This window comes from Bordetella sp. 15P40C-2, assembly GCF_009763235.1.
Taxonomy (GTDB): Bacteria; Pseudomonadota; Gammaproteobacteria; order Burkholderiales; family Burkholderiaceae_B; genus Bordetella_A.
Window position 1 is genome coordinate 1 of record NZ_WSJA01000019.1, and the last position, 97753, is coordinate 97753.

Here is a 97753-nt window from a genome sequence, read left to right on the forward strand (position 1 = left end):
ATGCCGGAGACCGCACACTAGCGCTGGCCCGCCCTACTCCCGCCCGCAATGCAGGCTCGCGCCGAGGGCGCTAACGCTCAAGCGTCGGTGCGAGGCTCAATCCAGACACGTCCGCGATGACACTGCACGACATGGTCGCCATGAGCGACTTTCATGTGCCGGTCGTGACCAAGGCTATGGAGCTGCCGTAGCTGGCGCAACAAGTCTGCCAGGCGCGCCTCGGTCGGCATGCGCGCGCCATTGCGGCGCAGCCAATAACGCAGCGCCAACGACTGCCGTGCAGGCGACAGGCTGCGCCACTGTGCCAGGGAAAAACTGATGCCATCCGGCGATGGCTGCAGGCCTGCGAAATCGCTTTGCGCGACTTCGTCGAGAATGCTGTTCGATTCCGCGGCATGACGAGCGTGGCTGGACAAGCGCTTCTGCCAGCCAGGCCACCGTACATCCAACACGGGCGTAAGCAATTCACGCACCGCCGCGCGTGTATATCGCGGGTCCGCGTTGGTAGGATCTTGAACGGCGTGCCACAGATATTGTTGAGCAAAGGCCTGCGCGGCCTGCAAAATGCGCGCGCGACTTTGATCCAACCAAGGGCGATGGTAAGTAATGCCATCGCGCTGCATAGAGGGTGCCATAGCGGCCATCCCCTCCGGCCCGGTGCCTCGCAGCAGGCGCAACAGCACGGTTTCTGCCTGATCGTTCTGATGGTGGGCGAGAAGAATATGGCGAACGTCATGGCGCTGCGCCAATTCGCTTAACGCCGAATAACGCGCATCCCGGGCGGCGGCTTCTATGCCCAGCCCAGAATCGTTTTCGACTTGAGCATAAGCGGTGGCCACCCGCACACCGAGTGTCTTGCCCAATGCCTGCACATGATCGGCCCAGCCATCTGCAGCCACCTGCAAACCGTGGTGGACATGGAACAAGATGATCGGCGCGCCGCGTTCGCGTGCGATGAGGCTGGCATGCGCGGCCAGCATGGCGGAATCGGCTCCTCCGCTGGTGGCAACGGCGACACATTCACCCGACGGAATCGAATCAGCAGCAAGATGCAGTGTGGACTTCTCCCCCGCAGATTCAACCGCGCCTGGCCACCCACGGCGCAAGGCTGCGATTAAATCCGGTTGAGGAAACACTGCCGCCTCAGGCGCGGACTTCTTGGAATTTGCCGTAGGACAACAGGCGCTGCACGCGCTGTTCGACCAACTGTTCAGGCGTCATACCGTGGAACTGACGCAAGGCGTCTCCCAACGCTCGACGCAGCAGGCGCGCCATCACGCGCGGGTCGCGATGTGCGCCACCGACAGGCTCATTGACCACGCGGTCAATAAGACCGAGGTCCTTTAAGCGCGGCGCGGTGATGGCCAAGGCCTCGGCAGCCTCCGAGGCCTTATCAGCGCTACGCCACAAGATCGAGGCGCAGCCCTCGGGCGATATCACCGAGTAGGTCGCGTATTGCAACATCAACACCGCATTCCCCACGGCGATCGCGAGCGCGCCACCAGAGCCACCCTCGCCGATGATCGTGGTAATGATGGGCACCTTGAGTTCGGCCATGGCATAGATGTTGTGCCCGATCGCTTCCGACTGACCGCGCTCTTCGGCGCCCACGCCGGGATACGCGCCCGGGGTGTCGACAAAGGTGAAGATCGGCAGCTTGAACTTTTCCGCCAAACGCATCAGGCGCAGGGCCTTGCGATAACCCTCTGGACGCGGCATGCCAAAGTTGCGCGCAGCGCGTTCCTTGGTGTCGCGACCCTTTTGGTGGCCGATGACCATGCAGGACTCGCCGTTGAAACGGGCCAAGCCGCCCACGATCGACTGATCGTCGGCGTACTGACGATCACCATGCAGTTCGTGGTAATCGGTAAAGATCTCGCGAACGTAATCCAGGGTGTAAGGGCGCTGCGGATGACGGGCCACCAGAGCGGTCTGCCACGGCGTCAGCTTGCCGTAGATTTCCTTGGCCAGCGTTTGGCTTTTCTGTTGCAGGCGGCTGATTTCGTCGGAAATGTCGACGGCGGAGTCAGCCTGCACATAACGCAACTGCTCGATTTTGTTCTCGAGCTCAGCCAGCGGTTGTTCAAATTCAAGGAAAGTATTGCGCATGAAGTAGGGTTCCGATATGGGGTGCCGGGTGATGCGTCAGTCCTGAACCGGGTTCGATTCGAGGCTGCGCCACAGGTACCAGGTCGCCACGGTACGCCAAGGCTGCCACGCGGACGAGACCTCTCTGGCCTCGAACCGCGAAACGGGCTCGCCGCTGAAGTAGTGTAACGAGATTGCCTTAAGCAGGCCCAGATCATCCAACGGCAGCACGTCGGGTCGCTGCAGATGAAAGATCAGAAACATTTCGGCCGTCCACCGGCCGATGCCACGAATGGCGACCAATTCAGAGACCACGCTCTCGTCGTCCATCGAGGTCCACTTCTCGGGGTGGACCCGACGCTCGGCGAAATGCGTGGCCAGATCTTGTACGTACTCACATTTACGCTGAGGCAAGCCTGCCTCGCGTAATCCCGCCAAGCCGACGTCCAGCACGCCAGCCGGCGTAGGGCGACGGCCGACAGTGTCCAGGAATCGCTCCCAGAGCGAATCCGCCGCCTTTGTGGAAATCTGCTGTCCCAAGATGGCACGCGCCAGGGTGACAAACGGCGTGCTGCGCTTGGTCAGCCAGGTGTCGCCATGCTGCGGGATGATTTTCTTGAGAATGCGGTCACGTCGCATCAGATGTGCGACGGCCTCTTCCCAATAATCGGGTTTGGCGACAACGATTTCTGGACTAGGCATGATGGTCCAGCGTCCTCAGGCGCGACGCCATTGCGTGATGCCGCCCGGCTTGTCATCGAGTTCGATCCCCGCGTCGCGCAACTGAGTGCGGATACGGTCCGCCTCGGCGAAATTTTTCGCCTGTTTCGCCGCCGACCTCGCGGCGACCAGGGCGTCGATCTCCGCATCGTCCAGCGCACCGCCAGCGGCAGACGCACCTTGGCCGAGACTGGCGGCGGAATAGCGGGTCGCGCAGCGGAAATAATCGGCCGGGTCCTGTTGCAACAGACCCAAAACACCAGCCAGGGCCTTGAGCTGCCCGGCTGCTGCGGCGCTACGGCTGCGGTTGGCTTCGGTGGCGAGTTCGAACAAGGCTGCCAACGCACCCGAGGTATTGAAATCGTCATCCATCGCGGCCTTGAAGGCCTGCGCTTGCGGCGACTCCCAATCGACGGCGCTCTCGTCGGGCGCGACGTTGAGCAAGGCCTGATACAAGCGGTCGAGCGCGTTTTGCGCATCGACGAGATTGTCGGGGGTGTAGTTCTGCGGGCTGCGATAGTGGTTGCGCACGATGAAAAAGCGCAGCATCTCGGCTTCGCGCGGATTCACCGCATAATCGGACTGATTCGCGGCCGGTTCGCCCTGGGCGATGGTCTGGCGGATCGTGCGGAAATTGCCGAGCGACTTGGACATCTTGTCCGAGTCGACCATGAGCGGGCCGCAGTGCATCCAGACATTGGCCAGCACCCCGCCGAAGGCGCCCTCGGTCTGGGCGATTTCGTTCTCGTGATGAGGAAACTTCAAATCCGGACCACCACCGTGGATATCGAGCGGTAGACCCAGCAGCGCGCGGCTCATGGCGGAGCATTCGATGTGCCAGCCGGGACGGCCAAGGCCATAGGCCGATGGCCATTTGGTGTCTTCGGGTTCCTCGGGCTTGGCGGCTTTCCACAGCACGAAATCGAGCGGATCCCGCTTGGCCGAGCCGACCGCCACGCGTTCGCCGGCACGCAGGTCATCCAGCGCCTTGCCGGAGAGCTTGCCATAGCCGGGGAAGCCGCGCACGGAATAGTTCACGTCGCCATCGTCGGCGCGATAGGCCAGGCCGTTTTCCTCGAGCTTGCTGATGATATCCAGCATGTCGGCCACGTATTGCGTGGCGCGCGGCTCGCGATCGGGCGGCTGCACGCCCAAGGCGCGCTCGTCGGCGTGCATCGCGGCGATGTAGTACTCGGTGACCTCGCCGATGCGACGGTTCGTTTCCACGGCCCGGCGGATGATTTTGTCGTCGATGTCCGTGATGTTGCGCACGTAATCCACGGCATAGCCGCTGGCGCGCAGCCAGCGCTGCACCACATCGAAAGCCACCAGCATCCGGGCATGACCCAAATGACAATAGTCGTAGACCGTCATGCCGCAGACGTACATGCGCACCTGGCCGGGCTGGGCCGGCTTGAAGGGTTCTTTCGTACGCGATAACGTGTTGTAGATGTGCAGCATGACGCTTGAACAGGCCTCGATGGGTAGCGGGGTACAGTCTGCGCCGGGTGGCGTAACAGCGGCGAAATAACCGTGGACGCAACCGGGGCTAAAATGGTGGTCGTCAAGTATAGCAAGTGGCCTCGCCACGCGCCGGTCTGCCCTTTTTCAACGGAACCCCACGTGACCTTGAACCGCCTTCTTCGACCCTCGCTGATCATCGCGGCCCTGGCCGCCCTACCGGTTGGCGGCGCGCTGGGACAGTCCATGGGCGGCGGCGGCAATCTGCCCTATAGCGACACCGAGACGCGCACCAAGCTCGACGAGCCGCGCCCCGAGGGCGGCTGGAAGGCGCTGGCCAATCTGCTCGAAGCGCTCAAGCCCGGCGTGGATACGCGCCTGGACCCCACGCCCTCGCAGATCGCCGCGCATATCGAGCGCCTGCTCAACGCCGGCAAGACGCAAGAAGCGCTGGAAATGATCGAAAAGCGCGAGGCCGCCATCAAGGGGCAGCGCGGCACGGATGTGCAGCTGATGTTTCAGCACGCGCGCGCGTTGGCGGCGCTGGACCGCGTGCCTGAGGCGATGGACATATACCGCGACATGACAACGCGATTTCCGGAATTGCCGGAACCCTGGAACAATCTAGCGGTCCTTTATGCGCAGCAAGGTGAATTGGATCAGGCTCAAAGCGCCCTCGAAATGGCGCTGCAGGCGGATCCGCAGTACGCCGAAGCCCGCGCCAACATGGGCGATATCCAGCTCATGCTGGCGCTGCGTACTTACCAGAATGCGGCAAAACAAGGCGTGCCCGGGACGAACACCAAGGCACGTGAAATCGAAAACATGCTGAAGGAAAGTCAACACAGATGATTTCGCGCTACTCTCCTCTTCATTTGCTGCGTATCGCGGCTTGCGGTGTTGCGCTGGCGATCGTGCCGGTCGCGGCGAGCGCCCAGTCGGCAGCCTCTTCCACACCCTCCACAGAAGGCACTACACCCATGAGCACCTCTTCCCGCGTAAAACTGCAGACCAATCAGGGCGACATCGTGATCACCCTGGATGCGGAAAAAGCGCCCAAGACCGTGGAAAACTTCCTGAGCTACGTCAAGAATGGTTTCTATAACGGCACGATCTTCCATCGCGTGATCGATGGCTTCATGATCCAAGGCGGCGGTTTCGAACCGGGCCTGAAGCAAAAGCCCACGCAGGCTCCGATCGAAAACGAGGCTAACAACGGCCTGAAGAACGACAAGTACACGCTCGCCATGGCTCGCACCAGCGACCCGCATTCGGCCACGGCGCAGTTCTTCGTCAACGTAGCCGACAACGATTTCCTGAACTTCACCGCACCCACGCCGAATGGCTGGGGCTACGCCGTATTTGGCAAGGTGACCGAGGGCACCGACGTCGTGGACAAGATCAAGGGCGTGAAGACCGGCAACAGCGGTTTTCACCAGAATGTCCCGACCGAAGATGTAATCATCGAAAAGGCCGAAATCGTTGAATAAGGTGACACTGCAGGGCCCGATCTGGGTTGCTTCGGATGTGCATCTGGGTCCCGCGACGCCGGCCACGGCCGAAGCGTTCACGGGATTCCTGGACGCGGCCGCGGACGAAGCCGCGGCCCTGCTGCTGCCGGGCGATATTTTCGACGCCTGGATCGGCGATGACGTCATCAAGGTTGCCCCGCCCTGGCTGGCGAGCGCGCTGCAGGCATTGCAGCGCACGGCCAGCCGCATTCCGTTGTACCTGGGACGCGGCAACCGCGATTTCCTGATGGGCGATGAGCTGGCCGGAGCACTAGGCGCGAAAATGCTGCCGGACGTCGCGATTCTGGAGACGGACTTTGGCCGCATTCTGCTTTCTCACGGCGACGAGTACTGTACGGACGATACGGCGTATCAGCAGTTTCGAACGATGGTGCGTAATCCCGAGTGGCAGGCGCAGTTCCTCGCCATGAGCATCCCGGAAAGGATGGCGATGGCGCAGCAGGCGCGTGGCGAGAGCCAGTCGGCAAACCAGATGAAATCCGCCGAGATCATGGATGTCAACGCGCAGGCAGTCGAACAGGCGTTCAGGGACGCCGACGTCGACATCATGGTGCATGGACACACCCATCGCCCTGACCGGCACGTGCTGGAAGTCGACGGACGCCGGCGCGAACGCTGGGTGCTACCCGATTGGGAATGCGACCATGCCAATCCGCCGCGCGGCGGTTGGCTGGTGATCGATCGTGAAGGACTGGCGCCATACGATCTGGATCTGGCCTGACGGCTGATGCAAGTCCCAAAAAAAACGCTGGATTGCGACAAAGCAACCCAGCGTTTTTTATTGGCATCGGACGAGTATCCGTCCAATAAGGCGAGCGCGCGGCCTGCGATACGGTCCCACCCTCCTCATCTATTTACCGCTACATCTTGGTTGTCAGCCAGATTGCGACCACGATACCCAATGCGATGCGGTACCAGGCAAATACCCGATAGGTGTGATTGGCGACAAAGCGCAATACGGCGCGCACGACGACCAGCGCGCTCAGGAATGCCGCGACGAACCCCACGGCGATGCCAGAGAGGTCATTGCTGCTGAGCACATCCATGTTGCGGTACATGTCGTATACCGCCGCGCCCAGCATCGTCGGCATGGCGAGGAAAAACGAGAACTCGGTCGCCGTCTTGCGCTGGATGCCGGCGATCATGCCGCCGATGATCGTGGCGCCTGAGCGCGACACACCGGGAATCATGGCCACACACTGCGCCACGCCCACGCCCAGCGCCTGTTTCCAGGAGATCTGTTCCAGCGTATAGGCCGTAGCACGCTCATCCGATGCGGCATCATCCGCCGCGCCCGGCTTGTCGCCCGGCGTGTGGTGCGTCTTGCGTTCGACCCACAGCATAATCAGCCCGCCCAGCACCAGCGTCACGGCAACTACGCCCGGGTGATAGAACACGCCTTTGATCGTCTTGATGAAGATCGCCCCGATCACCGCCGCCGGGAAAAACGCCAGCAGGAGATTGCGCGTAAACGCCATCTCGGTGGCATTGCCCGTGAGCGTGCCCCGAATCAACTGCCATAGCCGCGCCCGAAATATCCACATCACGGCCAGAATCGAACCCAGCTGGATCACGACTTCAAAGACCTTGCCGGAACCCGAATCGAACGAAATCAAGTCGCCCAGAATGATCAGATGCCCGGTGCTGGACACCGGAATGAACTCTGTCAGCCCCTCGATAATGCCCAGGAAGAAGGCCTTGATCAGATAAATAGTGCTTTCAGTCACAATATGCGCGCGGTGGGGTTAATGGCTATCGCCATCGGCATCGGCATCCGAGGGCGTCAGAGGCGTGCGCTCAACACGCACCGACGCAATGCGACGGCCGGCTAATTCGAGCACCTCGAAATGGAAACGGTGATGCAGGTCCTCGCTGTCGCAGCGATCGCCCGGCTTGGGCAATTGCCCGAAACGCGCCAGGAGGTAACCGGCCAGCGTGGAATATTCCTGTGCTTCATCCACCAGCCCTTCGGTTTCCAATACCTGTTCGACATGATGCAGATCCGCTGCACCGTCGATTTTCCAGATGTTGTCCTCAATGGGAGAAATGTCAGGCTGTTCGTCCTCGTCCGGGAATTCGCCCGCGATGGCTTCAAACACGTCGATGGGTGTCACGAGCCCCTCGATGGCGCCGAATTCATCGGCCACCAGCACCAACTGGCCCTTTGAACGTTTCAGCGTGTCCATCAGACGCAGGATGCCGATCGATTCATGCACGATGATCGGATCGCGCAAACGATCGCGGCGGATGCGACGTTCCGAGATCAAGTCCGCCACCAGGTCCTTGGCGCGGCCGATACCGATGACTTCGTCCAGCGAACCCCGGCACACCGGGAAGAAACTGTGGGGCGTACCCATCAGCTGCTCGCGGATGACATCGGGCTCTTCGTCGATATTGATCCAGGACACATCGGTGCGCGGCGTCATGACGGAATGGATAGAGCGTTCGGCCAGGGTCAATACACCGCTAACCATGTTGCGCTCTTCCACCCCGAAGGCTTCGACCTCGGCCTGCTGCTGCCCCGGCACGGTGGCGTCCTCGACATCCACAGGAGGGCGTTTGCCCAGCATGCGCAGCACCGCGCTGGCCGTACGGTCCCGCATGGGGCGCGAGGCGTCCAGGCGCAGGATGTTGCGGCGAGCGACCTGATTCAACGCCTCGATAGCGACCGAGAAGCCAATGGCGGCGTACAGATAGCCCTTGGGCACCTTAAAGCCAAAGCTCTCCGCCAATAGCGAGAAGCCAATCATCAGCAAAAAGCCCAGACACAACACCACGACTGTCGGGTGGGCGTTGACGAACTTGGTCAACGGTTTGGACGCGATCAGCATCACGCCGATGGCGATGGTGACAGCCATCATCATGATGGCCAGATGGTCCACCATCCCGACCGCGGTAATCACCGAGTCCAGCGAGAACACTGCATCGAGCACGACAATCTGCGTCACGATGACCCAGAAGCTCGCGTACACACGCGGGCCGGCCACAAGCGCGGCCTTGCCTTCGATACGTTCGTGAAGTTCGAGCGTGCCCTTGAAGAGCAGGAACAGGCCTCCGATCATCAGGATCAAATCCCGACCGGAGAAAGTCACGGGCCCAACGGAGAACAGCGGAGCAGTGAGAGTGACCAGCCATGACATCACTGACAAGAGACCCAGTCGCATGACCAGGGCGAGGCTTAGTCCGACGATACGCGCGCGATCGCGCTGCGCAGGCGGCAGCTTGTCAGCCAGAATGGCAATAAAAAGTAGGTTGTCGATCCCCAGGACGATTTCTAATACGACCAGGGTCAGCAGGCCGACCCACGCGGCGGGGTCCTGCAGCCACTCCATCAAGTGCTCCGGAAGTTAAGGAACCGCCAATCGTACATGGAAATACAGCATTTTGCCGGGGACATCGCGGCAAATCGGGGGAAAATCCCTGCCATACCCCCGAAATCCAGCCTCCAGCGGGTGAATCACCCGCTGATTAGCTTGCCCTTAATCCTGCTTGGGCTGCAGATGCGCGAGCATCTGAGCAAAGATCTTCGGGCTGGCCGCAAGAACGTTGCCCGAATCCATCCAGCCTTGTTCGCCGTCGAGGTCGGCAACCAGACCACCGGCTTCTTGCACCAGCAAGCTGCCTGCGGCGAGGTCCCAAGGCTTGAGCTTCAGGCCGCAAAAACCGTCCAAGCGGCCCGTGGCCACGTAAGCCAGGTCCAACACGGTCGAACCCAGGCGGCGCACACCGCTGCAATGCTCGGTCATTTGACGGAAACGGCCACCGCCGGCGTCGGCATCGGTCGAACGCGGCCAGTGGGCGCCCAGCAACGCCTCGCTATAGCGGGTACGGCTTGCCACGCGCACGCGGCGGTCGTTCAGGAAGGTGCCGCTACCACGGCTGGCGGTGAACAATTCGTTGCGCGACGGATCGTAGACCACGGCTTGCGTGACCTGACCGCGCTGCGTCAGCGCGATGGACACGGCGTAGTTCGGCAGGCCGTGGATAAAGTTGGTCGTGCCGTCCAACGGATCGATAATCCATTGGAATTCGGCCTGGTCGGGGCCCTGCAGCCCGAATTCCTCGCCGAGCACGGCGTGATCGGGATAGGCGGTTTGCAGGGTCTCGACGATCGCCTCTTCGACGGCGCGATCCACATCCGTGACATAATCGCGCGGTCCTTTGCGCGCTACGCTGATTCGATCCAGATCCAGGCTGGCACGATTAATGATGGTGCCGGCACGCCGGGCCGCCTTGATGGCGATATTGAGCATCGGGTGCATAAAATTCCGTACGTATGCAGTAAAGCAGAAAAGGAAATACCGGAATTCCGGCAGTTCCCTTTGAGCGAAAACAGGGGGCGGCCCTGCCAATTCCGCTCGGCAAAGCCCCGAAAAAATCAGGATGGCACTAGGCCAAACCGGGTATTTTAAATGACTCAAGCATTTTCACGCGTTCAGTTCATCATGGTACAGCCCAGCCACCCCGGAAATGTCGGGTCGGCGGCGCGTGCCATCAAGACCATGGGCTTTCAGGATCTGGTCCTGGTCGAGCCGAAATTTCCCGACATGACGAGCCAGCCGGAGGCCATCGCGCTGGCCAGCGGCGCGGTGGACGTGCTGGATCGCGCCCGCATCTGCGCCACGCTGGAGGAAGCCCTGGAGCCCGTCACACTCGGTTTCGCGCTGACCGCGCGCGTGCGCGACCTGGGTCCCCCACCCTGCGATATTCGCCAGGCGGCTGAACTGACGCGTGAACACTTGGCCAGTCCCGACACTGGCCACGCGGCCGTGGTGTTGGGCACCGAACGCGCGGGGTTGACCAATGCGCAGATCGCGCTGTGCCATCGTATCTGCCAAATCCCGGCGAATCCGGAGTACAGCTCGCTCAATGTCGCGCAAGCCCTGCAGCTGGCCGCGTGGGAAATGCGTTATGCGTTGCTCATCGGGCAAGGCGCGCCTCTGCTGCCGAGTTCGTCGGCGCAGCAAGCCGACCCCGGCGCCGCCCCCGCCCCCAGCGCCGCGGTGCAGGCGTTTTTGAAGCATTGGGAAGAAGCACTGATCGAGGTGGATTTTCTGGACCCGGCGCATCCCAAAAAACTGATGCCCCGCATGCGACATCTGTTTAGCCGCAGCGGTCTGACGCGCGACGAAGTCGACATGCTCAGAGGCGTCTGTACCGCCATGCTGCGCAAGGCACGTGGCGCCACCAAATAGACGGTAGGCACCCGCCCGGCTGGCTGCGCGCAGGCGGACGCCTTGGCGCGCTCGCACTTCGGTCTTCTCGAATCACCACGCGATCCGCGGAAGCAACCAGGCAAAAAAACAGGCGGGCTTGACGCCCGCCTGCTGATTCACACCGAGAACGCGATAAATCGCGCCGCGCTCGAGTTAGTCGACTTGCGCGCCCGAGCCCTTGACGACGGGAGCCCAGCTCTCGACCTCGGACTTGATGAATGCAGCGAATTCTTCCGGCGTGGTCTTTTCACCGACGGCGCCCAGGCTTTCAAACGCCTTCTTCACCTCGGGATTGTCCTGCGCCTTGACCATCGCGGCGTTGAGCTTTTCGATCACTTCGCGCGGTGTACCAGCCGGGGCGATCAGACCGAACCACGACGACACGTCGAAGTTTTCAAAGCCCAGTTCTTGCATCGTGGGCAGGTCCGGAGCCGACGGGGAGCGGTTCGCCGTGGTGACGGCCAACGCCTTGAGCTTGCCGCCCTTCACGTGCGGCCACGAGGCGGGCATGTTGTCGAACATGAATTGCACTTGACCGCCGATCAGATCGGTCACGGCCGGGGCGCTGCCTTTGTACGGCACGTGCAGGACATCCAGGCCCGTACGCATCTTGAATAGCTCTCCGGCCATGTGGATGGACGTACCGCTACCGGACGAGGCGAAGGCCAAAACGCCGGGATTCGCTTTGCCGTATTCAACCAACTCTTGCACGGAGTTGACCGGCACGCCCGGGTTGACCACGAGAATGTTCGGCACCTTGGCGCCCAGCGCGACTGCGTCGAAATCCTTGGTCAGGTCGAACGACACGTTGCGATAAAGCGTCTGGTTGATTGCACTGGTCACCGCCACAAACAGCAGCGTGTAGCCATCGGGTTTCGCGCGGCGCACGTAGTCCGTCGCAATGTTGCTGCCAGCGCCCGGCTTATTTTCCACCACGAAGGTTTGACCCAATTCCTGAGTCAGTTCCTTGGCCATGATGCGCGCAACTACGTCGGTGGTGCCACCTGCGGAAAACCCGACAACGATGTTGACGGGCTTATCGGGGTAGTCCGCTTGGGCACTGGCGGCGATAGCCAGCGAGCCAAAGACACCGGCGAGCAGGGTAACTGCGTGGCGAATAAAACGGGGTTTTTGACATTTTGTCATGTCGTGTCTCCTGTAAAGCGTCCATGTGACGGACACTGTGATCGGCAGAATCGGGGCAATTGTACTAGCCAGGTGCATCCCAGCAAGGTACAGTCCACCCTATGGACGAATAGATGCGCTAATATGGGGCACGACGCTCCATTGCAGTGCAACATTTTTGAGTACCTGATGTCGAGTTCCGAGAGTTCTTCTGGCCCACGCACGCTGCGGCGCGGCCTCGCTGTACTGGCCACATTGAGGGATCACGGCCCCGGCGGGCTAAGCGTCACCGATATTGCGCGATTAACCGCGATTCAGCGCCCAACGGTGTACCGATTGCTGGCCGCCCTGATGGATGCGGGGCTGGTGCTACCGATACCGGGCACCAAGAAATACCGCGCCCAATGGGCCAAAGTCCCAGAGGCGGCGCATCCCGACCCGCGCGTCGCGCAGGCCATGCCCAGCTTGAAACGGCTGGCAGAACGCACCGGAGATGCGGTGTTTTTGGTGGTGCGCGAGGGCGATGAATCGGTCAGTCTGCACCGCGAAATCGGCGGCTATCCGGTGCAGATCCTGGCGACTTATGCTGGGAAACGTCAGCCGCTGGGCGTCGGCTCGGGCGGCATGGCGATCCTCGCGGCATTGCCGGATGCGGTGGCACACGGCATTGTGCAGCGCAACTCGGGGTATTTAGACGAGTATGGCGGAATGACAACACATGAGATGTTGCGTCTCATCGAAAACACCCGTTCGCGCGGGTATGCAGTGGTCGGAAACCATGCGGTGCGCGGCGCGCTCGGCGTGGGCTGTGCGCTGCTGGATCCTCAGGGCGCACCGCTATTGGCGATTAGCGTAACCGCTATCATCGACCGCATGCCGGCACCGCGCCAGCGCGAAATCGCGGGATGGATACAGGCGGAACTCGCGCGCCTGTCGCTGCGCAACTTATAACGGCAGCGAAAGCAATCAGGCCGCCCGTCGCCAGGCGGCCTGATTAACAGCGATCGGGTCGTGCCGTCGTCTTATGCAGCAATGTCTTCCTTGCCTGGCGCCTGAATCTCGCGCACGGGGACGGGCGGTTTGAAACCCGCCGCGGCCAAGCTCTGGCGAATCTGATGGAACAGGCCCCAACGCAGTTCCCAATACTGCGAGGTGGCGCTCCACATACGGATATTCACGACCGTGCCGTTGTCCTTGTATTCCGTGACTTTGACCAGCGGCGCGGGGTCCTTCAGCACCAGGGGATGGTCCTGCACGATCTGCGTCAGGCAAGCGATCGCGGCATCCAGATCATCGGCATAGTGCACCGTGACCGGCAGATCCAGCCGGCGCGTCGTATTGCGGCTGTAGTTGGTGATCGTGGCGTTCCACACCACGCTATTGGGCAGCGTGATATAGATGCCATCGCCTTGGACCAGACGGGTTAAAAACAGGCCGACTTCGACGACCGTGCCTTCTGTCCCGGTGCTGAGCGCCACGTATTCCCCCGTGCGCAGCGGACGCAGAATAATCAGCATGATGCCCGCGGCGATATTCTGCAGCGTGTTCTGCAGCGCCAGACCCACCGCCAGACCAGCCGCGCCCAGCACGGCGATGAGGCTCGCCGTCTGTACGCCAAATCGCGCCAACACCGCAATCACGGTGAAGATGCGCACGGCCCACACCACCACCGTATGAAACATCGGCACGATAGTGGCGTCGATGCGTGGCGAGCGGGTCGCCACCCGGCGCACCCAGCTACCCAGCAGCGACGAGACCCACCATCCCACGATTAGTATTAGCAAAGCCGTGGCAACGTTCACGACGCCGTCGGCCAAGCGTGGCACCACTGCTTCCAAGCCGATTAAATAATCATCCATACCAAGCCCTATGACTCAAGATAGGCGCGTCTGTGCGCCCTGAAAAATGAATAGGCAGTGAATGTATCAGACCTGGATGACGGCGCGTAGCGATACGCGGGGATTACAAACGCCGGAAATGATTGTCCCAGGACAGATCACTCGATCGCGTCAGAATCGGGGCCGCCTCTTGCTCGGGCCCGGCCTGTACCAGTTCGCCCATGCCGCTATTGACCAGAAAACGCGCAGGCGCCAAAGGCGCGACTCCGCAGCCGTCAGTCAACGACGTCACGCCCTTCAATGTCCCATCGGCGGCATTCCAATACAGCACCTGGTTACCCACCGGGCTGCTGGTGGCAATGACCTCGCCCGTGGGATCGGCCGCCACCGAGCCTATGTAATTCCGACAGTTGCGCAGCACTTCGTCCGGGCCGGTGAAGAGCTCCGGCGTCTGCCCGCGCCGATGTCGCCCCACGAGCGGCGGTCGCTCGCTGGCGGGGCCCATATGCTGACAGCCAAACCAAACCGTGCCATCGGCAGCCAAGGCGAGATGGCGGATCGACAGTTGATGCAGTGACGGTGGCAAGGCTACACGTTCGAGCAGCTGCCCATTGCCCGCATCGATATAAGCGAGCGATGGCTGCATCGTGTCCAGATTCAGCTCGAGCTTGCCGTAATCCGGATGCGTCAGAATGCCTCCATTGGCCACGCACAAGGTCTTGCCATCGGGCAGCAACACGACCTCATGCGGCCCGATGCCGCCGGTGGAGAATTCGCCGATCCGGCGATAGGCGCCGCCCGGCGAGGCGTCGTAAATACCTAGAACGCCCTGCCCCGCCTCGTAATCGTTTTCGGTGGCCAGCATGCGCTGGCCGTCGGGCAAATAGACGCCATGGCCGAAAAAGTGCCGCCCTTCGGCCGCGGCGATGGCCTGGGGTTCTGCCGAGCCATTGGTGCTGAACCCCACGGCAAAAAACCCAGGCTGCCGCCCGAACACCACCGCGCGACCGCGCTGCGGATCCAGCGCAAAACTGTGCCCACGCGCAGGCATAGGCACCACGTACTGATCGCGCCCCTGGGCATCCAGTACCACCGCCTCGTACCGACCATACGCTTTGCGCGCAGCCAGATACAGCCGGCCTGTCTCCGGAGCCTGCACGCCCGAACGCGTGTCCGCGCTCGCTCCTTGCACTTGCGCCCACGCCGACGTTGCGGCCAAACCCATAGACCCGGATGCCGTCAACGCGGCCCAGGTCAGAAAGCGTCGACGATCAATCTCCATCTAAGGCATTAAATCCTATGGTGATACCCAAGGCCGGCGCCAGATTCTGGTCGACGATATCTTTCGCGTTTTTCAATATCAGGCCCGCCAATGACAGCTGTCGCCAGCCGTTCTCGCTGTCGAGCACGGTGGCCAGAGGGGCATCGATCTTATCCAAGGCCTGCGCACCACGCGCCAGTTCGCCACCGACCGCCGGCCCTATCCATGCTTCTTCATCGGGGTATTGGAACGCCGCCGCGCTATAGAAATCGTGCAGGCCCTTCACGCCGGCCGCCAGCGCCGGCACGGTCAGGCCACTGCGCGAAAAAGCGCCGCGCGATTCGCGTGTCTGTTGCGGCGAAGCGCCCAGCATCGGCATCAGCTTGATATCGCGGGCCGACTGCAACCCGGTGGATAGCGCCTTGATGGCTTCAGCAGCGACTTCCTGTTTGTTGCGATAGAGATCGCTATGCGCGCCCGGCGCGACGAACTGTTTGCCGAAATCGCCTTGAGCGCTCCACGCCTGACGCAACTCGCCGGCCACCGTGGAGACATTCGCCGCGACCGCGACGGCGTAAGCGCATGCGTACCCATTGAACTCACCCTCGGGCGATTTGATCAGCCCCGGGCTGTCGTACAGCACAAATTCCAAAGCAGGCAGCCCTTGCGTGGCGACACTGCGCGAGGCCAGCGCACCGGGCGCGAGTAGAGCGGGGTCTTCGGCCGCCAGCAACGTACGAACCTGGCGTGGCATCACGCCTCGCGTATCGGGCCAAAACGCCAGCTTTTCATAACGATTGCTCTGCACGAGCGGGCCAAACCGCAAGAACGCCACCGCCGCCCAAGCCTTGACGGTACCGGCGAAGGCTTCACGCACCGCATTGGCATCGCCACGCCCCTTGGCATCGCACCAAGTCTTCAGCGCGGTTTCCAAGCCTGCTGCCTGATTGGCGAGGGCTACCGTCGCGGGTCGTGCGTAGCCTTCGGCCAGACGCTGCCCAATATCGGCGGGCACCTGCGCCAACGCGGGCCACGGGGCCGTTGCCACCAGGGCCGCGACCATCCATTGCTTAAGCTTCATTTTGGCTCCTCTGGGATTCGCTTACAGCGACTCCAGGAATCGAATCAGGTCTGCGCGTTGCTCGGGTGTCATGGCCACGACACGATCGCGCGCCGCTTGCGCTTGGCCGCCATGCCACAGGATAGCTTCGAGCAGCGTGCGGGCGCGGCCGTCGTGCAGCCAAGTGGCATGCGGATTGACGGTGCGAGTCAAGCCAATACCCCATAACGGTGGCGTGCGCCATTCGCTGCCGCTGGCGCCGTCCTCGGACACCTTGTCCGCGAGGCCTTCGCCCATGTCGTGCAACAGCATATCGGTGTAGGGCCAGATTAGCTGAAAGCGATGTTCCGGGCGTGCGGCGTCACGCCGCGTCACGTATTTAGGCACATGACACGCCACGCAATTGGCTTCATAAAAAAGCTTCTTGCCGGCGAGCACGCGAGCATCGTCCACATCGCGCCGTTGCGGCACGGCCAGATTCAGTGCATAGGTGGTCACGAAATCCAGCAGCTCGCCCGGTACTTCGTGTTCGCCCAGATGCGGCTGCGCGCCGTGCGGCATTTTGAGGCACTCATCCTGCGCTTTCGTGCAGTCACCATAGTGGCTGGGAAAGAGCGGCGTGGACAAGCCCATGTCGTTCGAGAACGCGGCCGCGCTTTGCTGCTCCACGCTCGGCTGGCTGGCCTTCCAGTTGAATCGGCCCAGCACGCGCTCGCCGGTACGCGCATCGCGGGTCCAGTTTGGCCTGCCACGAATACCGTCGCCGTGATCTTTTGCCGCGTTGGCAAGAATGTCGTCGGGATGAATCGCCTCGAGCAGACCCAGACCGATCATGGGTTGCGCCAAGCGTGGCGAGATCTGGACATCCTCGCGCATCGGGCCATACCCGAGATTCTCGATGCGGTAGGTCGGCTTCATCAGGGTAGCGGTCTCGCCGCCATTGAGCGCGACGGTGATCGGCTCATAGTCGATCTCCAGCCGTCCCTCGGCCGGCAGGCCCGCTACCGAGAAATTCTGCAATTGCACGCCGTACACCGGCTCGGGCACGAAAGGCCAATGGCCGGAGGCGAGCTTTTCGCGCTCCAGGTCCGTGCTGGGTGGCACGGACAGTCGCAACAATAGCGCGACAGTATCCGAGCGCTCCATCGGATCGAACCCGGGCACCGATCCCCGACCGTCCTTGGTATGACATCCCTGACACGAGCGCGCATTAAAGAGCGGCCCCAGGCCGTCGGAGGCTTGCGTGGACGACGGCGCCGATACCCAGTCTTTTCTGAACAGCCCGTTGCCCACCAGGAACTGCTGGCGCCCCTCGAACGTCAGGTTCGCCGACGGCTGAGAAAATATATCGGCGTTAACCAGCTTGCGCGTCGTACCCGCGCCCGCCTGCAGCGATTCGAATGGCTCGGATTTGCTGAAATCGCTGGTGGGCGCCGTGACTTTCGCCACGCGCGCGCGATCTTCGTCGGACAGATCGTCACGACCCACAGAAGCGCCGACGGCGCTGACAGTCGTCAGCGCCGCTAGCAAAGCAACAACACGAAAGTTCACTGAAATACCGCTTCCGGCTTATCGAGACTATCGGAACCCTCAAGCGCGACGTCGCCAAGATCCAGCACGGCAATCACGCGTTCCAGGCTGCGCGTCTGATCAATCAGCGCATCGATGGCGGCTTGCACCACCGCATTGCCTTCGGCGTTGCCGGCGGCAATCATCTGATCGTAAGTTTCCACTTTCTCGGCTCGGTCGCGCATGGCCTGCATCGCAGCCACCGTCGCGTCGAGTTTCGCGCGCATTTCCGCGTCCAGCTTGGGATCGCGCGCTTTCACCAGGTCGGACAAACTTGCACCCTTGACCGTCTGGCCGTCGGTGCGCAGGTATTCGCCCAGGTAGACGTTACGAATACCGATTTGATCGTAGTAGTGCGAGTTGTGCGTATTGTCGGAGAAGCAATCGTGTTCTTCTTCCGGATCGTTGAGCATGAGGCCCAACTTCATGCGCTCGCCGGCGAGTTCGCCATAAGACAGGCTACCCAGCCCGGTGACCATTGCGATGAGGCCAGCCTTGGGGTCTTCGGACACGGCCTTGCGCGCCGGGCCGTCACCCTTCCAGTTTGCGACCATGGTTTCCAGATCGGATACCAGCAAGTCGGTGGCGGCTTTCAGATATTGAATGCGGCGCTCGCAGTTGCCGCCGGTGCAGTTCTTCGGATCGAAATCCGTATGCGGGCGATTGCCGGCATGGCGCTCCTGCGGGGTGCCGGTACGGTCGGCCGGCGCGGGGCCGGTCCCGTTCAAGTCTTGGCCCCACAGCAGGAACTCAATCGCGTGATAACCGGTAGCGACGTTTGCCTCGTTGCCATCGGCCTCATGCAGCAGATCCGCCAGCAGCTCGGGCGTGATATTGGTCGCATCGATGGTTTTACCGCCGACATTGATCTTCGAATTGGCGATCACGTTGACCGCGTAAAACGCGTTCTCGTCGTTCTCGGTGCCATACGAAGCATCCACATAGTCAATCAGCCCTTCGTCCAGCGGCCATGCGTTCACGCTGCCTTCCCAATCGTCCACGATGGGATTACCAAAGCGAAATGCCTCGGTCTGCTGGTAAGGTACACGCGCCGCCAGCCAGGCCTGACGGGCAGCCTTGAGGGTGTCAGCGCTGGGGTTCGCGATCAACGCATCGATGGCGGTGCGCAGCGCTTTGGCTGTGGCGAGCGAATCTTCGTAGCCTGCCAGCGCGATATCGGAATAGGTCTGCACCACAGCCTTGGGTTCGGCCGCCGCTTGGGCCGTGCCGCCAACCAGAGCCGCCACCAGCATCGCGCCATAGAGCAACTTGCGCATCGAAACATTCTCCTTGGACTGAGCGAAGGCGTGTAACGTCTTCACGCATTTCTGACACTCAAATGAACGAACGCAAGTGTAAACAATTTTCGTTTAAGGTTCAGCCCCTGGGATGCTTTTTGGAAAATGTCCCAGCGTCCGGCGCCATGGCAGCGTGGCTGGGACCAGCCGCACGGCTAGTGCGATGTCGTTGGGTGCAGCCAGCGGCGCAATACCTTCGTGATGACGGGGATACAGATATAAGACAGCACCGGCGTCATGCAGACCGTGGTGACGAATACCCGCCAGAAGATCGGCAGCGTGCTCAAAATATCATTGGCCAGGATGCTAAAGAGTAGCAACATCGGAAAGTAGGCCAGCCAGACGCTGATGGCCTGCTTCCAGCGCGGCGGCGTTCCGTTGCCAGTAGAAAACCACGCGTTCAGACCGCTGACCCGATGCACGCGGCTTTCGCGCACCAGGCTGGCCCCACGCTCCAGCCACATTTTGCGCGGCAAGGAGTTTTCCCAGCGGGCGAGGCTTTCCGGATCTTCGAAACGCAGCACGATCTGGTACTCGTCGCCGCCCTCCGGCGGTTGCAACACGCCTGAACCCAGAAAGCCGGGAAAGCCAGCGGCCAGCAATTCGCCCTGTCGCATCCACTTCAGAAAATCGCTGTATTTCTCGGGCGCAATATGGCGCGTGACAAACATAGTGACCGGGGCGGAAACAGAATGGGCAGACATTTAATGACTCCATACAGCTGGGCTAGCGGTGCGAGGGCTCAATCCCCGCTACCTAGTGATTACCCTAGCAAAGTGCATGCCAACTTTTCTCTTGGGAGCGAGCCGGTATTTACATGCATCTGCGGTGCTGCAATGCAGCATCGCTGCACCGCATTAGGGAAATCACCTAGCCCTGCACCATATCGGTGCAAAGCATAGGCCAGAATAGACCCTCCGTCGGTTGCAGGAGTTTGCTTGAGAGCGCCAACCCGGACGTCTACACTAATTGCTCCCTATCCCCTGGAGCTTCGCTCATGAGCCAACTCAACATCGCTGTCTTCGTGGGCAGCCTGCGTGCTGCCTCCATCAACCTGCGCCTTGCTCGTGCGCTGGAAAAGCTGGTTCCCGAAGGTATAGCGTTTCAATACGCCAGTCTGGGCGATGTGCCCCTGTACAACCAAGACCATGAAATGGACATGCCCGCGCCGGCAGCCACGATCAAGCAATTGGTCGCCGACGCTGACGGCCTGCTGTTCGTCACGCCCGAGCACAATCGCTCCATTCCCGCCGCCCTGAAAAACGCCATTGACTGGGGTTCACGCCCTTGGGGTCAGAACTCTTGGACCGGTAAAGCCGGTGGAATCGTGGGTGCCTCCCCCAGCGCCGCCGGTACGGGCATGGCGCAGCAGCATCTGCGCAATATCCTGGCGGCCGAAGGTGTGAATATCTTTACCGTGCCAGAAGTCTTTCTGCAATATAAGGAAGGCTTGATTGACGACGATTACCAGATCACCAACGAAGGTACTCGCCAGTTCCTGCAGGGTTGGCTGGAAGGCTACGTCGCCTGGATAAATAAATTCAAAAACTGAGCTTTGTGGCGGCCGATCTCAACAGTCGGCCGCGCTGTCGCGAAAAGCGCAGTGGCTTTCGCGGCTGTTATCCCCTGTCGATGTGGACAAGCCGCTGAACAGCTTTCGGACAAGCGAGATTTTTTCTTTCCAAACAAAGACTTGTAGACAGTGGTCAAAAAATGGGCACGAGGCGCAGGAGTGACTAATTCGCTCGCCGGAACCCCCGATCACGCGTTCATCAGGGCCCGCGCCATACCTGATACGCATCCAAGAGCCCGGATATTCACAACCTGTACGCTTATCCCCCAGGAATGTGGACAAACCCTTTGACAGGTTTCGGACAAGCGCAAAACATCCTTGAATAACAATAACCTGCACATCCCGGTGAAAATTTGCGCATCCAGCGATATCTGGCGCACATGCGCTTACGCGTATCGAATCAACGCCCTGATCCGCGCAAACCACCAGTCCAAATTCCGGAACAGGGGAAAACCTGCAGGCTTATCCCCCGCCGTTGTGGAAAACCTACTGAACAGGTTTCGGACAAGGCAAAAAAGGGCTGCAAATCCAAGCAGTTAGAAGCGCCGATCAAATATTGACCAGCGATTCGACTCGTGCGCTCGCCCTAATCCTCGTCTTCCAGGCGCATCCCGATCTTCAGTCCAACCTGCCAATGCGCGATCTTGCCGTCCCTGATATGGCCACGCACCTCGGTCACCTCGAACCAGTCGAGATTGCGCAGCGTCTCCGAGGCGCGCGCGATAGCCTGCGCGACCGCGTCGTCGGAAGACGTGGTCGATGAGCCGACCAGTTCAATCTGCTTGTAAATGTGGTTATCGGACATGGACGACCTCCTGAAAAGTAGAGCGCGGAACTCCGCAAGTTGCATACCCGCGCGGCGCGAGCGCGCCTAATCTGGGCCCCGAGGCAACTCGGGAATGTTGGTCATGAGACTTTCTGGCGGCCTCCTCACATTTTGAGAAGTATTGGGACTGACCGAATTAATCCGGCCGCTTTATACGTAAACCAAATAAGTACATATTTTTAGTATTAGGAATTACCAGTAGTTAATACCTACATATTCCGGGCAATCATTGCAAATCGATGCAAAAAATAATAATTCCATCATATTAATTGCTGAACTTAGATGCAATTACGTGAATTTCGGAACTTTTACACGGAAATAGCAGCGTGTTCTTAGACGAAACTTCTGCTCACTGGATCGAAAGTCCTGTATTATTTGAAAAATCCGCGGGACCGACCTTGCGGATTACATTTATTGCTAATTTTTGCAATGGGAGGCTTCCATGGCGGTTATCGGTATAGATATTGGATCCAGTAATCAGGTAATTAATTCGTCGAACTACGACGCCGATGCAGGAGATACCCTGCAGTTAAATGTGCTGGGAAGTAATACGCTGACCGTTGACGGTGTCGACGCAGTGGCTAACACGCTGGTGGGCGTGCAGGCCATTGGGACGCCGACATTCGCCGTTATTAATGGTGGCAGCCTCTCATTGAACTATGGCCTCGCCAACGTTTCAGCCCTGACCGGCGTCAATTACGAGATTGGCGATGGTTCCTCGATCACGGTGGACGCTGCCACTCTTGCGGTCGGTATTGTTGCCAACAACAACATTACGTTCACTGGCAACGGCGGGGGGGCGTTCGTCTATGATCCCGCATCGCTATCGCTGGCGACTCCCACCACATTCACGGTCAACAGCATGGCGGTCGGCGATTCCTTATGGGTCGAAGGTCGCAGCAACGGCACGCTCAGCTATAATTCCGCCACGCAGACCGCCACCTTGAACTACAACGGTAACCTCTCGACTGGTTTGGAAGCCGTCCGCTTCCAAATCCAGAACATTTCGCAAGCTGACTACGATGCCATGGTGGAACAGTACGGCACCTCGGGTATCGGCGCATTCGTGTCGCCCGTATGCTTCCTGCGTGGCACCATGATTCAGACCACCAAAGGCGAAGTCGCCGTGGAAGATCTGGTTGCTGGCGATGTTGTTATCGGCAAGTCCGGCGAACGCACCGTGAAGTGGGTCGGTTTCCGCAAGACGTTCACCAAGCAGATCCCGGCAGACCGCCGGGCCGAGCATATGCCGATCCGTATCGTACGCGATGCCATCGCTGAAAACGTGCCGAGCAAGGACATTGTGGTTTCGCCCGGCCATCACCTCTACGTGGAAGGCAAGCTGGTCCGCGCCAAGGACCTGGTCAACGGCAAGACCATCTACCAGGAAACGCATCACATCAGCTACGAGTACTTCCACGTTGAACTGGATCAGTTCGATGTGATCAGCGCCCACGGCATCATGTCCGAGTCCTGGGCCGATGGTGGTAACCGCGACTACTTCCAAAACGCCGACGTCACCGCCCTGCGTCCGGAAGATCGTCAGCGCCGTCTGGCCGACCGTCCCGGCTTCACGGTCGTGCGCAACAAAGCCGAGATCCAACGCCTGCAAGCGACCTACGCCGCTCGCGCCGAGGTGCTGGAACAAGACAGCGCCACTGAGCTGAAGGTCGCCTGCGCCTAATTTGGGCCAGCGCCACTGATACCCGCGGCACTTGCGAAGTGAAGCGGCTTCCCACTCGATACCTGTATCGAGTGGGATTTTTTTTGGACGTCGAGTTAAAAGATCGCTCGCAATCAGGTCACCGCAGTCCGCTGCTTGAACTCGGGCTTGTCCCAGCTACGGTTATCCAGCACGTCCTTCAAGATCTCCACCGCATCCCAGACATCGGCGTACCCAAAATACAGCGGCGTCAGGCCGAAGCGCAGCACTTCCGGCTCGCGGTAGTCGCCGATCACGCCGCGTGCGATCAGTGCCTGCATCACCTCGAAGCCATGGGGATGCCGGAAACTCACATGACTGCCGCGCTCGGCATGCGCGCGCGGCGTCACCAGCGTCAGCGGATGGCCGGCGCAACGGGATTCGACCAGTTCAATGAACAAGTCACCCAGCGCCAACGATTTCTTGCGGACCTCCTCCATGCCGGCGGCATGCGCCACGTCTAAGCCGCATTCGATCAAGGACATCGACACGATCGGCTGCGTGCCGCACAGATAGCGCCGTACGCCACCCGCCGGCTCATAAGCCACCGCCATATCAAAGGGACGGCTATGCCCCCACCAACCCGACAGCGGCTGCCAAAAGTCTTGGGTATGATGCGGAGCAACCCAGATAAACGCGGGCGAGCCAGGACCGCCGTTCAAATACTTATAGGTGCAGCCCACCGCGAAGTCAGCGTTGGCACCATTTAAATCCACGGGTACGGCCCCGGCTGCGTGCGCCAGGTCCCAGATTGTCAGCGCGCCTTGGCGATGCGCCTGAGCGGTAACCGCTGCCATGTCGTACATCCGGCCGCTACGGTAGTTGACGTGCGACAGCAGCACCACGGCCACCGATTCGTCCAGTGCCTCGTCCAAAGGCAGATCATCGTCAATCAACCGCATTTCGTAGCCCTGTTGAAGCAGGTCGATCATGCCCTGAATCATGTACAGATCGGTCGGGAAGTTGTCGCGCTCGGACAGGATGACGCGGCGCGTGGGATGCTTGTGCTGCTGAATCCGCAGCGCGGCGGCCAAGGACTTGAAGATGTTCAGCGAAGTCGTGTCGGTAATGACCAATTCGCCGTCGCGCGCGCCCAGCAGACGCCCAAGCTTGTCGCCCAGGCGCGCCGGCAGATCGAACCATCCGGCCGAATTCCAACTGCGGATAAGGCCCGTACCCCATTCCTCATTGATCACCTGGGCGGCGCGTGCGGCGGCAGTCTTGGGCAGCACGCCCAGAGAATTGCCATCCATATACACCACCCCTTCGGGCAAATCGAATTGGTCCTTGAGGTGCGCCAGGGGATCCTGACGATCGGCGGCGACGCAGGCTTCGCGAGTGTTCATAGTCCATTCCTTCTAACGAGTTGCTAAATAGATACTATCAGCGCGAGCACGCAAAAAAGTTGCAAAGTCGTTCGTGACTGACCCTAGTTTTTCGAATTTAATTGCGTCAAGCTGCTTTGATAAGAACGAGATTGCGGAATGCAAATTGACACCATCGACCAACGAATCCTTGCCCGTTTGCAAGAAGACGGTAGCCTCAGCAACCAGGACTTGGCCGATCAAGTCGCGCTATCCCCCTCGGCATGCCTGCGACGCGTGCGTGCGCTGGAAGAAGCGGGGCTCATTCGCGCTTATCGCGCGGTATTGGACGCCGAGAAGCTAGGCTTTGATCTCGAGGCGATCGTGCACGTGTCGCTGGACCAGTCGCGCGCCGGCTGGCACGAGGAATTCCTGGCGTGCATCGCGCTGCACGACGAAATCACCGAGGCCAGCATCGTCACTGGCGCGTCCAACTATATCCTCCGGGTACGCACGCGTAATTTGTCGGCGTTTTCGAACTTTGTCGAGGATAAACTCAGCAAGCTTCCCGGCGTGCGCAACCTTTGCTCGCATATCGTCATGCGTAAGGTAAAAAATCGGGATAGCATGCTGCCGCTGGCCAACTGGCGCTGAAATACGTCGGGCGACAGCCGATGCACGCGCTCGGACAAGTCTTAAAACCCATCGCCGCCCCAAGGCTTGAACGCCCCTGAAGTCGCAAACCGGCTCGTCCGTGAGGACGGTTTTAATCGGCCTGCCCAAAAAAACTACACTAAGGCCTATGAGTAGTAAGGCGTACGATGCGGTGTCCCGAGCACCCGGCTCGACATTCATCGTCTTCGTACACCGCCGAACCGTATAGAAATATCAAGTGAATTCAACGTCTATCGAACCCAGTCTCGCCGGCCATACCCCCATGATGCAGCAGTACCTGCGCCTCAAAGCCGAGGCGGGGCCGCTATTGCTGTTCTACCGCATGGGAGACTTCTATGAGATGTTCTATGAAGACGCCGAACGCGGCGCGCGCCTGCTGGGGTTGACGCTGACCAAACGCGGGGCCTCCAACGGCACGCCGATCCCGATGGCCGGTATTCCGGTGCACGCGATGGAGCAATACCTCGCCCGGCTGGTCGCACAGGGCGAATCGGTCGCGATCTGCGAACAGATCGGCGACCCGGCTGCCTCCAAAGGGCCGGTGGAGCGGCGCATCGTCCGTATTGTCACCCCCGGCACGCTTACCGACGAAGCGCTGCTGCCGGCCAAGGCCGACCGCGCGCTGGCGGCGATCTGCATTCATGGCAAAGGGCGCCTGCAGCGCGCAGCGCTGGCGTGGCTGAATCTGGCCAGCGGCGAGTTTCGGGTGACCGAGTGCGCTCCCGCACAGCTGGAATCCGAGCTGCATCGTGTGTCTCCGGCAGAACTGGTGTGTCCGGAGAGCCTGGACCTGCCCTTCCCCTTCGAAGGCGCACGCACGCGCGTACCGGACTGGCATTTCGAAAGCGACGGCGCGCGAGCGCATTTGCTGGCGCATTTCAAGACTGATTCGCTGTCCGGTTTCGATGTCGATGACATGCCCGCCGCGATTTGCGCGGCCGGCGCGTTGCTACGTTATGCCGCGCGCACGCAGTCGCAGGCCCTCGCGCACGTGCAGGGTATGGCCGTGGACCGACCCGGCGAATACGTGTTGATGGACCCGGTCACTCGACGCAATCTGGAGCTCACGCAGACCATTAGCGGCGAGGATGCACCGACTTTGTTTTCGTTGCTGGACGGATGCCAGACGCCGATGGGCAGCCGCTTGTTGCGGCGATGGCTGCATCATCCGTTGCGCGATAACGCGGCGGCACTTGCCCGTCAGCAAGCCATTGCCGCGTTGCTCGCGGGACGCATGGATGTGGCGCAAACATTTAGCGATGCGGACCTGCTGGAATCTTTGCGCGGCGCCTTGAATGCCTTTCCGGACGTGGAACGCATTGCCTCGCGATTGGCGCTGCGCTCGGTGCGCCCGCGCGAGCTGGCAAGCTTGCGCGATGCGCTGCATGCCCTGCCCACCCTGCATGATCTGATTTCGCCGCTCGCCGGTACACCTCGCCTGGGTCAGCTCGCCGCACATCTGTCGCTGGACCCCGCCATCGCCGAGCTGCTCACCCGCGCGATTGCACAAGAACCCGCCGTGGCGATACGCGACGGCGGCGTGATCGCGGCCGGCTTTGACGCCGAACTCGATGAACTGCGCGCGCTGGCGGCCGATGGTGGCGACTTCCTGCTGCAGCTCGAAGCACGCGAGCGCGAACGCACGGGCATTAACAATTTGCGCGTGGAATTCAATCGCGTGCATGGCTTTTATATCGAGGTCACCAAAGGCCAGACCGACAAGGTGCCCGAAGACTACCGTCGCCGTCAGACGCTAAAGAACGCGGAACGCTATATCACCCCCGAGCTGAAGACCTGGGAAGACAAGGTGTTATCCGCCCAGGACCGCTCGCTTGCGCGCGAGAAATGGTTGTTCGAACAGGTTTTGGACGCCGTCGCCGCATTCGTGCGCCCGTTGTCGGAATGCGCCTGCGCGCTGGCCGAACTCGACACCCTGGCAGCACTGGCCGAGCACGCCCGTCGCCACGATTGGATCGCCCCGCAGCTGAGCGAGCAGGCCGAAATCTGCATCGAAGCCGGCCGCCATCCGGTTGTGGAGCGCACCATCGAGCGTTTTACCCCCAATCACTGCGTGCTCGAGGCAACGCGCCGCATGCTGTTGATCACTGGTCCAAACATGGGCGGTAAATCGACCTATATGCGTCAAGTCGCATTGATCGCGCTGCTGGCCCGCGTCGGCAGCTTCGTGCCTGCGACCAGCGCCACCGTGGGCAAGATCGACCGCATCTTCACGCGCATCGGTGCAGCCGATGATCTGGCGGGCGGTCGCTCCACCTTTATGATGGAAATGACCGAGGCCGCCGCCATCCTGGCTGCCAGCACGCCGAACAGCCTCGTACTGATGGACGAAATCGGCCGTGGCACCTCGACCTACGACGGGCTGGCGCTGGCGTGGGCGATTGCGCAGCGGCTGGTGACGCATAACCAGGCGCTGACCTTATTCGCGACGCATTATTTTGAATTGACGCGACTGCCTGCTGAACAGCCTACCGCCGCCAACGTCCATCTGGCCGCGGCCGAATCCGCGGGCGGCATTGTGTTCCTGCATGAAGTCCGCGAGGGCCCCGCCAGCCGCAGTTATGGTATCCAGGTTGCTCAGCGCGCCGGCATCCCGGCCGCCGTGATCCGCCATGCCTCGCGCGAACTGGAACGCCTCGAAGCGCAAGGCGCGCCTACGCCACAGCTCGGCTTGTTCTCCGCAGCCATCGAGGCAGACGCGCAGGCCCATGCCGCCCATGATCAACACGAAGAATCCGCGGCATTACAAAGCCTGCGCGATGAGCTGGCCCAAATCGACCCCGACAGTCTGACGCCGCGTGAAGCGTTGGACGCTCTTTATCGCCTCAAGGCGTGTTTACCGTGAATATCAACGAGTCCCTGCCCCTGCTGGGCGGCCTGAGCGCCGCTGACTTTATGCGCCGCTACTGGCAGCGCAAGCCCTTGCTGATCCGTCAGGCCATTCCGAATTTCAAGCCGCCGTTAAGCATCGCGCAGGTCAAAAAATTAGCGCGCCGCGACGATGTGGAATCCCGCTTGATCTGGCGCGAGGAAGGCGCGTGGCAAATGGAGAACGGGCCGTTCGCCCGACTGCCTAAAGCCACCGTGCCCGATTGGACCTTGCTGGTACAAAGCGTGGATCTGCACGATGACGCGGCGATGGCGTTGATGCAGCTATTCCGTTTCATTCCGGATGCGCGCCTCGATGACATCATGATCAGCGTGGCTTCCGATGGCGGCGGTGTGGGGCCGCATTTCGATAGTTATGACGTATTCCTGTTGCAAGCAGCAGGACGCCGGCGTTGGCGCTATGGCCGCCAGAAAGACTTAAGCCTGCAGCCGGATCTGCCGCTAAAGATTCTGCAGAATTTCGAGCCCGAGCACGATGTGGTGCTGGAACCGGGCGATATGCTGTACCTGCCACCGCAAGCAGCGCATGATGGCGTCGCGGTGGGCGGTGACTGCATGACCATATCGATCGGATTCCGCGCGCCCACGCAGGCGATATTGGCGCGCGGTCTGCTCGAAGCCGCGGCGGATCAGGTGATGGCGCGTGTCGGATTGCTCGGCGGCCCCTATGGCGAGCCGCCCTTGCCTGGGCCGCGCCTCGAAGCACTGTATCGAGATCCCGGCCAGCCAGCCGTCGAAACGCCCGCGGCCTTGCCTGACAGCCTGGTGCAGGCCACGCTAGATACTTTGGCCAAGGTGCGGTTCGATGATGCGGTGGCCGCGCGCTTTTTGGGATGCTGGTTAACCGAACCCAGCAATCTCAGCGTGTTTGAACCGCCGGCCGAACTCGCGGTCGATCTGGCGTTGGAATGGCCGGAGCGAGGATATCTCCAGCTGGATCGCCGCAGCCGCATGCTGTATCGCGGCAAGCAGTTGTTTATCAACGGAGAAGCGGCTCATGTGCCCGCGGAGCCGGCGCTACGCGCACTGGCCGATGCTCGCAAGCTGGCCTGCAACGACCCGCGATGCCGCAAGCTGAGCGACGACGCGCGGGAAACCTTGATGGACTGGCTGGACTCTGGCTGGCTCCACTATCGGGAAGCCTGACAAAAGATCTACCCGGTGGCTCTCTACCGTATCTTCCTGTCACGATGCTGTATCGGTCGTGCACAGAGCGCGATCAAGCCTGATTTTCTCGCAACATAGGGAAACGTCGCACACCTTGCTGTAAGGCCTGTTACGTTTGGGATGCCACCGCTTTAACTTTCACACTCCACAAACCGGACGATTCCTGTAGCCTGAATACTCGTTTCCCCTATTGGGATTTACCCCCAGCTGGGGCGGCAACATTGTCATCTAACAGGAGTCTCAACATGATCAGCAAAACTTTGATTATCGCCTCGGTTATGGCCGTCGCGCTGACGGCTTGCGACAAGAAGGACGACACCGCTGGCGCACCCAGCTCCGCGCCCGCTACCACGGCGCCGGCCCCTTCCACGCCCGCACCCGACACGTCCACCCCCTCGTCGAGCACGCCTGCTCCGGGCGGTACTTCGTCGCCGAGCGGCCCCACCTCGCCCAGCGGCTCGCCCGCGCCGAGCTCGGGCGGCTGAATCTAAACCGCCGTATTCGCCTGGACTGGCCACACCGCCAGTCGCAAAAAGGGCCACGACACGAATGTCGCGGCCCTTTTTGCTTAGGCCTCTGGATTTAGACCATTTTGTCCTTGAGCACACCCAAGAGGCGTTGTGCCGTAGAACTGTTGTCCCGCTGACCGTTGGCGTCCAAAATCGTGACTTGCGTCTGACCACCGACTTCGGTCAGATGGACACGGTATTGAGCGGCCTGAGCGCGCTTGTCACCACCAAACAGACGGCTGAAGAAGCCCGGCTGATCTTGCTTGGCACCCGTGTCGGTATCCACATAGCGCACGAAATAATCGCCAGCAGAGCGATCGCGATCGTCGACGGTGAAGCCGCCCGAATCCAAAGCCACCCCGACGCGACGCCAGGCGCGGTCAAAGGATTCGTCCACGACCAGCATGGCACCGTCGGCACGCACATCCTGTTGGACGGTCGGCGACTGCGGTGCGGCCTCGGCCTGTGCAACCAGCCTGCGGGCGTTGTCGGTATCGGTGCCCAGATACACCATCAGGCGGGCCAGCATCGCGGCATTCAGACCCGGATCTTCTTTACCGTGCTCCCACGCAACCTGGCCTTCGTCCGTGCCAATGCGCTTTTCCAGCATTTGCTGGTGCGAGATATAGACCTCGGTGCGGCCGCCCACGCGTTCGACGCGGGTGCGAAATTTTTCGCGCTCGCCGCTATCCCAGGCGGAATCGAGAATCTTGCCCAAGGCCTGACGCAGCCAGCTCTCGGGGATTTTCGCCCGGTTTTCCGCCCAATTGGTTTCGATCAGCCCCGCTTGAGGGTTGTTGACCGCCACGGTGAAACCCGTTTCTGTCCAAAAATCGACGATCTTCGGGAAGACCTGTTCCGGTGGCTGGTTGATCACCAGCCAGCGTAAATCGCCGTCACGCTCCACGCGCATATCGTCACGCTGTGGCAGCACATTGCTGGTCTGGACCGAAGTCGTCGCGACTTGGCGACCCTGCTCCTGGTATTCCGAGAACGTGGTGCTACCCGAGGTCGGCGCGCGATAACGTGGGTCACTGGACGCCTGAGTCAAATCAGGCGGAATGCTCAGTGGCTCGCCGCGCTTGGTGCTTTTGTAGTCGACCGACTCCTCATTGCCGAGAAATTCATTAATTTCGCTGCAACCAGACAGCAAAGTCAGCACCATCAATGCCGACGCAGCGGCATGACGTTGATTCATACGCATCCTCACTTATGTTTAAAGCAGACCCGTTTCCTGGAGTGCGCGACGGACGGTCTCGTGATGCTGAGCGCCGAGCTCTACCAAGGGTAAGCGATAGCCCAGTGCCGTACGGCCCATCTGAGCCAGCGCCCATTTCACAGGAATGGGATTGGCCTCGATGAAGAGAGCCTTGTTAAGACGGGCCAGATACGCGTTTAGTTCACGCACCTTGGGCACATCACCTGCCAACGCGGCTGCGCACAGCTCGCGCATGAGTCGGGGAGCGACATTGGCCGTCACCGAAATATTGCCCCGCGCGCCCAAGAGCATGAGCGCGGCGGCGGTCGGATCGTCACCGCTGAACACCTGGAAGCTTTCGGGGGCTTCGCGCAGCAGCAGCGCGCCACGGCCGATATCGCCCGTAGCGTCCTTGATGCCGATAATGCCCGGCACCTGGGCCAGGCGCAGCACGGTCTCGTTGCTCATATCGGCAACGGTGCGACCCGGCACGTTATACAGAATGGTGGGCAGATCCACCGCTTCGGCAACCGCGCGGAAGTGCTGGTAGAGGCCTTCCTGGGAGGGCTTGTTGTAGTACGGCACCACCGAGAGACCGGCCTGCGCGCCCACGTTTTTGGCGTGGCGCGTCAGGTGGATGGCTTCGTCGGTCGAGTTCGCGCCGACCCCGGCGATCACCGGGATACGGCCAGCGGCGTGTTCGACCGCCACGCGGATCAACTCGGCGTGTTCCTCCATGGACACCGTCGGCGATTCGCCAGTCGTGCCCACCACCACCAGGGCGTCGGTGCCCTCGGCAATGTGCCAGTCGATCAGGGACCGATAGCTTGCGTAATCCAGGCTGCCATCCGGCTGCATGGGGGTCACCAAGGCCACCATGCTGCCTTGGAAAGTAATCATTGAGGAATCCGGGGATGCCATGAAAATGGGCTCCGAACCCGGAACAGGATGCCCCGGGCGAGAAACAAGTCAGTCGAACCGTTGAGTTTACCGGAATATTGAGATTTACAAGAACCAAGTCACGATGGCCGCGCCCACGTCCATGACCGGGCGCATCAGCGTCCACAGGACATCGGTCGCCAGCAACACGATCACGATCAACAGACCATAGGGCTCGATACGCGAATATTGCCAAGCCAGCCGGTGCGGCAGCAGGCTAAACAGCACGCGGCCGCCATCCAGCGGCAAAATCGGCAGCAGGTTCAGCGCCATCAGCACGAGGTTCACATTGATGCCAGCCATGCCGACTTCGTACCAGTAGCCTTCCTCCACGCCTGTGGCCAAAAGCAGACGCATGGAAAGCACCCACAATATGGCCATCAGCAGATTCGCCGCGGGCCCGGCCAGGGCGACCCACAGCATGTCCTGCTTGGGCCGGCGCAGCCTGCCAAAGTCCACGGGCACGGGTTTGGCCCAGCCAAACAGCATGGCCGGCCCCCCGAGCAGTTTGGACATAAGCAAAATCGCGACAGGCACCGCAATGGTGCCCACCGGATCGATATGCCGTATCGGGTTTAGCGTGATGCGTCCGGCCTGTTCGGCGGTCCGATCACCGAACAAGCGTGCAACGTAACCGTGGGCGGCCTCGTGCAGTGTGATCGCGAAAATAACGGGAATCGCGTAGATCGCGATGGACTGAATAAGGTCGGACATGAGGCGCCGGAAGGTTTAGCGGGGGAGTTCAGGCCAGCCCGAGCGTGGCAGGGTCGCCCCGCCCGTGGCGCATGACGGCCGGCTCATCGCCGGTCAAATCGATGACGGTAGTAGGAAGTTGTGGGCACGCCCCCGCGTCGATCACGGCGGCGAGCTGATGCGCATAGCGCTCTTGAATGATTTCGGCGTCGTTTAGCGCTTCTTCTTCACCCTGAGGGATCAGCGTGGTCGATAACAGGGGAGCCCCGACCGCATCGAGCAAGCCGAGTGTCACCAGATGATCGGGCACGCGTATGCCTATCGTTTTGCGCGAAGGATGCGAGACCCGGCGCGGCACCTCGCGCGTGGCCTCGAGAATAAAGGTCCAAGGTCCGGGCGTGGCGGCTTTCAATAAGCGATATTGTTTATTGTCGACGCGCGCAAAATGGCCAATTTCCGCCAGGTCGCGACATATCAACGTCAAATGGTGGCGATCATCCAGCCCGCGTAGACGCCGCAATCCGTCGGCCGCAGCCTTGTCGTCCAAACGCGCAACCACCGCATAACTCGAGTCGGTCGGCACAGCGACCAAACCGCCATCATTGAGCCACTGCGCGGCCTGTTTAAGCAAACGCGGTTGCGGATTGTCGGGGTGAATAGAGAAAAAGATTGCCATACGTTTTATCCTAGCATCATTAGCGCCTGCTCAGGAGAATCAACATGCGCATGGGTAAGTCACGGGAAAGCCGCAACATCGAGGATCGTCGTTCTAGCGGACCATCATTTGGAGGCGGTGGGTTTGGCGGCCGTCGCGGGCCAATGGGAATCGGCGCCATCGTACTGGCACTAGTGGCAATTTATTTTGGTGTAGACCCCTCCGTGGTTCTACAAATGGCGGATGGAAATGCTCCAGTACAACAACAGACGTCGACGCAGCCTCCCGCCAATGATCCCCAAACCAAGTTCGTCGCGCAAGTGTTAGGCGAAACCGAAGACATCTGGAACGATATTTTTCGGCAAAATCTTAATCGGCAATATATCGCGCCCAAGATGGTGCTGTTTCGAGGCGCGACGCCCACGGCTTGCGGCACCGGCCAGTCGGCCATGGGCCCGTTTTACTGTCCCGGCGATAACAAGGTCTATATCGATCTGAGCTTCTTCGATGAAATGGAGCGCAAATTGAATGCGCCCGGCGATTTCGCGCAGGCCTATGTGATCGCGCATGAGGTCGGCCACCACGTGCAGCATTTATTGGGCATTTCGGATCAGGTGGATCAACTGCGTCGCCGACAGCCGGCCCAGGCCAATGCATTATCGGTGCGCATGGAGCTGCAGGCCGATTGCTTTGCCGGACTATGGGCGCGCCGCGCCGATCAGGCGCGCGATATTCTCGAAAGCGGCGATGTGGAGGAAGGCTTGAACGCCGCCGCCGCCATCGGCGACGACACCTTGCAAAAGAAAAGTCAGGGCTATGTCGTACCCGATGCGTTCACGCATGGCTCCTCGGCGCAGCGGGTCAAATGGTTCAAGCGCGGCCTCGATAGCGGCGACTTGCGCCAGTGCGATACGTTCTCGGCGGAAACACTTTAAGGCCGTATTGCCTGCCTGCCACGCGCCGATCTTGTAATATTACGGCCCTTTCGGGCACCCTTTTCGGGTGCCCGCTGAACTACAGCCCCCGTAACGGCGCATGGCCACTAAGCAAGCCCCCCTCATTACCCCGGCAGAAGTCCGCGAAATCCTGGCAGAGCCCAAGGAAACCGCCAAAGCGGTGACCTGGGTGCATCGCCCTGCCCCCGGCCAGATGCAATGGATGGAGTTCGTGTCCTCGTGCCGATTGCGCGGCGAGACGCGCGACGACATTATTCTTCGCGCCATTTACCGACCGGCGCGCACGGCGGTGTATGGACAGGCGGCCATCACGCTGCCGGCGGCCTGTTCGGCCAGTCTGTTTATCGGCCCGCATCGCGTGCTGGGCATCGATACCAACGATGCCTATCACACGAATGTCTCGGGTTCGGATTTGCCGCTGTATCGCAAGGTGCTGGAGCAACGGACTCATTTGCATATCTGGCATCATGAAGGCGAAGGGTATGCCGAGCCGATCGAGCCGGCGCTGAACGACATCGCGACCTTGATCCCTTATTTTCTGCAGCGCGCCAACCTCACCCTGCCGGGTGGCTTTGCCCATCCGCTCAAAGGCCGCCAGATTGAATTGCTCATCTGATATGACCGCATTTCTGCCCCCCGCCGGCTGGACCGTTGTCCCCGCCGGAGAACGCGCCGTACGCGCGATCACGCCCGTTGCCATGGGCTTGGACGGCCAGCATGCCAGTTTCTACATCGCGCGTCCGGACGACGAGACGTTTTTCCTGACCGATGCGGGCGAAGCCGCCATGCATGCCGCGACCTATGGCGTCGAACTGCATGCCAAGCGCCTGGAACAACTGAACCAGATTCCTGGCTTGAGCCTCGCGCGCTTTGATCACAACGGCGCGATCACCGCGTCTGGTCCTCAATCGCAGCTGCAAGACGCCTTGTGGGATGCGATCAAGCTGACGACGGCACTGACCTTTCAATGCAGTCAATGGATGCCTAAATTCAGCCGCCTGCGTTTTCGTGCGGAGGTTGGCCGCACGCTGGCCGAGGCGGTGGGGATGGACCGTCTGGTGCATGGTGCGCGCGCACGCGGCAGCAGCGGCCATACCGCCGAGTTCGCCTATGCCGTGCGCAGCGCCTCTGGTGAATCGCTCACGTTTATCGAACCCATCGCGCTCAAGGCAGGCAAGAAGATCGATTGGACGCAGGTCTATCAGACGCACGGCAAAATGTCGGATGTGAAAATGGCCGATGCGGACAACGGGCGCCTGGTGATCCTCGAAGACGGCGCCACGGCCGAGGAATTCAACAAGGCGGTTTCTATCCTGGAGCAGTCCGCCATTGTCCGACCGCTGGGCAAAGCGCGCAGCTGGTCAGAGATTTTCGCGCATTGATGCGCTATCCCGCGACACCGGTCAGTGCATCAACGATGGCGCAGCCGTGGCTGATCGCCACATGCACGGCCTCGCGGGGGCTATAGACCACCTGCCCTTCGGCAAAGCCCGGAACGGCATATTCATCGCCTGTGTCTTGCACCGCCCCGGCAGGCACGATGACCACGGACGCGGTGAATACCGGTGACCCGGAGGCCGGCGCGTTATCGCCAGGCGCGGAGCGGCTGACTTTGGCCGTCAGGCGGTATCCCTTGTAAATCAGATTATTCTGGTGCACTCGTATGCCCTCTCTAGTGAGGCAGCATACCCGGCATTTCGTGACATGTCGGATAAGTTTTGTAACCAGCTTGCAGTTTGGGCCGTCCGCGCACGCCCCGCAGAGCGACCCTTCGCAAGCGGCTGCGTTCCACTAAGTTGAAAATTCCACCCTCATTTGCCTACTCCAAATTTTTCATGCTAATATTCGGCCTCTTTGCAGTGCAGCGGTGGCTGTAGCTCAGTTGGTAGAGTCCCGGATTGTGATTCCGGTTGTCGTGGGTTCGAGCCCCATCAGCCACCCCAGTTTTTATTTCTCGCGAATGCCATGGCATTCGTTCGAGGATGCAAATAACCCGCCCAGTGAAAACTGCAGGCGGGTTTATTTTTTCGGCTGGCGCCGTAGCGCCAGGGCTTCAGTTACTGGCGCACCATCTTATCTACCGCGAATCCTTGCGTGCGCGCATAGTCCAGCAGATCATCCACGCGCGCCTGATCGGCGTCTTTCTCGCGAGTTAGCACCCACAGGTATTCGCGGTCGGGCGTACCGACCAGGGAATATTCGTAGTCGCCGGCCAGCTTGATAATCCAATAGTTCCCCCAGACCCAAGGCAGCCACGATGTCCACGCAGGCGCGAATCGCACTTGAAGCTTGGCGGGATCGGGCGGTTGTACAGAGGGGTTCAGCCGGCCTTGGGCCGTGGCAACCTTGGTTTCGCCGTTCGCTTTCTTGCACTGATTGGTCACGCCCAGCGTACCGTCTTCCCGCAGCACATAATCGGCCTGCACATCCGACGCACAGTCATCCTGGAACCGGTTGGGCAATCGCGCCTGTTCGTACCAGGTTCCGGCGTATTTACTTAGGTCCACGCTGCTCTGCGTGGGCAAGTCCGTTCGGGTGGTCGCGCAACCGGCAAGCGCCGCGACGAGTGATACCGCAATAATCGATCGCATTTCTACACCTCCGTAATGTTTGAAGTCAGGTTACCCGGAATTGGCCAAGCAGGTGATTCGAGGTGTCGTAAAGCGCAATCTGCTTTCAACATCTGTGTCAGGAATTGTCCGGACTTGGTATCCTCACGGCCTAATCGAGCCGGCATCGCGCTCGGCCGTACAGAGAGAATCATTCCGTGTTTCCTATGGATCGTATTGTCGAACTACTACAGGCATACTGGCCGCATCTGGTTTTCGTGGTCAGCTTGCTGGCCGGAACGGGGGCTGCCGTGCATGCCGCCATGACCAAACAGGATGTGCGCGCCGCGATTGGCTGGGTGGCGGTCACGCTGTTCTCGCCGCTGTTTGGCGCGCTGCTGTATTTCGTGGCGGGCGTCAACCGTATCCGTCATACGCGCGTGTCGCAGCAACGCGACGAAACGCCGCATAGCTATGCCACCTACCCTCAAGTGCCCATCAAAGACGTGGTGCCTGCATCGGACAGGCAGTTCGCCTCGTTAAGAATCCTGGGCGATACGATCAGCAATTTCCCCGTCGTGGGCGACAACAGCATCACGCCACTGGCCGGCGGCGACGAGGCTTATCCCGCCATGATGCAGGCGATCCGGGAGGCCCGGCACTGCATCGCGATGCAAAGCTATATCTTCGATAACGATCAGATCGGGCGGGAAATGGCGCAAGCCTTGATCGAAGCCCATGAGCGCGGTGTCAAGGTGCGCGTACTGATCGATGCCATCGGCAGCAAATATTCGCGCCCTCCGATCGTCCGATTGCTGCATCGCGCCGGCGTGCGCACGGCGCTGTTCATGACGAATCCGCTGGGCGTCTTGCGCATGCCCTACGCCAATCTACGCAGTCACCGCAAGATCATGGTGATCGATGGCACCATCGGCTTTACGGGCGGCATGAATGTGCGTGCTGCTTTCGTGACCGCGATCGCAGGCGATCAGACGAACCGCGACGTGCATTTCCGCATGGAAGGCCCGGTGGTGGCTCAACTGATGTCGGTCTTCGCCCATGACTGGAATTTCACCACTCATGAGCCACTGATCGGCGAACCCTGGTTCGTGCCGCCAGCGGCCACCGCGGCCGGCACGGTGCCGCTGCGCTGCGTGCCCTCGGGGCCCGACCGGGCGATGGTGAGCACGCGAAATATGCTGTTGGGCGCGCTGGCGGTAGCGCAACACCACATCCGCATTCAGTCGCCTTATTTCCTGCCTGATCAGCCGCTTATCCTCGCACTGGCCACGGCCGCGCGGCGCGGCGTGCGGGTCGATGTGGTGATTCCCGGCCGCAATAATCTGCGTTTAGTGAACTACGCCATGACGGCGCAACTGGATCAAATCATCCGCACCGGCTGCCGCGTATGGCGTTCGTCCGGGCCGTTCGATCATTCGAAGTTGCTGACGGTAGACGGCGCGTGGTCGTATGTAGGTTCGTCGAACCTCGATCCCCGTAGTCTGCGCCTGAACTTCGAGCTGGATACCGAGGTTTACGACCACGAGATCGCGCAATGGATTGCCAACCGCATTGATGCGCAAATCGCCAAGGCTCGCCAAGTGACGCTCAAGAGTCTCTATGACGAGCCTTTTATCAAGCGTTTGCGCAACAAGGTGATCTGGCTGGCGTCGCCCTATCTGTAGAGGGGCGAGCGGCCTGCTGATGAGCCAGCGAGAGGCATGCTGGCCCGCCCTACACGATTCGAACGTGTGACCGCTCGCTTAGAAGGCGAGTGCTCTATCCAACTGAGCTAAGGGCGGGGAGGCCGCGCGTATGATAACGCGCGGCAATTGTACCGTGGCGCGAGGCACCGCGCGAAATCGCTAAATAGCGTAAGAAAACCCACGCCACGTCCGCTTCTTGCCCCAATGATGCAATATTGCCGCACGCTTACAAGCGGTTGCCGACAAGAAGGTAGACGATGTTACATTGCCTCGTCGCTATATCACCCTATGTGTATGTCTTCGGCCTCTCTTTATTCTATTGGCGCGGTGCGCCCCTTGCTGCTGGCGGCGATATTCGTCGCGGCCGCGCCGGCGGCAGCCGGAATTTCATATCAGCTTGAACGCCCCACCGCGGCGGCGGGCGAAACCGTGCAGATTCAGGCAGTGCTGTTCAACGATGGCACAGCGATGACCAACTGGCGTGCGCCCGAGAATCTGGTCGTTCAGTGGCGCAGCGCCGACGGGCGCGTGGTGCGCAGCCTCGCCAAGCTGGCCACCGCCAACACGCAATTCGATATCCCGGTCAATAATTTCGCCCGTATGACCTGGAGCACGGTCGTGCCTGCCACAGCTGACGGTCTGCAAGCCGTATCGATTGAGGGCCAGCCGGCGTTGATGGCATTGGAAGTGACGAACCGAGATAACGGCACGCTGGTCAGCACGCCTGCCACCGTGCCGGTGGTGGACCCGCATACCGGGCAACCTGTGCCACCCGCTGTCGTCGCCGCCGCTGGCGCGCATCCGGACGCGGGCCCTGCGCCGGCAGACACCGTGCAGGCAGATTGGCCGGCTCCAACCTCGGGATTCGACGCCTTTCGCAGCGCCTTGTCGGCGTATGAACCGATTTACTTCGATATCGGAACTCGCGGGGGCACGACGGCGCGTTTCCAGATCAGCGCGAAGTATCGACTGTTCCACCCCGCCGATGGGCGAGCGCCCACGTTTGGCGAGAACTTCTACCTTGGCTATACCCAACAGTCGCTCTGGGATCTGCAGGGTGACTCGATGCCGTTTATCGACACCAGCTTCAATCCCAGCATCTTCTGGCTCAACGAAAAAGTCTGGACCTCGGCGAGTGAGCGCTGGCGGCTGGGTCTGAACACGGGTGTGGAGCATCTTTCCAATGGCAAGGACGGGGACGATTCGCGCTCGCTGAACGACGTGTACATTCAGCCGGCCATCAACTATCGGTTTGACAGCGGTAGCACGCTGACGTTTTCCCCGCGAATCAAGGCTTATTTCGCCGTCGAGGACGACAACAAGGATTATTCCGATTATGCCGGTCATGTGGACTGGAAAGTCCGCTGGGCGCAAGACAACGGCGCGGTGGTGTCGGCGCTCTATCGGCAAGGTGCGAGCCGGCATCGCACGACGCAGCTCGATTTCGCATGGCCGCTCAAGCGCACCTGGCTCAATATGAACGGCTACGTGCATCTGCAGTATTTCAATGGCTATGGCGAGACATTGTTGGGATACAACCAGCGTGACCGCTCGCAATTCCGTATAGGGTTATCGCTGGTGCCCTGAGCACGCTGTCGCGCACCGTATTAAAAACGGGCGGCCCCCGATGCGCCGCCCCATAAAATCGTCGACAATATGGCCCGGGCGCAGGACGACAGAGCTTGCGTAAACAGGGAGACGGCGTTGACTAGCGGGTATCGCGGCAGTTGGTATTTTGGTTGGAACATCGTGGCAGCGGCCACGGTGCTGACGTTGTTGACGGTGGGCATGCGCATGGGCGTAGGCCCATTTTTTCTGCCCATGGCGCAAGACCTGGGGTTAAGCCGTAGCTTGCTATCGGGAATTATCGCGATAGGCATGTTGTGCTATGGCCTGGCAATGCCGATAGCCGGCATGCTGGTGGCGCGATGCAGCACGCGGTTTGTGCTGTTGCTCGGCACAGCAATCGTGGTCTTATCGTCAATCTGGGCCGTCAACGCTGAAACGACGTTCGGCTTTTTCATGTCGTTTGGCGTGTTGCTTTCGGTGGGATTGGGCTTTACCAGCCCGGTCGCGTTGACGCCGGTGCTGACGCGCTGGTTCACGCGGCGACGTGGCATGGCGCTCTTCTTTTTATCGACCGGTTCGATGGCTGGCATCGCAGTGATGACGCCAGTGCTGACCTTTGCCATCGAGGCAACGAACTGGCAGGCCGCGCTCATGGGTTTCGCGGGAATCTTCACGGTCATCACCGTGCCGGTGGCCTGTTTTGTCATTCGCGATCAGGCACCAGAAAACGCCGATCTGACGGCTGAACAGATTGCGCGCAAGCCGGCTACGACTCGCACAGCCAAGGCGCCGAGCCTGACTTTTCGCCAAGCCACCCGCAGCGCCCCCTTCTGGCAGATCACCGCGGGATTATTTGCCTGCGGGTTCAGCATGAATCTGCTGGGTACGCACGGCATTCCGATGCTGATGGACCATGGCTTCGATGCCAAGACGAGCTCGCTTGGCATCGGGCTCATCGGGCTGGTCGCGATCTTCAGCACGCTGGTGCTTGGGCGGATATCGGACACTTTGCCACGCCGCAAAATTCTCGCGGCAATTTATTTGATCCGGGGGCTGGGCTTTTTTGCGCTGTTGATTGTGGGCGCCCACTGGGAGCTTTACCTGACCGCCGCGATTGGAGGGATCGTGTGGGCCGGCAGCATCGCCATGTCTTCGGCGATTCTGGCCGATATTTATGGCGTGCGGCTTGTCGGCGTGCTGTATGGCTGTGCGTACCTGGGCCATCAGGTTGGCGCGATGATCAGTTCCTGGCTTGGCGGGTGGGGTTTTGAAGCGTTTGGGACGCACTGGGTGGCATTTGGCAGCGCGGGTGCGATTCTGTTGATTGCCGCCGCTGTCTCCATGCGTTTGCCCGCGCAAAACGCAATGCTGATGCCTGCGCCGAAGCCTGCATTGTGAGGAATCACGGTCTGTCGCCGAGACCTCGGGCGAATCATTGATCGGAATTCAGCCAACGCCACAACGTCGAACGGCTGATTCCCAGCCGCTGCGCCGCGCGCTGGCGGCTGCCTCCCGCAGCTTGTAGCGACTGCAGCGCGCGCTCGCGCAAACCCAGTCCGGGTTGCTCTGTTGGTTCGTCAGGGCGATCCGCATACAGCTCGGGGCAATCGTACCGGAGCGCCTCGTGATCGATGGGTTCGCCTTGCCCGTATTGGGACAGGAATACCGCGATGCGCTCGCTCATGTTTTCCAGCTCCCGCACGTTTCCAGGCCAAGCGTAGCGGCGCAGGCGCGGCAGCCACGGCGCGAGCCGCGCATCGATATCGTCGGGCACCGTGTCGCCCAGGCGGACTACGCAGCGCGTGACAAGAGCATGGAGCAGCGCACCGATATCGTCCGGCCGGTCGCGTAACGCCGGTACGGCCACACGCAGCGTATTAATGCGGTAGTACAGGTCTTGACGGAAACGGCGCTGGGCGATCAGCTCCTGTAGCGGTTGATGAGTGGCCGCGATAATGCGCACATCCACCGGGATGGCGGCTGTAGCGCCTACGCGCGTGATTTCACGTTCTTGCAGCACGCGCAGTAGACGGCTTTGCAATGGCAGGGGCATGTCGCCGATTTCGTCGAGAAACAGCGTGCCGGTGTGGGCGGCCTCGAACAATCCGCGCTTTCCGCCGCGGCGCGACCCCGTAAAGGCGCCCTCTTCGTGACCGAAGAGTTCGCTCTCGAGCAACGACTCGGCAAAGGATGCGCAGTTGACCGCGATAAACGGTCGGTCCGCGCGTCGGCTCTCGTTATGAATGGCTTGCGCGAACAGTTCTTTGCCTACGCCACTCTCGCCGGCGATCAACACGGTCAGGTCAGTGCGTGCATAACGCCTCGCGGTTTGCACGGCACGCTGAAAAGTCGGGCTCTGCCCGATGAGCGCATCGAATCGGTATTTGGCTGTGTGTTGCCTGCGCCGTTGCTGCACGCGCAAACTGGTGTCGGCCTCGTGGATGCGGCCGGCGTCATACAGCGTCAACGCCGCCCCCACGATGGCGCCGCGTTCGCGGATGGGCGTGCGATTGACGATCCAATCGCGCCCACCGAAGCGCTGCAGACCGGCGCTTTCCTGCTGGCCGGTCTCCAGTGTGGCGCGCAGTGTCAGTTCGGGGCGCAACTGATCCAACGGGCGGCCGGTGACATCCGCCCCTCCCGGGGCCAGCAGGCGTTGCATGGGCGGGTTGATGGCGATGACGCGATGGTGGCGGTCAACGGCCAGCACGGCATCCTGCAAGCTGTGCAGCACCCCGTTCAACTGCTCTACCCGGCCGGCCTCCAGTCGGGCCACGCGCGCGAGCTCCAGAGCATCCTCGAATCCCTTGCGTATGCTGGTCAACGAATATGCCAGCAGTCCGTGCAGACCAGCCTGCTCGGCCAGCTCCACGACCAGACTCGAACCTACGATGACCTGGAATCGCTCACGCCGCAGTTGTTCGAATCGCTGCCTGGCATCATCCGGTGTTTGATACGCATGTTGAACAATCTCGATATTGAGCAGTTCCTTGACGGCGTCCAGCTCCGGAATCGTTTGCCCATACATCACCACCCCCACGCGATCCGCAATTCTGCGCGCTTGAATCAAGGCTTGTAAAAGGTCGAAGCCACTCAGTTGAATCGTGGCCACAGGCGCCTGCAGCCCGGCGCGCAGAATGCTCGCGTTCGAGCCCGCACTGACAAATGCGTCAACCACGCCGCGATCGAGCCGGTCGCGCGCCATTGCCAGTGCCCCACCAAACGTGCCGTCCACGACTTCGATGTGAGCGCGTTTCGAGTACTCGGCGACGACGGGCATCGCGAACTCACGGATCTGCCTATAGCTCATGAAACAGATCCTCGGCAGATCGGCCGGCCTGGAAAAATTGGGATAGCTCATCGTGATTCGTCGCGACATTAATGGCGTTTCAATTATGTCGCATGAGACGTTTGCGTGACGCCGGAATTTTCCAATTCTTTATTTATCAACGCCTTACGATCTCTGAAAAACTGGCATAAGGTTTGCGATACCCACAGCACTCACAGTAACTGCTGCATTGGAGGTGCACTTTGGCGCTCGAACACATCACCGTCTTGGATCTGACTCATATGCTCTCGGGCCCATACGGAACCATGCTGCTGGCGGACCTGGGCGCGCGCACGATCAAGGTGGAGCCACCGGGCACTGGCGAGGGCACCCGGCGCTTGCTCGAGCACGACCCGGATTATTCGCGCGACGGTATGGGGGCGTATTTCCTGACGCTCAACCGCAACAAGCAAAGCGTGTGCATCGATCTGAAGAGCGAAGCCGGCTTGGCGGTCTTCATGGACCTGGTGCGCCATGCAGATGTGGTTTTCGACAACTTTAGCGTGGGTGTGACCAAGCGTCTGGGCATCGACTACGAAGCACTATCGGCCGTCAATCCGCGCATTATCACTTGCTCGGTGACTGGCTTTGGCAGCACGGGTCCGGCAACACAGCGTCCGGCATTCGACCAAGTGGTCCAGGCGATGGGCGGCGGCATGTCGATCACCGGGACACCCGAGACAGGGCCGACCCGCAGTGGCATTCCTATCGGCGATCTGGGTGGCGGGGTATTCGGCGCGATGGGTGTACTCGCCGCTATCGCGCAACGCGAACGCATCGGCCGCGGACAGCATGTCGATGTGTCCATGCTCGATGCACAGATTTCGCTGCTGAACTACATGGCGACTATGCATCTGATGTCGGGCATTGTGCCCGAGGGAATCGGGAACGGCCATTTCGTACACGTGCCGTATAACAGTTACCCCACGGCGGATGGTCACATCATCGTCGCATGCATCGGCGACGCATTCTGGAAGCGCTTTCTCGAGTGCATCGATCTGCCCGCGCTACGCAGACCGGAATACGATCAGCAGCCCGGGCGGTTCGCCGCCAAGTCGGAGATCGACGCCATTGTCAGCGAAGAGTTCCGCACGCAACCGACGGCGCATTGGTTGGAAAAGCTGTCTGCGGCGCGCATACCTTGCGGGCCGGTCAACAATTTCCGTCAAGCGCTCAACGATACGCAGGTACGCGCGCGCGACATGGTGGTGGATGTGCCGCTCAAAACCGGCGAGACCATTCAGATGCCGGGCAATCCGATTAAGTTATCCGCGGACCCCGCGCGTGCCTACGGTAGTCCGCCCACTTTGGGCGAACATACCGAGGACGTCTTGCGCAGCTTGCCCGGCTACGACGAAGAGCGCCTGAGCGCGCTGCGGACTCAAAACGTCATTGCTTGAGGGGCCCGCCATGTCGCAAGATCGCTTGATCATTACCGATGTCGCGCCACGCGATGGACTACAGAATCAACAGGTGCCCTTTCCCACAGACGCGAAGGTGCAGCTAATCAAGCTGTTGCATGACGCTGGCGTCAGCAGTGTCGAAGCAACAAGCTTTGTTTCGCCTAAAGCCGTGCCGCAAATGGCCGACGCGGCGGAGGTGATCGCGCGGGTGCAGCGCGAGCTGCCCGAGCTGCGCGCATCAGCATTAATTCCAAACCAGAAAGGGTTGGAGCGCGCCCATGCCTCGGGTGCACGTGAAGTCGCGGTCGTGTTGTCGGCGACACAGACAATGAATCAGAAGAACATCAATATGGACCTCGGTACCGCCACGCGGGTGTCCGAGTCTGCCCTGCTGGCTGCGCGCGAGTTAGGGCTGCGACGCCGCGCGTATGTGGCCGTGGCGTTCGACTGTCCGTTCGAGGGGCCCACCAACCTCGATACCGTCGTGGCGTTGGCAATCCGGATGCACGAGGCCGGCGCAGAGGAGATCATCATTGCGGACACGATCGGCTCGGCGGCTCCCGGCATGGTCAAACATCATTTTGAGACGCTGGCGCAAGCGCTACCCGTAGAGAAGCTGGCCGCGCATTTTCATGACACGCGCGGCATGGCGACGGCAAACGCCTGGGCTGCGATTGAAGCGGGTGTGCGCCGTTTTGATGCGAGCGTAGGCGGTATCGGCGGCTGCCCTTTTGCTCCGGGTGCTGCGGGCAACGCCGCGACAGAAGACCTGGTGCTGATGGCCGAACGCAGTGGTCTGACGACCGGCATATCGTTGCCGGGGCTGCTGCACGCGATCGACTTTGCTGAATCACAACTCGGTAGAGCACTAGGAGGACGCAGCATCGCGTGGCTGCGACGACAGTATCCCCCGCAGTAACCACACAACAACAAACGCATAACTCTAGGAGACAACTATGAAAATCGATCGCGTCGTTTCACCCCGTCGCCGTTTCGTTGTGGCCGCGCTCGGCGCCACGCTCGCGTTGGGTACGGTACCCACGCTGGCAGCAGAGTCGGCGGACCAGTATCCTTCGCGGCCCATACGGTTGATCGTGCCGTTCGCGCCCGGCGGGGTATCCGACACTGGTGCTCGGTTGGTCGCAGAAAAGATGGGGCAACGTCTGGGCCAACAGGTGATCGTCGACAATAAGCCGGGCGCCTCGGGCAATATCGGCACACAAATGGCGGCACAGGCTGACCCGGATGGTTATACGCTGGTGCTGGGCTTTGACGGCACGCTGGTGATCAATCCGCATGTCCATAAAGACATTCCTTTTGACACACTGAAGGACTTCGCCCCCGTCAGCAAGATCGGCGATGCGGCGCTGATCATCGTGGCCAATCCCAAGGTGCCGGCCTCCAACTTGCAAGAGTTGATCGCGTATTCGAAAACCCAGCCACAAGGCATTTCTTACGGTAGCGCGGGCGTGGGCAGCACACCGCACTTAGCCGGTGAGTTGCTGCGTCAACGCACGGGCATTGCGCTTGAACACATTCCGTATAAAGGCGGTGGACAAGCCATGGCCGACGTGGTGGGCGGCACGCTGCCCTTGCTCTATACAGCGGTAGCGGGCGCTTATCCCTATGTCGATCGCAAACAACTCAAGGCGATTGCCGTCAGCACCGACGAACGGCTGGCATCGCTGCCCGACGTGCCCACGATCAAAGAGTCGGGTGTGAAGGACTTTGTGGTGAATTCCTGGATCGGCATACTCGCGCCGGCTAAGACGCCACCTGCCATCGTCGCCAAGCTGCAGAAAGCCGTAAACGATGTCGTGCACGATCCGGACACCAAGGCGCGGCTCGCCGGGCTGGGCATTACGGCCTCGGGCAATACGCCCGAGGAATTCCGCAAACAAATCGCGGAAGATCTGAAGACCTACGAAACGGTAGTCAAGAGCGCGAATATTCAGGCGAATTAAGCGCCTTCAAAGCAGCCCGCCGTGAATCAATTTAAGGCCGCAGATCTGTGGGGAAGCGTCAGTGCGCTTCCCCATTGACCCCCAGCACTTCGCCGTTCAAAGATGCAGGGCATGTCCCAGCGCGCGCAATGCGGCTTCCTGTATCGCTTCGCCCAAAGTCGGGTGCGCGTGGATCGTGCCCGCCACATCCTCCAGCCTCGCCCCCATCTCGAGCGACTGCGAAAATGCCGCGCTCAATTCCGACACGCCACGCCCGACGGCCTGCCAACCGACAATCAGATGGTTGTCGCGACGCGCCACGACACGCACAAACCCTTCGTTCGACTCCAAGGTCATCGCACGACCATTGGCGGAGAACGGAAACTGGCTGACGATGCAGTCTAGTCCCGCCTCTTTGGCGTGCGATGGCCCAAGCCCCGCAGTGACAATCTCTGGGTCAGTAAAACACACGGCAGGAATCGCCGCAGGCGTGAAACGGCGTTTGCGTCCTGCGACCAACTCGGCCACCATCTCTCCCTGCGCCATCGCGCGGTGTGCCAGCATCGGCTCGCCCGTGATATCACCAATCGCCCAGACATTGCGCATCGAGGTCCGGCACTGTTCGTCGATACGCAACGCATTACCGGAGCGACTCAGCTGCAGCGATTCGAGACCCCACCCCTGCGTGCGTGGACGTCGTCCGATGGCAAGCAGCACTTGATCCGCGGGCAGTAGCGTCTCCGTGCCAGTCTCACCCTGCACGCGCACCGCATCGCCCGCCGCATTCAGACCCAGGACCTTACTCTTCAGGTGCAGCGTAATGCCCATCCTGCCAAGCGCTTTACTGACCGGCTGCGTCAGGTCCGCATCATAGCTGGGCAGAATCCTGTCCTGCGCTTCAACGACGGAGACCTCTGCACCGAGTTTGCGATAGACCGTGCCGAGCTCCAGACCAATGTAGCCGCCGCCCACCACCACCAGACGCTTTGGAATCTGGCGCGGGGATAAGGCTTCTGTTGAGGAAATCACACGATCGCCGAAAGGCATGGACGGCAAGGGCATCGGCTCCGAACCCGCTGCGAGTAGCAGATGTTCGCATTGAATGCGTTGTGCGCCCTCATCCGTTTTCACCTCCACCGTCTTGCCATCCAGCACGCGCGCCCAACCGCGAACCAACCGTACCCCGGCTTTCTTCAGCAGCGCTTCCACGCCTGCCGTTAGCCGGCTGACGATGCCGTCTTTCCACGCCAGGGTTTGTGCGCTATCGATAGACGGGTGCTGCACCGAAATGCCGAGCGTCGAAACGTGAGCTTGCTGACACGCGCGCTCGTATTCGCCAGCCGCGTGGATCCAGGCTTTGGAGGGGATGCAGCCGATATTCAGGCACGTGCCGCCGGGTTGCGAGCCCTCGACTATTATCGTGGGCACGCCTAATTGACCGGCGCGGATCGCCGCAACGTAGCCGCCGGGGCCCCCACCGATGATGAGCAGCGTCGTAGATAGAATCTCGCGCATCGTCTACGCCTCCACGAACAGCAGTGCTGGTTGCTCCAGCAACGATCGCACCGCCTGGATAAACTGCGCGGCGTCCATGCCGTCAACGACGCGGTGATCGAATGACGACGACAGGTTCATCAGCTGACGCGCCACCACAGTGCCGTGCTGAAACACGGGTCGCTCAACGATACGGTTAACCCCGACGATACCTACTTCGGGATAATTGATGACTGGCGTGCTGACGATGCCTCCGAGCGGTCCGAGGCTGCTCAACGTAATGGTCGAACCGCTTAACACGTCACGCGCGGCCTTGCCCACGCGTACATCTTGAGCCAGCTGCGCTATTTCTCGGGCGATACCCCAGACATCGCGCGCTTCGGCATGACGCACCACGGGCACGACTAACCCACTATCGGTCTGGGTCGCCACGCCCAGATGCACAGCGCCATAACGCGTGACCACACCGGCCTCGTCATCGTAGCGAGCATTGATCTGCCGAAAGTCTCTCAACGCCAGCACCATCGCCCGCGCTATGAAGGGCAACAAGGTGAGTTTGCCGCGCGAGGCGCTGAACTTGGTGTTGAGCTGCGCACGCAGTTGTTCGATCGCGGTAACGTCGATTTCTTCGACATAGCTGAAATGCGGGATGCGGCGCTTGGACTCCTGCATCTTCTGTGCGATCTTGCGGCGCAGGCCGACGACGGGGATCGCTTCTTCTTCGTGTCGCTCGCGATAACCGCCGGGTGCCACGGGCGCCGTGGCGCTCTGGCCTTGGAGATACGCGTCCAGGTCTTCGTGCTGAATGCGCCCAGCGGGACCCGATCCGGCGACGTAGCGCAGCTCGATCCCGAGATCCCACGCACGCTTGCGCACAGCGGGCGAGGCTAACGGACGTTCTCGCGCTTGGCGCGGCGCGGGGCGCGACACCGGCTCAGGCCTGGAGGGGAGAGACGGCTCGTCGGCGGACATCGTGCGGGGGACATCCGCGGCCGCTTCGGGCCGACGCGCGGGCTCGTCACCCTCTTCCTTCCGTTCAGCGCCGGCGCCATTTGCGCGCTGAACTTCTGACACCGTATCCGGTTTCGCCGTATCGGCCTCGGCCTTCACATTCCCCGCGCCCTCGACTTCCAGCCGGATCAGCTCCGCGCCCACCGCCATGGTGTCACCGACCTGACCGCCTAATGCGATCACCTTGCCCACTACGGGCGACGGAATTTCTACCGTGGCCTTATCGGTCATCACCTCGGCCAGCGCCTGATCTTCCGTGACGCTATCACCCACCTTTACCTGCCAGCCGACGAGCTCTACCTCTGCAATGCCTTCGCCGATGTCAGGCATCTTGATGATATGCACACCCATGTCATGCCTCCATCACACGTTGCATCGCCGCACCCACGCGGGCGGGGCCAGGGAAATACGCCCATTCCTGTGCATGGGGATAGGGAGTGTCCCAACCCGTCACACGTTCAACAGGTGACTCCAGGTGGTGAAAGCAATGCTCTTGCACGAGCGATACCAGTTCGGCGCCAAACCCGCAGGTGCGGGTGGCCTCATGCACGACAACGCATCGGCCGGTTTTGCGTACCGAGTCCACAATGGTGTCCAGATCCAGCGGCCAAAGCGATCGCAGGTCGATGATTTCCGCATCGAGACCGGTTTCTTCTGCAGCGGCCAGAGCCACGTGTACCGTGGTTCCGTAGGTCAATACGGTTAACGCTTCACCGGGACGAACGATCGCGGCGGACTCCAGCGGCACGCTGTAATACCCGGTCGGCACCTGGCTGGCGGGGTGCTTGCTCCAGGGCGTGACCGGGCGATCATGATGACCATCGAACGGGCCGTTATACAGGCGCTTTGGCTCTAAAAAAATGACGGGATCATTGCTCTCGATGGCAGCGATCAACAGGCCTTTCGCGTCATAGGGATTCGACGGCAATACGGTACGCAGCCCGCAAACCTGGGTGAACATGGCCTCCGGGCTCTGACTATGCGTCTGCCCACCATAAATCCCCCCGCCGCACGGCATGCGTATGGTCAGGGGCGCGATGAATTCACCGGCCGAGCGGTAGCGCAGCCGAGCCGCCTCCGACACGATCTGGTCAGAAGCGGGATAGAAATAGTCCGCGAATTGAATCTCGCACACCGGGCGCAAACCGTATGCGCCCATGCCGACCGCGACGCCGACGATGCCACCCTCGGAAATGGGCGTATCGAACACCCGCGAAGTGCCATACTTGGCTTGCAGCCCTTCGGTGCAGCGGAACACGCCGCCGAAATACCCTACGTCCTGGCCGAACACCACCACGTTCTCATCGCGCGCCAGCATCACGTCCATTGCGGAACGCAATGCCTGGACCATGGTCATCGACATGGTGGTCGGACCGCCATTCTTTTCGTGCGTCATGATCACACTCCCAGCGACTGGCGTTGCTGCCGCAGATGCGCCGGCATCTGCTCGTACACGTCCTCGAACATGCTGGCCGCGCTCGGCACATGGCCATCGAGCAGCGTGCCGTATTGTTCGGCCTCTTTCTGGGCGGCCATGATTTCGCTTTCGAGCTCTGCCCGGGCTTGCTCGTACTCAGGCTCGGACCAGATACCGCGCTGGATAAGGTGCTGTTTAAAGCGCGTGATGGGATCGCCCAACGGGAAATGGCTCCAGTCGTCACCAGGACGGTATTTAGAGGGATCGTCGGAAGTGGAATGCGGCCCCGCGCGATAGGTGACCCATTCGATCAGCGTCGGGCCGAGGTTGCGACGCGCGCGCTCGGCTGCCCACTGCGTTGCGGCATACACCGCCAGAAAGTCGTTGCCATCCACCCGCAAAGACGCGATGCCGCAGCCTACCCCTCGCCCGGCGAAGGTCGCGCCTTCGCCGCCAGCGATGGCCTGAAAGGTGGAGATCGCCCATTGATTGTTGACCACGTTCAAAATGACCGGCGCGCGATACACGTGCGCGAAAGTCAGCGCCGTATGAAAGTCTGCCTCGGCAGTGGCCCCGTCGCCGATCCAGGCGGAAGCAATGCGCGTATCCCCCTTGATCGCCGAGGCCATCGCCCAGCCCACGCCCTGAATAAACTGCGTGGCCAAGTTGCCCGAAATGGAAAAAAATCCGGCATCGCGTTTGGAATACATCACCGGCAGCTGACGCCCATGCAGCGGATCGCGTTCGTTGGACATCAGCTGACACATCATCTCCACCAAGGAGACATCGCGCGCCAGCAGAATGCTTTGCTGCCGATAGCTTGGAAAGCACATATCCGCGCGATCCAGCGCCAGGGCATGCGCCACGCCGATGGCTTCCTCGCCCAGGCTTTGCATATAGAAAGAGATCTTCTTCTGACGCTGGGCATTGAGCATGCGCGCATCGAAGAGCCGCGTCTTCATCATGACGCGCATGCCGTTTAGCAGCGTCTGGTCATCCAACTGCGGTGCCCAGGGGCCTTGCGCCACGCCGTCATCATCGATCACTCGCACCAACCGATACGCCAGATCCACCGTATCTTCGGCGGCGACATCGATCGGAGGTTTGGGAATTTCGCCCGCCGCAGACAGGCGCAGATAGGAAAAATCGGTGCGGCAACCCGGACGCCCGGTGGGCTCGGGGACATGCAGTCGTAGTGGGCCGTTTTGGCTCATGAAATGTCTCCACGCTTTGATTGTGTCACGCGCTCTTTTTCTGCCGTAGCCCGCCGCGCGGGGGTAACCGCACGCAAGGCCGTCGCTGGCGGCGTTACGGGGTGGTGTAACGCAACCTGCCATTGCAGATTAGCATAATGCATCTCGGCGGCGAAGAGGCGCTGATCGATGGGTCCGATATATGCTGTCCGCCCGCAGATGCGTTGTCAGTCGCGCGCAGGCTCGCTCATAATGCTGCGGCTGCTATGCCATCGGCGCGTCGCGCCACCCATTTCGCGTCACAAGGACCCTGCATGATTCGTCGATTGCAAGTCGCGCTGGCTGATATACAAAAACGAGTGTCCTTCCGGCTCATTCCCGCGCTTGTCTGCGCCGTGTTTCTGGCGGCCATGTTGCTGGCCCCCACGCCTGGCGGACTGACCGACAAGGCGTGGACGCTGCTGGCGCTGTTTCTCGCGACTATCCTGGCGATCATTCTGAAGGTGATGCCCATCGGCGTGCTGGCGATGATGGCGATCACCGCGGTAGCTGTCACGCAGGTCACCTCGACATCGTCCAAAGGCGCCATTTCGGACGCACTCTCCAGCCTGTCGAACCCCTTGATCTGGCTTATCGTGGTCGCCGTACTCGTGTCGCGCGGGTTGAAAAAAACCGGTCTGGGAAAGCGCATCGGCTTGCTGTTTATCTCGGCACTAGGGCGACGCACGCTAGGCATCGGGTATGGTCTGGCTGTCTGCGAGTTGGTGCTTGCCCCATTCACGCCCAGCAACACGGCACGCGGCGGCGGCATTGTGCATCCCATCATGCGCTCGATCGCGGCGGCGTTCGACTCCGATCCGGGGAAAGGCACGGAACGCAAGATGGGTACGTATTTGTCGCTGGTCAATATGCACGCCAATACGATCACCTCAGGCATGTTCGTCACCGCGACCGCACCGAATCCGCTCGTCGTGGACTATGTAGCGCGCGTGACCGATCAGAGTTTCAAGCTTTCGTGGACGACTTGGGCGCTATGCATGTTGCTGCCCGGACTCTTATGCCTGATGCTGATGCCCTTGCTGATGATGTGGCTGTCCCCACCACAGGTCAAGGCCACCCCCGACGCCATCGGCTATGCAAAGACAGAACTCAAAAACATGGGGCCTATATCCGCCGGCGAGAAAGTCATGCTGGGGACCTTTGCCACACTGCTGATATTGTGGGCCGATGTGCCGGCCGCTATTTTCGGACCGGCCTTTACGCTGGACCCGACAGTGGTAGCGTTCATAGGGCTGTCCATTCTGATCATCACCGGCACCATCAATTGGGATGATGTGCTGTCCGAGAAAAGCGCCTGGGATACGCTGATCTGGTTTGGCGCGCTCGTGATGATGGCCGAGCAGTTGAACCGGGCCGGTGTGATTCAATGGTTCTCCACGGGCCTGCAAAACGGCATCGTGTCCTCCGGCATGGAGTGGTACTGGGCAGCGACGTTGCTGGTGCTGCTATTCGTGTTTTCCCACTATTTCTTTGCCAGTACGACGGCGCATATCAGTGCGATGATGCTGGCGTTCCTGGGCGTGGGCGCCGCGCTGGTCCCGCCCGAGTATCTGGTGCCGTTTCTGCTGATGATGGTGGCGGGCTCCACGATCATGATGACGCTCACACACTACGCCACCGGCACATCGCCCATTATCTTCGGCAGCGGCTACGTCCCGCTAGGCACATGGTGGCGTGTCGGCTTCACCATGTGCGTGATTGAACTCGTTATTTACGCAACCGTGGGTATGTTGTGGTGGCGGCTACTTGGTTTTTGGTAGGCCTGCACCGAAACCGCGGGTCATAGGGCTCAGCGCAAGTATCTTCGGCGGCGGGAACTACGACTTTCAGCGCGTATCCCCGCTTCGTCACTATCAGGCCTTGATACCGAGCTTGTCGACCAGCGCCTTGAACACGGCATTGTCGCGTTCGATCACGGCCTGAAAATCGGCCTGGTCGAGATAGCCTTCACCCATGTTGAGTTCGGCCATCGTTTTGCGCAGCGCGGGGTCTTGCAGAGTCGTCGCCATGGCTTCGCGCAGTTTCTGTACCACGGCATCGGGCGTGCCACGCGGGACAGCCAGCCCACGCCAGCCGCCGATCAGCAGATCGATCCCGCGCTCTTGCAGCGTGGGGACATTTTCCCAGCCCGCGCCGATCCGTTTATCGGCCATGATGGCCAACGGACGAATCTTGCCCGCGGCCACGTAGTTGGCCACCTCCACAGGGGTCACTGCGACGGCTTGAATGTGCCCGCCCAACAAATCCAGCACGGCAGGATTGGCGCCACGGTAAGGAGCATGGTTGAACTGAACACCTGCTTTGTCTTGCAGCGCGGCGGCCGCCAGATGGCCTAGCGATCCGGGACCCGCGTTGCCAACAGTGATCGCGTCCGGTTCCTTGCGGGCGGCCTCGATCAAGTCTTCAATTGTCTGGAACGGCGAATCCGCGCGCACGGCAATCGTGGCCGGGTCGGCGTTCAAACGCGCCACCGGGATCACCGCATCCGAGTTGATCTTGGTCATGCCCATATGCGGAATCATGGTCAACTCGACGGTGATAATGCCGACCTTATAGCCGTCCGGCTTGGCATTGGCCAGTTCGGTCCAGCCGACAGCGCCACTGGCGCCCGCACGATTCAGCACGATCAGATCTTGGCCCACTTGAGGACGTGCCGCCTCGGCCAAGGCGCGTGCGAGCACATCCGTGCCACCGCCCGCGGCGAACGGCACGATCAATTCGATCGGCCGTTGTGGATAGGCGTCCGAGGCACGAGCCACGGCCGGCAACATGAAGGCGCCGGCCAGCGCGCCAAGGGAGCCGAGGAATTGACGGCGGGTAGTGACAGTCATGGAGATCTCCTTTGTACGTTGTTCTGCTCGCGGCCACGGCGGGCCGCTCAATATCATCAAAGACAGGGGCGGACTCAGGCCGTGGCGGATTGCGGTGCTACAGCCTCGTGCTCGGCGCGGCGACTACGACGCCAACCCGCGACAAGCGCGCGAAATGATTGGGCTACAGCCGCCTGGAACGTCCGATCATCCGTTTCGCCGCGCAGCCATGCCCGTGCGGGTGCGGCCCACACAGTGCGACCGATCATGAACCCTTTGACCACGGGCGCCTGAGCTTCGGCAAAGGCTTCGACCAACTGCTCCAGCGGTTGGGACAAACCCAAGATCACGGCCCCCCGGCACCACGGGTCGCGGTCGCGCACCAACGCGTCAAGCGCCTCCCAATTGGCCCGGCTCATGGCGCCAACTTTCCACCATTCCGGCTTGATCCCCATGTCGTAAAAATGCTGGATCGCCCGCACCACGGCTTGGCCGCGATCGTCTGGCCCCAGCGTGTCTTTGGGCGGAATGACTTCCAGCAGCAACTCGTGTCCGCTGGCGCGAGTGGCCGTCCAGACCTGGCGCAGCCAGGCATCTTGCTCATCACGCAGCGACTGGGCGTCATCGGGATGATAGAAAACCAGACACTTGACCGTATGCGACAGCGGCCAGTGCTGCAACTCGGTCGCCAGAGAATCCGTCCCGTCAAAACGCAGGGGACGCGAGCCCGGCAGTTCGATCGGCCGGCCTATCCACCAACCACGACCCGTGGCCTCGTGCAGCGCCTCGGCGCCCAGATCACGCCGACCATCGATCAGCACGCCCATGCGACCCGCATTGCCCTCGCCGCGCTCGACATCGGCCACGACCTCATTAATCAGGCGCTTGAGCGTGCGCAATCGTTCCAACGGCGCGCCAGTCTCGTGCGCGAGGTCCTCGAACTGACTGCGATGGTCGTAAGCCAGCACGCAGAGTTCGGGCCAGGCCGGGCGCGCCCGACTGACGCGATGCAGATGCGACAAGGCGGCATCATGATCGGGTCGCGTATGGCGATGCCCCGAGAACCAGTGCTCCAATTCCGCTCGGGTCGGCATGGCCGGCGCGCAACCGTGCCGCGACACCACAATCGCGCCGCAAGCATTGGCAATGGCGGCGGATTCCGCGAGGCTTTTACCGCGCAACAAGCCGGCCAGAAGACCCGAGGCGAACGCATCGCCCGCGCCCAATACGTTCAACACCTCGACGCGCTCGCCCATTACGGTGGGCGCATCGTCGATACGATCCGGCACCGGACCCTCGATCAGCGAGCAGCCCAAGGGGCCGCGTTTGACCACAAATACCGCTTGACTGCACGCGCGCACGCGACGCAGGCTCTCGATCAGGTCACCCTCGACGCCCCCTGCGATCAACCATTCTTCTTCAGTGCCGATAATCAAATCGAACTGATGCAGTTCAGCTTGCAGACGTGCGCTGACCTCTGCGCTGGCCACATAACGCGTTTCGCCATCGCCGCGCGTGGTCAGGCCCCACAACACCGGCCGGTAATCGATATCCAGCATCCGCACCACGCCATGTCGCGCCGCGATGTCCAACGCGCGGCGGCTCGCCGCCAGGACACCCGGCGCGCTCAAATGGGTGCCGGTGATAATCAGGCTACGGCAGCGCGCCAGGAAATTTTCATCGATGGCATCGGCATCCAAGGCCATATCCGCGCAGTTTTCGCGCGCGAATAAAAGGGGGAACGTGTCCTTATCCTTGATCCCCAACAACACCATGCCGGTCAGACGCTGCGGATCTATCTGAATCTGACTCGTGTCGCATCCTTCAAGGCGCAACGTGTCGATCAAGAACCGCCCATTCTGTTCATCGCCCACGCGCGAGATCATCGCCGAACGCAATCCCAGGCGCGCCGTGCCGAAGGCCATATTCCCAGACGAACCGCCCAGGTACTTGGCAAAACTGTGCGCTTCCTCGAGACTGCAGCCGATCTGCTGTGCGTAGAGATCGACCGCCAGCCGACCCAGGCAAGCCACATCGATCGGGCGATTAGCAGGAAAATTCAGCGGTGAAGTCGTCATGTGCTAGCGTGGGGATATCCCCGTGGTGGATGCTACTGGGCTGCTATCATAGTTCAAATAGAAAATATTTTCCAAAATAATGAAAAATAGAAAACTCCAGCCAGCCCCGCCGGGAAGTGAATCGCCCTATGCCGACGCGGGCGCATTTCTTGTGGCGCTGCGCGAACAATTCGATGCGCTCAGCCGACAGCTCAAGCGTATCGGCCAGTATGTCGAGATGCAGGGCGAGCGCGTCGCGTTCGACGGCATTCAGGCCACGGCTGACAGCTGCGGCGTGCCGGCTTCGGCCGTGGTGCGGTTTGCCAAGCACTTCGGGTTTTCAGGCTACACGCAGATGCAGCTCTTGTTCCGCGCGGATGCCGCGAGGCAGCTCGCGGTTCAGCATGATTACCAGGATCGGATTCGAGGACTGATCGCCAGCGGCGAGGCCACCGGACAAGCGGACGTGGGCGGCGCGCGGCTCGCGCATGCAGTCATCGAAGGCAGCATCGCCAGTCTGCAAGCCCTGCAGCGCGGGCTGCCCACGGATCAATTCGAAGCTGCCGTTGAGTTGATGCTGGAAGCGCCCGCAATCTGGCTCGCCGCGTCGCGGCGCGCGTTTCCGGTGGGGTCCTATTTGGCCTATGCCTTGCAACATACCTCTAAGCCCGTGCATTGGCTGCATGGCCTCGGCGCGATGCAAAAGGGCGAGCTACGCGCATTGGCGCCGGGCGATGTGATGCTCGCGGTGTCGTTCGAGCCATATGCCCCGGAAACATTGGAGGTCGTCGATCTGGCCTTGGCGCGCGGTGCCCGCGTGCTGGCGCTGACCGACAGCCAGTTAAGTCCGTTGGCGGCACGGGCGACGGTCACGCTGTTGGCTCAGGACAGTGCGACGTTCGGATTTCGTTCGCTGACCAGCACGCTATGTCTGGCGCAGTCATTATTTTTGGCGTTGGCGTATCGGATGGAACTGGCTTACGAGCCAGCAAAATAAAACTCGGTTCACCATCGCCAGAGCAATTCACGGCCGCGAAAAAATGAGACAAGTCTTAGCTCGTATCAATTGCACAGCGCAATAATAAAGTGAGACCGGTACGGAGCCGGATGGCCACGCACGCGCCACGTTGGTAACCCTGTTAACCAGCTGGCGCCGCTCCAAAACATTGAACAACGATGCTCAGACATTTTCTTCTGATTTCGACATTTTGCGGGTTGGCGCAGCTTACCGCCGTACATGCAACGGAAAATCCGGGTTTTCTTACTGCGAAGACGGCCCCTGACAGCCTGGCCATATTGCCCCCGCCTCCTGCGGAAACTTCCGTGGCATTCCTCGCGGATGAGGCCGAATACAAAGCCGGCCATGTATTAAGGGACCCGGAAAGAACAGCCCTCGCGGCTCAAGATGCCGACTACAAGAATTTCGGAAGCGCTTTCTCGGAAGCGTTTGGAATGGAAATTTCGGCCAGTCACACGCCGGTGCTGTTTGCACTCATGAATCGAATCTTGCACGACAGCCACGACTACGCGATGCGAAGCGCCAAAAACCATTACATGCGGGTGCGCCCGTTTGTTATCTATAAAGATGCGACATGTACGCCGGAGCGAGACAGCAAAATGGCCAAAACGGGCTCTTATCCGTCTGGACATGCGTCTTTTGGATGGGCAGCTGCCCTGGTATTGGCCGAAATTAATCCCGAGCGTGAAACGCAGATTTTGCGCCGGGGCCTGTCATTCGGTGACAGCCGGGTAGTGTGCGGTGCTCATTGGCGCAGCGACGTAGACAATGGGCGAATCATGGGCGCGGCAGTCGTGGCCGCACTACATGCCAACCCGCAATTCATGCAGGCATTAAACGCGGCAAAAAAGGAGTTTATTGAACTCGATGACCGCGGATCTCAAGCCATAGTTCAACGCCGTTCAGGAAACTAGATCAGCTCCACCGCTGACCGAAAAGCGGCTTAACCCGTCACGGTGGGTACAAGCCAACGCCCACCTGTACTCGGCGTTCAAAGACCACGGGTACGCACCGCACGAGGTTCGGCGCTATATCCGCACGGATTGTCGGGGCGCGAGCGTCAATCGTGGGAGTTCGGATATTTAGCGCTGTCGTCCGGGTCAAGCCCGATCTGCGCAACGCCGAGCGGGAACTGGTACGCCATGCGAGTCAAAACGCAAGCCTCGCTATACCATTGGTTTATTTGTCGAATTTAGCTGACTAGTCGGGCCTTTGTTTAAGCCTCAATCAGCAAATAAAAAAGGCCTACAGACGAAAATCTGTAAGCCTTTGATTTTATTGGTCGGGGCGGCGGGATTCGAACTCGCGACCCTCTGCTCCCAAAGCAGATGCGCTACCAGGCTGCGCTACGCCCCGACGGGTACTGCCATCTGTTAGACGCTGCGTGAGGCGACATCGAACAGGGAACGGAATGCTACCACATTCCGCACCGCGCTGGGATAGCCCAAACGTTGCCCCTCTCAAGCCGCGACGCCCTTATTTCCCGCGAACTTGATCGATCAGGCGACGATCGCGCTTGGTGGGGCGACCCGCGGTCAACGCCTGCGCGGGTTCCGGGGCAAGACGCCGCAACTCGGCGGCGCGTTCGCGCGCGACGATACTCTCGGCCGTTTCCTCATATAGCTGCCGCGCTACGGGCGCCGGGCCGCGCACCGCGCTGATGGCGCGAACCTCGACATGAATGGGCGGATCTTCTTTACGCACCGTAACCAGATCGCCAACGGCCACTTCACGCGCGGGCTTGGCCGGCTGATGATTGACCAGCACCCTGCCCTTGCCAATTTCCTGGGAAGCCAGGCTGCGGGTCTTATAGAAACGGGCTGCCCACAGCCACTTATCGAGTCGCAGTTTTTCCGTCATAAGGTGCATTCTAGCGGCAAAGCCCCGACGGCTCGCAGGGCAATGGCGGGGGCGATCCAGGGGTGGCAGATAGAATGCAGGTACGTAGACAACGCAGGACTTTTCTTAATGAGCAATACCTTTCTCGACAAACTCAAGCAGCGCCGCAGCCAATATGCCCTGGGCCGCGACGTATCCCTGTCCAAGGAAGACCTCGCTTCGCTGATTCAGGAAGCCGTCAAACACAGCCCCTCGTCGTTTAACTCGCAAAGCTCGCGTGCCGTGATTCTGTTTGGCGACCAGAGCGAAAAGCTTTGGCAAATCGCCATCGAAGAAGTACGCAAGGTCGCGCCGCCGGAAAATTTTGACAAAACCGTCACCCGTCTGACGAGTTTTGCGGCAGGCGTGGGCACGGTACTGTTCTATGAAGACCAGGACGTCGTTCGGGGGCTGCAAGAGAAATTCGCGCTGTATGCAGACAATTTCCCGATCTGGTCAGAGCAATCGAGCGGCATGGCGCAACTGGCCGTGTGGGCCGCGCTGGCTGACGCCGGCGTGGGCGCGAGTCTGCAGCATTACAACCCACTCATCGACGCGGCGGTCGCGGCTGAATGGAACATCCCGGCCAGCTGGAAATTGCGCGCGCAAATGCCGTTTGGGGCCAATGCCGGCGGATTCGGCGAGAAAGCCTTTATGAATGACGCGGAGCGCTTCCGCGTGATCGGTTAATCGCCACGCCGGCCCGCCTGGCCGGGGGCAATGCCGTATCGTTGCCGAAAGGCGGTCGCGAAATTCGCCGGGCTGGAATAGCCCGCGATCAGCGCCGCTTCGGTCACGCTCACGGCATCGCGCTCCAACGCCATGCGCGCCCGCGCCAGGCGCGCGTCGCGTAAATACGCGAACACCGTTTTTCCCCAGGCCGCGCGAAACTGTCGTTGCAGGGTATTGACGCTGACGCAGGCCTGGCGGGCAATTTCGACCAGACTCATCTCATCGGCCGCGCCGCTGTCAAGCAGGTCGCGCACCTGTTCCATCCGGACGCGTTCGCGCGGACGCAGCGTTACCCCCATAGGCGCCATCGCGGCGCCATCCAGATCCGACAGCGCATCGACGACCAACGCCATACAGCGCGACTCCTGATATAGCCGCCAAAGTGGTCCTTCGAGGGCCGATGGGGCCAACATCTGCGTGACCAACGCCACGGTCTGCGACGAGGCCATCCACGGATGAACGGACAGATGCCGCCGGGCAAACTCCAGGCAAAACGGCATCGTGTCGCCCAGACGTTCCCTCAGCCAGGCCTCGCTTAGCGTCAGACTGACGCTGCGCTCGATGTCGCCACGCCGGGATTGCCTCACGAAACGGGCTGGCTCGGTCAGCGCCACCATCGCGCCGGCCGCGCGGCCGTCGCGATGCGGCCCGAGCAACAGACGATAGCCGTCGTAGCTGACATCCGCCCTGCCCGCGACCGTAACAGCAATGCGCAGACCTGGCTGCAGATCGGCACGGACGGCCGCTCCCTGCAGGTCCCGCGCATCGACCCGATGTTGGATGAGGCCCTCGCTTAGCTTCGTCGTGTCGATCAGGCCCTCGAAAACAGGCTGCTGCGCGCTGGGCGCCTCGACAGCGTATCGCAAGGCACTATGGGCCGCCTGGCTATGTAACGCGGCTTTATCGATTAACCCGGCTGGCTGAGTTATCCGCGCAGCGCTCCCCGTAGAAACCGTGTCCATGTAACTTCAGATGACCAAATGAGGATTTAGCAAAGCAATTTGGTGTGCATTCAAAGTCGTGATCCGCCCTCGCCTGACATAATCGCCTCTGTGAATGATAGTGTAAATCATTCCTAATAATACTAATCAGCGCACCCCTGCGCGGGGATGCGCACAATGTTTTGCGCATTCGGAGAAGCCGGCCATGTCAACGCCACCTTTCAAGCGCCATTATCTCGGCGCCCTAGTCACTCTCGCTCTGTCAGGCGCTGCCCTGCCCAGCGTCGTTCAGGCTCAGATGAGCGAGGCCAACGCTCCCCTGCCGACGGACCCGGCCGTGGTGCAGGAGCTGTCCGCTGTCGAGGTGCTTGGCACCGCGGAAGAGGAAGTCAAAGAATCGCTGGGCGTTTCGGTGATCACGGCCGAAGAAATCCAACGTCGCCCGCCGACCAACGATCTCTCCGACATCATCCGCCGCGAACCCGGCGTGAACTTGACGGGAAACAGTGCTAGTGGCGCGCGTGGCAATAGCCGTCAGATCGACATCCGCGGCATGGGTCCGGAAAACACCCTGATCCTGATCGACGGCAAGCCGGTCGAATCGCGCAACGCCGTGCGCTATGGCTGGAACGGCGATCGCGACACGCGTGGCGACACCAACTGGGTGCCGGCCGAGGAAGTCGAACGTATCGAAGTCATCCGCGGCCCGGCCGCTGCCCGCTATGGTTCGGGCGCGATGGGAGGTGTGGTCAACATCATCACCAAGCAGCCCACGGACAAGACGACGGCATCGGCGACGTACTACATCAATCAGCCTGAAAACAGCAAGGAAGGCAACACCAACCGGGTCAACGCACGTTTGTCCACGCCAATCACCGATACGGTGAGCATGCGCGTGTACGCAAACTACAACAAGACGAATCCTGACGATCGCAACATTAACGCCGATCACGCGACAGTCGATGCGAATGGCGTGGCCAACACGTCCGGCCGCGAAGGTGTCATCAACCAAGACTTGAACGCGCTGTTCGCCTGGCGTCCGACGACCCGCGACACGTTCGAGTTCGAGGCAGGCTTTAGCCGTCAAGGCAACCTTTACGCCGGCGACACGATGAACAACGTAAACAGTGCGTTCTCGGATAGCCTCTACGGCAAAGAAACCAACGCGATGTATCGCGAGAGCTTTGGCGTCACGCACCGCGGTAACTACGATTGGGGTACGTCGCGCACGGAACTGTCGTACGACTACACGCGCAACTCGCGTCAGGCAGAGGGTCTCGCCGGCGGCCCGGAAGGCGCCCCGACCGATCTCGGCCGCGATACCGCGCGCCTGCGCACGCTGCGTGGCGCAAGCGAAGTCAGCGTGCCGTTCACGCTGGGCCTGCAGCAAGTGGCCACCGTGGGTATCGAATACCTGCATGAGTCGCTGGATGATCCGTCGTCGCTGCGTCAAACCTATACGGGTGGCACGATTCCCGGCACGGCGACGGGCGACCGTCCGACCAAGACCTCACAAGACAGCTACGCGCTCTTTGTCGAGGACAATATCCAAGCCGGCATGCGCACCATCGTGACGCCGGGGCTGCGTTATGACCACAACAGCGAATTCGGCGGCAACTTCAGCCCGAGCCTGAACACCTCGTATAAAGTCACCGACACGCTGCGCCTGAAAGGCGGTATCGCGCGCGCCTACAAGGCGCCCAACCTGTATCAATCGAACCCGAACTATCTGCTGTATAGCCGCGGTAATGGTTGCTCGGTCGCCGAAGCGAACTCCAACGGCTGCTACCTGGTGGGTAGTTCGGATCTGAAGCCCGAAATCAGCGTCAATAAGGAAATCGGCTTCGAGTATGACCCGGGTACGTGGAAAACCAGCGTCGCGTATTTCCGCAACGATTACAAAAACAAAATCGTCGCGGATACCGAGTATCTGTACCGTTTGAACAATGGCGCTCGCGTGCTGCAATGGTCCAACAGCGGCAAGGCCGTGGTCGAAGGCTTGGAAGGCAACCTCTTCGTGCCTCTGACCCCGACGTTGGACTGGAACACCAACTTCACTTACATGCTGCAAAGCAAGAGTAAGGATACGGGCGAGCCGCTGAGCGTGATTCCTCAGTACACGATCAACAGCACGCTTGATTGGTTCTACACGCCCGAATGGTCGTTCCAAGCCAACCTGACCTACTACGGCAAGCAGAAAGGACCGAAGACCAATATGCGTACCGGTGAAACGCTGGAAGGCAACGGCCGTCAAACCGTCAGCCCCTATGCATTGGTGGGTCTGAGCGTGGGCTACGAGCCCAACAACAACCTGCGTTTCCGCGTGGGCGTGAGCAACCTGTTCGACAAGAAGCTCTATCGTGAAGGCAACGCCAGCAGCGCAGGCGCGGCGACCTACAACGAACCGGGTCGCGCTTACTATGCCACGATGACTGTGACGTACTAAGCCGTACTCAGCATGGAAAATCGCCAGGGCCGTGATTGACGGGTCCTGGCGATTCTTTTTGCGAGGCCCCGAAGGGCGTTATCTTTGGTTCGTTGGCGCCTTAGCCAAAACGGCCCGTGATGTAGTCCTCGGTCTCTTTACGCGCGGGTTTGACAAAGATCTGGTCGGTCTCGCCAAACTCCATCAACTCGCCCAAGTACATATACGCGGTGTAGTCGGAACAGCGCGCCGCCTGCTGCATGTTGTGGGTCACGATGACGACCGTGTAGTCATTCTTTAACTCGGCGATCAGCTCCTCGATCTTCGCGGTCGATATCGGATCGAGCGCCGAGCAGGGTTCATCCAGCAGCAGCACCTCCGGCTTGATCGCCACGCCGCGGGCGATGCACAAGCGTTGCTGTTGCCCGCCCGACAAGCTGTTGCCGTTCTGGTGTAGCTTGTCCTTGACCTCGTTCCACAATGCGGCCTTGGTCAAGGCCCATTCCACGCGTTCTTCCATCTCGCCTTTAGAGAGGCGCTCGAACAGCTTCACACCGAAGGCGATGTTGTCATAGATGCTCATCGGAAAGGGCGTGGGCTTCTGGAACACCATGCCGACCTTGGCGCGGATGAGCGAAATATCCATCTTCGAGGTCAACAGATCTTCACCGTCGAGCAAGATCTCGCCCTCTGCGCGCTGACCGGGATAGAGTTCGAACATGCGATTAAAGGTGCGCAGCAGCGTCGACTTGCCGCAGCCGGACGGGCCGATGAACGCGGTGACCTTATTCTTGCGAACGGAGAGATTCACGTTGCGTAACGCATGGAACTTGCCATAGTAGAAGTTGAGATTCTTGACCTCCAGCTTAGGCCGGGCGTCGGGGGTCGTTGTTTTAGCATCGACCAGTACCGTATTTTGCATAGCGTTTTTTCCTGATGCCGCGCGCTCAGACGCGCCGCAGGGCGATCACGATTTCCGAAACAGGCTGCGCGCGAGGATATTGATCCCCAGCACCAGCAAGGTAATAAGCGTCGCGCCAGCCCAAGCCAAGTTGTTCCAGTCTTTGAAAGGACTGGCGGCATATTGATAGATGACGACGGGCAGATTCGACATAGGGGCGTTCATGTCCCATGACATGAATTGATTCGATAGCGCGGTGAATAGCAGCGGCGCGGTCTCGCCGGAAATGCGCGCGATCGCCAGCAGGATGCCGGTGATGATGCCGCTCTTGGCCGCGCGATAACACACCATGGTGATCATGCGCCACTTCGGGCATCCGAGCGCGGCGGCGGCTTCGCGCAAGCTGTTGGGCACTAGCAACAGCATGTTGTCGGTGGTGCGCACCACCACCGGCACCACCAGGATGGACAAGGCCAGCGCGCCCGCCCATCCGGAATAATGGCCGACCTGCGCCACATACACGGCATAGATGAACAACCCGATAATGATGGACGGCGCGGAGAGCAACACGTCGTTCAGGAATCGCGTCGCGGGCGCGAGCCAGCCGCGCTGGCCGTATTCCGCCAAATAGGTCCCGGCCAGCACCCCGATCGGCGTACCGATCAAGGTCCCCACGCCGGCCATCAACAGACTGCCCACGATGGCGTTGATCAGGCCACCATCCTGACCGGGCGGCGGCGTGATTTCGGTAAAGAGGCTCCACGACAAGGCTGGCGCGCCTTTCAACAGCAGGGTCAGGATGATCCAGAACAGCCAGAACAAACCGAACACCAACGTGGCCAGTGAAAGCGTCAACATAACTTTGTTGACCAGGCGCCGTCGCCGATAGATGCCGTTATTTGTGTTGATATTGTCGAACATGTGTTGTCCCCGGGGCTATCAGGTCTTTTTGCCTTCGTTAGCTGTCGCTCTGGAGAGCAGCACCTTTGACAGCGCGAGCACAACCGTGGTGATGAGGAACAGAATCAGGCCGAGTTCCAACAGCGCGGATTTTTGGATTCCGCCCGCCTCGTTGAATTCGTTGGCGAGCGCCGAAGCAATCGAATTGCCCGGCGAAAACAACGAGCCCGGGAACTGAAACGCATTGCCGATCACGAAAGTCACCGCCATGGTTTCGCCCAGTGCGCGCCCGAGGCCCAGCATGATGCCGCCGATCACGCCCGTCTTGGTATAGGGCAACACCACGCGCCACATCACTTCCCAGGTCGTGCTGCCCAGGCCGTAGGCAGACTCTTTAAGTAGCGTAGGCACCAACTCGAACACATCGCGCATCACCGCAGCGATGAACGGGATAATCATGATCGACAGAATAAGCCCGGCCGTAAAAATCCCGATCCCAAACGGCGGGCCGGCAAACAGCTCGCCCACGACAGGCAGACTACCCAACACCGAAATCAATGACGGTTGTACGTACTGCTGGAAGATCGGCACAAAGACAAACAGGCCCCACATCCCGTAAATGATCGATGGAATCGCGGCCAGCATCTCAATCGCGGTGCCGAGCGGCCGGCGCAACCACGCGGGAGCCAACTCGGTCAGAAAAATCGCGATGCCAAACGACACGGGCACCGCAATGACGAGCGCGATGGCCGAGGTCAATAGCGTGCCCACGATGGGCACCACCGCACCATAGCTCTGCTGTACCGGATCCCAATCGTTATGCCACAGAAACGCCAGGCCGTATTTGGACAAGGTTTCCCGGCTGCCATAGACCAGCGACAACATAATTGCCGCCAGCAATAGGAACACCAGGAACGCAAACAGCCGCGTAGCGTGCTTGAACAGCGCATCCAGTAGCGCGTGATTATTTGACTTCATAGGCGAACGCTAGGTGGTGGCGGCTGCTTGATGACCTTAGGTTTACTTCCAGACGGGCTTGCCATCGGCGGACTTAATTTCGCCCCATGCGTCACGGATCTGCGCCGTCACGTTATCGGGCAGCGGCACGTAGTCCAAGGCTTGCGCGGCCGGCGCGCCATTCTTGAAGGCCCAGTCAAAGAACTCGAGCACCGCGCGAGCCTGCTCAGGTTTGTCCTGCACCTTGTGCATGAGGATAAAGGTGGCCGCGGTCACGGGCCAGGATTTGGCGCCCGGCTCGTTGGTCAGCACCACACCCATGCCAGGCGCGGCCTTCCAGTCGGCGTTAGCCGCCGCGGCGGCAAAAGCGCCCTGATCCGGCTGCACGAATTGCCCGTCCTGGTTTTGCAACTGCGTCCATGCCAGCTTGTTCTGCTTGGCGTACGCGTATTCGACATAGCCGATCGAGTTTTTCAGCTGACCCACGTAAGCGGCGACACCCTCGTTGCCCTTGCCACCGTGGCCCGTCGGCCATTTAACGGCTTTGCCTTCACCGACCTTTTCCTTCCACTCTGGCGAGACCTTGGAGAGATAGTTCGTCCAGCCGAATGTGGTGCCCGATCCATCCGAGCGATGCACCACGATGATGTCGGTCGAAGGCAGCTTCAGACCGGCGTTCAGAGCCTTGATGGCATCGTCGTCCCACTTCTTGATTTTGCCGAGGAAGATATCGGCGAGCACGGGGCCCGACAGCTTTAGTTGGCCCGGCTCGATGCCGTCGACGTTAATGACGGGCACCGTGCCGCCTATCACGGCGGGGAATTGCAACAGGCCGCTCTTTTCGAGGTCGTCGGCCTTGAGGGGATCGTCAGAGGCGCCGAAATCGACGGTTTTGGCCTTGATCTGCTGCTGGCCGCCGCCAGAGCCGATGGACTGATAATTGACGGCCACACCGGTGGCGGCTTTGTAATCGGACGCCCACTTGGCGTAGACAGGGTACGGGAACGAAGCGCCCGCGCCAGTGACATTGGCAGCCTGCGCCGCGAATACGGCGCCGCCCAGGGCCACGCCGACGGTAATCTGCTTCAGTACACGCTTGAACATGGAGTTCCTTCTGTGCTTGTTGAGGAGGTCGCGGCGGGCGTTTTTCGCTCGCTCCGCTCATCGACAGCACGCATCTTAAAAGGCCAACATGACAAGTCTGTGACAGTTGCTGATCACGCGTCAGGCCACGCTATTTCAAACGCTCCATGAGATGTTCGTGCAGATTGAACGGCGCACGGTGATTACGCGCGGGCGCATAGGTGCCATCGGGCCGCTGATCCCAGGCGAGCTGGTTGTCGCGCCAGGCAAAGGTAAAGGCCTCTTCGATCACGCGTTTCTTGGCGTGCTTATCGCGTATGGGAAATGCGATTTCCACGCGGCGAAAGAAATTTCGGTCCATCCAATCGGCCGATGACAAATAAACGGTTTCCGCGCCATCCGCATAGAAATAAAAGACGCGCGAATGCTCCAGAAAACGCCCGACGATAGAGCGCACGCGGATGTTTTCTGATAGCCCTGGCACCCCTGCCCGCAGCGCACAGACGCCACGCACAACCAGGTCGATCTTCACGCCAGCCTGGCTGGCGTGGTAGAGCTCGGTGATGATGCGCTCCTCGAGCAAGGCGTTCATCTTGGCCATGATCTTGGCGGGGCGCCCTTCCTGAGCCGCGCGTGTCTCGGCCTGGATCAACGCCATCATGGTTTCGTGCATGGTGAAGGGCGACTGCACCAGCGCCTTCAGCTTGCGGCGCGCGCCGAGCCCGGTGAGCTGGCCAAAAACCTTGTCCATGTCCTCGCACAGATCCGGGTCGGCGGTCAGCAGGCCAAAATCCGTATATAGACGCGCGGTGCGGGGGTGATAGTTGCCTGTACCCAGATGCGCGTAGCGCCGTAGCTTGCCTTTTTCCCGGCGCAGGACCACGGCCATTTTGGCGTGCGTTTTATGCGCGACCACGCCGTACACGACGTGCGCGCCCACCTCCTCCAGACGCGCCGCCCAATTGATGTTGGTCTGTTCGTCAAAGCGCGCCATCAGTTCAACCACGACGGTGACCTCCTTGCCAGCGCGCGCGGCCGCCAGCAGGATTTTCATGAGTTCCGAATCCTCGCCGGTGCGATAGATCGTCTGCTTGATCGCCATCACGTCCGGATCCAGTGCGGCGGCAGTCAGAAAATCGATAACGGGCTGGAAGGACTGGTACGGGTGATGCAGCAGCCGGTCGGCTTTGGCGATGGCGGCAAACAGGTCAGCCGGCTTGTCCGCCACGCGATCCAGCGGCGGCGGAACCGAGCCGTGATGGGGGGTGTAGAGCAGGTCGGGCCGGCTACCCACCTCGCACAGCTGTATCAGGCGCGACAAATTCACCGGCCCATGTACGCGATAAGTGTCGTTGGCCGTGAGCGAGAACTCGTCCTGTAAGTAGGCCTCGAGTTCGGGCGGGGTGAGGCGATCGATTTCCAGCCGCACCGATGCGCCAAAATTGCGCTGCGAGAGTTCGCCCTGCAAGGCCAGCCGCAGGTTGGTGACTTCTTCTTCATCGACAAAGAGATCGCTGTTGCGCGTGACGCGCCATTGATAACAGCCCAGCATTTCCAAGCCGGGAAACAGCTCGCCCACGAAGGCGCGCAGCAGCGAGGTCAGCAGGATGTAGCCATCGGGCTTGCCCGAAATCTCGGGCGGCATCTTGATCAGCCGTGGCAACGCGCGCGGCGCTTGCACGATCGCAATAGACGCTTGACGCCCGAACGCATCGGCCCCGGACAGCGCGACGATAAAGTTCAGGCTCTTGTTATAGACCCGAGGAAACGGATGCGCCGGATCCAGCCCGATGGGAGTCAGCAGCGGCATCACATCGTTGGTGAAGAGCTCGTAGGCCCACTGCTGCTGCGCCGCGTTCCATTCCGAAGCATGCAGCAGCGCGATGCCCTCGGCATCAAGGCGCGGCAGGATGTCGTCATTGAGCAGCTGATACTGGCGCTCCACCAGTGCGTGCACCTTTTCCTGCACCCGTACAAACACCTCGGCCGGCGTACGGCCGTCGGGGCCGACCATGCCAGGATTCTGGCGGATCTTTTCCTTCAAGCTGGAGACGCGGATCTCGAAAAACTCGTCGAGGTTGGAGCTGACGATACAGACATAGCGCAGGCGCTCTAGGAGCGGGACTTCGGGATTTTCCGCCATCGCCAGCACCCGTTCATTGAATTTCAACAGCGACAGCTCACGATTCAAAAATGGGGAATCGACCTTCGATGCGGACATACCGAGTTCCATTACTAGGGCGCAGAGGCTGCGGTTTTACTGGGTTGACGTGACTGTTCCGTGACAGTGTGGCGAAACCCCATAGCCTACGCCAATTCCGCACACTCTGGCGCGATCGGTGGTGCGGCGCCACAAGGGTTCCCTATAATTGACGCTCTACTAGCCCTCCTCTTTTCCCGCATGGATCACCTTCTGGCCGCCGTGGACATCGGCTCCAACAGCTTTCGCCTATCCGTCGCACGGGTGGTTCAACATGAAGGCGAGCCGCAGCTGTACCCCGTCGACCGTCTAAAGGAGACCGTCCGCCTGGCGGCTGGTCTGGACGAGAATAACGTCCTGAGCCAGGACGCGATCGATCGCGCCATCGCGGTGTTGGGACGATTCGGCGAGCGCTTGCATAGCTTTATTCCTAGCCGTGTGCGGGCGGTGGCGACCAATACGTTCCGCGTGGCGCGCAATACGCCCGAGTTCTTGCCGCGGGCCGAGGCGGCCCTGGGGTTTCCGATTGAGGTAATCGCCGGGCGCGAGGAAGCGCGGCTGATTTATCTGGGTGTGGTGCATTCGCTGCCGGCCTCCGACAACAAGCGTCTGGTCATCGACATCGGCGGCGGCTCGACCGAAGTTGTCATCGGCAAGGGTCTGGAGCCCGGTCTGATGACCTCGTTGCACATGGGCTGCTTGACCTACAGCCGCCAGTTTTTCGCAGACGGGGTAATCACGGCCGAACGCATGCGGCAGGCCGAGATGATGGCGCGCCGCGAAGCCGAGGTGATCTCGAAAACCTACCGCCGAACCGGTTGGAAGGAAGCCTTCGGCTCCTCGGGCACGGCCAAAGCGCTCTACGCGATCCTGACCGAATGCGGCTTCTCGGATCGCGGCATCACGCGCGCGGGGATGAACAAGCTCAAGGAACGCATCATCCGTTCGGGCCGTGTGATTCCCTCGGAACTGCCCGGGATCAAGCTGGAACGCGCGGCGGTGTTGCCGGGCGGATTGGCGATCATGGGTGCGCTATTCGACGAGCTGGGCATCGAGCAGATGGACACCGGTGATGGCGCGCTACGCGTGGGCGTACTGCATGACTTGCTTGGGCGCGACGTCGCGAAAGACACCCGCGATCAATCGGTGCGCCAGTTCATGAAACGCTACCACGTGGACATGAATCAGGCGCAGCGCGTGCGGCAGGCGGCGCTAAAGTTCTTCGACACCATCTACGAGCCGGGCGATAAGCACGCCGAACTGCGCAATGCCCTGGCCTGGACCGCCGATCTGCACGAAGTCGGACTGTCGATCGCGCATGGCGCCTATCACAAGCACACGGCGTATGTGCTGGCGAACGCGGACATGCCCGGTTTCTCGCAAGCGGATCAGGAGTTGCTTGCGCTTTTGGCCCTGGGCCACCAAGGCAAGCTGACCAAATTGGAATCGATGGTGCGCCACCGCAGTCAATGGGTGGCGATTCTCTGCCTGCGCCTGTCGGTACTACTGATGCGTCGTCGCGCCGACATTGCGCAATTACCGTTGAGCGTGACGGTGGATGGAAAGCGCTTCGTCGTTCACGTCAACCAGATGTGGCTGGCCAAACATCCGCTTAGCGAATACACCCTACGCAGCGAAGAAGCCGAATGGGGCAAGGTCGGCTTTACCTTTGAAGTGCGGGAGCTTTAAGCCAGGCCGGCCGACGTGCCTGGCTCGCGGCCTCTCACGCCGATGCAGGAGCCACGACAGGGCGTTCAGCGTGGATGGCTCACGCGACATCCAGCCCGAAATGACGCCGGTATCGGCGGTTCATCTGCGTCATATCCAGCAATACCGGAAAATCGGCGGCGTTGAAATCCGGATCCCAAGCGGGCTCGCCGCAGATACGGGCGCCCAGATTCAGATAGCCCTTGATAAGCGGGGGGACGCGCCCGGGCAAGGTGCTATTGAGCCGTTCCACCGGATAACGGAATAGCGGCTGGATACGCGGCAACGTCGGATCCTGCAGGTGGCTCGCCACATTACGCCAGACCTCGGCGACCGTCACGCCATCGTCTCGCAAACTGACGCTCGCGCAGCCCAGCATATAGCGATAGCCGCCGCGCCGCATGAATTCGGACAGCCCGGACCACAACAACATGATGACCGCGCCATTGCGAAAATCCGCATGCGTGCAGGAACGGCCGACTTCCACCAGATCATGGCGCAACGCCGCGAGCCCGGACAGATCGAACTCGGATTCGGAATAATAGCCACCGGCCTCGCGTGCCTTTTCCGGCGTCAGGATGCGATATCCCCCCACTACCCGGCCGGTATCCAGCTCACGCACCATCAAGTGTTCACACCAGGGATCGTAGCGGTCCTGGTCCAAGCCCTCGTTTTCCTCGGGGAACACCACGCCCATGTCTTCGGTGAACACGGTAAAACGCAGGCGCTGAATCTCTTCGATTTCTTCGGCCGTGCGGGCGAGGCCAACCACATAAACCGGCGCGGACGATCCAGCCCACTGTGCTGCGCCCTTGCGGGCGTCCACACGTCCTAACTCAAGCATCGCACAAGACTCCTTACCATCGAGACAGTGTGCAGGCGGGATATGTCAGGCTTCTGACGCAAATATGGCATGACTGTGAGTGTACGCCCGCCCAGCGGTCGCTATCCGGGCGGAAATATGGAATGACGTTGAAGGTGTTTGCATAAACGAGGGGCCGGTCCTGTTGCAGGAACCAGCCCCTGACTGCACAAGCCGGTCCGCTCAGCCCAGGCTGGCCGCCAGCTTCTCGGCGCATGACGTCGCCAATGCGGCGTCCTCGGCCTCGACCATCAAACGCAACTTCGGCTCGGTACCGGACGCGCGAATGAGTACCCGGCCACGTCCCGCGAGTTCCTTTTCGACCTCGCGTTGCGCCGTCACGAGCCCATCATGAGAGGACCAGTCCTTGCCCGGCGTCCAGGGCACGTTGATCATTTTCTGCGGGTACATGCGCAGCTCGCGCACCCATGCAGCGAGGCTCTCGCCGCTGCGACGCATGGCGGTCAACACCTGCAGCGCGGCAATGATGCCGTCGCCGGTGGTGTGACGATCCAGGCAAAGCAAATGGCCCGAGCTCTCACCGCCAAACAACCAGCCGCGCGCCTGCATACGCTCCATCACGTAGCGGTCGCCGACCTTGGCACGCTCGAAACCCACGCCCAGGCGCTGCATTTCCAATTCAAAGCCGTAGTTGGTCATCAGCGTGCCCACCACGCCTTCGACCGGTCCTTGCGTCATGCGGTCGCGCACGATGGCGTACAAGAGTTCGTCACCGTTGTAGATCCGGCCGTCGCCGTCGACCATCTGCAGACGGTCGGCGTCGCCGTCGAGCGCAATACCGAGGTCGGCGCCGCGTTCCTTGACGACTTTGGCCAAGGACTCGGGGTGTAGCGCGCCCACGCCCTCGTTGATATTGAAACCATCGGGCGACACGCCAATGGCATGCACATCGGCCCCGAGTTCACGGAACACATGCGGCGCGACGTTGTACGCCGCGCCATGGGCGGCATCGACAACGATCTTCAGACCGTTCAAATCCAATTCGTGGGGGAACGTGCTCTTGCAGAACTCGATATAACGCCCTTGCACATCCTGCATGCGGCGCGCGCGTCCCAGGGCTTCGGAAGTCACGCAGCCCAGCGGTTCATCAAGGGCGGCTTCGATTTCAGATTCGATCTCGTCGGGCAGTTTCATACCCTGAGACGAGAAGAACTTGATGCCGTTGTCCTGATAGGGATTATGCGAGGCGCTGATGACGATACCCGCCACCAGGCGCAGCGCGCGTGTCAGATACGCGATGGCGGGCGTGGGCAGCGGCCCAGCCAGCAATACGTCAACGCCCGCGGCGGACAATCCGGCTTCCAGCGCCGATTCCAGCATATAGCCCGAGATCCGCGTGTCTTTGCCGATGACCACCTGGGGCCGGCCTGTGCCGCGCGCACCATAGTGACGCATCAGCACGCGCCCTGCCGCAAAACCCAGATGCAGCGCGAAGGCGGCATTGATGACTTCGCCACCGACTTCCCCACGGACGCCGTCCGTTCCAAAATACTTGCGCTGACTCATGCTCGAATAGCTCCTTGATCGGCTGCTTCCCAGACTTTTAACGCATCGACGGTAGGCGCGACGTCATGCACGCGCACAATCGCTGCCCCGCGCGCGACGCACGCCAACGCCCCGGCGACGCTGCCGGCAAGCCGGTCGCCGACGGGTTTGCCCGTCGCATCGCCAATCATGCGTTTGCGTGAAAGTCCTGTCAGGAGGGGGTAACCGGTAAGACACAGGTCGGAAAGACCGTGCAGTAATTGATAGTTGTGGTCGGCGGTCTTGCCAAAGCCGAAGCCAGGATCCAGAACGATGCGCCGCGCATCGACCGAGGCGGCTTGCAACTGCGCCACGCGCGCGACCAGAAAATCGTGGATCTCGCCCATCAGGTCGTCATATTCCGGCGCGAGCTGCATCGTGCCCGGCTCGCCTTTCATGTGCATCACACATAATCCGCAACGCGAATCGGCGACGGCCTCGATCGCGCCCGGCTGGCGGAACCCGTAGATGTCGTTGATCATGTCGGCGCCCGCATCCAGCACCGCGCGCATGACCTCAGGCTTGAAGGTATCGACCGACAGAGGAACGCCACAGTCGCGCAGCGCCTCGATCACGGGCAACAAACGCGCCAATTCGGCTTGCGCGGGAACCGGCTCGGCCCCGGGCCGGGTGGACTCGCCACCCAGATCCAGTATGTGCGCGCCCTCTTCGATCAGCCTATGCGCGTGACGCACGGCCGCGTCGGTGTCGGCATGCTGCCCGCCATCAGAGAACGAGTCGGGCGTGATGTTCACGATACCCATGACGAGCGGGCGCTCGAGACTCAGCTCAAAGCGCCCGCACAGAAGAGTGTCAACCATAGGAAAACACGCAGGGAACAGAACTTACACGGCAGCCGGCGAGCTGCTGCCCGTCGCCACACCAGCCGAGGGCGGCGGGGTGTCGGTACCGTCGGCGGGCCCTTGCGGGACCTTCGGCGGACGCGGCGGCCGACCGGAGGTGATGTCTTCGATCTGATCCGCGTCGATGGTTTCCCATTCGAGCAGAGCGGCTGTCATCGCTTCGACCATATCGCGATGGTCTTCGAGGATCTTGCGCGCGACGCCATACTGCTCGTCAATAATGCGACGGATTTCGTTGTCGACCTTCTGCATCGTGGCTTCGGACATATGCGTGGTTTTCGTCACGCTACGGCCGAGGAACACCTCGCCTTCGTTTTCGGCATAAACCATGGGACCCAGCTCATCGGTCATCCCGTAACGGGTCACGATGTCGCGGGCGATGGCGGTAGCGCGTTCGAAGTCGTTCGAGGCGCCGGTCGTCATCTGGTTCATGAAGATTTCTTCGGCGATGCGGCCACCGAACAACACGGCGATGGTGTTCAGCAGGCGTTCCTTATCCATGCTGTAGCGATCGCTTTCGGGCAGTTGCATCGTCACGCCCAGCGCACGGCCACGCGGGATGATGGTGACTTTGTGCACGGGGTCCGTCTTGGGCAGCATGCGCGCGACGATGGCATGACCGGATTCGTGGTACGCGGTGTTCTTGCGTTCCTCTTCGGGCATGACGATCGAGCGACGCTCGGCGCCCATGATGATCTTGTCCTTGGCTTTCTCGAAGTCCGTCATATCGACGGTGCGGCCATTGCGGCGCGCGGCAAAGAGCGCGGCCTCGTTAACCAGGTTAGCCAAATCCGCACCCGAGAAGCCCGGGGTGCCACGCGCCAGGATGCTGGCATCGACGTTGGTCGCCAGAGGCACCTTGCGCATATGCACGCGCAAAATCTGCTCGCGGCCACGGATGTCCGGCAGCGGCACCACGACTTGACGGTCGAAACGGCCCGGACGCAACAGCGCCGGATCCAGCACGTCGGGACGGTTGGTGGCGGCGATCACGATCACGCCCTGGCCGGACTCAAAGCCGTCCATTTCCACCAGCATCTGGTTCAAGGTCTGTTCGCGTTCGTCGTTACCACCGCCCAGACCCGCGCCACGTTGGCGGCCCACGGCGTCGATTTCGTCGATAAAGATGATGCAAGGCGCATGCTTTTTCGCATTCTCGAACATGTCGCGAACACGGGCGGCGCCCACCCCGACGAACATTTCCACGAAGTCGGAACCGGAGATACTGAAAAACGGCACCTTGGCTTCGCCGGCGATGGCCTTGGCCAGCAGCGTCTTACCGGTACCGGGCGAACCGACCATCAGCACGCCACGGGGAATGCGGCCGCCCAGCTTTTGGAATTTGCTGGGGTCACGCAGGAAATCGACCAGTTCCTGGACGTCTTCCTTGGCCTCGTCGCAACCGGCCACGTCGGCGAAGGTGATCTGGTTGGTGTTCTCGTCCAGCATGCGCGCGCGGGATTTGCCGAAGCTGAATGCGCCGCCCTTGCCGCCTCCCTGCATCTGTCGCATGAAGAACACCCAGACGCCGATTAACAGCAGCATGGGGAACCAGGAGACGAAAATGCTCATCAACAGCGACGGTTCTTCGCGCGCCTTGCCCGAGACGTCCACGCCGTACTTCAGCAGATCGGAAACCATCCAGATGTCGCCCGGCGACGTCAGGCTATAGGACCGCCCTGTATCCGGCGTGACATACAAGACGTCGCCCTGCACGTCGACTTTGCGAATACGGCCTGCCTTGGCATCATCCATGAACTGGGTGTAGCTCACGCCGTCTTGCGATTGCGTACGCCCATCGAACTGTTTGAATACCGTGAACAGGACCAGTGCGATCACCATCCAGACCGCGACTTTAGAAAAAGAGTTGTTCAAAGGTCGATCTCCCGCTTTTGATTCCGACCGGCAACCGCGCCCCCGCGTATATGGCACAGTCACAAGTATGTCAATAGTTCATTCTACCCTGTCGGGACCAATTACGCCTGGCGATCCGAAACGCGCTGGGTGAATCACCGCTAATAATTACAACTTCAGATCACGCGCGACCAAAAAGGTTTCGGAGGACTTATCCCGCGAGGCTTTAGGTTTACGCTCGACCACCCGTTTGAAGCGCTGTTTGAAGCTTTGCACAATTTGCGAAAATCCGCTGCCGTGAAAGGCTTTGACAATCAACGCCCCATCGGGCTTGAGATGGTTGCACGCAAATTCCATCGCCAGCTCGCATACGTGTTGAATGCGGGCTGAATCGGCGCTACCCACGCCTGATAGATTGGGGGCCATGTCGGAAATCACAAGGTCGACAGGCTTGCCGCCCACCAACTGTTGCAATTGTTCCAAGACCTCGTCTTCACGAAAATCGCCCTGGATAAATTCCACCCCGGCGATGGGTTCCATGGGAAGCAGATCCAGCGCGATAATACGACCATCGACCACACCCCCGGGGCCGGCCAGACGCTCGCGTGCGACTTGCGACCAACTGCCCGGCGCCGAGCCCAGATCCACCACGATATCCCCGCGGCGCAATAGTTTCTCGGTATCGACGATCTCGATGAGTTTAAAGGCGGCGCGCGCCCGGTAACCCTTTTGTTGCGCCATCTTCACATAAGGGTCGTTGATGTGCTGGTGAATCCAGTCTTTAGAGAATTTCTTTTTGGCCATTACCGTACAATTCCACGCATGCCTATATTAGAACTCACCTCACGCGAGCGCAGCGAGTTGCGCTCGGCCGCCCACCCGCTCCACCCGGTCGTCCTGATCGGCGACAACGGGCTGACCGACGCGGTCCTGAAAGAAATCGACCGCGCCCTGACGTCGCATGGGCTGATCAAGGTACGCGCCGGCGGTAGCGACCGCGACGAGCGCGAGGCCATGCTGGCGACGATCTGCGACACGCTGTCGTGCGCGGCCGTCCACCACCTGGGTAAGATCCTGATTTTGTTCCGCCCGCTGCCCGGTAATGTAACAGCCTCCGAGCCGACCGAGAGCACACCGTTGCGCCGCAAGCCTTCCGAGCCGCATACGCCCAAGAAGCTCGCGGCCGAAGGCAAGACCTTGTCCAAGCGACGCGCCCCGGCTCGCAAGCCTGCCGCCGCCGAGCCGCCTGCCAAATCGTTCAGCCGCCGTGACCTCAACGACGCCGGCCGTCCCGCGCGCCCGACGACCAAGAAAACCCCGGCCCACGGCATCCCGCGCCGTTCCGGCAGCGCGTTGAGCCTGCGCGCCGGCGCGCGCGGCCTGCGTGCCTCGGCGGGTCGCAAGACCACCAAGCGTTAACAACAAAAATAAAGCTGACCTGGCATCAGGTCAGCTTGCGCCGTAGCTTCGCGCCCCTGGCGGGGCGCGTTTTGCTTTCAGGCGTATCAATTAAGCGTAGCGTACGCTCAGGATTTCGTATTCGCGAATGCCCGAGGGCGCCTTGACCTCGACCACATCGGCCTCGGACTTGCCGATCAGGGCGCGTGCGACGGGGCTGGAGACCGAAATCAGATTGGCCTTGATGTCGGCTTCCAGGTCGCCCACGATCTGATAGGTCAGGCGCTCGCCCGACTCCAGGTCCTCGATATCGACCGTTGCGCCAAACACGACGCGGCCTTCGGCATCGAGCTCGGCGGGATTGATGATGTGCGCGTTGGAAAGCGTGCCTTCGAGTTCGGCGATGCGGCCTTCGATAAAGCCCTGGCGTTCACGGGCGGCGTCGTACTCGGCGTTTTCCGACAGATCACCCTGGGCGCGTGCCTCGGCAATGGCGTTGATCACGGCGGGGCGTTCAATGGTTTTCAGCCTGTGCAATTCGGCTTGCAGACGCTCGGCGCCGCGCGCGGTCAGAGGAATGGCAGACATGTCGTTTCCCAAACAAAAAGTGAAAAACGCCCCGAACGGGACGTTTCGGTAAAAAATTGCAATCAGGCATCAGTCAGCGCCGCGCGGGCGGGACGAGCCTATGACAACCACTAAAGATCGATCAGGCGAAAGCGGAATCGAACCCAATGACAACTGGGGGCTTTCGACCTGAGGTTTTGGCTATCCCCTACGCGCAGGTCGGTAGGGCGAAGACCAAAACAAAACCCCGGCTCGGGTTGGAACCGGGGCAAGCAAGGCCTCATTGTGGGGAAATTCCGGCGGAATTGCAAGCCGTTCAGGCACCTGTCATGCGCAGCCCGATCCCCCACCGCCTGGAGTCACGTTTAGATGATGCGACGTGCATTCCGACGCAACAATGCATACAGAATGATGGCGCCGAAGGTAGCGGTTCCGATGCCCCCCAAGGTGAAGTCGCCCAGCTTCACGGTGAAATCGCCCGCGCCCAGTACGAGCGTGACGGCAGCCACGATGAGATTACGGTTATCGCTGAAATCGACCTGGTTGACGACCCAGATACGCGCGCCGGCCACGGCGATCAGGCCAAACACCACCACCGACATGCCGCCCAGCACCGGGCTCGGAATGGTCTGAATCAGCGCGCCGAACTTGGGCGAGAAACCGAGCAGAATGGCAATAAACGCCGCCACCAGGAAAACCAAGGTCGAGTAAATCCGCGTGACTGCCATGACACCGATGTTTTCGGCGTAAGTCGTCACTCCCGTCCCCCCGACGGCGCCCGAGACCATGGTCGCCACACCGTCGCCGATGAACGCGCGCCCCATATAACGGTCGAGGTTCTGGCCGGTCATGGCGCTGACAGCCTTGATATGGCCCAAGTTCTCGGCCACCAGAATAATGGCGACCGGCACGATCAGGCCCATGGCGTCGGCGCGGAATACCGGCGCGGCGAAATGGGGCAAGCCCAGCCAATCCGCGGCGGCAACACCGGAGAAATCGATGGGCTTGCCCATGCCGAGTCCGTTGGCGCAAATCCCGTAGATCACACATGCCAGCAAGAGGCCAATCAGGATCAAAAGACGCTGAATCGTGCCGCGGGTGTAGACCGCGATCGCGCCCACGCACAACACGGTCACTATCGCCATGGCGGTTTCAAAGCCCGATCCGCCCATCGCGCCTTTGACAGCGATAGGCGCGAGATTCAGTCCGATAACGGCCACGACGGCCCCCGTCACCACGGGAGGCATCAGGGCTTCAATCCACGCCGCGCCGCCGCCACCGCGCGAGCTGGCGGCCGCCACGATCAAGCCAATTAGCGCATAAACCAGCCCGCAGGCAATGATGGCGCCCAATGCCACGCCAATGTTTGGATTCGGCCCCGATCCCGCATAGCCAGTAACCGCCACCACGCCGCCAATGAAGGCAAAGCTCGATCCCAGATAACTCGGCACGCGCCCGCCGACAAATAGGAAGAAGATCAGCGTGCCTACACCGGACATCAAGATCGCGACGTTCGGATCAAAGCCCATGAGCAAGGGTGCCAACACGGTGGAGCCGAACATGGCCACCACGTGCTGCACGCCCATCGCGACGTTTTTGGGTCCGGACAATCGGTCTTCCGGGCCTACTACTATGCCTGGCACGGAGTCATCGACCCGTTTCCAACGCGGAAAATAAGAATTCGACATGAAATCGCCTGTGACGAAACAGGATTAATTAATCGGCGGGCGAAGTGTAGGGGTGGGCGCCGGTCTCGGCAATCCGGTGATGCCCGCGGCAACAGGTCTAGGGCTCCTTTTGATGACCCACATCAAAATTTATGATTGGACGAGCAAGGATCGCGTGGCTACTTTGTGCGGACACCCAAAACACAACGGAGACTGACATGTCCAAGATGCGCACTGCCCTCGCGGGGGCTTTGTTGGCGGTGTGTGGCCCGGCGCTGGCTGGCACCGTGACCGTGATTACCTCGTTCCCAAAAGATCTGACCCAGGCGTATAAGTCCGCCTTCGAGAAAGCCAATCCCGGCATTACGCTGGAAATCTTGAACAAGAACACGGTATCGGGCATCGCCTTCGTCAAAGAAACCCCAGAGGGCCAGCGCCCAGAGGTATTCTGGGCAAGCGCACCAGACGCGTTCGAGGTCTTGGGCCGCGACAAGCTGCTGGCCTCGGCCGCCGATGTCGCCAACCCGGAAGTCCCGGACAAGATCGGGAGCTATCCGATCAACGCCCCCGGCGGGATGTACTTGGGACAAGCGCTGGCGGGGTACGGCATCATGTACAACACCCGCTATATCAAGGCGCATAAACTGCCGCCGCCCGCGGAATGGAAAAACCTGCTCGCTCCGGAATGGTTTGGTCATGTCGGGATGACCTCGCCTTCCCGCTCGGGAACCATGCACCTGACCGTCGAGACCATTTTGCAGGGCGAAGGCTGGGACGAGGGTTGGCGCACGTTGATCCGCATGTCCGGCAACGCCAGCCAAATGACGGAACGCTCGTTTGGCGTACCCGATGGCGTCAACAACGGTCAATTCGGCGCCGGGCCGGTGATCGATTTCTTTGGCCTGTCGAGCAAATACTCGAAATTCCCCGTCGAATTCGTCTACCCAACCGAAACGGCCATCGTGCCGGCCAACATCGCATTGATTGCCGGCGCCAAGAACACCGAAGAAGGCAAGAAGTTCATCGCCTTCACGCTGAGCAAGCGCGGCCAGGAACTGTTGCTCGAACCCAAGATCTCGCGCTTGCCGGTACTCCCGTATAAGGACCTGGGCGACAAGATCCCCGACGGCTACCCCGACCCCACCGTTCTGGCCGAGCGCAGCAAGGTGCATTTCGATGCCGAACTGTCGCAGAAGCGTTACTACGTTGTGCAAACGCTTTTCGATCAAACCATCACCTTCCGGCTGAAGGAACTGCAGGCCGCGACCAAGGCGATCTACGACGCCGAACAAAAACTCGGAGACAAAGCGCAATCCGGCAAAGCCGCCGAGTTGCTCGATCAGGCCCGCAAACTGGCATGGTCGCCGTTAATCGACGCCAAGGCCGTTAATGATCCCGAGTTCCTGGCGATCTTCCTACGCGACAAGAAAGACGCCTCCGCGAGCCAGCAAATCTCGCAACTCGAAGGCGAATGGAGCGGTAAAGCGCGCGCCAACTACGAAGAGGCGGTCAAGCTAGCGCGCGAAGCGGCTGCCCTGTAGCACCGCTGTTGCTGTAGAGACGTCACGCGCACACCGCAGCTACGACAGCCGATTAACGGTCACGCCCACGGGCATTGCCCCGTGGGCGCGGACGCATGTCATCGCGGCCACGGACCTCGTGCGCAATACTTTCTGAATTCCTCGTTCCGCGTCGTGACGCCGCGGGGCCTCTGGAGCATTTAATGACCTTTGCGAGCCGCTCGCGCCTGCCGGCGGGACCGCTATTGACCGCGCTATTGGTACTGGCTTTTCTGGGATTGTTCTTGATTGTCCCGGTTGGCACCGTTTTCTATAGCGCATTTGTCAACGCGGACGGGAGTTTTACCTTAGGCCACTTCGGGGCGTTTTTCGCCCAGCCTCTGATGCAGGAGGCCTTTTTCAATAGTCTTTATGTTGCGGGATGGTCAGCGCTGATTGCTTCGCTGATCGCCATTCCGCTGGCTTATTTCACCGTGCGCTTCGAATTCCGAGGGGCGCTCATTATTCAGACTTTAGGGGTATTGCCACTGATCATGCCGCCCTTCGTGGGTGCGGTGGCCATGCAATTGATATTCGGCCGCTCGGGCAGCGTGAACCTCTTATTGTCTGACTGGTTCGATTTCACACTGCCTTTCATGGAAGGCCTCAACGGTGTGATTTTCGTCGAGTCCATTCACTACTTTCCGTTCATCCTGATGAACCTGGTGGTGGCGCTGAGGAATATCGACGGTTCCATGGAAGAGGCGGCGTTCAATCTGGGCTCACGGGGTTTCAGGCTATTTCGCCGCATTATTTTCCCGCTCGCGCTACCGGGCTACGTCGCCGGCACATCGTTGGTCTTCGTCAAAGTCTTCGATGACCTCGGCACGCCGCTGGTATTGGGTACGACCAACATGCTGGCGCCGCAAGCGTATCTGCGCATCACCCAAGTGGGCCTTGAAGATCCGCTGGGATATGTGATCAGCGTCATCATGATTGGCTTCTCGATACTCGCGTTATGGTTATCGGCACGCGTGCTCAAGGGCAAGGACTACTCCACGCTGCAGAAAGGCGGCAGCTCGATTCAAAAGCGGCGGCTCAAGCCGGCCGAAAGCGTGCTCGCCTATGGCTGGATCACGCTGGTGCTGTTGTTGGTGTTGTCGCCCCACATCGGCGTGCTGTTGCTGTCGCTGGCTACCGTATGGAGCTATGCGCCGCTGCCCGATGGCTTTACGCTGGAACATTACGCGGCGGTGTTCAGCGATTCGCACGGCATGATCACCAATACGCTGTTGTATTGCGGATTGGCGGCTGGCGTGGACGTGATCTTGGGTACGGCGATCGCGTATTTGATGTTGCGCACGCGGCTACCGGCGCGGCAATGGCTGGATTTTCTCGCATCGGCCGCGCTCGCCATCCCCGGCATCGTGCTGGCCATTGGCATGCTGCGTACGTTCCGCGGCTGGGAATTCCCGCTGACGGGCACGCTGATCACCTCGTCGTGGCTATTGATCATGATCGCGTATTCCGTGCGGCGACTGCCGTATGCGTTGCGCTCGTGTGTGGCCGCCTTGCAGCAGATCAATGTGTCGTTGGAGGAAGCCGCCGAATCGCTGGGTGCGAACCGCCTGCGCACCATCCGGCGCGTCGTGGTGCCGCTGATGGCCGGAGGCATGCTGGCGGGATTCGTCACGAGCTTCGTCACCGCTGCCGTGGAGCTCTCGGCCACCATCATGCTGGTCACGCGTGACAGTCAGGCGCCCATGAGCTACGGCATTTATCTCTACATGCAAAGCGCGGCCGGACGCGGCCCGGGCGCGGCTCTGGGGGTACTGGCCGTGGTCGCTGTCGGTATCGGTACATACATTTCGCACCTGCTGGTCGAACGCGCGTCCGCGCGCCAGCGACCCGCACGCAACGAGGGATCAGAATGAAAAAAGTCAGCGTCGAATGCCGCAACATCCGGCTCTCCTACGGCAAGACCGAGGTGCTGAAAGACATCAACATCTACATCGAACCCGGCGAGTTTTTTGCGCTGCTGGGCCCCTCGGGCTCGGGCAAATCCACCTTGCTACGCCTGATTGCCGGTTTTAATCAGCATAGCCACGGGCAACTGCTGGTGGACGGCAAAGACATCAGCGGCACGCCGCCTTGGGGTCGCAATATCGGCATGGTGTTTCAGAACTACGCGCTATGGCCGCACATGACTGTGTGGGACAACGTCGCCTTCGGGCTCGTTGAACGCCGGCTGCCCCGCGCTGAGATCCGCGACAAGGTCGAAGCCGCGCTCGATCTGGTAGGCCTGTCCCAGTATGCCAACCGCCGACCCAATCAGTTGTCGGGCGGCCAGCAGCAACGCGTGGCGCTGGCGCGCACCATCGTCATCGAACCGCAAGTGCTGCTGCTCGACGAGCCCTTGTCCAACCTCGATAAAAAGCTGCGCGTGCAAATGCGCCAGGACCTGCTTAGCCTGCAACGTCGCCTGGGCATCACCACGATTTTCGTCACGCACGACCAGGAAGAGGCAATGACCACGGCCGATCGCATGGCGGTCATGGACCACGGCGTGGTCCAGCAGATAGGCGCGCCCACCACCCTGTTCGATTACCCGGTCAACCGTTTCGTCGCGAACTTCGTCGGCACGATGAATGTACTGGAAGGCACCGTGCGCGAGCGCAGCAGCAGCAACGTCGTGCTCAATGTCGCCGGTGTCGGCGATCTGCAATTACCGCTGGTCAGCGAGCCCCCTGCGGGCGAACGGCTCGCCGCCAGTTTCCGGCCGCATACCGTCCATATCGACATGGCCGACGGCCTGGGCGATGCGCGTTACGTTTGGCTGCCCGGCGTGGTTGAAGCCAGCGAATTCCTGGGTGAATTCACGCGTTACCAAGTCCAGGTCGGCGAGCATCGGGTGACCGCGGATCAGTCCCATTTAGCAGGACTGTCCCCCTTCCCCGTGGGCGCCCCTGTATCCATCGGTTTGGAGCCATCGCAGATACGTTTGCTGCCGGCATAATTGCCGACATGGAAATTTATCAAATTCGCGCCTTCGTCACGGTTGCCCGGTTGGGCAACCTGACCAAGGCCGCGGACGCACTATCCATCACCCAGCCTGCCGTCACCGCGCAAATCAAGGCGCTGGAACAAAGCCTGGGCGTCGCGCTCTTCGATCGCACGGGCGGCCGGCTGGCCTTGGCCAAGGCCGGCGAAGCCCTGCTACCGACCGCCGAATCGCTGCTAGTGCTCGGTGCGCAGCTCAAAGCCGAGGCCCAACACTTGCAAGGTAGCTTGCACGGCATCGTCGAGCTGGGCATTCCCAGCGAGCAACCCGATTTCCTCAGGCTCGGCGAACTCGCCGCCGCGGTACGGGACCAACTGCCACTGATCGAGTTGAAAACCGTCACCCTATCGGCCCTACAACTGCACGAAACCGTCAGCACCGGCCGCCTGCACGCCGCGCTGACCATCGTGGTCAATCCGCCGCGCGGCACACACTGGCTGCCCTTGCGCAGCGTCCGCTACCGCATCGCCATGCCCGCGGGCCTGGCCACCGCGCTAAAACGCGGGGGCTGGCGCGACGTCGCTCAACTCCCCTGGCTCGACGGCCCCGCCGGGTGCCATACGCACCTGCTGCTACGCGACATGTTCGAGCGCCACGGCCTCGCACCCCGCGTCGTCATGCAACACGACGACCAAGCGAACCTGAACGCCCTTGTCCGAGCCGGCGCGGGCTGCGCCCTTATCCGCGAGGAAATCGCGATGGCCGGTGCGGCCGCTGGCGATTTCATCGTCTGGGGCCAGGCACGCGCGGACGCCACCCTTGGATTCATGATTTCCAACGAACGCGCCAGCGAACCCGTGCTAGTCGCGTTAAGCTCTCTCATGCAAAACATCTGGAAAGCGCGCCGCGCCGACCCCCACCCTCACCAAGCATTGGCATGACAGAAATCTGGTTTATCCGCCACGGCGAAACCGCCTGGAACCGCGAAGGCCGCCTGCAAGGCTGGAAAGACATCGCGCTGAACGACGCCGGCATCGACCAAGCCTCCCAACTGGCCGCCCGCATCGCGACCCTGGACACGAAGTTCGACGCACTCTATAGCAGCGATCTCCAACGCGCCCATACCACCGCCGAACCCATCTCTACGGCTCTCGAGCTGCGCATCCGCACCGAGCCCGGCCTGCGCGAACGCTGCTACGGCATCCTCGAAGGCCTGGATCTCGGCCGCATTGACGAACTCGCCCCCGAAGCCGCAGCCGCCCGCCGCAGCCGCGACCCCAATCGCCCGATCGAAGGCGGCGAATCCCTAGGCCAGTTTCAATCCCGCGTGCTGGCTACCGTCCACGACCTCGCCCAACGCCACGATAACGAACGCATCCTGGCCGTCACCCACGGCGGCGTCCTCGACATCATCTGGCGCCACGCCAATGGCGTCGCGCTAGACGCCCATCGCCCCGTGCCGTTACTGAACGCCAGCATCAACCGCATCGCCATCGAGGGTCGCAAATGGCAGGTTCTGGATTGGGGCGACGTGTCGCACCTGGAGGCCGAATCGACCAGCGATATCGTGCCCTGAAGGCGAATACCAAGGGTTCTGCTCGCGCTGAAGCGATCCACGCTGGCGCTAACACTGTGTGAAAACGGCACCTCAAGGTGCCGTTTGCTTAACCAATATCATTGCCGGGCACGGCCTGACGCCGTCTAGTGTGAGTGAGGTCAGGGCACGCTGCGCCCATCCGCGCCAACCGACGCGACGCTTCCTTCTCGACCATTCGCTTCAATGCCTGCTGAAGCAAAGCCGACCCATCCTGAATGCCGGAAAAGTCGCGCGCCTTTGCGATCAGCTCGCTGTCCAAATTCACCGTGACACGCATACCACCCTCCTATCGCTGCATTCTCCAACACCAAATTCAACAATTGATGCCAAACAACAAGCCCACCAGCCCTCGCAAGCCACCACCGCAGTCCCGGCCGTTGGTCTGAGGGGCACACTGGCCCGTTGAGCGGCGGGAAGTCGCCGCAGGCGACCGAGGCCCCTGCTCGTGGGCCGAGCCGCTGCGACAGGGCCGGTGTGCCCCTCAGGCCAACGGCCGGGACGTCAATAGCACGACACCCACGGCCCCAACACCGCCCTAATCACCTCTGCCCCACCCGAGGCTTACGCGGCGCCCCTCGAGCCGCCAAGTCATACACCCAGTTAGGCAACAACCGCATCAACCGCGCCACCACCCCCATCTGCCACGGGATCACCGTATAAGACGTCCCCCGTTCAATCGCCACCTGAGCCCGCGCCGCAAACGCATTGGCATCCATCAGGAACGGCATCGAATACGGATTCTTCTCCGTCATCGCCGTCCGTATATACCCCGGCGCAATCGTCACCACTCGCACTCCGACGGGAGCCATCTCCAACCGCAAGCTCTCGCAATACGCGATCACCGCCGCCTTGGACGAGCTATAAGCCCCCGCCCCCGGCAGCCCTCGGATTCCCGCCACGCTCGCAATCCCCACCAATCGCCCACTACGCGCCCGCTTCATCGCCCCAATGAACGGCTCGAACGTCGCCACCGTCGCCAGCAGATTCGTATCCACGATCGCTTTGAACACCTCGAAATCTTCGACATGTTCCGTCAACGTGCCCGCACTGATCCCCGCGCTGGCGATCACCACATCCACCCGGCCGCCATTCGCCGCCAGAAAATCCTCCGCCGCCGCGTGCAATGCCGTGCGGTCACGCACATCCAGCGCATAACACCGATGCTCGCCTGGCAAGGAATCCGCCAATTCACGCAAAGCCTCCCCCCGCCGCGCTACCAAGCCAAGCGTGGCCCCCGCGCACGCGTACCGCCAGGCCAATGCCCGCCCCAGCCCGCTAGACGCACCCGTAATAAACACTGCAGTCATGGCAATCCGTTCAAAAGACTTTTCGCGAGCTTAACAGCCCACGGCTGCCCATTCGCCATGCATAGACACAGCAGACAGCGCTCACGCATAAGAACAAAGGAAGTCATTCTGACAGATGCCGTCTAACTAGCCGCACATCCTAGAAAACCGCTGGCGGCGGCGCACAGCCCGCAATATCAATCCATCAGATCCCGCCACTTCACCATCCGTTCCCCCAGATCGATCGCATCGCCATCCACGCTGAACCGTCCGTCACCCTGATGATGGATCAGTCGCGTTTCCTCCCGCGAGGTGTCGATCCAGATCCGCTGGACCTGCAACACCCACAAATCGTAGCGACGCACCCAGTCTTCGTCTGCCACCCGGCATTCCAGGTTGGCCCAGCACTCGCCCACCAGCGGTGCGTGCACCATCTCGGCCGGCAGGGGTGTCAACCCGAAGTGCGCGAATTTATCGAGCGTACTCCCCGAGCAATTGCCGATATCGACCACCTTCTCGGCCAAATCCACTGTCGGTACGGCCAGTACACACTCGCCGGTCTCCGATAGCGCCCGGTGGCTATGGTCCCACGGCCCAAGGATCACCCCGACTAGCGGCGGGTCGTGCAACATCATCATGTGAAATCCCAGGGTCATCACATTGGCGCTGCCGTCGGCGGCACGGGTCGATACCAACAGGACCGGACCGGATTCCAGGATGCGGTACGCCTTTTCTGCGGGCAAAGTGTCTGGCATGGCAGAGTCTCCTTAGGGAGAGCGCACGGCGGGCCACGCCGGACGCGGGCCCCTGAGTACGGGGCAGTATTCGTTGAAAGCCGTGGCCTGAGGTGCACTGCGCCACAACACGCGGTAGTAGGACATTGCCTGCAAGTTCTGTTCCCCTGGCGTATTGGCGGGCCTGCATAAAAAAACAGGCCCCGCAGGGCCTTGTTTTCATTCGAGCACGAAACCGCCTTACTGCTGCGGCAAGCTCGCATGCAGTTCCTGCAGAGGATAGACCTGCAGGCCCAGCCCCTGACGCAGATACTGCATCCCTTCCACCGCCGCGCGCGCACCCGCGATGGTCGTAAAGAACGTCACACGGGCCGCCAGCGACTGCGTACGAATCGTGCGCGAGTCCGCGATGGCGTTGCGGCGTTCCTCGACCGTGTTGATCACCAGCGAGATTTCGCCGTTCTTGACCATATCCACGATGTGAGGACGACCTTCGGTGACCTTGTTGACGATTTGCACGGGAATTCCAGCCGCCTCGATCTGGGCTGCCGTGCCACGCGTGGCGACGAGCTTGAAGCCCAGCTCATGCAAACCGCGAGCGACTTGCACCGCGCGCACCTTGTCCTGATCCTTCACGCTGATAAAGGCCGTGCCGCCCTCGGGCAAACGCACACCAGCTGCGAGCTGCGATTTGACGAAAGCCTCGCCAAAGCTCATGCCCACGCCCATCACTTCGCCCGTCGACTTCATTTCCGGGCCGAGAATCGTATCCACGCCCGGGAACTTCACGAACGGGAACACGGCTTCCTTCACCGAGAAATAATGCGGAACGATTTCGCGGGTAATGCCTTGGTCCGCCAGCGTGCGGCCAGCCATCGCGCGAGCGGCGATCTTGGCCAACTGCAGGCCGGTCGCCTTGGACACATACGGCACCGTACGCGAGGCGCGCGGGTTGACTTCCAGCACGTACACATCGCCACCCTGGATGGCGAACTGCACGTTCATCAGGCCGCTCACGTTCAACGCACGCGCCATCATCGTCGTCTGACGCTTGATCTCGGCAATAATTTCCGGCGACAGCGAATACGGCGGCAGGCTGCAAGCCGAGTCGCCAGAGTGCACGCCAGCCTGCTCGATGTGTTCCATGACGCCCCCGATGAACACCGTCTGACCATCGGCCAGGCAGTCCACATCGACCTCGGTCGCATCGTTCAGGAAGCGATCCAGCAGCACGGGTGAATCATTGCTGACCTTCACGGCCTCGCGCATATAGCGTTCGAGATCCTGCTGCTCGTGCACGATTTCCATCGCGCGGCCGCCCAGCACGTAGCTGGGACGCACCACCAGCGGGTAACCGATTTCGGCAGCATGAGCCAGCGCCTCGCCTTCGGTACGCGCGGTACGGTTAGGCGGTTGACGCAGACCCAGCTTGTTCAGCAGTTTCTGGAAGCGCTCGCGGTCTTCGGCCACGTCGATCGACTCGGGGCTCGTGCCGATGATGGGCACACCGTTGGCTTCCAGCGCGCGGGCGAGCTTCAGCGGAGTTTGACCGCCATACTGCACGATCATGCCGACCGGGTTTTCCTTGTGTACGATTTCCAGCACGTCTTCGAGCGTCAGCGGCTCGAAATACAGACGGTCGGAGGTGTCGTAGTCCGTCGAGACCGTTTCGGGGTTGCAGTTGACCATGATGGTTTCGTAACCATCGTCGCGCAGTGCCAGCGCGGCATGCACGCAGCAATAGTCGAACTCGATACCCTGACCGATGCGGTTCGGGCCGCCACCCAGCACGATGATCTTCTTACGATCGGTGGGCTGCGATTCGCACTCTTCCTCATAGGTCGAGTACATGTAGGCCGTACGCGTGGCGAATTCCGCCGCGCAGGTGTCGACGCGCTTGTACACCGGGCGCACGTTCAGCTGATGACGCAGCTTGCGAACTTCGGATTCCGCGGTATCGAGCAGGAAGGCCAGACGGCGATCCGAGAAGCCCATGCGCTTGAGTTGCCACAGGGTTTCGAAATCCAGATCGGACAGCGTCTTTTGTTCGAGCGCGAGCTCAATGTCGACGATTTCCTTGATCTGCGACAGGAACCAGGGGTCGATCTTCGTGATCTGGTGGACTTCGTCCAGGCTAAAGCCCTGGGCAAAGGCGTCGCCCACGTACCAGATACGCTCGGGACCGGGCTCGCCCAGTTCGACCTGCAGTTTTTCGCGGTCGGTGGTTTTTTGGTTCAGACCATCGACACCGACTTCCAGACCGCGCAGGGCTTTCTGGAACGATTCCTTGAAGGTGCGGCCGATCGCCATCACCTCGCCCACCGACTTCATCTGCGTGGTCAAACGCGAATCGGCCTGCGGGAATTTTTCGAATGCGAAACGCGGCACCTTGGTGACCACGTAGTCGATCGACGGTTCGAACGAGGCCGGCGTAGCGCCGCCGGTGATCTCGTTGCGCAGTTCGTCGAGCGTGTAGCCCACGGCCAGACGCGCGGCAACCTTGGCGATCGGGAAACCCGTGGCTTTGGAAGCCAGCGCCGACGAACGCGACACGCGCGGGTTCATCTCGATGACGATCATGCGGCCGTTTTGCGGGTTGACCGCGAACTGCACGTTCGAGCCGCCCGTATCGACGCCGATCTCGCGCAACACCGCGATCGAGGCGTTACGCATGATCTGGTATTCCTTGTCCGTCAGCGTCTGGGCAGGCGCGACAGTGATGGAATCGCCGGTGTGGACGCCCATGGGGTCCAGGTTTTCGATCGAGCAAACGATGATGCAGTTATCGGCCTTGTCGCGCACGACCTCCATCTCGAACTCTTTCCAGCCGAGGAGCGATTCCTCGATCAGCAGTTCGCTGGTGGGCGAGGCTTCCAGGCCGCGACGGCAGATGGTCTCGAACTCTTCGGCGTTGTAGGCGATACCGCCGCCCGAGCCGCCCATGGTGAAGCTGGGACGGATCACGGCCGGGAAGCCCGACGTGCCGGTCTCGGCCGCGATGCGGCGCTGGACTTCCCAGGCCTCTTCCATGCTGTGGGCCACGCCCGATTTCGCCGATTCCAGACCGATGTCGGTCATGGCCTGCTTGAATTTCTGGCGATCTTCGGCTTTTTCGATGGCGTGTTCGTTCGCGCCGATCAGCTCGACGTTGTGCTTGGCCAGCACGCCGTGACGGGCGAGATCCAACGCGCAGTTCAATGCGGTCTGTCCGCCCATGGTGGGCAACAGCGCATCGGGCTTTTCGCGTTCGATGATCTTTTCCACCGCCTGCCAGGTGATGGGCTCGATGTAGGTCACATCGGCCGTCTCCGGGTCGGTCATGATGGTGGCGGGGTTGCTGTTGACCAGAATGGTGCGGTAACCCTCGGCCTTGAGGGCCTTACACGCCTGGGCGCCGGAATAGTCGAATTCGCATGCCTGCCCGATGATGATGGGGCCGGCACCGATGATGAGAATGCTTTTTAGGTCTGTACGCTTGGGCATGATGCGATCTTTATTTCTTCTGGCCGGCCATCTGGCTGATGAATTTGTCGAACAGCACGATGATGTCGTGCGGTCCGGGGCTGGCCTCGGGGTGGCCCTGGAAGCAGAACGCCGGACGGTCAGTCAGCTCGAAGCCCTGCAGCGTGCCGTCAAACAGCGACACGTGCGTGGTACGCGCGTTTTCCGGCAACGTAGCCGCATCCACGCCGAACCCGTGGTTCTGACTGGTGATGAAAACGCGTTTGGATTGCACGTCTTGCACCGGGTGGTTCGCACCGTGGTGGCCGGTCTTCATCTTGACGGTCTTCGCGCCCACGGCCAGGCCCATGATCTGGTGGCCCAGGCAAATACCGAAGGTCGGGATCTTGCGCTCCAGAAACACGCGGGTCGCCTCGATGGCGTAGTCGCAGGGGCCTGGATCACCCGGGCCGTTGGCCAGGAACACGCCGTCCGGATTGAGCTTCAAGACTTCGTCGGCCGTCGTCTGCGCCGGCACCAGCGTGATGCGGCATCCGCGATCGGCCAGCAAGCGCAGGATGTTGTACTTCACGCCGAAGTCATAGGCGACCACGTGGAACTGGTTTTGGTCGGGCGTGGTGAAGCTGGACCCCAGTTGCCAGGTGCCCTGCTTCCATTCCGTCGTCTCTTTGATCGAGACGACCTTGGCCAGATCCTGACCGGACATGCCAGGGAAGCTGCGAGCCAGCTCGACAGCGCGCTCGGCGTCATCGCCGACCAGAATGCAGGCGCCCTGAGCGCCGCCTTCACGCAGAATACGCGTGAGTTTGCGTGTATCCACGCCAGAAATAGCTACGATACCCTGTGCCGCCAAGTACTCCGGCAACGACTGCGTCGCGCGGAAATTCGACACACGTGACGGACAATCGCGCACGACTAGGCCCGAAGCGAGCACGCGGGAGGTTTCCACGTCTTCTTCGTTTACGCCCGTATTACCAATGTGCGGATAAGTCAGCGTGACGATCTGGCCGTTATAGCTCGGATCAGTCAAAATTTCCTGGTAGCCAGTCATGGCCGTATTGAATACGACCTCGGCGACCGTATAACCAGGCGCACCTATAGATACGCCTCGGAAAATGGTACCGTCCGCCAAAGCTAGAATTGCTGGAGGGAAGCGATCGGCGCCCTCGGGAAAAAGTTGCGGCAGCACAGTAAACCCCGGTTTCAGAATCGATAATCAAACCTTGAAATTATACCCTGGCGGGGCCATCCCCTACGGAAGCCGCGCCAATCAAGGCCAAACCCCGCGTTTTCCGGGGTCGAAAGAGGCTCTGGCAGGTGATAACCTAGCTCTTTCTCAACCCTAGTCTACGCTCATCCGTCACATGTCCAGCCAGCTTGAAGCATTACGCCGCCATACCACGGTGGTTGCCGACACCGGCGATTTCGAAGCAATACGCGCTTTGCGCCCGACTGACGCGACGACCAACCCGTCGCTGATTCTCAAGGCAGTACAGAAAGACACCTATCGTCCCTTGTTGCAACAGGTCGTACGAGATCATCGGGGCGCGACGGCGGCGGAGCTGACTGACAGACTGTTGGTGGCGTTTGGACGCGAGATTCTGAATATTGTTCCCGGACGTGTCTCGACCGAAGTCGATGCGCGCTTGTCTTTTGATACGCGCGCGACTGTCGAGCGAGGCCGGGCGTTGATCGCGCTGTACGAGGCGGCAGGCATCCCGCGCGAGCGCGTGCTGATCAAGATCGCATCGACCTGGGAAGGCATCCAGGCCGCGCGAGTGCTGCAGTCGGATGGGATCCGCTGCAATCTGACGCTCTTGTTCTCGCTGCCGCAGGCGATGGCTTGCGCGGACGCGGGCGTCCAGCTGATTTCGCCGTTTGTGGGGCGGATTTATGACTGGTACAAAAAGGCGGCGGGCGCCGACTGGGTCGAAGCCGAACGCGCCGGGGACAACGACCCGGGCGTCGAATCGGTGACCGAGATCTATCGCTATTACAAGCGTAATGGCGTGCCGACCGAGATCATGGGCGCGAGCTTTCGCAATGCCGGCCAGATCCGCGCGCTGGCGGGCTGCGATCTGCTGACCATCAGCCCGGAGCTGTTGACCGAGCTGGATCAGACCGAGGGCGATGTGCCCGCTCGACTGAGCCCGGCATACCTGGGCGACAACGTTCCCACGTACCATAAACCGGACGAAATCTGGTTCCGGACGGAACTGAACGCTAACGCCATGGCGACTGAGAAGCTGGCCGAGGGCATTCGCCTGTTCTCGGCGGACGCGGTCAAGCTGGATAAGCTGCTCGCGCAGGCCGCCTGACGGCGTTTTGTCAGGGGTGCGACGATCACGTCGCCCCCCCCGATTTGCCCCACCGCGGAATGCCTGCGATGGGGTAAGCCGATCAAAGCTTCTCGGTTTCGCCCATCTTGGGTTGCCACTTCATCAGGCGCTTTTCGCCGATGCCGACGATAAAGTCGAGCAATAGCGCGAACGCCGTCAAGACAACGATGCCGGCAAACACCGTGTTGACGTCAAACGTGCCTTCGGCCTGCAGAATCAGGTAGCCCACACCGCTGGCCGAGCCCAGATATTCACCGACCACGGCCCCGACAAAGGCCAAGCCCACCGAGGTATGCAAGCTGGAAAACACCCAGCTCGTGGCCGATGGCAGATAGACATGACGCAGCAACTGACGCCGGTTCGCACCCAGCATCCGGGCGTTATCGAGTAGCGTGGGGCTGACCTCGCGCACGCCTTGGTACACGTTAAAGAAAACGATGAAGAACACCAGCGTCACGGCCAGCGCGACCTTGGACCAGATGCCCAGACCGAACCACATACCGAAGATCGGTGCCAGAATCACGCGCGGCATGGAGTTGGCCGCTTTGATATACGGGTCCAGAATCGCGCTCGCGGTATTGGACAGCCCCAGCCACAGCCCAAATCCCAGCCCCGAAATCGTGCCGATAAAGAATGCCAGCACGGTTTCCGACAAGGTCACCCACAGATGGCGATAGATGTCCCCGTTGGTAACGAACCAGGCCCAGATACGGCCCCAGACCTCCAAGGGCTGACCAAAAAAGAAAGCAACCTTCGGGTCTAACGAGGCCACATACCACACGGCCACAATGATCACGAGCAGCAGCAGCTGCCAGAAGCGCAGGCCCAAACGAGAGCCCGGGTTAAACAATTTCGACATATCAGGCTCGCTTTTGCTGGGCATAGCCCTTGAGCACTTCTTCACGCAACACACCCCAGATCGCCGCATGCAGTTCCACGAAGCGTGGATGGGTGCGCACCTCGGCCACATCGCGGGGACGCGGCAAGTCAATCGCGAATTCGCCGATCGGATGCGTGCCGGGGCCGGCGGACAGCACCACCACGCGGTCACTCATGGCGATGGCTTCGTCCAGGTCATGCGTGATGAAAAGCACGGCCTTACGCTTGGCCATCCATAGTTCGAGGACCTCGTTTTCCATCAGCTGACGCGTCTGGATATCGAGGGCCGAAAATGGCTCGTCCATCAAAATGATGTCGGGATCGCGGATGAGGGTTTGCGCCAGCATGGCGCGTTTGCGCATCCCGCCAGACATCTGGTGCGGATAGCGTTCCTCGAAGCCGCCCAGACCCACGCGACGCATCCATTCGCGGCCGCGTTCTAGCGCTTCTTCGCGCGGCACGCCGGCAAACTCGAGCCCGGCGATCACGTTTTCCAGGGCGCTGCGCCATGGCAGCAACACCTCGCCCTGGAACATGTAGCCGGCTCGGGTGTTGATGTCTTGCAGCGGCTGCCCGAAAACCTTGACCTCGCCCGAGGAGGGCCGCAGCAAACCGGCTCCGACGTTCAGCAGCGTCGATTTGCCGCAGCCCGTGGGGCCGACGACCGAGACAAACTCGCCGGGCGCGACGGACAGCGTGGTGTCTTGCACGGCGGTATAGCGTTTGCCTCCGCCGTCGCGCGACACAAAGGTACACGTGATATTTTCGAATGAAAGTGCAGCATCAGGCATTGGGATACTTCTCGTTAGCGCGACGGGCGAACTCGTTGGTCCAGGCCTTGGCCGGATCGATCTTCGCGGCGTCAAAGCCCTTGACGTAGGCAGCCAGCGCGCGGGTCGCGGTCGCAGCGCCGTCTTCGGGGATCATGCCATTGGGCGACAGGCCGTCCATGCTTTTTTGCAGCGCGGTTTTGTAGACCTCGGGTTCGCCCAGCAGATACTGGGTGGGCACCGTTTTGGCGATCTCATCTATGCTGACTTCGTGAATCCACTTGTCGGCGCGGACCATGGCGTTGGTCAAGGCCTGCACGGTATTGGGATTCGCATCGATGAAGGCCTGCGGCGCGTACAGCGAACCGGCGGGCATATCGCCACCAAAGATTTCGCGTGTGTCCTTGAGGGTACGCGTATCCACGATCACGTCGATATCGCCTGCGAGCTCCAGCATCGACACGACGGGGTCGGTGTTCGAGATCGCATCGATTTGACCGCTGCGCAACGCGGTCACCGCGCCAGCACCCGCACCCACGCCGATGAACGACACATCGCTGTCTTTCAAGCCATGCTGGGCGAGGAAGAAGCTCACGACCATGTTGGTGGAAGAACCGGGCGCGGTGACGCCGATTTTCTTGCCCTTCAGATCGGCAGGACTTTTGTAGTTGGGCATCGTTTTCTTCGACACGCCAAAGCCCACCATGGGGGCACGTCCTTGCAATACGAAGGCGCGATAGAACTGGCCTTTGGATTGCATATGCAGCGTGTGTTCAAAAGCGCCGGAGACGACATCGGCGCTGCCACCCACCACGGCCTGCAGGGCCTTGGAGCCGCCGGCGAAGTCCGCAATACTGACGTCCAGGCCTTCGTCTTTGAAATAGCCTTTGATTTCCGCGATGGTCAGCGGAAGGTAGTAAACCAGTGCTTTGCCGCCGACGGCGATCTGAACTTGCTTCTTTTCCAGGGCCTGGGCGCGAACGATGGCGGGGGCCATGCTCAATGCACCGGCAGCACCGGTCAATTTCAGCAAATCACGACGGGTGATCGACATTTAGCATCTCCTTTGCCGCATGGCGGCGTGGACGTCCATGGCGACTGCGCAGTCGTCCTGGCGTCATTTATATGTGCATTCATCCAGGGCGGCAGAGGGTGGCGGGCTGAATGCCGATTCAGACGGCGCCTCCTGCCGGGCGGGATCATCATACTCCAGTGGTTATCTTGGCTGCTCTCAGGGGGGGTAGATGGCTGTGCGCTGGAAGAGGCTTTGGTGCGGTTGGGAGTTACTGCTATTGCTGGCTTAGGGGAGCGTTCTTTTGACGTCCGGGGGCGGTGTGCGTGGGCGGTGCCGGCCCTGTCGCAACGGCTCGGCCCATGATCAGGGGCCTCGGTCCCCTTCGGGGACTTCCCGTCGCTCTACGGGCCGGCACCGCCCACGCACACCGCCCCCGGACTCGTGATGAGGCAGGCCGCGGTTGCAGTGAATTGGCGGGGGGGCTCTGAATATCGCCTGGCACTGGCGTATTGCGTCGCGCCGCGTATGCAACGCGGTATGCCTTGACTACGCTGAGAATGCCGAGGCGGCCCGTGCTGCGAGGAAGTTTGCGCCGGCTGTGAGCTCAGCCGTAACGTTCGAGACTACAAGCATTCGCGAGAGCGCACACCCGTCAAATTACGCTAACGCAAGCAGGAGGCGGGCGAGTAAAGGGGCAGCGGCCCGTAGAGCGGCGGGAAGTCCCCGAAGGGGACCGAGGCCCCTGCTCGTGGGCCGAGCGGGTCTGTCAGTAATTTCGTGTTTAGGGCATAACATACCGCCAAGGAGTATGTATGCCACGCAAACCCAAGACCCCGCTGGCCGAGTTGCCGAGCATTCCCG

General features: G+C 60.9%; 84 protein-coding genes and 3 tRNA genes. 34 read left to right on the top strand and 53 right to left on the bottom strand.

The genetic code is table 11. The features are described from left to right. Nucleotides 1–77: 77 nt before the first annotated feature. The 4 genes from tilS to cysS all read right to left on the bottom strand — a co-directional run bounded on the left by tilS (nt 78) and on the right by cysS (nt 4269). Nucleotides 78–1055, bottom strand: a complete 978-nt coding sequence (gene tilS / locus GOQ25_RS08450) for a tRNA lysidine(34) synthetase TilS (RefSeq protein ID WP_255448226.1) — start codon at nt 1053–1055, stop codon at nt 78–80. 88 nt (nt 1056–1143) lie between these two features. Next, complete coding sequence (locus GOQ25_RS08455; RefSeq protein WP_160350026.1) at nt 1144–2109, bottom strand: acetyl-CoA carboxylase carboxyltransferase subunit alpha; 966 nt, start codon at nt 2107–2109, stop codon at nt 1144–1146. A 36-nt stretch (nt 2110–2145) separates the two neighbouring features. Next, nucleotides 2146–2790: a DNA-3-methyladenine glycosylase gene (locus GOQ25_RS08460; RefSeq protein ID WP_160350027.1), complete on the bottom strand. Its 645-nt coding sequence runs from the start codon at nt 2788–2790 to the stop codon at nt 2146–2148. 15 nt (nt 2791–2805) lie between these two features. After that, a complete protein-coding gene (cysS, locus tag GOQ25_RS08465; RefSeq protein ID WP_160350028.1) occupies nt 2806–4269 on the bottom strand; it encodes a cysteine--tRNA ligase in 1464 nt (487 codons plus the stop codon). A 246-nt stretch (nt 4270–4515) separates the two neighbouring features. Between cysS and GOQ25_RS08470 the strand changes: the two genes are divergently transcribed. The 3 genes from GOQ25_RS08470 to GOQ25_RS08480 all read left to right on the top strand — a co-directional run bounded on the left by GOQ25_RS08470 (nt 4516) and on the right by GOQ25_RS08480 (nt 6522). Next, nucleotides 4516–5121: a tetratricopeptide repeat protein gene (locus GOQ25_RS08470; RefSeq protein ID WP_236844334.1), complete on the top strand. Its 606-nt coding sequence runs from the start codon at nt 4516–4518 to the stop codon at nt 5119–5121. A 128-nt stretch (nt 5122–5249) separates the two neighbouring features. Further along, nucleotides 5250–5759, top strand: a complete 510-nt coding sequence (locus GOQ25_RS08475; RefSeq protein ID WP_160350030.1) for a peptidylprolyl isomerase — start codon at nt 5250–5252, stop codon at nt 5757–5759. After that, nucleotides 5752–6522, top strand: coding sequence for a UDP-2,3-diacylglucosamine diphosphatase (locus GOQ25_RS08480; protein WP_160350031.1), 771 nt, complete (start codon nt 5752–5754; stop codon nt 6520–6522). The genes GOQ25_RS08475 and GOQ25_RS08480 overlap by 8 nt, the downstream gene beginning before the upstream one ends. A gap of 139 nt (nt 6523–6661) precedes the next feature. Here GOQ25_RS08480 and GOQ25_RS08485 read toward each other — a convergent pair whose 3' ends face one another. From GOQ25_RS08485 to GOQ25_RS08495, 3 genes are all read right to left on the bottom strand, one after another. Continuing rightward, nucleotides 6662–7528, bottom strand: coding sequence for an undecaprenyl-diphosphate phosphatase (locus GOQ25_RS08485; protein ID WP_160350032.1), 867 nt, complete (start codon nt 7526–7528; stop codon nt 6662–6664). Between the two features lie 18 nt (nt 7529–7546). Continuing rightward, nucleotides 7547–9133 (bottom strand): TerC family protein, encoded by a 1587-nt coding sequence (locus GOQ25_RS08490; protein ID WP_160350033.1) that lies wholly within the window; start codon nt 9131–9133, stop codon nt 7547–7549. A 147-nt stretch (nt 9134–9280) separates the two neighbouring features. Continuing rightward, nucleotides 9281–10063 carry an inositol monophosphatase family protein gene (locus GOQ25_RS08495; RefSeq protein ID WP_160350034.1) on the bottom strand — a complete coding sequence of 261 codons (783 nt, stop codon included), beginning with the start codon at nt 10061–10063 and terminating at the stop codon, nt 9281–9283. Between the two features lie 150 nt (nt 10064–10213). On the opposite strand from GOQ25_RS08495, the gene GOQ25_RS08500 reads away from it, so the two are divergent. Then, nucleotides 10214–10996: an RNA methyltransferase gene (locus GOQ25_RS08500; protein ID WP_202109378.1), complete on the top strand. Its 783-nt coding sequence runs from the start codon at nt 10214–10216 to the stop codon at nt 10994–10996. A 174-nt stretch (nt 10997–11170) separates the two neighbouring features. On the opposite strand, the gene GOQ25_RS08505 is transcribed toward GOQ25_RS08500, so the two are convergent. Further along, nucleotides 11171–12163 carry a tripartite tricarboxylate transporter substrate binding protein gene (locus GOQ25_RS08505; protein ID WP_160350035.1) on the bottom strand — a complete coding sequence of 331 codons (993 nt, stop codon included), beginning with the start codon at nt 12161–12163 and terminating at the stop codon, nt 11171–11173. A 168-nt stretch (nt 12164–12331) separates the two neighbouring features. Between GOQ25_RS08505 and GOQ25_RS08510 the strand changes: the two genes are divergently transcribed. Next, nucleotides 12332–13093, top strand: a complete 762-nt coding sequence (locus tag GOQ25_RS08510; RefSeq protein ID WP_160350036.1) for an IclR family transcriptional regulator — start codon at nt 12332–12334, stop codon at nt 13091–13093. Nucleotides 13094–13164: 71 nt separating this feature from the next. On the opposite strand, the gene GOQ25_RS08515 is transcribed toward GOQ25_RS08510, so the two are convergent. From GOQ25_RS08515 to GOQ25_RS08540, 6 genes are all read right to left on the bottom strand, one after another. Then, complete coding sequence (locus tag GOQ25_RS08515) at nt 13165–14001, bottom strand: mechanosensitive ion channel family protein (protein ID WP_160350037.1); 837 nt, start codon at nt 13999–14001, stop codon at nt 13165–13167. 103 nt (nt 14002–14104) lie between these two features. Continuing rightward, nucleotides 14105–15262, bottom strand: coding sequence for a DUF1513 domain-containing protein (locus GOQ25_RS08520; protein WP_160350038.1), 1158 nt, complete (start codon nt 15260–15262; stop codon nt 14105–14107). After that, complete coding sequence (locus tag GOQ25_RS08525; RefSeq protein ID WP_160350039.1) at nt 15252–16322, bottom strand: imelysin family protein; 1071 nt, start codon at nt 16320–16322, stop codon at nt 15252–15254. The genes GOQ25_RS08520 and GOQ25_RS08525 overlap by 11 nt, the downstream gene beginning before the upstream one ends. A 21-nt stretch (nt 16323–16343) precedes the next feature. Beyond that, nucleotides 16344–17852 (bottom strand): di-heme oxidoredictase family protein, encoded by a 1509-nt coding sequence (locus tag GOQ25_RS08530; protein WP_160350040.1) that lies wholly within the window; start codon nt 17850–17852, stop codon nt 16344–16346. After that, a complete protein-coding gene (locus GOQ25_RS08535) occupies nt 17849–19147 on the bottom strand; it encodes an imelysin family protein (RefSeq protein WP_160350041.1) in 1299 nt (432 codons plus the stop codon). The genes GOQ25_RS08530 and GOQ25_RS08535 overlap by 4 nt, the downstream gene beginning before the upstream one ends. 176 nt (nt 19148–19323) lie before the next feature. Beyond that, nucleotides 19324–19872: an antibiotic biosynthesis monooxygenase gene (locus GOQ25_RS08540; RefSeq protein WP_160350042.1), complete on the bottom strand. Its 549-nt coding sequence runs from the start codon at nt 19870–19872 to the stop codon at nt 19324–19326. Nucleotides 19873–20165: 293 nt separating this feature from the next. Here GOQ25_RS08540 and GOQ25_RS08545 point away from each other — a divergent pair, with 293 nt between their 5' ends. Further along, the gene (locus tag GOQ25_RS08545; RefSeq protein ID WP_160350043.1) at nt 20166–20720 is read left to right on the top strand and encodes an NADPH-dependent FMN reductase; all 555 of its coding nucleotides are present in this window, start codon (nt 20166–20168) and stop codon (nt 20718–20720) included. Nucleotides 20721–21327: 607 nt separating this feature from the next. Here GOQ25_RS08545 and GOQ25_RS08550 read toward each other — a convergent pair. After that, entirely contained in the window at nt 21328–21546 is a 219-nt protein-coding gene (locus GOQ25_RS08550) for a dodecin (RefSeq protein WP_160350044.1), read from the bottom strand. Nucleotides 21547–22009: 463 nt separating this feature from the next. Between GOQ25_RS08550 and GOQ25_RS08555 the strand changes: the two genes are divergently transcribed. Further along, entirely contained in the window at nt 22010–23251 is a 1242-nt protein-coding gene (locus GOQ25_RS08555) for a Hint domain-containing protein (protein WP_160350045.1), read from the top strand. A 113-nt stretch (nt 23252–23364) separates the two neighbouring features. On the opposite strand, the gene kynU is transcribed toward GOQ25_RS08555, so the two are convergent. Then, nucleotides 23365–24615: a kynureninase gene (gene kynU, locus GOQ25_RS08560; RefSeq protein WP_160350046.1), complete on the bottom strand. Its 1251-nt coding sequence runs from the start codon at nt 24613–24615 to the stop codon at nt 23365–23367. A 138-nt stretch (nt 24616–24753) separates the two neighbouring features. On the opposite strand from kynU, the gene GOQ25_RS08565 reads away from it, so the two are divergent. From GOQ25_RS08565 to GOQ25_RS08580, 4 genes are all read left to right on the top strand, one after another. Continuing rightward, entirely contained in the window at nt 24754–25227 is a 474-nt protein-coding gene (locus tag GOQ25_RS08565) for an Lrp/AsnC family transcriptional regulator (protein WP_160350047.1), read from the top strand. 283 nt (nt 25228–25510) lie between these two features. Beyond that, nucleotides 25511–28111: a DNA mismatch repair protein MutS gene (gene mutS / locus GOQ25_RS08570; RefSeq protein ID WP_160350106.1), complete on the top strand. Its 2601-nt coding sequence runs from the start codon at nt 25511–25513 to the stop codon at nt 28109–28111. 50 nt (nt 28112–28161) lie between these two features. Beyond that, entirely contained in the window at nt 28162–29301 is a 1140-nt protein-coding gene (locus GOQ25_RS08575) for a cupin domain-containing protein (protein ID WP_202109383.1), read from the top strand. 266 nt (nt 29302–29567) lie between these two features. Next, the gene (locus GOQ25_RS08580) at nt 29568–29807 is read left to right on the top strand and encodes an endopeptidase (protein ID WP_160350049.1); all 240 of its coding nucleotides are present in this window, start codon (nt 29568–29570) and stop codon (nt 29805–29807) included. Nucleotides 29808–29904: 97 nt separating this feature from the next. Here the strand turns inward: GOQ25_RS08580 and bamC are convergent, their stop codons facing one another. The 4 genes from bamC to GOQ25_RS08600 form a co-directional block, all read right to left on the bottom strand. Further along, a complete protein-coding gene (gene bamC / locus GOQ25_RS08585; RefSeq protein WP_236844529.1) occupies nt 29905–31035 on the bottom strand; it encodes an outer membrane protein assembly factor BamC in 1131 nt (376 codons plus the stop codon). Nucleotides 31036–31047: 12 nt separating this feature from the next. Continuing rightward, a complete protein-coding gene (gene dapA / locus GOQ25_RS08590) occupies nt 31048–31950 on the bottom strand; it encodes a 4-hydroxy-tetrahydrodipicolinate synthase (protein ID WP_160350051.1) in 903 nt (300 codons plus the stop codon). Nucleotides 31951–32034: 84 nt separating this feature from the next. Continuing rightward, the gene (locus tag GOQ25_RS08595) at nt 32035–32682 is read right to left on the bottom strand and encodes a site-2 protease family protein (RefSeq protein WP_160350052.1); all 648 of its coding nucleotides are present in this window, start codon (nt 32680–32682) and stop codon (nt 32035–32037) included. 28 nt (nt 32683–32710) lie between these two features. Then, a complete protein-coding gene (locus GOQ25_RS08600; RefSeq protein ID WP_160350053.1) occupies nt 32711–33337 on the bottom strand; it encodes an L-threonylcarbamoyladenylate synthase in 627 nt (208 codons plus the stop codon). Nucleotides 33338–33381: 44 nt separating this feature from the next. Between GOQ25_RS08600 and GOQ25_RS08605 the strand changes: the two genes are divergently transcribed. From GOQ25_RS08605 to GOQ25_RS08615, 3 genes are all read left to right on the top strand, one after another. Further along, nucleotides 33382–34251 (top strand): neutral zinc metallopeptidase, encoded by an 870-nt coding sequence (locus GOQ25_RS08605; protein WP_160350054.1) that lies wholly within the window; start codon nt 33382–33384, stop codon nt 34249–34251. 100 nt (nt 34252–34351) lie between these two features. Beyond that, nucleotides 34352–34888 (top strand): hypothetical protein, encoded by a 537-nt coding sequence (locus GOQ25_RS08610; RefSeq protein WP_160350055.1) that lies wholly within the window; start codon nt 34352–34354, stop codon nt 34886–34888. A 1-nt stretch (nt 34889) separates the two neighbouring features. After that, nucleotides 34890–35654 (top strand): DUF1828 domain-containing protein, encoded by a 765-nt coding sequence (locus tag GOQ25_RS08615; protein WP_160350056.1) that lies wholly within the window; start codon nt 34890–34892, stop codon nt 35652–35654. A 4-nt stretch (nt 35655–35658) separates the two neighbouring features. Here the strand turns inward: GOQ25_RS08615 and GOQ25_RS08620 are convergent, their stop codons facing one another. After that, complete coding sequence (locus GOQ25_RS08620; RefSeq protein ID WP_160350057.1) at nt 35659–35931, bottom strand: hypothetical protein; 273 nt, start codon at nt 35929–35931, stop codon at nt 35659–35661. A gap of 208 nt (nt 35932–36139) precedes the next feature. Between GOQ25_RS08620 and GOQ25_RS08625 the strand changes: the two genes are divergently transcribed. Next, a tRNA-His gene (locus tag GOQ25_RS08625) sits at nt 36140–36215 on the top strand. Between the two features lie 114 nt (nt 36216–36329). On the opposite strand, the gene GOQ25_RS08630 is transcribed toward GOQ25_RS08625, so the two are convergent. Next, the gene (locus GOQ25_RS08630; protein WP_160350058.1) at nt 36330–36863 is read right to left on the bottom strand and encodes a lipocalin family protein; all 534 of its coding nucleotides are present in this window, start codon (nt 36861–36863) and stop codon (nt 36330–36332) included. A 185-nt stretch (nt 36864–37048) separates the two neighbouring features. On the opposite strand from GOQ25_RS08630, the gene cls reads away from it, so the two are divergent. Continuing rightward, nucleotides 37049–38506 (top strand): cardiolipin synthase, encoded by a 1458-nt coding sequence (gene cls / locus GOQ25_RS08635; RefSeq protein WP_160350059.1) that lies wholly within the window; start codon nt 37049–37051, stop codon nt 38504–38506. Nucleotides 38507–38546: 40 nt separating this feature from the next. On the opposite strand, the gene GOQ25_RS08640 is transcribed toward cls, so the two are convergent. Next, a tRNA-Arg gene (locus tag GOQ25_RS08640) sits at nt 38547–38623 on the bottom strand. A gap of 198 nt (nt 38624–38821) precedes the next feature. Between GOQ25_RS08640 and GOQ25_RS08645 the strand changes: the two genes are divergently transcribed. Both GOQ25_RS08645 and GOQ25_RS08650 read left to right on the top strand, forming a co-directional pair. After that, the gene (locus GOQ25_RS08645) at nt 38822–40114 is read left to right on the top strand and encodes a phospholipase A (protein WP_160350060.1); all 1293 of its coding nucleotides are present in this window, start codon (nt 38822–38824) and stop codon (nt 40112–40114) included. Between the two features lie 117 nt (nt 40115–40231). Continuing rightward, nucleotides 40232–41494 carry an MFS transporter gene (locus GOQ25_RS08650; RefSeq protein ID WP_236844530.1) on the top strand — a complete coding sequence of 421 codons (1263 nt, stop codon included), beginning with the start codon at nt 40232–40234 and terminating at the stop codon, nt 41492–41494. 34 nt (nt 41495–41528) lie between these two features. Here GOQ25_RS08650 and prpR read toward each other — a convergent pair whose 3' ends face one another. Beyond that, a complete protein-coding gene (gene prpR, locus GOQ25_RS08655) occupies nt 41529–43457 on the bottom strand; it encodes a propionate catabolism operon regulatory protein PrpR (protein ID WP_160350107.1) in 1929 nt (642 codons plus the stop codon). A gap of 170 nt (nt 43458–43627) precedes the next feature. On the opposite strand from prpR, the gene GOQ25_RS08660 reads away from it, so the two are divergent. The 3 genes from GOQ25_RS08660 to GOQ25_RS08670 are packed head-to-tail and all read left to right on the top strand — an operon-like array spanning nt 43628 to nt 46791. Beyond that, a complete protein-coding gene (locus GOQ25_RS08660; RefSeq protein WP_160350062.1) occupies nt 43628–44824 on the top strand; it encodes a CaiB/BaiF CoA-transferase family protein in 1197 nt (398 codons plus the stop codon). 10 nt (nt 44825–44834) lie between these two features. After that, nucleotides 44835–45746, top strand: a complete 912-nt coding sequence (locus GOQ25_RS08665) for a hydroxymethylglutaryl-CoA lyase (RefSeq protein WP_160350063.1) — start codon at nt 44835–44837, stop codon at nt 45744–45746. A gap of 37 nt (nt 45747–45783) precedes the next feature. Next, nucleotides 45784–46791: a tripartite tricarboxylate transporter substrate binding protein gene (locus GOQ25_RS08670; RefSeq protein ID WP_160350064.1), complete on the top strand. Its 1008-nt coding sequence runs from the start codon at nt 45784–45786 to the stop codon at nt 46789–46791. Between the two features lie 96 nt (nt 46792–46887). On the opposite strand, the gene lpdA is transcribed toward GOQ25_RS08670, so the two are convergent. From lpdA to GOQ25_RS08690, 4 genes are read right to left on the bottom strand one after another with little or no spacing between them, the layout of a single operon-like run. Then, nucleotides 46888–48285, bottom strand: a complete 1398-nt coding sequence (gene lpdA / locus GOQ25_RS08675) for a dihydrolipoyl dehydrogenase (protein WP_160350065.1) — start codon at nt 48283–48285, stop codon at nt 46888–46890. A gap of 3 nt (nt 48286–48288) precedes the next feature. After that, the gene (locus GOQ25_RS08680; RefSeq protein ID WP_160350066.1) at nt 48289–49626 is read right to left on the bottom strand and encodes a dihydrolipoamide acetyltransferase family protein; all 1338 of its coding nucleotides are present in this window, start codon (nt 49624–49626) and stop codon (nt 48289–48291) included. A gap of 1 nt (nt 49627) precedes the next feature. Further along, the gene (locus GOQ25_RS08685; RefSeq protein ID WP_236844532.1) at nt 49628–50671 is read right to left on the bottom strand and encodes an alpha-ketoacid dehydrogenase subunit beta; all 1044 of its coding nucleotides are present in this window, start codon (nt 50669–50671) and stop codon (nt 49628–49630) included. Between the two features lie 2 nt (nt 50672–50673). Further along, nucleotides 50674–51906: a 3-methyl-2-oxobutanoate dehydrogenase (2-methylpropanoyl-transferring) subunit alpha gene (locus GOQ25_RS08690; RefSeq protein ID WP_160350067.1), complete on the bottom strand. Its 1233-nt coding sequence runs from the start codon at nt 51904–51906 to the stop codon at nt 50674–50676. 293 nt (nt 51907–52199) lie between these two features. Between GOQ25_RS08690 and GOQ25_RS08695 the strand changes: the two genes are divergently transcribed. After that, nucleotides 52200–53705 carry a DASS family sodium-coupled anion symporter gene (locus GOQ25_RS08695; RefSeq protein WP_160350068.1) on the top strand — a complete coding sequence of 502 codons (1506 nt, stop codon included), beginning with the start codon at nt 52200–52202 and terminating at the stop codon, nt 53703–53705. 93 nt (nt 53706–53798) lie between these two features. Here the strand turns inward: GOQ25_RS08695 and GOQ25_RS08700 are convergent, their stop codons facing one another. Together GOQ25_RS08700 and iolC are read right to left on the bottom strand one after the other, a co-directional pair. Next, nucleotides 53799–54776 (bottom strand): tripartite tricarboxylate transporter substrate binding protein, encoded by a 978-nt coding sequence (locus GOQ25_RS08700; RefSeq protein ID WP_160350069.1) that lies wholly within the window; start codon nt 54774–54776, stop codon nt 53799–53801. A gap of 74 nt (nt 54777–54850) precedes the next feature. Beyond that, the gene (gene iolC, locus GOQ25_RS08705) at nt 54851–56833 is read right to left on the bottom strand and encodes a 5-dehydro-2-deoxygluconokinase (RefSeq protein WP_160350070.1); all 1983 of its coding nucleotides are present in this window, start codon (nt 56831–56833) and stop codon (nt 54851–54853) included. A 79-nt stretch (nt 56834–56912) separates the two neighbouring features. Here iolC and GOQ25_RS08710 point away from each other — a divergent pair, with 79 nt between their 5' ends. Together GOQ25_RS08710 and GOQ25_RS19710 are read left to right on the top strand one after the other, a co-directional pair. Continuing rightward, nucleotides 56913–57809 (top strand): MurR/RpiR family transcriptional regulator, encoded by an 897-nt coding sequence (locus GOQ25_RS08710; RefSeq protein ID WP_160350071.1) that lies wholly within the window; start codon nt 56913–56915, stop codon nt 57807–57809. 326 nt (nt 57810–58135) lie between these two features. Next, nucleotides 58136–58744: a phosphatase PAP2 family protein gene (locus GOQ25_RS19710; protein WP_370519925.1), complete on the top strand. Its 609-nt coding sequence runs from the start codon at nt 58136–58138 to the stop codon at nt 58742–58744. Between the two features lie 365 nt (nt 58745–59109). Here the strand turns inward: GOQ25_RS19710 and GOQ25_RS08720 are convergent. Next, a tRNA-Pro gene (locus GOQ25_RS08720) sits at nt 59110–59186 on the bottom strand. Nucleotides 59187–59306: 120 nt separating this feature from the next. Next, nucleotides 59307–59690 (bottom strand): RNA-binding S4 domain-containing protein, encoded by a 384-nt coding sequence (locus GOQ25_RS08725; protein ID WP_160350073.1) that lies wholly within the window; start codon nt 59688–59690, stop codon nt 59307–59309. Nucleotides 59691–59798: 108 nt separating this feature from the next. Between GOQ25_RS08725 and GOQ25_RS08730 the strand changes: the two genes are divergently transcribed. Beyond that, a complete protein-coding gene (locus GOQ25_RS08730) occupies nt 59799–60398 on the top strand; it encodes a nitroreductase family protein (protein WP_160350074.1) in 600 nt (199 codons plus the stop codon). Here the strand turns inward: GOQ25_RS08730 and GOQ25_RS08735 are convergent. After that, nucleotides 60395–61306: a helix-turn-helix transcriptional regulator gene (locus tag GOQ25_RS08735; protein WP_236844533.1), complete on the bottom strand. Its 912-nt coding sequence runs from the start codon at nt 61304–61306 to the stop codon at nt 60395–60397. The genes GOQ25_RS08730 and GOQ25_RS08735 overlap by 4 nt on opposite strands. 280 nt (nt 61307–61586) lie before the next feature. Here GOQ25_RS08735 and GOQ25_RS08740 point away from each other — a divergent pair, with 280 nt between their 5' ends. Beyond that, on the top strand, nt 61587–63827 hold the full coding sequence (locus GOQ25_RS08740; protein ID WP_160350076.1) for a TonB-dependent siderophore receptor: 2241 nt from the start codon (nt 61587–61589) through the stop codon (nt 63825–63827). Nucleotides 63828–63927: 100 nt separating this feature from the next. Here the strand turns inward: GOQ25_RS08740 and pstB are convergent, their stop codons facing one another. The 5 genes from pstB to ppk1 all read right to left on the bottom strand — a co-directional run bounded on the left by pstB (nt 63928) and on the right by ppk1 (nt 69868). After that, on the bottom strand, nt 63928–64728 hold the full coding sequence (pstB, locus tag GOQ25_RS08745) for a phosphate ABC transporter ATP-binding protein PstB (RefSeq protein WP_160350077.1): 801 nt from the start codon (nt 64726–64728) through the stop codon (nt 63928–63930). Nucleotides 64729–64773: 45 nt separating this feature from the next. Next, nucleotides 64774–65628, bottom strand: coding sequence for a phosphate ABC transporter permease PstA (pstA, locus tag GOQ25_RS08750; protein WP_160350078.1), 855 nt, complete (start codon nt 65626–65628; stop codon nt 64774–64776). A gap of 18 nt (nt 65629–65646) precedes the next feature. Beyond that, nucleotides 65647–66585 carry a phosphate ABC transporter permease subunit PstC gene (pstC, locus tag GOQ25_RS08755; protein ID WP_160350079.1) on the bottom strand — a complete coding sequence of 313 codons (939 nt, stop codon included), beginning with the start codon at nt 66583–66585 and terminating at the stop codon, nt 65647–65649. Between the two features lie 42 nt (nt 66586–66627). Beyond that, nucleotides 66628–67668 carry a phosphate ABC transporter substrate-binding protein PstS gene (gene pstS / locus GOQ25_RS08760; RefSeq protein ID WP_160350080.1) on the bottom strand — a complete coding sequence of 347 codons (1041 nt, stop codon included), beginning with the start codon at nt 67666–67668 and terminating at the stop codon, nt 66628–66630. Between the two features lie 130 nt (nt 67669–67798). Beyond that, the gene (ppk1, locus tag GOQ25_RS08765; protein ID WP_160350081.1) at nt 67799–69868 is read right to left on the bottom strand and encodes a polyphosphate kinase 1; all 2070 of its coding nucleotides are present in this window, start codon (nt 69866–69868) and stop codon (nt 67799–67801) included. A 180-nt stretch (nt 69869–70048) separates the two neighbouring features. Here ppk1 and ppx point away from each other — a divergent pair, with 180 nt between their 5' ends. Continuing rightward, nucleotides 70049–71536: an exopolyphosphatase gene (ppx, locus tag GOQ25_RS08770; RefSeq protein WP_160350082.1), complete on the top strand. Its 1488-nt coding sequence runs from the start codon at nt 70049–70051 to the stop codon at nt 71534–71536. Between the two features lie 79 nt (nt 71537–71615). On the opposite strand, the gene GOQ25_RS08775 is transcribed toward ppx, so the two are convergent. The 5 genes from GOQ25_RS08775 to GOQ25_RS08795 form a co-directional block, all read right to left on the bottom strand. Next, nucleotides 71616–72398, bottom strand: coding sequence for a GNAT family N-acetyltransferase (locus GOQ25_RS08775; protein ID WP_160350083.1), 783 nt, complete (start codon nt 72396–72398; stop codon nt 71616–71618). Nucleotides 72399–72599: 201 nt separating this feature from the next. Next, on the bottom strand, nt 72600–73943 hold the full coding sequence (gene glmM, locus GOQ25_RS08780; protein WP_160350084.1) for a phosphoglucosamine mutase: 1344 nt from the start codon (nt 73941–73943) through the stop codon (nt 72600–72602). Then, nucleotides 73940–74782 carry a dihydropteroate synthase gene (folP, locus tag GOQ25_RS08785; RefSeq protein WP_160350085.1) on the bottom strand — a complete coding sequence of 281 codons (843 nt, stop codon included), beginning with the start codon at nt 74780–74782 and terminating at the stop codon, nt 73940–73942. Before folP ends, glmM begins: the two co-directional genes overlap by 4 nt. Nucleotides 74783–74806: 24 nt before the next feature. Further along, a complete protein-coding gene (gene ftsH / locus GOQ25_RS08790) occupies nt 74807–76699 on the bottom strand; it encodes an ATP-dependent zinc metalloprotease FtsH (protein ID WP_160350086.1) in 1893 nt (630 codons plus the stop codon). A gap of 147 nt (nt 76700–76846) precedes the next feature. Then, nucleotides 76847–77482, bottom strand: coding sequence for an RlmE family RNA methyltransferase (locus GOQ25_RS08795; protein WP_160350087.1), 636 nt, complete (start codon nt 77480–77482; stop codon nt 76847–76849). An 18-nt stretch (nt 77483–77500) separates the two neighbouring features. Between GOQ25_RS08795 and GOQ25_RS08800 the strand changes: the two genes are divergently transcribed. After that, nucleotides 77501–78097, top strand: coding sequence for a YhbY family RNA-binding protein (locus GOQ25_RS08800; RefSeq protein ID WP_160350088.1), 597 nt, complete (start codon nt 77501–77503; stop codon nt 78095–78097). Nucleotides 78098–78187: 90 nt separating this feature from the next. Here the strand turns inward: GOQ25_RS08800 and greA are convergent, their stop codons facing one another. Continuing rightward, nucleotides 78188–78664 carry a transcription elongation factor GreA gene (greA, locus tag GOQ25_RS08805; RefSeq protein ID WP_160350089.1) on the bottom strand — a complete coding sequence of 159 codons (477 nt, stop codon included), beginning with the start codon at nt 78662–78664 and terminating at the stop codon, nt 78188–78190. A 344-nt stretch (nt 78665–79008) separates the two neighbouring features. Then, the gene (locus tag GOQ25_RS08810) at nt 79009–80331 is read right to left on the bottom strand and encodes a solute carrier family 23 protein (RefSeq protein ID WP_160350090.1); all 1323 of its coding nucleotides are present in this window, start codon (nt 80329–80331) and stop codon (nt 79009–79011) included. Nucleotides 80332–80528: 197 nt separating this feature from the next. On the opposite strand from GOQ25_RS08810, the gene GOQ25_RS08815 reads away from it, so the two are divergent. From GOQ25_RS08815 to GOQ25_RS08835, 5 genes are all read left to right on the top strand, one after another. Beyond that, nucleotides 80529–81851, top strand: coding sequence for an ABC transporter substrate-binding protein (locus GOQ25_RS08815; protein WP_160350091.1), 1323 nt, complete (start codon nt 80529–80531; stop codon nt 81849–81851). Nucleotides 81852–82033: 182 nt separating this feature from the next. Next, a complete protein-coding gene (locus GOQ25_RS08820) occupies nt 82034–83743 on the top strand; it encodes an iron ABC transporter permease (RefSeq protein WP_160350092.1) in 1710 nt (569 codons plus the stop codon). Beyond that, nucleotides 83740–84825 (top strand): ABC transporter ATP-binding protein, encoded by a 1086-nt coding sequence (locus GOQ25_RS08825; RefSeq protein WP_160350093.1) that lies wholly within the window; start codon nt 83740–83742, stop codon nt 84823–84825. Before GOQ25_RS08820 ends, GOQ25_RS08825 begins: the two co-directional genes overlap by 4 nt. A gap of 8 nt (nt 84826–84833) precedes the next feature. After that, nucleotides 84834–85751 carry a LysR family transcriptional regulator gene (locus tag GOQ25_RS08830; RefSeq protein ID WP_160350094.1) on the top strand — a complete coding sequence of 306 codons (918 nt, stop codon included), beginning with the start codon at nt 84834–84836 and terminating at the stop codon, nt 85749–85751. Then, a complete protein-coding gene (locus GOQ25_RS08835; protein ID WP_160350095.1) occupies nt 85748–86386 on the top strand; it encodes a histidine phosphatase family protein in 639 nt (212 codons plus the stop codon). The genes GOQ25_RS08830 and GOQ25_RS08835 overlap by 4 nt, the downstream gene beginning before the upstream one ends. Before the next feature lie 88 nt (nt 86387–86474). Here the strand turns inward: GOQ25_RS08835 and GOQ25_RS08840 are convergent, their stop codons facing one another. The 5 genes from GOQ25_RS08840 to carA form a co-directional block, all read right to left on the bottom strand. Further along, a complete protein-coding gene (locus GOQ25_RS08840; protein ID WP_160350096.1) occupies nt 86475–86684 on the bottom strand; it encodes a type II toxin-antitoxin system VapB family antitoxin in 210 nt (69 codons plus the stop codon). Nucleotides 86685–86946: 262 nt separating this feature from the next. Beyond that, nucleotides 86947–87714 carry an SDR family oxidoreductase gene (locus GOQ25_RS08845; RefSeq protein ID WP_160350097.1) on the bottom strand — a complete coding sequence of 256 codons (768 nt, stop codon included), beginning with the start codon at nt 87712–87714 and terminating at the stop codon, nt 86947–86949. A 176-nt stretch (nt 87715–87890) separates the two neighbouring features. Further along, nucleotides 87891–88448: a flavin reductase family protein gene (locus GOQ25_RS08850; protein ID WP_160350098.1), complete on the bottom strand. Its 558-nt coding sequence runs from the start codon at nt 88446–88448 to the stop codon at nt 87891–87893. A gap of 219 nt (nt 88449–88667) precedes the next feature. After that, the gene (gene carB / locus GOQ25_RS08855; protein ID WP_160350099.1) at nt 88668–91910 is read right to left on the bottom strand and encodes a carbamoyl-phosphate synthase large subunit; all 3243 of its coding nucleotides are present in this window, start codon (nt 91908–91910) and stop codon (nt 88668–88670) included. A 10-nt stretch (nt 91911–91920) separates the two neighbouring features. Next, nucleotides 91921–93078 carry a glutamine-hydrolyzing carbamoyl-phosphate synthase small subunit gene (gene carA / locus GOQ25_RS08860; protein ID WP_160350100.1) on the bottom strand — a complete coding sequence of 386 codons (1158 nt, stop codon included), beginning with the start codon at nt 93076–93078 and terminating at the stop codon, nt 91921–91923. A 175-nt stretch (nt 93079–93253) separates the two neighbouring features. Between carA and tal the strand changes: the two genes are divergently transcribed. After that, entirely contained in the window at nt 93254–94207 is a 954-nt protein-coding gene (gene tal, locus GOQ25_RS08865) for a transaldolase (RefSeq protein ID WP_160350101.1), read from the top strand. An 82-nt stretch (nt 94208–94289) separates the two neighbouring features. Here tal and GOQ25_RS08870 read toward each other — a convergent pair whose 3' ends face one another. Genes GOQ25_RS08870 through GOQ25_RS08880 form a run of 3 tightly spaced genes read right to left on the bottom strand, consistent with a single transcriptional unit; the run spans nt 94290 to nt 96931 of the window. After that, the gene (locus GOQ25_RS08870) at nt 94290–95087 is read right to left on the bottom strand and encodes an ABC transporter permease (protein WP_160350102.1); all 798 of its coding nucleotides are present in this window, start codon (nt 95085–95087) and stop codon (nt 94290–94292) included. Nucleotide 95088: 1 nt separating this feature from the next. Further along, nucleotides 95089–95898, bottom strand: a complete 810-nt coding sequence (locus GOQ25_RS08875) for an ABC transporter ATP-binding protein (protein WP_160350103.1) — start codon at nt 95896–95898, stop codon at nt 95089–95091. Continuing rightward, nucleotides 95891–96931 (bottom strand): ABC transporter substrate-binding protein, encoded by a 1041-nt coding sequence (locus tag GOQ25_RS08880; protein WP_160350104.1) that lies wholly within the window; start codon nt 96929–96931, stop codon nt 95891–95893. The genes GOQ25_RS08875 and GOQ25_RS08880 overlap by 8 nt, the downstream gene beginning before the upstream one ends. Nucleotides 96932–97753: the final 822 nt, after the last annotated feature.

Bases quoted from the DNA above. Each gene is read 5' to 3' on its own strand.
- tal (WP_160350101.1), top strand. From the start codon at position 93,254: ATGTCCAGCCAGCTTGAAGCATTACGCCGCCATACCACGGTGGTTGCC.
- GOQ25_RS08475 (WP_160350030.1), top strand. From the start codon at position 5,250: ATGAGCACCTCTTCCCGCGTAAAACTGCAGACCAATCAGGGCGACATC.
- GOQ25_RS08630 (WP_160350058.1), bottom strand. From the start codon at position 36,863: ATGCGATCGATTATTGCGGTATCACTCGTCGCGGCGCTTGCCGGTTGC.
- prpR (WP_160350107.1), bottom strand. From the start codon at position 43,457: ATGAGCTATCCCAATTTTTCCAGGCCGGCCGATCTGCCGAGGATCTGT.
- GOQ25_RS08470 (WP_236844334.1), top strand. From the start codon at position 4,516: ATGGGCGGCGGCGGCAATCTGCCCTATAGCGACACCGAGACGCGCACC.
- folP (WP_160350085.1), bottom strand. From the start codon at position 74,782: ATGGTTGACACTCTTCTGTGCGGGCGCTTTGAGCTGAGTCTCGAGCGC.
- GOQ25_RS08870 (WP_160350102.1), bottom strand. From the start codon at position 95,087: ATGTCGAAATTGTTTAACCCGGGCTCTCGTTTGGGCCTGCGCTTCTGG.
- GOQ25_RS08555 (WP_160350045.1), top strand. From the start codon at position 22,010: ATGGCGGTTATCGGTATAGATATTGGATCCAGTAATCAGGTAATTAAT.
- GOQ25_RS08875 (WP_160350103.1), bottom strand. From the start codon at position 95,898: ATGCCTGATGCTGCACTTTCATTCGAAAATATCACGTGTACCTTTGTG.
- GOQ25_RS08670 (WP_160350064.1), top strand. From the start codon at position 45,784: ATGAAAATCGATCGCGTCGTTTCACCCCGTCGCCGTTTCGTTGTGGCC.
- GOQ25_RS08550 (WP_160350044.1), bottom strand. From the start codon at position 21,546: ATGTCCGATAACCACATTTACAAGCAGATTGAACTGGTCGGCTCATCG.
- GOQ25_RS08800 (WP_160350088.1), top strand. From the start codon at position 77,501: ATGCCTATATTAGAACTCACCTCACGCGAGCGCAGCGAGTTGCGCTCG.
- GOQ25_RS08810 (WP_160350090.1), bottom strand. From the start codon at position 80,331: ATGTCGAATTCTTATTTTCCGCGTTGGAAACGGGTCGATGACTCCGTG.
- GOQ25_RS08460 (WP_160350027.1), bottom strand. From the start codon at position 2,790: ATGCCTAGTCCAGAAATCGTTGTCGCCAAACCCGATTATTGGGAAGAG.
- lpdA (WP_160350065.1), bottom strand. From the start codon at position 48,285: ATGCGCGAGATTCTATCTACGACGCTGCTCATCATCGGTGGGGGCCCC.
- pstB (WP_160350077.1), bottom strand. From the start codon at position 64,728: ATGCAAAATACGGTACTGGTCGATGCTAAAACAACGACCCCCGACGCC.
- GOQ25_RS08730 (WP_160350074.1), top strand. From the start codon at position 59,799: ATGAGCAATACCTTTCTCGACAAACTCAAGCAGCGCCGCAGCCAATAT.
- GOQ25_RS08645 (WP_160350060.1), top strand. From the start codon at position 38,822: ATGTCTTCGGCCTCTCTTTATTCTATTGGCGCGGTGCGCCCCTTGCTG.
- GOQ25_RS08775 (WP_160350083.1), bottom strand. From the start codon at position 72,398: ATGCTTGAGTTAGGACGTGTGGACGCCCGCAAGGGCGCAGCACAGTGG.
- GOQ25_RS08520 (WP_160350038.1), bottom strand. From the start codon at position 15,262: ATGGAGATTGATCGTCGACGCTTTCTGACCTGGGCCGCGTTGACGGCA.
- GOQ25_RS08825 (WP_160350093.1), top strand. From the start codon at position 83,740: ATGAAAAAAGTCAGCGTCGAATGCCGCAACATCCGGCTCTCCTACGGC.
- greA (WP_160350089.1), bottom strand. From the start codon at position 78,664: ATGTCTGCCATTCCTCTGACCGCGCGCGGCGCCGAGCGTCTGCAAGCC.
- GOQ25_RS08615 (WP_160350056.1), top strand. From the start codon at position 34,890: ATGACCGCATTTCTGCCCCCCGCCGGCTGGACCGTTGTCCCCGCCGGA.
- pstA (WP_160350078.1), bottom strand. From the start codon at position 65,628: ATGTTCGACAATATCAACACAAATAACGGCATCTATCGGCGACGGCGC.
- cysS (WP_160350028.1), bottom strand. From the start codon at position 4,269: ATGCTGCACATCTACAACACGTTATCGCGTACGAAAGAACCCTTCAAG.
- GOQ25_RS08575 (WP_202109383.1), top strand. From the start codon at position 28,162: ATGCGCCGCTACTGGCAGCGCAAGCCCTTGCTGATCCGTCAGGCCATT.
- GOQ25_RS08605 (WP_160350054.1), top strand. From the start codon at position 33,382: ATGCGCATGGGTAAGTCACGGGAAAGCCGCAACATCGAGGATCGTCGT.
- GOQ25_RS08835 (WP_160350095.1), top strand. From the start codon at position 85,748: ATGACAGAAATCTGGTTTATCCGCCACGGCGAAACCGCCTGGAACCGC.
- dapA (WP_160350051.1), bottom strand. From the start codon at position 31,950: ATGGCATCCCCGGATTCCTCAATGATTACTTTCCAAGGCAGCATGGTG.
- GOQ25_RS08840 (WP_160350096.1), bottom strand. From the start codon at position 86,684: ATGCGTGTCACGGTGAATTTGGACAGCGAGCTGATCGCAAAGGCGCGC.
- GOQ25_RS08845 (WP_160350097.1), bottom strand. From the start codon at position 87,714: ATGACTGCAGTGTTTATTACGGGTGCGTCTAGCGGGCTGGGGCGGGCA.
- GOQ25_RS08595 (WP_160350052.1), bottom strand. From the start codon at position 32,682: ATGTCCGACCTTATTCAGTCCATCGCGATCTACGCGATTCCCGTTATT.
- GOQ25_RS08815 (WP_160350091.1), top strand. From the start codon at position 80,529: ATGTCCAAGATGCGCACTGCCCTCGCGGGGGCTTTGTTGGCGGTGTGT.
- bamC (WP_236844529.1), bottom strand. From the start codon at position 31,035: ATGCGTATGAATCAACGTCATGCCGCTGCGTCGGCATTGATGGTGCTG.
- GOQ25_RS08525 (WP_160350039.1), bottom strand. From the start codon at position 16,322: ATGAAGCTTAAGCAATGGATGGTCGCGGCCCTGGTGGCAACGGCCCCG.
- GOQ25_RS08690 (WP_160350067.1), bottom strand. From the start codon at position 51,906: ATGAGCCAAAACGGCCCACTACGACTGCATGTCCCCGAGCCCACCGGG.
- GOQ25_RS08565 (WP_160350047.1), top strand. From the start codon at position 24,754: ATGCAAATTGACACCATCGACCAACGAATCCTTGCCCGTTTGCAAGAA.
- GOQ25_RS08505 (WP_160350035.1), bottom strand. From the start codon at position 12,163: ATGACAAAATGTCAAAAACCCCGTTTTATTCGCCACGCAGTTACCCTG.
- GOQ25_RS08795 (WP_160350087.1), bottom strand. From the start codon at position 77,482: ATGGCCAAAAAGAAATTCTCTAAAGACTGGATTCACCAGCACATCAAC.
- GOQ25_RS08455 (WP_160350026.1), bottom strand. From the start codon at position 2,109: ATGCGCAATACTTTCCTTGAATTTGAACAACCGCTGGCTGAGCTCGAG.
- GOQ25_RS08510 (WP_160350036.1), top strand. From the start codon at position 12,332: ATGTCGAGTTCCGAGAGTTCTTCTGGCCCACGCACGCTGCGGCGCGGC.
- pstS (WP_160350080.1), bottom strand. From the start codon at position 67,668: ATGTTCAAGCGTGTACTGAAGCAGATTACCGTCGGCGTGGCCCTGGGC.
- GOQ25_RS08495 (WP_160350034.1), bottom strand. From the start codon at position 10,063: ATGCACCCGATGCTCAATATCGCCATCAAGGCGGCCCGGCGTGCCGGC.
- GOQ25_RS08535 (WP_160350041.1), bottom strand. From the start codon at position 19,147: ATGCGCAAGTTGCTCTATGGCGCGATGCTGGTGGCGGCTCTGGTTGGC.
- GOQ25_RS08600 (WP_160350053.1), bottom strand. From the start codon at position 33,337: ATGGCAATCTTTTTCTCTATTCACCCCGACAATCCGCAACCGCGTTTG.
- GOQ25_RS08680 (WP_160350066.1), bottom strand. From the start codon at position 49,626: ATGGGTGTGCATATCATCAAGATGCCTGACATCGGCGAAGGCATTGCA.
- carB (WP_160350099.1), bottom strand. From the start codon at position 91,910: ATGCCCAAGCGTACAGACCTAAAAAGCATTCTCATCATCGGTGCCGGC.
- kynU (WP_160350046.1), bottom strand. From the start codon at position 24,615: ATGAACACTCGCGAAGCCTGCGTCGCCGCCGATCGTCAGGATCCCCTG.
- GOQ25_RS08740 (WP_160350076.1), top strand. From the start codon at position 61,587: ATGTCAACGCCACCTTTCAAGCGCCATTATCTCGGCGCCCTAGTCACT.
- GOQ25_RS08515 (WP_160350037.1), bottom strand. From the start codon at position 14,001: ATGGATGATTATTTAATCGGCTTGGAAGCAGTGGTGCCACGCTTGGCC.
- GOQ25_RS08830 (WP_160350094.1), top strand. From the start codon at position 84,834: ATGGAAATTTATCAAATTCGCGCCTTCGTCACGGTTGCCCGGTTGGGC.
- pstC (WP_160350079.1), bottom strand. From the start codon at position 66,585: ATGAAGTCAAATAATCACGCGCTACTGGATGCGCTGTTCAAGCACGCT.
- ppk1 (WP_160350081.1), bottom strand. From the start codon at position 69,868: ATGTCCGCATCGAAGGTCGATTCCCCATTTTTGAATCGTGAGCTGTCG.
- cls (WP_160350059.1), top strand. From the start codon at position 37,049: ATGGATCGTATTGTCGAACTACTACAGGCATACTGGCCGCATCTGGTT.
- GOQ25_RS08545 (WP_160350043.1), top strand. From the start codon at position 20,166: ATGAGCCAACTCAACATCGCTGTCTTCGTGGGCAGCCTGCGTGCTGCC.
- ppx (WP_160350082.1), top strand. From the start codon at position 70,049: ATGGATCACCTTCTGGCCGCCGTGGACATCGGCTCCAACAGCTTTCGC.
- GOQ25_RS08850 (WP_160350098.1), bottom strand. From the start codon at position 88,448: ATGCCAGACACTTTGCCCGCAGAAAAGGCGTACCGCATCCTGGAATCC.
- glmM (WP_160350084.1), bottom strand. From the start codon at position 73,943: ATGAGTCAGCGCAAGTATTTTGGAACGGACGGCGTCCGTGGGGAAGTC.
- GOQ25_RS08665 (WP_160350063.1), top strand. From the start codon at position 44,835: ATGTCGCAAGATCGCTTGATCATTACCGATGTCGCGCCACGCGATGGA.
- GOQ25_RS08580 (WP_160350049.1), top strand. From the start codon at position 29,568: ATGATCAGCAAAACTTTGATTATCGCCTCGGTTATGGCCGTCGCGCTG.
- GOQ25_RS08610 (WP_160350055.1), top strand. From the start codon at position 34,352: ATGGCCACTAAGCAAGCCCCCCTCATTACCCCGGCAGAAGTCCGCGAA.
- GOQ25_RS08700 (WP_160350069.1), bottom strand. From the start codon at position 54,776: ATGACTGTCACTACCCGCCGTCAATTCCTCGGCTCCCTTGGCGCGCTG.
- GOQ25_RS08490 (WP_160350033.1), bottom strand. From the start codon at position 9,133: ATGGAGTGGCTGCAGGACCCCGCCGCGTGGGTCGGCCTGCTGACCCTG.
- GOQ25_RS08880 (WP_160350104.1), bottom strand. From the start codon at position 96,931: ATGTCGATCACCCGTCGTGATTTGCTGAAATTGACCGGTGCTGCCGGT.
- GOQ25_RS08820 (WP_160350092.1), top strand. From the start codon at position 82,034: ATGACCTTTGCGAGCCGCTCGCGCCTGCCGGCGGGACCGCTATTGACC.
- GOQ25_RS08695 (WP_160350068.1), top strand. From the start codon at position 52,200: ATGATTCGTCGATTGCAAGTCGCGCTGGCTGATATACAAAAACGAGTG.
- GOQ25_RS08685 (WP_236844532.1), bottom strand. From the start codon at position 50,671: ATGACGCACGAAAAGAATGGCGGTCCGACCACCATGTCGATGACCATG.
- iolC (WP_160350070.1), bottom strand. From the start codon at position 56,833: ATGACGACTTCACCGCTGAATTTTCCTGCTAATCGCCCGATCGATGTG.
- GOQ25_RS08500 (WP_202109378.1), top strand. From the start codon at position 10,214: ATGACTCAAGCATTTTCACGCGTTCAGTTCATCATGGTACAGCCCAGC.
- mutS (WP_160350106.1), top strand. From the start codon at position 25,511: ATGATGCAGCAGTACCTGCGCCTCAAAGCCGAGGCGGGGCCGCTATTG.
- GOQ25_RS08710 (WP_160350071.1), top strand. From the start codon at position 56,913: ATGAAAAATAGAAAACTCCAGCCAGCCCCGCCGGGAAGTGAATCGCCC.
- GOQ25_RS08725 (WP_160350073.1), bottom strand. From the start codon at position 59,690: ATGACGGAAAAACTGCGACTCGATAAGTGGCTGTGGGCAGCCCGTTTC.
- GOQ25_RS08540 (WP_160350042.1), bottom strand. From the start codon at position 19,872: ATGTCTGCCCATTCTGTTTCCGCCCCGGTCACTATGTTTGTCACGCGC.